At 41.6% G+C, this 94072-nt stretch carries 111 protein-coding genes, 1 rRNA gene, 2 pseudogenes and 2 other annotated features; of the genes and pseudogenes, 22 read left to right on the forward strand and 92 right to left on the reverse strand.

Annotated elements, in window-relative coordinates; genetic code table 11:
- Window positions 1-378: 378 nt before the first annotated feature.
- On the reverse strand, window positions 379-600 hold the full coding sequence (locus tag LCM11_RS18930) for a hypothetical protein (protein WP_224895834.1): 222 nt from the start codon (window positions 598-600) through the stop codon (window positions 379-381).
- Window positions 601-722: 122 nt separating this feature from the next.
- On the opposite strand from LCM11_RS18930, the gene pdaB reads away from it, so the two are divergent.
- Complete coding sequence (pdaB, locus tag LCM11_RS18935) at window positions 723-1481, forward strand: polysaccharide deacetylase family sporulation protein PdaB (protein ID WP_224895835.1); 759 nt, start codon at window positions 723-725, stop codon at window positions 1479-1481.
- 36 nt (window positions 1482-1517) lie between these two features.
- Here pdaB and LCM11_RS18940 read toward each other — a convergent pair whose 3' ends face one another.
- Window positions 1518-2117: a KinB-signaling pathway activation protein gene (locus LCM11_RS18940; protein ID WP_224895836.1), complete on the reverse strand. Its 600-nt coding sequence runs from the start codon at window positions 2115-2117 to the stop codon at window positions 1518-1520.
- A 138-nt stretch (window positions 2118-2255) separates the two neighbouring features.
- Between LCM11_RS18940 and gerD the strand changes: the two genes are divergently transcribed.
- Window positions 2256-2906, forward strand: coding sequence for a spore germination lipoprotein GerD (gene gerD, locus LCM11_RS18945; protein ID WP_224895837.1), 651 nt, complete (start codon window positions 2256-2258; stop codon window positions 2904-2906).
- A 46-nt stretch (window positions 2907-2952) separates the two neighbouring features.
- On the opposite strand, the gene LCM11_RS18950 is transcribed toward gerD, so the two are convergent.
- The 11 genes and pseudogenes from LCM11_RS18950 to LCM11_RS19000 form a co-directional block, all read right to left on the reverse strand.
- Window positions 2953-4005, reverse strand: a complete 1053-nt coding sequence (locus LCM11_RS18950; protein WP_014641458.1) for an Mrp/NBP35 family ATP-binding protein — start codon at window positions 4003-4005, stop codon at window positions 2953-2955.
- A 72-nt stretch (window positions 4006-4077) separates the two neighbouring features.
- Window positions 4078-4806 carry an N-acetylmuramoyl-L-alanine amidase CwlD gene (cwlD, locus tag LCM11_RS18955; protein ID WP_224895838.1) on the reverse strand — a complete coding sequence of 243 codons (729 nt, stop codon included), beginning with the start codon at window positions 4804-4806 and terminating at the stop codon, window positions 4078-4080.
- Between the two features lie 134 nt (window positions 4807-4940).
- A pseudogene (gene rpsI / locus LCM11_RS18960) lies at window positions 4941-5006 on the reverse strand (30S ribosomal protein S9); the annotation flags it as partial.
- 535 nt (window positions 5007-5541) lie between these two features.
- Window positions 5542-6234, reverse strand: a complete 693-nt coding sequence (locus LCM11_RS18965) for a restriction endonuclease (protein WP_224895839.1) — start codon at window positions 6232-6234, stop codon at window positions 5542-5544.
- Window positions 6235-6457: 223 nt separating this feature from the next.
- Window positions 6458-9484 (reverse strand): DEAD/DEAH box helicase, encoded by a 3027-nt coding sequence (locus LCM11_RS18970; protein WP_224895840.1) that lies wholly within the window; start codon window positions 9482-9484, stop codon window positions 6458-6460.
- 770 nt (window positions 9485-10254) lie between these two features.
- Complete coding sequence (locus LCM11_RS18975; RefSeq protein WP_224895841.1) at window positions 10255-12084, reverse strand: phage/plasmid primase, P4 family; 1830 nt, start codon at window positions 12082-12084, stop codon at window positions 10255-10257.
- A gap of 298 nt (window positions 12085-12382) precedes the next feature.
- The gene (locus LCM11_RS18980; protein WP_224895842.1) at window positions 12383-12613 is read right to left on the reverse strand and encodes a helix-turn-helix transcriptional regulator; all 231 of its coding nucleotides are present in this window, start codon (window positions 12611-12613) and stop codon (window positions 12383-12385) included.
- A 1019-nt stretch (window positions 12614-13632) separates the two neighbouring features.
- Complete coding sequence (locus LCM11_RS18985) at window positions 13633-14007, reverse strand: hypothetical protein (RefSeq protein WP_224895843.1); 375 nt, start codon at window positions 14005-14007, stop codon at window positions 13633-13635.
- A gap of 18 nt (window positions 14008-14025) precedes the next feature.
- A complete protein-coding gene (locus LCM11_RS18990) occupies window positions 14026-14238 on the reverse strand; it encodes a helix-turn-helix transcriptional regulator (protein ID WP_224895844.1) in 213 nt (70 codons plus the stop codon).
- Window positions 14239-14590: 352 nt separating this feature from the next.
- Window positions 14591-15823, reverse strand: a complete 1233-nt coding sequence (locus LCM11_RS18995) for an MFS transporter (RefSeq protein ID WP_224895845.1) — start codon at window positions 15821-15823, stop codon at window positions 14591-14593.
- 2364 nt (window positions 15824-18187) lie between these two features.
- On the reverse strand, window positions 18188-18661 hold the full coding sequence (locus LCM11_RS19000) for an AbrB/MazE/SpoVT family DNA-binding domain-containing protein (RefSeq protein ID WP_224895846.1): 474 nt from the start codon (window positions 18659-18661) through the stop codon (window positions 18188-18190).
- Window positions 18662-19546: 885 nt separating this feature from the next.
- Here LCM11_RS19000 and LCM11_RS19005 point away from each other — a divergent pair.
- From LCM11_RS19005 to LCM11_RS19020, 4 genes are all read left to right on the forward strand, one after another.
- Entirely contained in the window at window positions 19547-19828 is a 282-nt protein-coding gene (locus LCM11_RS19005) for an AbrB/MazE/SpoVT family DNA-binding domain-containing protein (RefSeq protein WP_224895847.1), read from the forward strand.
- Window positions 19829-19846: 18 nt separating this feature from the next.
- On the forward strand, window positions 19847-20266 hold the full coding sequence (locus LCM11_RS19010) for a type II toxin-antitoxin system death-on-curing family toxin (protein ID WP_224895848.1): 420 nt from the start codon (window positions 19847-19849) through the stop codon (window positions 20264-20266).
- 399 nt (window positions 20267-20665) lie between these two features.
- Complete coding sequence (locus LCM11_RS19015; RefSeq protein ID WP_224895849.1) at window positions 20666-20860, forward strand: hypothetical protein; 195 nt, start codon at window positions 20666-20668, stop codon at window positions 20858-20860.
- An 85-nt stretch (window positions 20861-20945) separates the two neighbouring features.
- Window positions 20946-21374 carry an RNase H family protein gene (locus LCM11_RS19020; RefSeq protein ID WP_224895850.1) on the forward strand — a complete coding sequence of 143 codons (429 nt, stop codon included), beginning with the start codon at window positions 20946-20948 and terminating at the stop codon, window positions 21372-21374.
- A 50-nt stretch (window positions 21375-21424) separates the two neighbouring features.
- Here the strand turns inward: LCM11_RS19020 and LCM11_RS19025 are convergent, their stop codons facing one another.
- Complete coding sequence (locus LCM11_RS19025) at window positions 21425-21691, reverse strand: AbrB/MazE/SpoVT family DNA-binding domain-containing protein (protein ID WP_224895851.1); 267 nt, start codon at window positions 21689-21691, stop codon at window positions 21425-21427.
- A 364-nt stretch (window positions 21692-22055) separates the two neighbouring features.
- Here LCM11_RS19025 and LCM11_RS19030 point away from each other — a divergent pair, with 364 nt between their 5' ends.
- The 4 genes from LCM11_RS19030 (at window position 22056) to LCM11_RS19045 (ending at window position 23560) form a co-directional block, all read left to right on the forward strand.
- Window positions 22056-22295 (forward strand): hypothetical protein, encoded by a 240-nt coding sequence (locus tag LCM11_RS19030; RefSeq protein ID WP_224895852.1) that lies wholly within the window; start codon window positions 22056-22058, stop codon window positions 22293-22295.
- A gap of 45 nt (window positions 22296-22340) precedes the next feature.
- The gene (locus LCM11_RS19035; RefSeq protein WP_224895853.1) at window positions 22341-22865 is read left to right on the forward strand and encodes a hypothetical protein; all 525 of its coding nucleotides are present in this window, start codon (window positions 22341-22343) and stop codon (window positions 22863-22865) included.
- A complete protein-coding gene (locus LCM11_RS19040) occupies window positions 22849-23094 on the forward strand; it encodes a hypothetical protein (RefSeq protein WP_224895854.1) in 246 nt (81 codons plus the stop codon). Before LCM11_RS19035 ends, LCM11_RS19040 begins: the two co-directional genes overlap by 17 nt.
- Window positions 23095-23257: 163 nt before the next feature.
- Complete coding sequence (locus LCM11_RS19045) at window positions 23258-23560, forward strand: hypothetical protein (RefSeq protein WP_224895855.1); 303 nt, start codon at window positions 23258-23260, stop codon at window positions 23558-23560.
- 49 nt (window positions 23561-23609) lie between these two features.
- Here the strand turns inward: LCM11_RS19045 and LCM11_RS19050 are convergent, their stop codons facing one another.
- Window positions 23610-24293, reverse strand: a complete 684-nt coding sequence (locus LCM11_RS19050) for a hypothetical protein (RefSeq protein WP_224895856.1) — start codon at window positions 24291-24293, stop codon at window positions 23610-23612.
- A 331-nt stretch (window positions 24294-24624) separates the two neighbouring features.
- On the opposite strand from LCM11_RS19050, the gene LCM11_RS19055 reads away from it, so the two are divergent.
- The 5 genes from LCM11_RS19055 to LCM11_RS19075 all read left to right on the forward strand — a co-directional run bounded on the left by LCM11_RS19055 (window position 24625) and on the right by LCM11_RS19075 (window position 27936).
- On the forward strand, window positions 24625-24924 hold the full coding sequence (locus LCM11_RS19055) for a hypothetical protein (protein ID WP_224895857.1): 300 nt from the start codon (window positions 24625-24627) through the stop codon (window positions 24922-24924).
- A gap of 37 nt (window positions 24925-24961) precedes the next feature.
- The gene (locus LCM11_RS19060; protein WP_224895858.1) at window positions 24962-25231 is read left to right on the forward strand and encodes a hypothetical protein; all 270 of its coding nucleotides are present in this window, start codon (window positions 24962-24964) and stop codon (window positions 25229-25231) included.
- 247 nt (window positions 25232-25478) lie between these two features.
- Window positions 25479-25856 carry a hypothetical protein gene (locus LCM11_RS19065; protein ID WP_224895859.1) on the forward strand — a complete coding sequence of 126 codons (378 nt, stop codon included), beginning with the start codon at window positions 25479-25481 and terminating at the stop codon, window positions 25854-25856.
- 738 nt (window positions 25857-26594) lie between these two features.
- Window positions 26595-27086, forward strand: coding sequence for a hypothetical protein (locus LCM11_RS19070; RefSeq protein ID WP_224895860.1), 492 nt, complete (start codon window positions 26595-26597; stop codon window positions 27084-27086).
- A 121-nt stretch (window positions 27087-27207) separates the two neighbouring features.
- Window positions 27208-27936 carry a hypothetical protein gene (locus LCM11_RS19075; RefSeq protein WP_224895861.1) on the forward strand — a complete coding sequence of 243 codons (729 nt, stop codon included), beginning with the start codon at window positions 27208-27210 and terminating at the stop codon, window positions 27934-27936.
- A 68-nt stretch (window positions 27937-28004) separates the two neighbouring features.
- Here the strand turns inward: LCM11_RS19075 and LCM11_RS19080 are convergent, their stop codons facing one another.
- Window positions 28005-28286 carry a hypothetical protein gene (locus LCM11_RS19080; protein WP_224895862.1) on the reverse strand — a complete coding sequence of 94 codons (282 nt, stop codon included), beginning with the start codon at window positions 28284-28286 and terminating at the stop codon, window positions 28005-28007.
- Window positions 28287-28513: 227 nt separating this feature from the next.
- Between LCM11_RS19080 and LCM11_RS19085 the strand changes: the two genes are divergently transcribed.
- Window positions 28514-29263: a hypothetical protein gene (locus tag LCM11_RS19085; protein WP_224895863.1), complete on the forward strand. Its 750-nt coding sequence runs from the start codon at window positions 28514-28516 to the stop codon at window positions 29261-29263.
- A gap of 1839 nt (window positions 29264-31102) precedes the next feature.
- On the opposite strand, the gene LCM11_RS19090 is transcribed toward LCM11_RS19085, so the two are convergent.
- Window positions 31103-31330: a hypothetical protein gene (locus tag LCM11_RS19090; RefSeq protein WP_224895864.1), complete on the reverse strand. Its 228-nt coding sequence runs from the start codon at window positions 31328-31330 to the stop codon at window positions 31103-31105.
- 350 nt (window positions 31331-31680) lie between these two features.
- Here LCM11_RS19090 and LCM11_RS19095 point away from each other — a divergent pair, with 350 nt between their 5' ends.
- The 3 genes from LCM11_RS19095 to LCM11_RS19105 are packed head-to-tail and all read left to right on the forward strand — an operon-like array spanning window position 31681 to window position 33358.
- Window positions 31681-32184 (forward strand): RNA polymerase sigma factor, encoded by a 504-nt coding sequence (locus LCM11_RS19095; RefSeq protein WP_224895865.1) that lies wholly within the window; start codon window positions 31681-31683, stop codon window positions 32182-32184.
- Entirely contained in the window at window positions 32177-32662 is a 486-nt protein-coding gene (locus LCM11_RS19100) for a zf-HC2 domain-containing protein (protein ID WP_224895866.1), read from the forward strand. Before LCM11_RS19095 ends, LCM11_RS19100 begins: the two co-directional genes overlap by 8 nt.
- Window positions 32663-32680: 18 nt before the next feature.
- Window positions 32681-33358 carry a hypothetical protein gene (locus LCM11_RS19105; RefSeq protein ID WP_224895867.1) on the forward strand — a complete coding sequence of 226 codons (678 nt, stop codon included), beginning with the start codon at window positions 32681-32683 and terminating at the stop codon, window positions 33356-33358.
- A gap of 159 nt (window positions 33359-33517) precedes the next feature.
- Here LCM11_RS19105 and LCM11_RS19110 read toward each other — a convergent pair whose 3' ends face one another.
- Both LCM11_RS19110 and LCM11_RS19115 read right to left on the reverse strand, forming a co-directional pair.
- Entirely contained in the window at window positions 33518-34369 is an 852-nt protein-coding gene (locus LCM11_RS19110; RefSeq protein WP_224895868.1) for a hypothetical protein, read from the reverse strand.
- Window positions 34370-34546: 177 nt separating this feature from the next.
- Window positions 34547-34834, reverse strand: a complete 288-nt coding sequence (locus LCM11_RS19115; RefSeq protein WP_224895869.1) for a hypothetical protein — start codon at window positions 34832-34834, stop codon at window positions 34547-34549.
- Window positions 34835-35305: 471 nt separating this feature from the next.
- On the opposite strand from LCM11_RS19115, the gene LCM11_RS19120 reads away from it, so the two are divergent.
- On the forward strand, window positions 35306-35572 hold the full coding sequence (locus LCM11_RS19120) for a hypothetical protein (RefSeq protein WP_224895870.1): 267 nt from the start codon (window positions 35306-35308) through the stop codon (window positions 35570-35572).
- Between the two features lie 132 nt (window positions 35573-35704).
- Here the strand turns inward: LCM11_RS19120 and LCM11_RS19125 are convergent, their stop codons facing one another.
- The 4 genes from LCM11_RS19125 to LCM11_RS19140 all read right to left on the reverse strand — a co-directional run bounded on the left by LCM11_RS19125 (window position 35705) and on the right by LCM11_RS19140 (window position 38390).
- On the reverse strand, window positions 35705-36127 hold the full coding sequence (locus LCM11_RS19125; RefSeq protein ID WP_224895871.1) for an RDD family protein: 423 nt from the start codon (window positions 36125-36127) through the stop codon (window positions 35705-35707).
- A gap of 154 nt (window positions 36128-36281) precedes the next feature.
- Window positions 36282-36701 carry a hypothetical protein gene (locus LCM11_RS19130; protein WP_224895872.1) on the reverse strand — a complete coding sequence of 140 codons (420 nt, stop codon included), beginning with the start codon at window positions 36699-36701 and terminating at the stop codon, window positions 36282-36284.
- A gap of 77 nt (window positions 36702-36778) precedes the next feature.
- Complete coding sequence (locus LCM11_RS19135; RefSeq protein WP_224895873.1) at window positions 36779-37492, reverse strand: hypothetical protein; 714 nt, start codon at window positions 37490-37492, stop codon at window positions 36779-36781.
- A gap of 622 nt (window positions 37493-38114) precedes the next feature.
- The gene (locus tag LCM11_RS19140) at window positions 38115-38390 is read right to left on the reverse strand and encodes a hypothetical protein (protein WP_224895874.1); all 276 of its coding nucleotides are present in this window, start codon (window positions 38388-38390) and stop codon (window positions 38115-38117) included.
- A gap of 157 nt (window positions 38391-38547) precedes the next feature.
- On the opposite strand from LCM11_RS19140, the gene LCM11_RS19145 reads away from it, so the two are divergent.
- Together LCM11_RS19145 and LCM11_RS19150 are read left to right on the forward strand one after the other, a co-directional pair.
- Entirely contained in the window at window positions 38548-39063 is a 516-nt protein-coding gene (locus LCM11_RS19145) for a helix-turn-helix domain-containing protein (protein ID WP_224895875.1), read from the forward strand.
- Between the two features lie 52 nt (window positions 39064-39115).
- Window positions 39116-40288, forward strand: a complete 1173-nt coding sequence (locus LCM11_RS19150) for a site-specific integrase (RefSeq protein ID WP_224895876.1) — start codon at window positions 39116-39118, stop codon at window positions 40286-40288.
- A 101-nt stretch (window positions 40289-40389) separates the two neighbouring features.
- Here LCM11_RS19150 and rpsI (LCM11_RS19155) read toward each other — a convergent pair whose 3' ends face one another.
- From rpsI (LCM11_RS19155) to rrf, 69 genes and pseudogenes are all read right to left on the reverse strand, one after another.
- Window positions 40390-40782 (reverse strand): 30S ribosomal protein S9, encoded by a 393-nt coding sequence (gene rpsI / locus LCM11_RS19155; RefSeq protein WP_014641454.1) that lies wholly within the window; start codon window positions 40780-40782, stop codon window positions 40390-40392.
- A 19-nt stretch (window positions 40783-40801) separates the two neighbouring features.
- Window positions 40802-41239 carry a 50S ribosomal protein L13 gene (gene rplM / locus LCM11_RS19160; RefSeq protein WP_014641453.1) on the reverse strand — a complete coding sequence of 146 codons (438 nt, stop codon included), beginning with the start codon at window positions 41237-41239 and terminating at the stop codon, window positions 40802-40804.
- A gap of 190 nt (window positions 41240-41429) precedes the next feature.
- The gene (gene truA / locus LCM11_RS19165) at window positions 41430-42173 is read right to left on the reverse strand and encodes a tRNA pseudouridine(38-40) synthase TruA (RefSeq protein ID WP_224895877.1); all 744 of its coding nucleotides are present in this window, start codon (window positions 42171-42173) and stop codon (window positions 41430-41432) included.
- Between the two features lie 15 nt (window positions 42174-42188).
- Window positions 42189-42986 carry an energy-coupling factor transporter transmembrane component T family protein gene (locus tag LCM11_RS19170; RefSeq protein WP_224895878.1) on the reverse strand — a complete coding sequence of 266 codons (798 nt, stop codon included), beginning with the start codon at window positions 42984-42986 and terminating at the stop codon, window positions 42189-42191.
- Complete coding sequence (locus tag LCM11_RS19175; RefSeq protein ID WP_224895879.1) at window positions 42979-43851, reverse strand: energy-coupling factor ABC transporter ATP-binding protein; 873 nt, start codon at window positions 43849-43851, stop codon at window positions 42979-42981. Before LCM11_RS19175 ends, LCM11_RS19170 begins: the two co-directional genes overlap by 8 nt.
- Entirely contained in the window at window positions 43827-44666 is an 840-nt protein-coding gene (locus tag LCM11_RS19180) for an energy-coupling factor ABC transporter ATP-binding protein (protein WP_224895880.1), read from the reverse strand. The genes LCM11_RS19175 and LCM11_RS19180 overlap by 25 nt, the downstream gene beginning before the upstream one ends.
- Before the next feature lie 194 nt (window positions 44667-44860).
- Window positions 44861-45220: a 50S ribosomal protein L17 gene (gene rplQ, locus LCM11_RS19185; RefSeq protein WP_014641448.1), complete on the reverse strand. Its 360-nt coding sequence runs from the start codon at window positions 45218-45220 to the stop codon at window positions 44861-44863.
- A gap of 42 nt (window positions 45221-45262) precedes the next feature.
- A complete protein-coding gene (locus tag LCM11_RS19190) occupies window positions 45263-46207 on the reverse strand; it encodes a DNA-directed RNA polymerase subunit alpha (protein WP_014641447.1) in 945 nt (314 codons plus the stop codon).
- A gap of 179 nt (window positions 46208-46386) precedes the next feature.
- Window positions 46387-46782 carry a 30S ribosomal protein S11 gene (gene rpsK / locus LCM11_RS19195; protein WP_089752391.1) on the reverse strand — a complete coding sequence of 132 codons (396 nt, stop codon included), beginning with the start codon at window positions 46780-46782 and terminating at the stop codon, window positions 46387-46389.
- 29 nt (window positions 46783-46811) lie between these two features.
- Window positions 46812-47177, reverse strand: a complete 366-nt coding sequence (gene rpsM, locus LCM11_RS19200; protein ID WP_014641445.1) for a 30S ribosomal protein S13 — start codon at window positions 47175-47177, stop codon at window positions 46812-46814.
- A gap of 23 nt (window positions 47178-47200) precedes the next feature.
- Entirely contained in the window at window positions 47201-47314 is a 114-nt protein-coding gene (gene rpmJ, locus LCM11_RS19205) for a 50S ribosomal protein L36 (protein WP_002509257.1), read from the reverse strand.
- A gap of 29 nt (window positions 47315-47343) precedes the next feature.
- Window positions 47344-47562, reverse strand: coding sequence for a translation initiation factor IF-1 (infA, locus tag LCM11_RS19210; RefSeq protein ID WP_027953399.1), 219 nt, complete (start codon window positions 47560-47562; stop codon window positions 47344-47346).
- Complete coding sequence (locus LCM11_RS19215; protein WP_014641443.1) at window positions 47540-47875, reverse strand: KOW domain-containing RNA-binding protein; 336 nt, start codon at window positions 47873-47875, stop codon at window positions 47540-47542. The genes infA and LCM11_RS19215 overlap by 23 nt, the downstream gene beginning before the upstream one ends.
- Before the next feature lie 16 nt (window positions 47876-47891).
- Window positions 47892-48638, reverse strand: coding sequence for a type I methionyl aminopeptidase (gene map, locus LCM11_RS19220; protein ID WP_224895881.1), 747 nt, complete (start codon window positions 48636-48638; stop codon window positions 47892-47894).
- Window positions 48635-49288 (reverse strand): adenylate kinase, encoded by a 654-nt coding sequence (locus LCM11_RS19225; protein ID WP_224895882.1) that lies wholly within the window; start codon window positions 49286-49288, stop codon window positions 48635-48637. Before LCM11_RS19225 ends, map begins: the two co-directional genes overlap by 4 nt.
- A 41-nt stretch (window positions 49289-49329) precedes the next feature.
- Window positions 49330-50622, reverse strand: coding sequence for a preprotein translocase subunit SecY (secY, locus tag LCM11_RS19230; protein WP_224895883.1), 1293 nt, complete (start codon window positions 50620-50622; stop codon window positions 49330-49332).
- Window positions 50622-51062, reverse strand: coding sequence for a 50S ribosomal protein L15 (gene rplO, locus LCM11_RS19235; protein ID WP_089752388.1), 441 nt, complete (start codon window positions 51060-51062; stop codon window positions 50622-50624). The genes secY and rplO overlap by 1 nt, the downstream gene beginning before the upstream one ends.
- 27 nt (window positions 51063-51089) lie before the next feature.
- Complete coding sequence (rpmD, locus tag LCM11_RS19240; protein WP_014641438.1) at window positions 51090-51275, reverse strand: 50S ribosomal protein L30; 186 nt, start codon at window positions 51273-51275, stop codon at window positions 51090-51092.
- A gap of 18 nt (window positions 51276-51293) precedes the next feature.
- On the reverse strand, window positions 51294-51791 hold the full coding sequence (gene rpsE, locus LCM11_RS19245) for a 30S ribosomal protein S5 (protein ID WP_014641437.1): 498 nt from the start codon (window positions 51789-51791) through the stop codon (window positions 51294-51296).
- Window positions 51792-51811: 20 nt separating this feature from the next.
- The gene (gene rplR / locus LCM11_RS19250; protein ID WP_014641436.1) at window positions 51812-52174 is read right to left on the reverse strand and encodes a 50S ribosomal protein L18; all 363 of its coding nucleotides are present in this window, start codon (window positions 52172-52174) and stop codon (window positions 51812-51814) included.
- 35 nt (window positions 52175-52209) lie between these two features.
- Window positions 52210-52746, reverse strand: a complete 537-nt coding sequence (gene rplF, locus LCM11_RS19255) for a 50S ribosomal protein L6 (protein WP_224895884.1) — start codon at window positions 52744-52746, stop codon at window positions 52210-52212.
- A gap of 31 nt (window positions 52747-52777) precedes the next feature.
- Window positions 52778-53176: a 30S ribosomal protein S8 gene (gene rpsH / locus LCM11_RS19260; protein ID WP_089752385.1), complete on the reverse strand. Its 399-nt coding sequence runs from the start codon at window positions 53174-53176 to the stop codon at window positions 52778-52780.
- Between the two features lie 30 nt (window positions 53177-53206).
- Window positions 53207-53392, reverse strand: coding sequence for a type Z 30S ribosomal protein S14 (locus LCM11_RS19265; protein ID WP_014641433.1), 186 nt, complete (start codon window positions 53390-53392; stop codon window positions 53207-53209).
- 26 nt (window positions 53393-53418) lie between these two features.
- Window positions 53419-53958: a 50S ribosomal protein L5 gene (gene rplE / locus LCM11_RS19270; protein ID WP_014641432.1), complete on the reverse strand. Its 540-nt coding sequence runs from the start codon at window positions 53956-53958 to the stop codon at window positions 53419-53421.
- Window positions 53959-53984: 26 nt separating this feature from the next.
- Window positions 53985-54296 carry a 50S ribosomal protein L24 gene (gene rplX, locus LCM11_RS19275; protein WP_089752384.1) on the reverse strand — a complete coding sequence of 104 codons (312 nt, stop codon included), beginning with the start codon at window positions 54294-54296 and terminating at the stop codon, window positions 53985-53987.
- A gap of 39 nt (window positions 54297-54335) precedes the next feature.
- On the reverse strand, window positions 54336-54704 hold the full coding sequence (rplN, locus tag LCM11_RS19280; RefSeq protein WP_014641430.1) for a 50S ribosomal protein L14: 369 nt from the start codon (window positions 54702-54704) through the stop codon (window positions 54336-54338).
- 42 nt (window positions 54705-54746) lie between these two features.
- Window positions 54747-55010: a 30S ribosomal protein S17 gene (rpsQ, locus tag LCM11_RS19285; RefSeq protein ID WP_014641429.1), complete on the reverse strand. Its 264-nt coding sequence runs from the start codon at window positions 55008-55010 to the stop codon at window positions 54747-54749.
- Window positions 55011-55034: 24 nt separating this feature from the next.
- On the reverse strand, window positions 55035-55235 hold the full coding sequence (gene rpmC / locus LCM11_RS19290) for a 50S ribosomal protein L29 (protein WP_008636054.1): 201 nt from the start codon (window positions 55233-55235) through the stop codon (window positions 55035-55037).
- Window positions 55225-55659 carry a 50S ribosomal protein L16 gene (gene rplP, locus LCM11_RS19295; RefSeq protein ID WP_224895885.1) on the reverse strand — a complete coding sequence of 145 codons (435 nt, stop codon included), beginning with the start codon at window positions 55657-55659 and terminating at the stop codon, window positions 55225-55227. The genes rpmC and rplP overlap by 11 nt, the downstream gene beginning before the upstream one ends.
- Window positions 55653-56319: pseudogene (rpsC, locus tag LCM11_RS19300) on the reverse strand (30S ribosomal protein S3). Before rpsC ends, rplP begins: the two are co-directional and overlap by 7 nt.
- 3 nt (window positions 56320-56322) lie before the next feature.
- Window positions 56323-56664: a 50S ribosomal protein L22 gene (rplV, locus tag LCM11_RS19305; protein ID WP_014641426.1), complete on the reverse strand. Its 342-nt coding sequence runs from the start codon at window positions 56662-56664 to the stop codon at window positions 56323-56325.
- 19 nt (window positions 56665-56683) lie between these two features.
- Window positions 56684-56962: a 30S ribosomal protein S19 gene (gene rpsS / locus LCM11_RS19310; RefSeq protein ID WP_014641425.1), complete on the reverse strand. Its 279-nt coding sequence runs from the start codon at window positions 56960-56962 to the stop codon at window positions 56684-56686.
- Between the two features lie 57 nt (window positions 56963-57019).
- Window positions 57020-57853, reverse strand: a complete 834-nt coding sequence (rplB, locus tag LCM11_RS19315; RefSeq protein ID WP_014641424.1) for a 50S ribosomal protein L2 — start codon at window positions 57851-57853, stop codon at window positions 57020-57022.
- A 34-nt stretch (window positions 57854-57887) separates the two neighbouring features.
- The gene (rplW, locus tag LCM11_RS19320; RefSeq protein ID WP_014641423.1) at window positions 57888-58175 is read right to left on the reverse strand and encodes a 50S ribosomal protein L23; all 288 of its coding nucleotides are present in this window, start codon (window positions 58173-58175) and stop codon (window positions 57888-57890) included.
- Window positions 58175-58798, reverse strand: a complete 624-nt coding sequence (rplD, locus tag LCM11_RS19325; RefSeq protein WP_224895887.1) for a 50S ribosomal protein L4 — start codon at window positions 58796-58798, stop codon at window positions 58175-58177. The genes rplW and rplD overlap by 1 nt, the downstream gene beginning before the upstream one ends.
- Window positions 58799-58820: 22 nt before the next feature.
- Window positions 58821-59453, reverse strand: a complete 633-nt coding sequence (gene rplC, locus LCM11_RS19330) for a 50S ribosomal protein L3 (RefSeq protein ID WP_224895888.1) — start codon at window positions 59451-59453, stop codon at window positions 58821-58823.
- A 31-nt stretch (window positions 59454-59484) separates the two neighbouring features.
- A complete protein-coding gene (gene rpsJ, locus LCM11_RS19335; RefSeq protein ID WP_014641420.1) occupies window positions 59485-59793 on the reverse strand; it encodes a 30S ribosomal protein S10 in 309 nt (102 codons plus the stop codon).
- A gap of 407 nt (window positions 59794-60200) precedes the next feature.
- A complete protein-coding gene (gene tuf, locus LCM11_RS19340; protein WP_224895889.1) occupies window positions 60201-61391 on the reverse strand; it encodes an elongation factor Tu in 1191 nt (396 codons plus the stop codon).
- 133 nt (window positions 61392-61524) lie between these two features.
- Entirely contained in the window at window positions 61525-63603 is a 2079-nt protein-coding gene (gene fusA / locus LCM11_RS19345; RefSeq protein WP_089752379.1) for an elongation factor G, read from the reverse strand.
- Window positions 63604-63645: 42 nt separating this feature from the next.
- Window positions 63646-64116: a 30S ribosomal protein S7 gene (gene rpsG / locus LCM11_RS19350; RefSeq protein WP_014641417.1), complete on the reverse strand. Its 471-nt coding sequence runs from the start codon at window positions 64114-64116 to the stop codon at window positions 63646-63648.
- A 52-nt stretch (window positions 64117-64168) separates the two neighbouring features.
- Window positions 64169-64582, reverse strand: coding sequence for a 30S ribosomal protein S12 (gene rpsL, locus LCM11_RS19355; RefSeq protein ID WP_014641416.1), 414 nt, complete (start codon window positions 64580-64582; stop codon window positions 64169-64171).
- 97 nt (window positions 64583-64679) lie between these two features.
- Window positions 64680-64931 carry a 50S ribosomal protein L7ae-like protein gene (locus LCM11_RS19360; RefSeq protein WP_224895890.1) on the reverse strand — a complete coding sequence of 84 codons (252 nt, stop codon included), beginning with the start codon at window positions 64929-64931 and terminating at the stop codon, window positions 64680-64682.
- Window positions 64932-65073: 142 nt separating this feature from the next.
- Window positions 65074-68682 carry a DNA-directed RNA polymerase subunit beta' gene (gene rpoC / locus LCM11_RS19365; RefSeq protein WP_224895891.1) on the reverse strand — a complete coding sequence of 1203 codons (3609 nt, stop codon included), beginning with the start codon at window positions 68680-68682 and terminating at the stop codon, window positions 65074-65076.
- 73 nt (window positions 68683-68755) lie between these two features.
- A complete protein-coding gene (gene rpoB / locus LCM11_RS19370; protein ID WP_224895892.1) occupies window positions 68756-72283 on the reverse strand; it encodes a DNA-directed RNA polymerase subunit beta in 3528 nt (1175 codons plus the stop codon).
- 315 nt (window positions 72284-72598) lie between these two features.
- Window positions 72599-73204, reverse strand: a complete 606-nt coding sequence (locus LCM11_RS19375) for a class I SAM-dependent methyltransferase (protein WP_224895893.1) — start codon at window positions 73202-73204, stop codon at window positions 72599-72601.
- Between the two features lie 78 nt (window positions 73205-73282).
- Entirely contained in the window at window positions 73283-73648 is a 366-nt protein-coding gene (gene rplL / locus LCM11_RS19380) for a 50S ribosomal protein L7/L12 (protein WP_014641411.1), read from the reverse strand.
- Between the two features lie 54 nt (window positions 73649-73702).
- Entirely contained in the window at window positions 73703-74203 is a 501-nt protein-coding gene (rplJ, locus tag LCM11_RS19385) for a 50S ribosomal protein L10 (protein ID WP_224895894.1), read from the reverse strand.
- A gap of 40 nt (window positions 74204-74243) precedes the next feature.
- Window positions 74244-74397 (reverse strand) — a sequence feature (ribosomal protein L10 leader region).
- A gap of 54 nt (window positions 74398-74451) precedes the next feature.
- Window positions 74452-75147: a 50S ribosomal protein L1 gene (gene rplA, locus LCM11_RS19390; RefSeq protein WP_224895895.1), complete on the reverse strand. Its 696-nt coding sequence runs from the start codon at window positions 75145-75147 to the stop codon at window positions 74452-74454.
- Between the two features lie 115 nt (window positions 75148-75262).
- Window positions 75263-75688, reverse strand: a complete 426-nt coding sequence (gene rplK, locus LCM11_RS19395; RefSeq protein ID WP_224895896.1) for a 50S ribosomal protein L11 — start codon at window positions 75686-75688, stop codon at window positions 75263-75265.
- Window positions 75689-75840: 152 nt separating this feature from the next.
- Window positions 75841-76377: a transcription termination/antitermination protein NusG gene (gene nusG, locus LCM11_RS19400; RefSeq protein ID WP_014641407.1), complete on the reverse strand. Its 537-nt coding sequence runs from the start codon at window positions 76375-76377 to the stop codon at window positions 75841-75843.
- A gap of 125 nt (window positions 76378-76502) precedes the next feature.
- Window positions 76503-76679: a preprotein translocase subunit SecE gene (gene secE / locus LCM11_RS19405; RefSeq protein ID WP_224895897.1), complete on the reverse strand. Its 177-nt coding sequence runs from the start codon at window positions 76677-76679 to the stop codon at window positions 76503-76505.
- Between the two features lie 42 nt (window positions 76680-76721).
- Window positions 76722-76871, reverse strand: a complete 150-nt coding sequence (rpmG, locus tag LCM11_RS19410) for a 50S ribosomal protein L33 (protein WP_224895898.1) — start codon at window positions 76869-76871, stop codon at window positions 76722-76724.
- Window positions 76872-76947: 76 nt separating this feature from the next.
- A complete protein-coding gene (sigH, locus tag LCM11_RS19415) occupies window positions 76948-77604 on the reverse strand; it encodes an RNA polymerase sporulation sigma factor SigH (protein WP_014641404.1) in 657 nt (218 codons plus the stop codon).
- Window positions 77605-77685: 81 nt separating this feature from the next.
- Window positions 77686-78195, reverse strand: a complete 510-nt coding sequence (locus LCM11_RS19420) for an NYN domain-containing protein (RefSeq protein WP_089752371.1) — start codon at window positions 78193-78195, stop codon at window positions 77686-77688.
- Between the two features lie 2 nt (window positions 78196-78197).
- Entirely contained in the window at window positions 78198-78941 is a 744-nt protein-coding gene (gene rlmB / locus LCM11_RS19425; RefSeq protein ID WP_014641402.1) for a 23S rRNA (guanosine(2251)-2'-O)-methyltransferase RlmB, read from the reverse strand.
- Window positions 78934-79344 carry a Mini-ribonuclease 3 gene (locus LCM11_RS19430; protein ID WP_224895899.1) on the reverse strand — a complete coding sequence of 137 codons (411 nt, stop codon included), beginning with the start codon at window positions 79342-79344 and terminating at the stop codon, window positions 78934-78936. The genes rlmB and LCM11_RS19430 overlap by 8 nt, the downstream gene beginning before the upstream one ends.
- Before the next feature lie 4 nt (window positions 79345-79348).
- Window positions 79349-80749, reverse strand: a complete 1401-nt coding sequence (gene cysS, locus LCM11_RS19435; RefSeq protein ID WP_224895900.1) for a cysteine--tRNA ligase — start codon at window positions 80747-80749, stop codon at window positions 79349-79351.
- Between the two features lies 1 nt (window position 80750).
- Window positions 80751-81401, reverse strand: coding sequence for a serine O-acetyltransferase (gene cysE / locus LCM11_RS19440; protein WP_224895901.1), 651 nt, complete (start codon window positions 81399-81401; stop codon window positions 80751-80753).
- Window positions 81402-81469: 68 nt separating this feature from the next.
- Window positions 81470-81682, reverse strand: a binding site (T-box leader).
- A 44-nt stretch (window positions 81683-81726) separates the two neighbouring features.
- On the reverse strand, window positions 81727-83196 hold the full coding sequence (gene gltX, locus LCM11_RS19445; RefSeq protein WP_224895902.1) for a glutamate--tRNA ligase: 1470 nt from the start codon (window positions 83194-83196) through the stop codon (window positions 81727-81729).
- A 57-nt stretch (window positions 83197-83253) separates the two neighbouring features.
- Window positions 83254-84453: a bifunctional 2-C-methyl-D-erythritol 4-phosphate cytidylyltransferase/2-C-methyl-D-erythritol 2,4-cyclodiphosphate synthase gene (locus tag LCM11_RS19450; protein ID WP_224895903.1), complete on the reverse strand. Its 1200-nt coding sequence runs from the start codon at window positions 84451-84453 to the stop codon at window positions 83254-83256.
- Window positions 84454-84563: 110 nt separating this feature from the next.
- Window positions 84564-85664, reverse strand: coding sequence for a PIN/TRAM domain-containing protein (locus LCM11_RS19455; protein ID WP_224895904.1), 1101 nt, complete (start codon window positions 85662-85664; stop codon window positions 84564-84566).
- Window positions 85665-85820: 156 nt separating this feature from the next.
- Window positions 85821-86894, reverse strand: coding sequence for a DNA integrity scanning diadenylate cyclase DisA (gene disA, locus LCM11_RS19460; protein ID WP_014641395.1), 1074 nt, complete (start codon window positions 86892-86894; stop codon window positions 85821-85823).
- The gene (gene radA / locus LCM11_RS19465; protein WP_224895905.1) at window positions 86895-88274 is read right to left on the reverse strand and encodes a DNA repair protein RadA; all 1380 of its coding nucleotides are present in this window, start codon (window positions 88272-88274) and stop codon (window positions 86895-86897) included.
- Between the two features lie 170 nt (window positions 88275-88444).
- The gene (clpC, locus tag LCM11_RS19470) at window positions 88445-90904 is read right to left on the reverse strand and encodes an ATP-dependent protease ATP-binding subunit ClpC (RefSeq protein WP_224895906.1); all 2460 of its coding nucleotides are present in this window, start codon (window positions 90902-90904) and stop codon (window positions 88445-88447) included.
- A gap of 19 nt (window positions 90905-90923) precedes the next feature.
- Window positions 90924-91994, reverse strand: a complete 1071-nt coding sequence (locus tag LCM11_RS19475; RefSeq protein WP_224895907.1) for a protein arginine kinase — start codon at window positions 91992-91994, stop codon at window positions 90924-90926.
- The gene (locus tag LCM11_RS19480) at window positions 91994-92542 is read right to left on the reverse strand and encodes a UvrB/UvrC motif-containing protein (RefSeq protein ID WP_224895908.1); all 549 of its coding nucleotides are present in this window, start codon (window positions 92540-92542) and stop codon (window positions 91994-91996) included. The genes LCM11_RS19475 and LCM11_RS19480 overlap by 1 nt, the downstream gene beginning before the upstream one ends.
- 20 nt (window positions 92543-92562) lie before the next feature.
- Window positions 92563-93027, reverse strand: coding sequence for a CtsR family transcriptional regulator (locus LCM11_RS19485; protein WP_224895909.1), 465 nt, complete (start codon window positions 93025-93027; stop codon window positions 92563-92565).
- 161 nt (window positions 93028-93188) lie between these two features.
- A complete protein-coding gene (locus LCM11_RS19490) occupies window positions 93189-93881 on the reverse strand; it encodes an MgtC/SapB family protein (protein WP_224895910.1) in 693 nt (230 codons plus the stop codon).
- 73 nt (window positions 93882-93954) lie between these two features.
- A 5S ribosomal RNA gene (gene rrf / locus LCM11_RS19495) occupies window positions 93955-94068 on the reverse strand.
- Window positions 94069-94072: the final 4 nt, after the last annotated feature.

Here is a 94072-nt window from a genome sequence, read left to right on the forward strand (position 1 = left end):
AGATTGATTAGCTCTTTGCACACCGAATGTGCTTGTTTGAATTCCTTCTATATTGAAAGAATATCTTGACGTACTGGTTGGTTCGTTCAGTTTTCAAAGATCAAAAGTTTTTGTTTGCCGCTCCAAAACAGCGACTTAATAATCATATCATTGTGACTCGTTTAAGTCAACAACTTTTTTAATGATTTTTTGTGTGTCGTTTTCGGTTTGCTTTATATCCGCTCGCCTTTCCCGACAACGATTAATAATATACCATGGATCAAAAATGAAATGCAATACTTTCAAAGGATTTTTTTATCTTTTTTTAAATTATCCTATTTATATAGGAATTTAAGGTAACTAAAAAGTCCAGGGTAGCCCCTGAACTTTAACGTAAGCCTAGTTTTCTTTTTTCTTTTTTGGCATGTATTCCAGACATTCTTCCCGTGAACCAAACCTCCGGAATAGTTGAAACAAAACATCATACCGTTCTTCCATGGCTCTTTTAATTCCTATATCTAACCGGTGGTCTCCTAGATCAAATGTGATTTCTTCCATCTCTCTTTTTAAAAGATATTCCATTTCCCGTTGTTCTTGATCATTGATTATTATTCCGTGCATAGCCAGAACCTCCCTGATAACCAATCTTTTTTTATTTTTACCCCAAATTCATTGTTTTTAGCATAGGTTGTCCTTTTTTTCATATGTATAGAACATATTGGAAGGAAGGAGTTGCAGTAACTTTGAGCTTTTATACGTGGAAAGTGGAACGGTTAAAACGATATGTCGTTGTAGTAACACTTGCACTATTTTGTGCGTTATTTCTTTGGTTAGGTCAATGGAGCCAACTTCCTGTTTTCTCTAATAATGGTGAGCCCCGAGCATTAACACAGGGGAGTGAAGATTTATCATTTGTCGCCTTGACTTTTAACATCAGCTGGGGAAGCGACAAAGTGTATGAAATTTTAGAGCAGCTGGAAGCAAACCAGGCCCAGGCGACTTTTTTCATTAGCGGTGAGTGGGCAGAACGCCACCCCGATATTGTGACAGCTATCCAAGAAGGAAAGCATGAAATAGGAATGATGGGATATGAATATGAAAGCTATTTAGAATTAAAACCTGAACAAGTACGATCAGATTTAAGTAAAGCCCAGGAAACTTTTGAAAAACTAGGATTTGAACAAATTAGATGGATCCGACCGCCTCATGGACACATGGATAAAGAGGTGCTGAAAATAATTGAAAATGAAGGCATGCAGGCAGTGCAGTGGAGTCTAAACCCCAGGGATTGGGAAAACCCCGGAACAAACGCCATCATAGATCAAGTTTTAAAAGAGGGTGAAAAAGGAGATATTATTTTATTGCACGCTTCAGATTCTGTTAAGCAGACACCCAAAGCTTTGGAAGTCATCCTCCCTGGATTGAAGCAAAAAGGATTAAAATTTGTCAGCATATCCGAACTGGTAAGCGGCGGAGAAGCAGAAACTACTCAAATTAATTAAAAATCAGCCACTGTGAATCCACAGTGGCTGATTAATTTAAGCAGCATTTTCCTGATTATTTGTCAGGCGGTGTAGAAGCAGAAGCTGGTAAGCATTACACGCAAGCAATGGGATAATCATCATCCATATATAGTCACTTCCCTGTGCCCTCAAAGCAGGAACCCATTCTACTGTGGTCACCACTACCATAAAAAACAGAGCTGGAATAAAAGCATAGGGCTTCGTCTCCTTCGCCTTTATGAAGGCTATTACGAGCGAGATGCCCAAAATCCCCATAGCTGTTAATAAGTAAGCTGCGATTGAACCTTCTTCAGACGCTTGATAACGGAAATAAACAAGATCAAATAATGTAAAGGCGATTAAAAAAAGTTGAAGTGCAGGCCAAAAAGATCTGAATAATCCTTTTCCAAACTGATTAACCGTTAGATAAGCAAAAAATCCCATCTGACTAATAACGCTGAATATAAATCCAAGACCGGAAAAGAATAATAATAAACCCACTAATTCAAATAATTGAAATGGCTGCAGAACTTCGACATAAGAATCTTGCTTAAATATAAAACTGGTTACAAGGGTTAAAACTCCGCCAAGCAGCAGCGTTGTTAAAAATAACCTCACCCATTTACGACTATTCACGCATGTTCCCCCTAAATGCAAAAAAGATTTTCCTACGTATTTTATCATGAAGTGCGGCTTTTTTCCTCCTGCCGTATAAAATTTGTCGAAACGCGAATAGTAAGACTAAGGAGAACGAAAGAAAGGGGACATCCTACCATGTCCAAAATTCGCTTTTTATGTCCCGTCATCATTCTTGTTTTCCTGGCAGCTTGTAACGGCAGCAGCTCAGGAGCAAGCCAACAGGCGGATTATGATACAACGAAAAAAATGATTGTGGATATATTGAAAACCGATGAAGGTAAAAAAGCCCTCACGGAAGTTCTCTCTGATGAAAAAATGCAGCAATCCATGACTCTCGAATCCGAAGTGGTGGCCCAATCGGTCAGTGAAACCTTGGTTTCTGAAAAAGGAAAAGAGTTTTGGAGTAAGCTGTTTGCTGATCCTTCATTTGTACAAGGTTTCAGCAAAACCTTGGAAGAACAAGAAAAGGATCTAATGAAAGGTTTAATGAAAGACCCTGAATACCAGAAGCTCTTAATTGAGATATACAAAAATCCTGAAATGATGGAGCAAATGGTTACGGTTATGCAGGGGCAGAAATTCCGTGAACATCTTGAGAAGACTATCCAGGAAACATTAAATAGTCCTGTGGTTCAAGCCAAGATGAGTGAAACCATGTTAAAGGCTGCAGAAAAAATGAAAACCGGTGAAGATTCTTCCTCTTCCGGAGGAGAAAGCCAGCAAGGTGGAAGTGAAGAACAATCCGGTAGCGGCGGCCAAGAACAGAGCGGCGGATCTTCCCAGTAAAAATCACGCGTTTCCCTTTATTTGAGGGAAACGCGTGATTTCTTATTTAATACTTATCAATAATTTTAGCGGCAATATTCCGGTAGCTTAACCCAATTGGATGATCGGATTGATAAACGGAAGGAGCGAAGACATCTTCATCTTCGTACGGCTGCTGTAGAGGAATATGACCTAGCACGCCGGTTTGCAGCGTTTCAGCAAGCTTCGTTCCTCCTCCGCGTCCAAAGACAAATTCTTTATTTCCGGTTTCCTTACTTTCAAAGTAAGCCATGTTCTCGATAACTCCCAAGATTTCATGCTCTGTCTTCAAAGCCATCTGCCCAGCGCGTGCAGCTACAAAGGCTGCAGTCGGGTGAGGAGTCGTCACAATAATTTCTTTAGACGAAGGAAGCATGGAGTGAACATCCAAAGCTACATCTCCCGTTCCTGGCGGTAAATCAAGAAGTAGATAGTCAAGATCGCCCCATTCCACTTCTTTGAAGAAGCTTGTCAGCATCTTACCAAGCATAGGACCCCTCCAAATAATTGGGGAGTTATCTTCCACAAAGAATCCCATGGAAACGACTTTAACTCCGAATCGCTCAACAGGGATAATCTTTTCGCCGCGAACAACCGGGCGCTCTTCCACACCCATCATATCCGGTACACTGAAGCCATAGATATCAGCGTCAATGATTCCTACTTTTTTACCTAACCGCGTAAGTGCTACTGCCAAGTTGACTGTAACGGTTGATTTGCCAACGCCGCCTTTACCACTGGCAATGGTAAGGAATTTTGTATTGGAGCCGCCATCAAGTAAAGATTCTTCCTGCTGACTTTCGGCTTCCGGCTGAAATTTATTGATCACATCTTCTGGAAGCTGATCAAATCGTAGCCCTACAGTAGCTGCCCCGCCACTTTTCAGTGCATTCACTATAGTCTGTTGAAGTTCCATTTGTTCTGCCGTGTTTGTCTTTGCAATTAAGACTTTAACACTTACATGGTTTTTTTCTTCTTTGATTGATATATCTTCAATCCCACCGGTTTCTTCTAACGTTTTATGTAAAAACGGATCTTCGATTGGATGAAGGATTTCGAGTACTTTTTCTTGTGTTAACAAGCCGTTCACCATCCTTAGAAATGTTCAATAATGCTAGTATAACATATCTGAAACGCTTTCTAAGTAATATGCTTACAATCCATTTTCAGCAGGATATTCTCTTTCTGTTACATATCGAAGTATACCCTGGTAAATAGAGGCTGCCATCTTTCTTTGATACTCCTCCGACTTCAGCAGTTCCCGTTCATCTCCGTTTGATAGAAACCCCGCTTCCACGAGTGCCCCTGGAGCTTCTACATGTTTAAGAAGATAAATGGAGGTCAAGTCCATAGCCTGCCGGTCAGTGTTTTCAAGATTGGTTCTAATTTCAGATTGAATAAATTTAGCCAGATGTTCACTTTCAGGGGTATTTGAATTAAAAAATGTTTGAGCTCCTCTCCACTTAGGAGATGGAATAGCATTTAAATGGATACTTAAATAGAAATCTGCTTCTTTCTCTTTAATGTACTGAACCCGGTTACGTATATCTTCTGATTTCCGCCTTGATAAACTCCCGGCACTCTCAGAAGCCAGGTCCTTATCTTCATTTCTGGTTAAATACACAAGTGCTCCTGCTTCTTGTAGATAGTCACGCAAGTATTCACTCATACGCAGGGTGATCGCTTTCTCCTGTGTACCATCTGCTCCTTCTGCTCCACCATCAGGCCCTCCATGTCCCGGATCAAGCACAATAACCTTTCCGGATAATGGAGATGACCACATAGTCCAGGCATCTTTCGCTTCCTGAAGTGGGTAAGAAACAAGGCAGACAAGTATTATTATTCCCACTAGCCATAAGGGGGTCTTCATTTTACGGATCATTATCCCACACTCCTTAAACTCCCTAATTCACTATATGGGACAAGAGTGAAGAATATGAACAGATGAGAGGTCATACCTTTTAGAAATCAAAAAACCCTCTGACCGGATAGGCCAGAGGGTTTGATTGAAAGATATTAACGCTTGGAGAACTGTGGAGCACGACGAGCACCTTTAAGACCGTATTTCTTACGCTCTTTCAAAAAGGGGAGTAATTACCAATATATGGAAATTGATGAACCGCCATAAATTAACGTTTTCCCCTTTTTGGCTTCTTGGAATTACAACCGATTTATAGCAAAGGGTATTCAAAGGGTATTCAAAAAAGTAATTAAAAATAAATACGCTGGCAGGCTATATATAAGGAAGGTTTTTTTAAACATAATAATAATTTAGCTTTAACAACACAAAAGAAAACAGATACACCTTGTTACAGATTCGTTGTATTTGGCTATTTAATCCATGTATAAATGGCAGTATATTCTGTGCATATAAAAAGACCTTCAAGTTACGATACATGATTTATTGTAGCTTAAAGGTCTTTTTAAACCTCTCTTTGAAGAAGGACAGAGGTTAGTTCCGCATCTTCCATCTTTTTGATCCACTCCGGACAAGGGATTGATCCACTCGTGCCATAAGTGAGCCACTACCATCTATGTTAATGGCCATGAGTTTTAATGGTGTAACCCGTAACATTCTCTCATCGACATTTCACACGAAGACTCGATTCCAAGATAACTATAGTTCCTTATATATTTCCTTTATAACTTTACTAAAGTTATCAAAAGCACATTGGTTCTCGGTCACCTTTTCAATTAATTTCACCAACTGGACCCCGCTAATCAGATCAACAGGTTTATTTAACGCATAATTCCTTGCTTGAGAAGTAAATTCTGCTGTAGATATAAAATATCCTATTTCGGCATTACAGTCTATTACTGCGCTATGAAACTGTTGGATTTTCGGTCTGGTTACTTTTGTTTTATCATAGCGTTTACATTCCACAATAGCACAGTAATCGTCTTTCCTAACGATTATATCTTTTCCTCCGTCCCCAGTGGCCTTTGTTACTTGAGCATCGTAGCCCATTTGTACAAATAAATCACAAATAAAGAATTCAAAGTCTAACGGAGGCATTTTCTTTAGTTCTGCAAGAGTACCTTTTCTTTTTAATAACAGTTTCCTCTGAGTAGCTTCTTCTTCAGCTTTTCGCTTTTTGATAAGCCCTTCTTTTAGCTTTTTGTTCATTTGGATTTTATGTACCACTATTGTTATAGCAATAATAATAGTTCCAATAGCCAACCAACCTATTGCAGATAACGACGCTAGCCAAACAAAGATTTTTTCAATTAAAGTAACTATATACAAAAACAATATAAGGAATAATAATATTGGAAAAATACCAATGGGGACTGCTTTTCGTCTTCCCAATTGAACCACCTCTATATCAGTATGTTCAAAAAGGGATATAAAAATAATAAGGAAAAAACTATATCTTTAAATATATATATAATAGGGACTGCCCTCATATTTATTTAAAATTAATGGCTCTTGTAGTATTACTCCATATTGTTTAAGACTTGATTCCGAGATAGTAAATACATAAATCAGCGAATATATATTCATAGATATAATAATTTATATACCCTGTAAATCATTCACTAAAATAACAGGTTAGAGGTATTCCATAAGTATCTTTTAGGTATGAATCAGTTGCAAGAATAATTTGTTTCATTGGATCAGTGATTTTTAGTATCGAAACTCCTGGTTGAACAATTGAAATTTCAAATTCTGTTTCAAAACCAGATCTCACCATCTTTCTCAGCGTTTGCAGGGTAAGTAAATCCCCTTTCTCAAAACGAGTTTCATTATATTTTTTTTGCCTCCCATTTTCTCGTTCTATCATTCGTTGCACCATTTGCAAGACATTATCATTCCACATAATTGACTTTTCAGTTTGACCACAAACTTCATATAAGTCATCAATCCGCGAACCTGGAAAATTTTCACCTGAATATTTACAATGATACAAATGAAAAACAACTTTTTCATTTTTCGTATCAATTTTCACCGTAACCACATCTGCGATTTCTCCGGCTCCGTCATCATCGAAAATAACATCTGATGTTTGATCTACAATTTTGTGTATCGTAGCGTATTGAATTGAATCAGCTTTTCTGCCTCTCCCTTGAGATTCAGATTTTATATCGACATTTAATCTGTTCCAATCTACAGGAATCAAAGAGTTTTGTGGCAAGGCAGTGTCGCTCTTGGGCTTAATAACAGTTTTTAAATTTTCTTGTACTACAATAATTGTTCCATCATTTTGTATGAAAGAAATTTCCGGTGAGTTTTCGTAAAGATAGTCAGCAAATTTAACAGTTCCATTACCAGATTTCACTAGTAGCTCTTCACCTTCAATTTGCTTGAAACTATAGGACGACTCATTAAGAATCTGTTCAAATACAAATTTTCGTTCATTTATTAGAAAATCAAAGCTAAGATTACCATTTACTATATGTGGATTCTTTAAATCTGTTTGATAAAATGGAAATGACTTCTGTTCTTTAGAAATATACAATTGTTTAGTGGTTGAATTGGACATTTCAATTGACTCAGGCATTGATAATTTATACGGGATGCCTTCTGGAAACTCCTTGATAACTTCTAGGGCAAGGGAATTATTTAATATATCATTTGTATTAATAGTGTTATCCAATACCTTCTGCCCTATCTTCTGACACCAATCCGTCCAGAATTTCACCTTCTCTACCCACCGCATCCAAACTTTTCCTCTATATGAACAACCAATGCTGATTCGTTCCCCGCCTCGATAGCCATAACCAAATAAATTAGACTTTGTAGACCCCGATGCCACAGCCTCATTAATTCCAGATTTAATATCAGCTCCAGCAAACATTCTGAAACTAATTCTTCCGCTAGGTTTTTGCTTTAATCCCAACGTTCCTAACATTAATCTATTAATACCATCTAAGCTCCGGTAAATTGAATCTCCCTTAATTGCAAATGCTTCCGGAAATATACTTTGGACAAGTCTATTTCCTTTGCCGGTATCAGTTTCATTAATATGTACAATTCCATTATCATTATCTAAGAACAGTACAAAGAAATCGTAATCATATTGAACTATATCTTTTTGGTCTGACCAGCCAACCTTTGTTTCAATTTCCTCAATAAAAATATAAACAGAATCTTCTTTATTTATTAATGATGTAGTTCTATCTGGATTCAAGACCTCTTTCCACCCATTAACAAATGTGCTTTTTGAAGGGTGATTAAACATTCGAGTGCTTACTTTCATTTTTAATTGGGAGAGATCTATATCCTCCGCATGACCTTTTTCAAACTTATCGATAAATTCACCATGCTCAACTTCCTTATTAATTGCTTGATTTGAATGGATATTAAGAAGTTCATTCCAATCAGCGTCTTGATGGTATAAATCTTCTATCGCCTCTTTCAAATCATCCATTGCCACATTCGTGATAAGCTTTGCATTGCCCAACTTATTGCCACTTGTCCGAGCAAACCTTCCAATGAATTGAAGTGTTATAGGAAGTGATTTATACTTGTCGTGAATTGCTGCAATCTTCAAAGTTGGAATATCAATGCCTTCTCCAAACATATCCACACAAACTACAATTTTCGACTTACCATCTTTAACTTGTTGCAAGGATTTACTCCTTTTCTTAAGAGGAATGCCACCGTGAATCACAACTGGGTTAAACACATCATATTGAGAGTAGATTTTTTCATATAACTCATCCGCGCGTTTTCGGGTACTTGCTCTTGCCAAAAGTACGTGCTCAAATTCTACAATATCTTTTTCTAATTGCTTAATAGCAGTTTTTGCAATTTCTTTATCAGATTTTTGTTCGTCAAATTCCTGAATAGGATAAAAATCGATCGGTTTAAAATACCCAGCCTTTTGAGCTAAAGCCAAACCATAATTGAAAATTATCCTACCATCGATCTTTTTACCATCATTCCTATAAGGAGTGGCAGTAAACTGTAGAATTTTTTTATCTGAAAACCTTTCTTTAACTGTTCGCCAATCAGGAGCTGCAAGATGATGCGCTTCATCAAATATCACAACGTCCACTTCTTTAATAAGTGTATCAATAACTGATGACGGCATCTTCTTAATCATACCAGGTGTTGAAACAATGATATTTGACTCTTTAAGGGTTTCAACCAGAGTTGTTTCTTCCTCATCTGATACTTTTGACTTATACAGAAAAGTTGTTGGATAAATAATGTCATCCGAAATCATATCTAATTTTGAAAGTATCCCAAAATGCCTTGCCCCCTCAAAAATCTGTTCCCTCAAAAGATTAGAAGGCACAATGATTAGCGTGGTAGGTATCCTTTCAGAAATAATCGTAGCATACATTGTTTCTGACTTCCCTGTTCCCGTGGGTAAGACAATTGTTGCTGGAGAATTTGATGTCGCCCAATGGGCACGAATTGCAGATAACGCTCCAAACTGAGGAATTCTTAAACCTTTCTCTTCCACACTTCGAGAAACTCTCTCGTTATATGACACTTTCCAGCTATTAATAAGATCTGTTTGGTCAAATATTATTCCTTCAGCATCCGTACAACGACTCACCTTGTTATCATCACCAATTGTTGTGATTACATTTTGATACTCTCCCATACAACCGCCCCCTGTCATATAATTACATTTTAGTTAATTATAACAGACCAAAAGAACTAAATTTATATGTTCTTACTTCAACAGAGAACCCATATTCCCGCCCCCCCAAAAGCAAAGGAAGTAATAAATCTTTTCCATAATTAAGTGCATTTTTCATTATTGATTCTATTAAAGTACATAGGGATTCTTTTCTAATAATATTTATAACTATAGAAATATCCTAGCTAATATACGAGTGGGTAATGGATGCACTATATATTGGGTTTCTCCGATCTACTTATTTCGCTTCCTGTTCTTCCTCCTTTTAGGAGAGAAGAACCCTTATCTAAATGTAATCACTGTAAACCAGCCCGTTAAACCCCTTTATTTCAAACTCATATTTATTAACAAGTAGATTGGTGATTTATGATCACACCTCATATTTTCAATAGTACCTGCATCACTTGTATCACCAAAAACTTGAAACCCTTTTATATATTTTTAATTGTATATAACTCATATTTATATACTCTTTTCCTAAAAAGGTGATACAAGTGATGCGAAGCATTAAAACCCTTGGTATATCAGCGTTTAGAGTGCATCACTAACTTAAAATATGGTGTAACAAAGGTGATGCAAACGTGGTCGAAGTGATACATCCAAAAATTTTATAGTGTTGTTTGGTGTGATTCTGTGCTCGCGTCTATAAAAAGTAACAGTTCAAGTGATACATCTAAGGCTAAAGTGATTCAGAAATCCTGGAAGTGATGCACCAAGTGATACCCGAAATATTAAACCCTAACAAACCCTCTATACATGATTTTGCGATTGAATTCACGTTTTTTGGCATCGTTGTTGCCATTGTATGTTGGGTGCATCCATTCGCTAGGTTTGCCGCTTTTTTCAGGCATGTCTAACCCATATTCGCTGATTAGTGGTTCATCCTCGTCCATGCGAGTGTTTGATCGAACGGAGGACGTGGCTTTGCTCGTTCGGTCTTCCCAGGGGTCGCCTTGAGAACTAATGACATTTCGTAATTGCTCTAAAACATTTCGTTTTGCCATAGCCTTACCACTCGGGTTATTCTTATCGTCCCACTTGAGGTACAAGTCGTATAGGAACTGAGTCGGTAATAAATCCCACGTAAATTCATCTTTTAGTTGGTTCCAAAATTCCATAACTGAATTATTCTTTTCACGATACTGATCTAGCAAACTTGCCGAACGTTGCGGTATAATATACTCGTCAAAACTCATACTTAATGCTTTGTGCAACACATATTCTAATACTTCTTTTTGGTTAATATAGTCACTCTTGATGTACTTTCGTTCGCCGTTGTTTGTGAAAGATTTTAAGAATGGAACGAGAATAATGCGGCGGTAAAACGATTCGGATTTATCTTTTGTTTTCGGCAGTCCGTTCATCATTTGTATGTTCGTGCCGTTAAATTGGATACGCAGTGGCTGCTCATATTTTCTATTGATATTAATATCATCACCGGTAATCGACGCTTTGTAATCCTTGACACTATCGATAAATAAATCCACGTCATTTTCATCCGCAATATTCGCCGCAACACCTACCAACGTTGATTTCATAAACTCATGGTTAAAATCCACGACGGATAAAGATCCGTAATTCCCTTTCCCCAGGAGGTTTTTAATTAACTGACCGACAGTTCCTTTCCCATTATTTCCTTTTTCAGAGTAAAACCATATGCTTTTATGACGGGAATAGTTCGGTTGTAAGCAGTCCGCGATGACTTGCCACATCAATTTCGTTGTGTCCTCATCGTTGTCTGTGATGTCACGAAACCACGATTCAACGTCCCATTGGTGACCATCAGGAGCCGTCAATAAAGGGTTAATGGGGTTCGAGTTATAATCGATAGGGATTTTTGTAAGATACACATACTTATTATTAAACGGCATCAATTGATCCGTTTGTTGATTATATATGCCATTGTTTACAGCAAATAAATGACGCTCTTTTGTTTGATTGACCTTAGGTACTGCCCGTTTGATTTTGTGAGCAACCTCCTCCATGTCGCGTTGCTTGAAGCTAGGCGCAAGTCGCTCCATGATTTGATAAAAGTACTCACGACTTGAACTATAGGTTCCAAGCTTTGGAGAATTTATGTTGTAGTCGTACACCGCAAGAAGTGTATCATCTGGACGCTCTGTCATTTGAATGTTTCGAAACGTAAAGAGTGACATCATGATAACAGCTACTTCATCGAAACCAATCTTATCTGGTACACGTTTTTTTGATTTCTTATACACCATGTTGTGCTCTTCCACTTCTTCTATCTTACTTTTTAATGCTGCCTCCCCGACTTCTATTAAGAACTTATTATCGATTTGATTAGGGAGAACCAAAGTTTTTAGATAGTCCTTTAGATAAGACGCTACATAAATGTTGTCAGGTACGTGTACACGTTGTTCAAACAGGCTATTATCTCCGCTGTCACTTGATGTCGTTACCTTGCTATTGTTTCCACTGTGGCCACTTAAATCGTTATCATCTTCCAAATTATAATTTTTGTATCCCGTATGTGGATTGTTGATTTTTTTTGAAATAGTGCTAGAATGGTTAGTAAATAAACTTTTTGTATCGATCATGAGCGAACACACCTCTCATATTTATTTGTTAGGTTCTGACTTTCGTGAAGATGGAAGCAAAGTAGTTCTGACCCGTGGTGGGGTCAGAGTATTAAACACTAATTGATTTTTATAGCTCTGGTGCGTCTCCCGCATTGCAGAGCTATTTTTGTTTTGTATCTATTTCTCTTATATGTGTCCGTCAATCTTACTCTCAACACCAGTTAAGACCTCTCACACCTTGTGATCCTCTTTCACCTTTCACGTGACCTTTTCCCCCATTAACTTCCATCCATTCTGTATTGCGCCATCTTCACCATTACAGTTTTGACTTTACTTCTTGTTCAAAATCAGGCAAACAAATCTGTTCAGCATCCATTTGGAAGATGTATGCCATTGCGTACAAGGCGTACGGCTTGACCTCCCTTTGACCCTTTTCCCAGGAGCCTATGGTACGTTTCGTAACACCTAACTTTTTAGCCAAAGAGCTTTGCGTATAGCCACAGTTTACACGTGCCGCTTTTAAACTAATTTCAAAAGGTTGGCTCATATGGTTTCACCTCCTGTAATTTCCATATATTGTATATTTTTATTTTACTTCACTAAAGGCGAAATGTAAATCCTTTTGTCGAATTCATGTTTCTTTTTGTTACATGCGTATAATGAGCATTTCATTTGTTCTTAATAGTGAATGAAGACATACGTGGCGCCTTTTTCATCCACCAGGTTAAAAGCAAAAGACCGACTCCTAACTAGAGACGGCCTAAAATAAGATTTTATGTAAGAATTTCATGATAGGGAAATATCACAGATCGGGTTTTAAACCGCTTTCATATGGGTTGAAAGTACGCTCTGACGCCTTTTACCACGGATAAATCCACCCTTTTGTGATAGTTAGGTTGTCCTGTACTCTCACATGCACCCAATGTGTGATACTTCGCGGAAGCGTTCTAGATAAAGTAAGAAAAACGGACAAAAACATCCTATAAATTTGCTTATCCTTTCCATGGCTGCGATTCTCTCGTATTGGCCACAGTTTGAATTATGGTTATTTTTTATTATTTGATTTATTTCTCCAATCAAACTCCAATTTCACTAAAATTTAAAAGACTTCAGATTAATCGCTCTAAGTTTTTCTATTGGATTTAGGTGTTTCCATACTCATATTACTGTCTTGCATTACATTTTCTATAACAATTTTTGTATTACTATTCACTATTACATTTTCTGCAACAACCTTCGTATTGTGCAAGCCCCTTACATAAGATGCTTCTTGTTCCAATTGTTTCTTACTCTTTCTGTTTTCATTTCATATAATTAGGTATGTGTTAATGGTACCGCTATTGATTTAACTCTTCACAATAAATTCAGGGTGCGGAGACTTGTTGATAAAATATAATCTAATTCTTGATCGATACCCTTCAAGCTGTGGTTAAGTACTCTAACTATTAATTTGCAGCTTAATGACTGAATACGGACACAAGCCCTCAATCCGTGGCTTTTAGGGTTGAATATGATGGCAGACCTTTTAAACCGGGCTGCTACACCGAGCAACAGAAAAAAATAACCCTACTTTCTTTCTACTATTGCCCCACCTGTGATTAATATAAAAAAGGTTACGACCACATAGATAATTAAATAATCAATTCTTATGAGACTGATACCTGTGACGTATTTGGCCACTACTAAGTAACCAAATAGCAACAGGTGTGCTAACAACAGCACGTACGCTGCAAACTGCTTCACATTATTCGAGACTCGCTCATCATTCGGCGCCTCTACCACTTCCCCTTGATTCCTTTTCCTGCTCCTGATGAGTTCTGAGATACTAAATCCGATGATGGCTGCGGCTAAGCCTACCCACGGAATACTCCCCATTAAAAGTCCAGCTCCAACGAAAGCCACAGACAACGCCGCAACAGCACTTATAAAATGACCTTTCACTTTGAAAATCCCCTTTCGTTAATCTTCTAACCAAAACAATTGATTTAATGGTTGATCAAGCTCCCTGCAGATAAGTAAGCAAATTTTAATAGAAGGATTGTATTTTTCAGATTCAATTAGGTTCATGGTTTGTCGAGTCACACCAACTTGCTTAGCTAGTTGAGTTTGAGTAAGGTTTCCATTATTAATTCGTGATATTTTCACTTTATTTCTTACTTTAACTTCTTTCATATGGCTCATCATCCCTTTCAACAGATAGTAACATATATTTTACTTTAGTCAATTATATATTACTAAATCATTAAACCCACTTAATTTATTATAAATATTCTTTCCTCCTCCTTTATTGAGAAAGCGCTCCCCAAAAGGATAGAGTCAAAAAATGCGAATATTAGAATGTAAGCAAATTAGAGCATAGAAAAACCGGTTCCTATTAAAAGTGTAGGAACCGGTTTTTTATTTTGGCTTATTGAACTGAGACCCTCTAGTTAGCAAACGGAAGACATGAATTCAAGATTTTTAATAACGTAATCAAAAAAACTGAGCGCAAGCGATTAAACAGAGGAGAATAGGAATTGAAGTCTTAAATCCCTGAAGCATCCTCCAAAAAATACTTTTGTTTGGATCGCTTATACACTAACAAAATGATAGCTAAGGAAGTAATAAATAATAAGGCTGTCATTCCTATGATCGTATAACGCAAAGACCACTCCCCAAGTAAACCGATAAATAAAATGAAGGCAATTTGGGCTACACTCTGGAGCACTCCTAAAACACTCGTAATCCTCCCCATACGTTCCACGGGGATATTATTTTGATAGAACGTAAGGATTCCAGTACTCGAAAAGGCATTGAAAAACCCTAGAATAATAAATCCTATGACCAACATCATAAAGGTATGTGAAAATGCGTATATTCCATATCCCACAGACACCAAAAGAAACCCTATCCCTATCAGGTTTTTTGTAGAGATATACTTAGAAACGACAGCAATTAATAAAGAGCCAGAAACAAAACCGATCCCAGTAATCGTGATTAATAGACTGAATTGAAACTCGGATACACCTACGACTTGCTGGGTAAATACAACTTCCTGGGAATCCATGGCTAGTGTGCAAACAGTGGTTACAAGGTACAATATATAAACTGAAATGATAAAAGATTCCCGTTTGCCATAATCAATGACTTCCTTCCAGTCTTCTTGCATTTGTTTTAATGAAAGCTTTTCCTTATTCCATTCCGCTTCACTGTCTAAATTAGGAAGCAAGTATAGAAAAAAAGCTGAAACCAGAAAAGAGATGGCATTTATGTATATAGCCAAGTCCACAGACCCGATCATGATTAAGACACCCGCAATGGAAGGACCGACAATGAACGCCCCTGAAGTAATTAAACTATTAATGGAATTGAACCGTTTACGCTGGTACTTTGGGATAAGCTGGGTCGTAAAAGTCATCGAAGTAGGGTTGAATAATGCTTTTGCCATACCGATGAGGAATAACATGAAATATATGACCCACACGTTTGGCAGGAGTGGAATGACTCCAACTGCTGCTGCACGGACGATATCCATACTAATCATCAGTCGACGTTTATTACTCCTATCGACGAGACTTCCTGCCCAAAACTGGGTAAGAATCACTGCAAGTGGACTGATGGCCCAAAGCCCAGCTACAGCTGTAGCTGATCCAGTCATGTTTAAAACTAGCAGATTAATAGCGACAAGATAAATGAAGTCACCTAACCTGGAAATCCCAACTCCCGTAAGAAGCAAGACGGGTTGTTTCCACTCATGCCTACCTATTTGCTTAATCAATTTATCACCTCGATACAGCTTAATGGAATCGCTTACACAAAACCACAAATGTACTCATTAACCAACCTTTGACCCATTATTCTGATTTAGTTAGGGGTAGTCCTCCCCCCTGTAAACTTCCTTAGCATGACGTTAACATAAATTGGTAATTACCGCGAAATGGAAATATCACAGATTGGGTTATAAGATCCTCGCAGATAGTGTGTAAGTAGGTCCTGACGGCTATTGTTAAGGTTAAATCATCGCATTTTGTGATAGTTAAGGTGCCCTGTACCCTCCCAGCGCTATGTTCTTTCAGAGGTGAAAAATGTATAATTTTACCTCTGAAAGTATTTTTTTCAATTCACCCTTATTCTTGATAACATAAAGGGTAGTAAGCAAGGGGTGAATTTTATTTTATACACTATCACGAAGGTATTCATCGCTATAAACATATTAATGTGTATTCCTGCCGTTCTCTATTTCTTTGGTATCATCATTTTACCATTAGGGTATTTCTATCTAGCATCAACCGCAACGATTATTTCCCTTGCATTTGATGTGAAAAAAATCAGATCAAACCCGTTGGTGTAATGATGGGGACATGTTTTGTACTAGGAGGAATGTTTTTGTTTGTTGGCATTTTCCAAGTGGGGTTATAAACCAATTTTTATTGTCTTGCTTATTATTACGCATTGCGAGAGAAAATTTTAAAGTGCGCAGAAGGAGAAATATCTGTGCATTTTTTGTTCAATAGATACATAATTAAATCCACGTTTTAAGGGTGTTAACCTGCTCTTTAACAATCATAAAAGGATCGCTCGGGTTGCCATTGACGAATGCGTGATGGTTGAGGCTTTAAAGGGATAGAGATTCTTCTATGTGATCCTCTCCTGCTACACTCTCTTATGTTGCTACTCTGCTTGGAGATATGGATCGTCTACGTTTCCGAATAATTAAAGCCTCTTCACTTGCTATAACTTCTTCATTGAGACTTACCACATATATGCTAACAATGGACTTGGGTGTGTTCCATCGCTATTTAGCCAAAAAAAATAGCCCCCCTGTCCGGCAAAATGGGTAAGGGCTACTTTTTCGATTAGATAACGCCAATCCCCTATCGAAAGAATGGGTATCGACTTGACCACAGTTCGCGCTGTGCTCTTTATATAATTTGTTACTTCTATTATACCACATTTTCATTTAAGTAAACGGCTCCAGGACGCATGTTCTATTTCTGTGATTTTATGGTTGGAATTAGATGTTATCCTTTCAGTTTTCAGAAGACGTGTCCGTACTCCTATTATTTTCTTGCATTACATTTTCTATAATATATTTGGTATTACTATTCACTGTTACATTTTCTTTAACACCTTCAGGATTGTCCATCTTCCTTACATAAGAGGTTTCATGCTCCAATTGCTTCTTACTTTTTATGTCTCCTTTTGCTTATTATGTCCCTGTAAAGAGGACTGCTAATGGATTTAACACCCGCCAAGAAATCATGATACGGAGGATAAAAATGAAACCATATTCTCGATCGGAATTCTTCAAGCCGTTGTTACGACCATAGCACTAACACTAGATCTTTGGATTTTATAGATGGCTACGGCCACAGGCCCTCAATCTGTGGCCGTTCGCGAATCAAGTCCTGCCATGTGGATTTGCTGAACAATTACTAACCCCCACATTCGACTGCAGGCAAAGGGATTATGGCTATGGGGATAGAATCCCCCCCCTATGTGACTGACAACGTTGGCGATGGCGTGAGGCAGTTTAATTAATACCTCCATTCCAAAATAATAGTACAGTAGTATAAAAAAACCGCCTCTTAGTGAGGAAGGAGACAGCTTTATGGTAAAAATAAGGTAATGGGTGGTGATCTTATTAGCAACTCTAAATCATCGAACCCCTCACAGGGGGATTTCTCGCTTAAAAATAGCTGGCTTAGCTGGATCACTTTCCTGATAAATCTGGTTGTTATTGTTATTATTTCAAGCGAAGATGTTGAGATACCTAATTATGTCACGATTTCCCATGTTCTTTTAGCAATAGCGGTTCTAACGGAGTTCACAGGTATATTTACCAGTAAAGGGTTTGGAAGATTGGTCGGCGGGTTCTCTGTGATCCTAGCTATAAGTATAGCAATTATATTCTTAATAGTTCGCACCGTAGCAAATGCAAGATATCCGCATTGAGATTTTTTTGACTTTTCGTAGCTCGTACTCTCTTTAGTTAATGTAGCTATTATTAAATGGGGCTAAAGATAATTTACATGATATGTTTGGATATAAAATCTTGTCTAAACGCGAGGCTGCTGTTCCTCCAAGAATTCTTGTAGATAACCAGAACCTACTTCTCTAATTTTAAATAAAGAGGTGGTGTTTATCGATCCTTTAAGTTTTTAAATACGCGATCATGTTCTGCCAGTGTTTCATTGAGCATTTTTATTCCCTCTTTATCCCGCTCACCCTTTTTGCTTAGAATAATTTGGTTATTCTTTATTTTAAATTCAATTTCATCTCCAGGTAAAATATTCAATAAATCAACAATGGATTTCGGAAATCCTATCCCAAGGCTCTTTCCCATTTCAACCACTTTTTGAGTTTCTATTATTTTGAACGCATGATTAGGGAGTGCTGCAATAAATTCAGGCACTGTTTTAACAATGTGGGAAGTATCCAAGGTACGGTGGGACCTTCGCAAAGAGGAGGCATCTTTCGCTCCGAAAACAGTCAGTTCAATACCAGGGAAATTCTTTTTTATTTCCTCGTAAGCACATATTACTTCCTTGGAAGAAGCCACTTCCAACAACGCTCCAGTCAAACTAGATTTAATATATAGTCTGCTCATTTCCATTCCCCTATCAGGAGTTTTTTATTTTATATAGAAATTATAATTTATTATTATGTATATGTTATCATGTCGACTCGAAACAATCATGGGTGCATTATGTTTCTGTCCAAAATGAGGAGATTTACCACGCTTTAAAGGAGCGCAGATTTCAGAAATCATAGGTATCTCATAGAAACATTCTGCCGTTTTCCAAAAGTCTTCATACTCGCTTATGACATTATTTATCTGATAATTAATGTCATATACAATATATTTTAATTAATCTAGAATAATCTAGGAGATGATTCCCGATGAAAGACCTTACCTGCGTGGACGACATCGTACAATAAATCCCGGAGACCGAATCCTTTTTCTACAGGATCTACGCGACGTTCGGTACGATTGTCTTTTCGTACCGGGTGAAATGGAAACTCAGCCCGAATTCGAACTGACCGACGAATCGACGCAGGATTTTAAGATCCACCTGTTCGAACAGACGGGCCGGGCGACTACATAATATAAACTTGTTGAACGTGAGGGTCAGGCGTACTATTCCGATGGCAAACCCCTTTTGCACATGACTCTTCCTGAGCTCCTCACGCTCTTCGAAACACCTTAGACCGACGCCCTCCCCGGCGGTCGGTTTAATTTAGCAAACCATTCAATATTAAGTCATAGTATTACATATCATTATTCCACCTTAGTGTTACGTGTTGTGATTTGTGATTTTTTGCATAAGCTACATGATAATGGATACCGGAATTATGAGTACGGCATGAACCAATAGTGGTTTTCTGCACTTCTCCGTATGAAAATTGTGTTATAATTGTATAAACAATCATAATTATATAGACAAGACGTTATAATTTAACGATTTCTTGTCCAGGATGGGAAGGAGATTGTAAAGAAATGAGTGTGAATGCGTTGAACGAAAAGCATGAGAAGACTTACACACGTAAAGTCAGCCAAGTAGGCAACAGTTTATCCTTCAATATCCCCAAAGACCTTGCTAAGCAGCTGCACGTTTCTAAAGGTGATGAACTTCATATCCATTATGATGAAAAAGAAGACGGGATCATTGTAAAAAAAGCGAATCGCGTCCCCGATGGTGTTCGACCTGAAATGCTAAAAGCGATGAACAGAGCTACTTCAAAGTATGACCAAGCTCTCCGTAATTTAAAAGACAGATAAAGTGGGGTTGTTTGGGGAATGGTGTATTTTACTGAAGAAGAAATTCTCTATTTGCATTATACAATGATGGAGATGTACGACGATCTCGACCAAGCGGGTATTTACTCTCGGAGTGCATTTGAAGCTATGCTGGAAAGACCCAGGACCGAATTATTCGGAGAAGAACAGTTCCCTTCTCTTTTCCAAAAAGCCTGCTGCTATTTTCACTCGATTGCCAGGAGTGGCCATATTTTTAATAACGGAAATAAGCGAACCGCGCTTACGGTCCTTGAGACTTATCTAAATATGAACGGTTGGGAACTCGCTTTTACCAATAAAGAAGCAGAGGATTTCACAGTGTATGTGGCAAAGGATGATAAATTCAAAGAAAACGACTGCATAGACTACCTCCTGGAAGAACTGTCTCCCTATCTCGTCATATTAGAAGATGAACGTTAAAGACAACATTGAGCCCCCAAGACTTCGGATCGGAAGCCTTGCCGGGTTTTATTTTTTGTATTGATTTCGCGCGATCAAAAAAACAGGAATTTACCACCCCCTTCTTGCAGGCTCGGGAAGGTTTTTTGTTTTGAATTATATTCCATGTTATGTAATACATAAACCATTTCATTAAACCTAACCAAAACCCTCACCCGGGATGGCGTAACCAGGCTGGTTTACGCTACACTTCATGTACCCGTAATCTTGATTAAGAGAAAGGAAAATCTCTATGGATCGTGAGATCGAAACCCTCATCGTACAATCCATCACCCTGCCTATGGTCTTGAAGGTTTTCGAACGTGACAAAGAAACGTTCAGCACCTGGCGCATGCAGAAATCATGCTTCGAGTTTCCGTCGTGGATACAAAAGACGGAAAGCAATTGTCCGTCGTCGTAGAGCTTGAGGGGACCAACCATCAGGTGATGGATATAGCCGAAGTCGCCCAGTATGCCGAGGTGATCGGAGAGGCGGGTGTGGAAAAAGTGTTGCTCCACATCCTCAACGAAGAAGAAAAGGCGGTCGAAATGAACATCGAAGGGCCCATTCATTAACGAATAGAAGCGACCATCAGCTCCCGAGGCGGCGGGGGCTTTCTTCTTGTCTAAAAACAAGCCTACATCAAAGGAGTGGATGCAATTGCCGAACACGAAAACCGAACCTTATATCCAACCGAGTCTTTCTGTGGACGCCGCATGCAGCGGCAATCCCGGGGAGATGGAATACCAAGGCGTAGATACCGCCACGGGCGAGCCGGTGTTCACCTCGAAGGTGTATCCGGTCGGTACGAACAACCTGGGCGAATTCCTCGCCGTCGTTCACGCTCTGAAATACCTGCACGACCAAGGGTCGCGCGTCCCGGTTTATTCGGATTCGCACACGGCTCTCGCGTGGGTCCGGAACCGGCGGGCCAACACGAACCTGAAACGAAACGCCGACACCGAAGGATTGTGGCAGGACATCGATGCCGCCATCCAGTGGCTGCATACGCATGAATTTCCCAATCCGGTTCTGAAATGGGAGACGAAATCGTGGGGCGAGGTCAAAGCGGACTTCGGCCGCAAGTGAAGCAAAAAAGGAGGCGCTGAGCGCCTCCTTTTCTTTTATTTCATCACGAATCAGTTCGAATAAAGATAATCCCGGAGCATCTCTTTTCCTTTCGGGCTTACGTACTGCCCGCCGGGGAGTTGAATGTTTTCGTCACTAATTTCCCCTGTGACAAAACAGGCTTTTTCCACTTTATATTTCTGCAAAATAATCCGCTGGTTATCCACGAATATTTCCACGGGGTCTTTTTCTCTTATATCTAAACTCCTTCGGAGCTCCATCGGGAGAACCACACGCCCCAATTCATCCACTTTTCTTACAATACCGGTGCTTTTCATTCGGCACGCTCCTTTATCTGATTCTATCCAAATACCGTCGTCCCCTCACTAAACTGTGAGAATAAGGAAACAAAGGCATCTGTTGGTATTTTAATAGAAAAATAGCTTATAACCAAATTCAGTGTATGTGATCCCCCGAATGAAGACGAGCTGTCGCGCGGGGCGCAACCAGTCAAATGCGCGAAGTTATTAAAAGGAGGATGACCTATGGAACTAAAACCGGTCACATCAGAAAATCATTGCGAGATTTGTGCGAGCCATGAACACCTGTCCCCAGAGTGGATGGATAAACACATTGAAAATAAAGGATGTACGGCGGAGTGAGTCACGTCTATACAACCATCAATCAAAGGAGCTGGAACAGATGAAACTATATGCCAGAGAGAAAGCAACGGGGCAAATCGTCGAAGTGGTGTCCCTCCAGAATACCAAAAGCAAAGTAGGGGTTATTTGTCCGGCCGAAGGACACTTGAGCCTCCAGAAAAACGACATCGATTTGATTGGATTCCGGAACGGCAAAGGAGCGACAGGTGAGCTGCAATGCCCAAACGAAGACGACCGAAAAGACATCGAGCACTATGTAGCGAAAAACTGGATCACATGAATCCGAGCTTACCGCGGCGGAGTTTCGCCGCGGGGGTTTCTTTGGATGAACAGGAGGTTTTCGCGCTGTATGGACATCGCTGATTTCAGTTATCAACTAAAAAACGTTCTTTGGTCCGAGGAGGCATTGTCCCTCATCCCTGATTTCGGGTGGAACGACGGGGGTTGCCGCTCCCTCATGAAAGCCTTTATGATTTGGTTCGGTTCTGATTCATTACGCACGTATCAAATTGTGAAAGAACCGGACCAGTTTCACTCCGAGCACGCGTTTGTACGCCTCGGCGACTGGTTTCTGGACGGGGACGGTGTCTCGGGACTTCTTGAAATGAAACACCGCTGGCTCTATGAGGAAGGATTCAGCGCTGTCATCATTCGCGAATTCGATCCGGAGACCGAACCAAACCACAGCAACGGAGAAGAACCGCATTATATTCATCCGGCCTTGATTCGCAAGCTGGTTCAGATTCTGGATAAACACTTCCACCACCAAGAGGTTTACGCATTACTGCAATCTCCTCTCCAACCAACTATACAAATAAAAAAGGAGCCGTCCCATGAAACTGAATTCTAAACAGCAATCCTACCAGGGCATCCCGCTCAGACTCATCAAACGCAAGTACAAACATTTCAAGGCGAAGCGATTTACGATCAATGATACCAGACAGAACGTGTGGATTCCGAACAAACATCTCGACCATGATGGAACGATCAAACCGGGGGAGGATCTCGATTACATCTTCCGCAAAGCGGAGCGAAAGCTGGAGCTCGCAGAAGTGAGCTGGGGTTGGACCCGAGATTGAAGAAATTTTAAAGAGGAATATAACGCGCCAATGTCTTAGAGAGCGCACGGTAAAACAATCAAAACACTGAAATGAAACACATTTTGTTATAATGGAAAAATACTCCTTCATGTTGGAATATATGTATAGTAATCGGGCAAACTATTAAGTTAGGAGGACGAATATGAAAAAAGCGAATGCAGTTTTTATGATCCTATCAGGATTGCTGGTCTTCTTTAACTTCACCACATCCATCGGTGGTATTGTGATGGGCGGCGAGCAAGCTCTAGCCATTCTTATGCTGGGATTAATCCCATTAATCATCTGGATCATCTTGCTGATTTTGTTACAGAAAAAGAAAGAGGTTGCATCGTTCACTCTCCCCGTGTATATCGGTTTGACCATACTGCTCGGGATTCATTTTTATTTCCTAACCACAGACTTGTCCTACGGATTCAGTACAATCTTATCGTTCTTTGGGTTATAAAAAAAGCGGCATGAGAAATCATGCCGCTTTTATCTATTTAGTTGGGAAGTTAGCAGCGATCAAAGACGGCGTTGATAGTCACGTATAAATCATAATTCGTCCATTTGTTGTCAGCCGCACAATCGAGCAGAATTTCATCACATTGGCAATCGCCGTTTCCATACGTTCTCCAGCAATTGTCGTGAGCTTTACAACAGTCGTCTAACGCATCTCGGCTCGACCCGCCACCAAAGTCTCCGTAAGTGCCGCAGTTCCTTCCGCAGTAACTGTATCCGATATTGACGTTACCCATGACGTAGTAAGGATAACAACCGTCTCCAAAGCTGGCCTGGATGGTTGCACCGTCTTGTTCTTCTTCTGTTTCTTCTTCAGCACCCGTCTCCAAATCTTTGCTGAGAAAAGCTGTCGCCTTCTTATCTTTTACGGAAAACAGCTTGACTCCGTCCCGATTTGGGGTAAAGGCCGCTCCGAAAAATTGAAGCTCGAACTTACCCTTGATTTCTTTGAACACAATGTCCATCTCGGCTTTATCCTCAAACGCCAATTTAATTTTTCCGATAGGTGGTGTGTCCGGGTTTTTCGTATCGACCACGAAAGCCTCCTCGACTTTCCTTTCCACATTGCTAAGGTTTTGAAGCTCATTCAGAGCCATCAAGAGGGGTTGATAATTTTGATGCGTTTTAGCCAAAGCAATGATCTGTTCGACTCTTTTTTCCGTTAATTGTTTCTTCATTATGGTAAATCCTCCTTTTAAATGTCCGAAGCATAGTTGAACGTGACAATTTCTCCATCACATTCAGAATTATTCAGGAATTCCTTGTCCGTTTGCGGATCATGATTACGCTCCGTCTGGAAACCTGCCTTATGGGAACAACGATCTTGCTCACCCCCTATATTTTATAAAGAGGGCAAAGGGCCGAAAAAATCCAAATTCCTTTTACATTTTTTTTAATCAATAAGAAGTCGCGCCGGGCGCAACCAAGAAAACGAGCGACGGTTCTATGTAAAAACTGGTAAATTTATCCAAACAATTAAATATATAATATAATTAGGAGGAATGTCAAGTGTTATTTGAAATCAGAGACGAAAAAGGAAATGTCTATAACAAAGTGGAACATCCCGCGGTGGTCTTCGATAAGGACTGCGGAACGCTTCTTAAAATCGGCAGCCGAGAGAAAATGCTTGCGTATTTCAACGAGACGAACGATAAATACCGGGCGAAAGGGCTCGATGACATGGCGGATAACCTGTACTACATGGAACTACCGAAAGATCAGGACGAAATCGATCGCGTCTTTCACAACACCGGGTACATCAAGCGTCTGTATGAAAAATCGTTCCCTCATCAACGGAACGCGCAGTAAATTCAGCTACATAGAAAAAAGAAAGGAGTGAAGATCCATGAGCATCCGACACCGCCTATTAAACATCGGGACGGGATTTACGGCCTTGTGGCTGGCGTGGGCCCTTATTCAAGTATTCACCTCCCCGATAATCGCGCAGGGACTCCGGGCCGTGGTCGTCCTGGGGGTCGCCGCGGTGATCCTAAACGCGACCGGCAAACGGATTATCGATTTCGTGAAAAGCGCATCGATTCCCCTGCCGAACCTGCCGCACCGGAGGTCCGCCACGGTTCCGCCGACCGAGGACGACTATAAAAACACGTATTGAACCTAGAACTGACCGAAATCCCATACCGTGTGTTGCGGTGTGGGATTTTTTTTCTTTTCCCGTAGGAAAAAGAGACGCTCAGTGTCATTCATTTATAGTTTTTTACATTATTTACTATTTCCTGTCCATATCACACGACCACCTTGCATCGGTTTTTAATTGTAGAATCGGCGGCAACCCGTCGGATCGCTCCGCTCCCGACCGATGAAAAGGATGAGGAAGACTAAACTTAGAGGAGTGTTTTATAATGGAATGTATTATCACAAAAAACAATTTGGACGAAGTTTTCGAGCGCATCGTCGTTGGACTCATCAAGGCGGAAAACTATAACAAAAACTGCTTCGGGACGTCGGATTTAAAACACGCGTGGCATATGAATCACGTCCTGGACACGTTCATCACAAAAGTCGTGGATTCCGGTTACTGCCAGCATACCCTGCTTGGACACACGCTTACGAAATACGGCTATACGCTGGAAGTCCCGCAGAACATGGCACTCAAGCAGGAAGCGGACGATGATTTCCGCATTGATATGAGCGAGTACGAGCGGGCACTCGACATCAGCAACCACGTCTTCGAAAGCACGGTCGCATCGATCAACGAAGGACACATGGCGTACCGATAACCCCCGCACCAAAAACCCATCCCGTATCACACGGTGTGGGTTTTCTTTTTGACATCGCATCGGTATGTCATGCGCATGCCGTCTACCCTAGCGTGTGACCATCACGGAAGTTCTTTTTTGTTATCCCCAAGGCATAGAACCCCTGGTTGCTCGGGACTCCCTCGCACCCCGATTAAACGAGTGCAAAATACTTCCCTTCAGGACATGATGGTCCCTACCCCTTCCTCCGGCTTATCCACCGGGGGAAGGGGGTTTTTTTTTGACCAGCAGACCGACAAGTTCTCTGAACGACCAGACCTCCGGCCGAGCGTGGCGGAACGACCGAAGACCTGGTTGCTACGCGCAACCCGATCAACCCTCTGACTCCCTCCTTTCAATAAAGTAAGGGTCGTCACGGTCTAAAAACAGGGGTGCATCGTGCATCGGCTTCGAACGTCTGTATCGTGGTAGTGCAGGCGAACCACGCGTCGCCCGAGTACCCATCGACATCGCGTAGCTGTATTGGTAGTGCAGGTCATCCTGCGCGTTGTTTGAGTACCCCCTCCCCTCTTTTCCGGATCACCGGAGAGAGAGGGGTACTTTTTTGGCAGCAGACCGGGAACGTGTTAGAACAACCAGAACCTCTAAAAGTGGGACGGTCCGGGATGAATCGGTAACGAATACACGGTTGCTCGCCGCAACCCGGTCAACATCGTGAAACCAAGTAAAAAACACTTAAAAACGAATGGAGAGATTATCATGGCAGATTATAAATACTTAGGATTGACCGCATATATTCGTGGCGTAGACCACAAAGAGGTTGGGGTGCTGCTGGAAGCGATTGACGCCTTGCAGGGCTCCGTCGAGGTGAAGGATTTCGACTTGGATGATTACGCAGAGGTTGTAAATTCCGAGGCGTATGAGCAGGTGTACAACGAAAGCAACTTGAGCTTTATTGAAGAATCCGAGCTTCCGATGAACACGCCGGAATACTACAAAAAGCCTGTCATCGAGCCGGTGGTCGTCAGAGAAGTGAAGTTCACCCGCATTTACATCCCGGCGGTCGCGAAGAACCAAGACCGAATCGAATCGTACATCCATGACGGGGTCCGCCCGTTGATCGAGCAGCTTTTCGGAGACAAACTGGTCTGCATGAAGCAGAAAGACGGCGTGGAGTACCAGGAGTTCAACGAAGGTGCGGAAATTGTGCTGGTATCGACCAAGAAAAAGAAAGAAGCTGTAAACGCGTAAACGTATCGAACCGATCGTCTCTTAACTGAGGCGGTCGGTTCTTTTTTTTGCTATTTTTTTACTCTCTCCCCCTTTAGTGTCTCTTTATAAATTGAAACCGAAAAAAGAAGGAGGAGTTTGAATGAGTCAACCTAACAATGGTTTCGCAACCTTATCCTTACAACAAACGAAAGACCTGGTAGGGGACCTGAAACCCAGCGGCTTGGTTAAGAAGAAATTGGGAGACACCCCTGCTGTGGAACCCACCATTGCCGTGCAGGACGTGCGGATAGACAATGAGGTGTTTTTCCGAGTCGTCACATCTTATTATTACGCAGGAGAGCATTTACAGGTCATGGTGCTAGAAACGAAAGATACAGACAACAACACCGTTGAACTTTCAGAAAAACTTTGGGAATACAATGAAAGTATAGGTAAATTTATTCACAAAAAATATATTAATGGCGTTAAAACCGTCCTACGTGAACAAACGGAGGGATATGGTAAACCTGAAGACGTTCCGGAACTCCGCCCACCGATGAGAACCCAAGGATTTTGGGAGGATCAGCATACTTGTACGGCAAGTGGCTCCTGTTGTTACTTCGGTGGAACTATGGATGAACCTTATAATCATTGCGGCAAGTACTGTGGAGACCACGAATCGTCTGGTGGAGGAACTCCAATCAATACTTGCGATGCGTGCTGTGAAAACCACGATAACTGCTTGCGATCTGCAGGGTCACGATGCCATTGCGATGAAATCTTAAATCACTGTTACCACCTAGAATCTTGTCCGGGTGACTCGATCATGGGAGCTGGAATCCGATCGGCAGCTTTCTTTGCGGATTGTGATTATGAGCAATTTTGGTAAAAATCAAAGGCGATACAACGAAAAACGTACAGAGGTCTAATAGCCTCTGTACGTTTTTTTTTTTGATATTATCCTGAGAAGAAGTTATATACCGAAGCACCGTCGCCAGCCATCCAATAGGATAGAGCACCGAGGGAGATGAGGAACCAAACCGTTCGCCATGTGTTCTGTTTTTTTAAAGACTGAATCAAATAAAAAATACCCCACCACACAAATGTTGTCGAGATTGCAAAATTTATCGAAGGATACGTCACCTGGCTCATCGCATTTCCGAACCAACCGAGCACTCCAACTGCTGATATAATAACCAGCACGATAATGTTAAGTATATGGAACCATTTTCCCTTCATTCTAATCCTCCAATCCATAAATCGCTACTCCAATTTCAATACCACAAAATACCATATTCTACACTTCATCCCATAACAACAATAGGAAAATCATTTTTTTTTGGCTCTGAACCAGCTATGAAAATATTAATTGAAGGTAAAGTGTTCGTTAAGAGGTTGTAAATCATTTGATTCAAGCTCCTCCTTCCACTCTTTAGGGAGTACATCATTTAAAGGAGGAATAATCAATGAAGTTTTTGAACAAATTTGTCACGGAAAGTGAAGCAAGGAATTTCGCCGGGGAATTTAAAAGAAGCGGGCTGGTGAGTAATCTCACCCCCAATACGGTAAAAGAGCGTATCGTACCAAGCAAGATCGGATACAAAGAGGTCCGTGATGAAGAAGATAATGTGATGGGTAAAATGCGCATATCTTATTATTACGTCGATGCCCATTTGCAAATACTGGTCGTGGAAGAAAAGGATGTGAATAATAAAACGATAGAATTCACAGAAAAATCCTGGCAGTATAATGAAAAAACCGGAACGTATGACCATAAAAAATTCGTCAATGGAAAATTAACCAAAAGCAAAAACCTAATTCATGGGTATGACAAGCCTGAAAACATCGCGGAGTTTGAAGGAATTCAAGACGATGGGAGCGATCAAATGCGCATTGCTGCAGATGACCCAGGCTCCTGTTGGCAGACGATCCCAAACCTTCCTTACGAGTCGTGCTGCATGTTTAACGACGTGCGTTATAATTATTGCGGCGCCGGTTGTGGTGTGGCCCGAGAAGACGGCGGCGGAACACCTGTAAATGACTGTGATGAATGCTGTGTATCACACGATGTCTGCATGAATAATAGCTCCGAGCGTTGTGATTGCGACGAGGAGATAGTCGATTGCTTAGCAAGTGCATCATGCCCGGGTGATTCGACAATGGCTTTTGGAATTCGGCAGGCGGCTCGTTTTGCATCTTGTGATTACAACGGTTAATTGGAACAATGAAACGCTGGGCGGTAGAAAACCATCCAGCGTTTTTATTTTACTTAGCTTGGGTTATTTAAAATACTTATGGCAATAAAGATAGTAATACCAATAACCGAAACATTAATGACAGTTAGTACAAAAGCGATACCAGAAACCATACGGCTTTTTTTTGGTCTATCATTCTTTTTTTTGGAACTAAGAAACATAGCAGTTAATATGAGAGAAACAATGGCGCCTCCACATGCCGTGTAAAATAATACTTCTCCAACAAAACTATCCCAAATTGAGAGAGCCGGTATATTTAAAACGATACACAGGGAAACGTAAATACTAATAAGCAAATACGCGTAATCCATTTTTGAATTGTTGATAGGGGTCTCCCCTCCTTTTATGAAAACGTATCTTCGCCTCATGCTTCTGCATATTATCCCAAATATATCCATACCCATCAATATTGTTGTTGCAATCTTTACATGGGATTAATAAAAGTCTTTAGACGTCACTCCCTTGATTTTTTTGTAAACAACAATCTCATTCGAATCTCACACCGCACCGACACCCGGTGCGTACCCACGGCATGTTAGACAGCATACGTATCTCATGCAGAACCCCACGCACAGGACATCCGCACCGTATGCCACACTCCATCTCCAAATACATACCATGTCGCATGGTGTGCGTATAGGATGTGAAACGTCATGCACACGACCGGATTTTAATAGGTGCTCACACGGCATATCACACAGCGTGCGTATCTCATGCGACATATCTTAAACGTGAACGTAACGTGCCTGCGGTGCGGGATGGCGTGCGTATATCGTGTGCCTGATGTACGGCATGGTATGCTCATGACATCAAACCCTTTATCGGATACGTATTTCATAGGGTACAGCGTACGCATGCTATTTCGCATAGAGTGTCACACGGTATGAAAACCCTTCTTTTTTTGATGAACAGACAAACCCGCTTCTCGTTAAGGACCAGACGACTCTCTCCTGACTCGATCGTAAAGACCGGTGCGTAAGACCACACCGTTTTTCGGGCAGCAGACCTTATATTTTCTCGAAATACCGGAGTGTGAAACCGTTGTGCTGACAGCGTTTTAAGGGCAAGCGCCTGCCTTCAAGGCGGGTCCCGCGCCCGTCGGTGGTTTTTGTTGATTCGCTCGCTGTCGCTCGTATAACCGCTCCGGGCTTCCCGCCTTTCAGTCAGGCAAGATCCTTTCATCCAAGCAGCGCGGAGCCTTCCTCCGCTCGGTGGTTTTTCCTGACTTTTTTAGCTCATCCCTCTTGTCCCAATCGGTATGTACAGAGATCAATTTTTTGGCATACAACCGCCTCGCGTCGTCCGCGCTGTCGGACTCTAGGACACTCTCTTGAAGGTCTTTCTTGCCGATCCGCTGGGCGCTCCTCGAACACCTTTCCCGTCAGCTTCCCCTCCACCCTTTTCTGGTAACTCCCCGTCTCCTATCGAGTATTATCCGGCCATTCCGGGGCGTCCTACGCAACGCCCCTGCACGACCAAATCCCGGCGCGTCATTCTTCCTGCAACTCGTCCCTCATGGAGAGATGTCGGGACGGAAATCGCGCCGGAATCCGTTGACGGACGCGTCATACGCCATTTCCGTCTGATAGAGCTTGGCGGATTTTGCGATTCCTATAACGGCGCGGTTTATCGGAAGTAGAATCCGTCACGGATTATGGGTTGGTATCGCCTCGATGTGCTGGACGCCTTGGCGCGCCTGAAACGGTACGGTACTCGCCTCGGGTGGGCGGATTTTCGTAGCGTGTAGGGGAAAGAGCATAAGGGGGACGTATGACAAGCCTCGCTACGCTCATTTGTCAGTCAGCATAGCTGACCGTCCCCCTTACGGCGAACAGAAACGCTTACGCGTCCCTGTTCTTGGTCCTTCGCTTGCGCTCCGGACTGCTCATTCGAAAGCTCCTGTTCGTCGCTTTCTATTATTTCAAGGTCAAGTTCAAGACCTCTCCTGCTCTCCCTCAGCGATCCATCTGGATCACTGTGTCCGCTCCGGTAGAAAAGATATGCTGGAGCCGTCTGTTCCCTCCCCAAAGCTCGCACTTTGGTCGTACACACACGAAACGAATATTAGTACGTACGCCGGGCTGGCATACGGACCGGTGTGCGCTTACTTACACCGGTCCAAAAGGGATGTTCGGCGTACATCCGAAGTACCCTAACCCCACACCTTGTTATTCTATACCCGACTCATGGTCTATCCCGGTGTCGAAAAAGGGTATAGAATAAAAAAGAAAACCTTCCATATATACCCATGTCTATCGTTTTCTGAATACCTCCTTTGCATTTCTTAAATCTTTTTTTAAAAAATTGAAATTCTGTGCAACTTTTCCCGTTTGAAAAACCGTCCTCTATGATGAGGGCGTGATTAAGGAGTTCTTCCATTGGCCAATTTTAAACCCTTTCGATATGTAGAAGATATTTATGAGGCGTATTACTTCGAGTTAAAACGCTACTTAGCCAAGATGAGCAGTCCAGAAGAAGCGGACGACATTATTCAGGAACTATTCACGAAAATCATCACCAACCCAAGCATTGTCGAAGACGTCCGTTCCATTAAAGGCTGGTTGAAAGTGGCGGCACGGAACACCCTCATAGACAAGTACAAGAAAAAGAAGCCCAGCTTGTTCAAAGAAGGAGACGTTGTCGAAAGCCTGCTGATCGATCATGCGTCCCCTGAAAGCCAAACAGTCATCGACACGCAATTGGACGCAATCCTGTCCACCCTGTCCCAGACCGACAAATCCATCATTCTTGCAAAGGAATACTATGGATATGATTACAAGGAAATTAGTGAGATGTTGAATATCAACATCTCGACGATTAAATCACGGGTCTTTCGGGTGAAAAAACGGTGGGCGAAAGCTAGGAGGGATTCAGATGAATGAATATGAAAGAAAAATTCATAAGCTATCTCAGGAATTAATACCTGTATTTGATGAATTGGACGCGGAAACGAAAGAGATTATTCAGGAGCACGCCCGCCATTGCTCAGAATGTGACCGTATGCTGAATACAGGAGATTTTATGGATACAGAAACAGAAAAGACGGAAGATGGCGAGCGTGATGACGCCCCCATTCAACCTCTCCGACAACTGGTCCATATCAATCGGGGCATACGGGTAATGGTGTTTCTAATAAGGATATTAGTGCTGGGTGTCATTTCTTATAACAGCCTGCGCTTTCAAGAATTTGGAGATGTGGTACGGACGTTTCAAGCCGGAACCTTTTTGATCTACCTCCCCACAGCAATTTTCCTGATAGCCTTCACATGGACATTCTTAAATAAAAAATGGGTGTTCTATTCAATAGTGGCGGACGTAATCATTCTTTTGGGGATCTGGCAACTTCCATTGCTTCAATAATTTTAAGGAGGAGATTCGATGTACACCGCACTTGCTGACGGATTGTTTTTAGGTTTATTGATATTTAGCTTCTTTTTTATCATTTCAAAATTCAAGGGTGTGTATTTTCTAGCGCCGCTCTTAACGTTCCTTACGGCGTTAGGTGTCGTTCTATATAGCATTATCATTGTTAGAGGGTTCGAAGCCATGGGGTATCTCTTTCTTGCTGGAGGTATTTTTCTCATTAGCGTATTAGGGACGGCGTTGCTTCCTTTATTGACCAAGTCGGAAAAGCTCAGAAAGGTATCTCTTTGGGAAAAAATCGCTTTGTTTGTCCTCCCGGTGGTTTTCTTCGCCACTATATTCATTGCGACATCAGCTGGAAAGGGTTACTGGATTGTAAATGAAGGTCATGCCGTTGTTCAAAATGAAATGGAGAGCTATTATAGCTTGTCCACCGATTCAAACGGAGATAAGGAAATATATGTAAAACTAGGCAAAGAGTATAAGGGAGAAAAAGTAGAGGTTCAAGAAGTGAATCAAAACGATGACACCGAGGTTGTTGTCCATGTGATGGAGAGTGAAAGCAATGAAAACAACGCTAATAAAGCGCCTTTTATCATTATAGGACTCGATGAAATTAAGGAACCTTTAACGGTTCGCACGACAGAGGGAGAAGAATTACCATCGGTTCTTGAAGTGACGAGTGGGCAGTGAGAATATCTTTTGAAAAAAATATATAGAACTTCAAAACAAGCTCTTTCACATCATTATTTAACATTAACACACCCATTTGCAAAAAAAGCATTTTAAATGATCAATCGCCCCCAATACTATACGGCTCAGTATTGTGCTATATAGTATTGTGACAATGTCTTAATTCTCCTCAATACCTCCAAGCTTTTTCATGGCAATGAACAAGTAGGAGAAAATGACGAAGATGTGACTGAAAAACAGGCTCAGAATCCACCATTTTGTCGTTACATCATCATATGTATCCATAGGATAAGGCATCAGGGTACTTGGATAGATGATTCCTACTACAGCTGCATATGCCAAAACGATCAACCCACTCATAACGTATTTGGGTTGTCCATATTCTTTTAGAATGCTTTCCTGCTCTTTCCTTTGGGTTCGTAAGACGGTCAATTCTTCTTTTAGCCGAGCGAGCTCTTTTTTCTTATCGTTGTATTCACTGCTAACCATGGCAGGGGTTTTAAAACCGGACATCCATCCAGGCACCGTGGAGCTTTGTGCTTCCACCATTTCTCCAAACACCTCATAGATTCGTTCGTACCACTTCTCCCTTTCCGGATACTTCATTGCATTTTTCTCCTTAAACTCCTCAAGTGTTGCTTCTCCTCCTTCGACAATTTCATTTTTGATCTCCAGGAGTTGTTCAAAGTACAGTCTCAGTTTCTCGAGGGGTAATGAATCATATTCCGTTTCCTGTACGATCTTCTCTAGATTATTACCTTTTATTAAACCTTTAATTGCATCGTCATCATCGATAAAGTCATTCAAATCTTCTTGGAACAAGTAAGTTTCTACCTGTTTTAGCAGGTCTTCTTTTGTCTTGATATCATTGTTAAATTCACGGAGTTTCCTCTTAACACTGCTTTGTTCACTAGAAATTGAAATGACACGACTGACCAAAAACCCACCGATAATTGCAACCAGCGCAGCTGTAGATGTGATTACGGTCGTGAGTAAACTATCTAAATCCATCTGTTCTCTTCCTCACTTTTTAACTATATACTTTTCGACAAAGAAAAACGATCCCAGGAAAACAGACTTTTTCAGTCCCCCTTTTCTTCTTATTCTCTTCTTTTTACTGCTTTAATTCACCCTGCATTTCCTTGATCTCGAAACTGCCTCTTACATAATCCTCTCCGTTAACAAAGGCTATATTAAATCTGATACATTTATTAGTTTAAACTCTTGGTAATCCATTGCCCTTAAAACCGATACGACGAAGTTGGAGTCCATAGCGTGATTTCCATTATAATTTAATATCACTGAACCATACACCCAGTCTTTTTGATTAATATCGCTTTTACTTTCATCCTCAGATAAAAAGAACGAATAAACAGTTTCAAAATCCCCTAACAACTTGGCATGTTTATTAAACCTTTTTTCAAACTCCTTTTCAGAAAAACTAGAAGAATATTTAATTTTTAATATATATTCCATTAGAAAACCTCCCTTATCCTACACTTCTATAAAATAGATTATGTTCCCTTCAAAAGAAATCGCATCATACTCTTCAATATCCCGTTTCTTTCAAAAAAAAGTTTCGTCTCAAATCTTGGGATATAAGGGATAGTGTGAGGAAAATGCTGATATACAACGTTAGGTAAATTAGAGCATAGAAAATATGTTCCTAAACGTTTTAAAGGAACCAATTTTCTGATTTAGTCTATTAAGTTAAAGCCCCCCCTTTACATGAAGACTTGATTTCAAGACATTTCGGTTAAATCTAACTAAATAAAGCCTTCTGTAGAATACATGGGAGCCTTTGAACCTGTTTAGCGACTAGTTAAAGCTAAATTTTTAAATTCCATGGGGATACCGTAGAAACTTTTGAATTTAATTACAGTATCTACTATAGTTAGAAAAAGAAGGTTTTATGTCCATTTATTTTTGAAATACTGGAGGTTGGAAATGACTAAAAGTTCATGGAAAAGCTACACGTTTCTTATATTGAGTGTGCTGGTGTTCATCACATGCATCGCATTTTTCATTTTTGGTTTTGCTGATGGTAGCCAATCGTTGTTAAATTTCATGTATTATTTACTTTTAATCTTGGGGATAGCTTCTGTAATCATGGGGGTTTGGAGTTTTATATCTAAATTGGCATGGAAGAAATCAACGATTTCTGCATCCGTCTTAACCATTTTTAATTTCTTTATATTCTCGTTTTTATTCTAAGAAATAGACTCTGTTAAAGTTTAGTGAAAAGAACTTCCAATTTTATGGAAGTTCTTTTTGTTTATTTTGGGCTCATTCAACTAAAGCCCCCATTAGCGAAAGACTTGATTTCAAGATAAACTCAGGAAAAATTCATACTTCATTTGAAACAAAAGTTCCAGCTACAAAATCGTGAATTGCTTTTTTATCTTTGCGAATTACAATCATTAACGCACTCACCAGCGTGGATAAACCAACAGTTAAATACCCTATTAGAAACTTGCCGATGAATTCTCTAAAAAACATATCCGCTATATTTAATTCCTTACCATTAGCTTTATTTATCCTTATGTTTACTAACCTTTTTCCTACGTTGTAGCCTCCCCAGATTACAGGAAGGATGATGGAATAAATGATATACAAGACGTTCCAAGTGACACCTTGTGTCCAATTTAGTGACGGTGTACCTGTATAAAGATAAACAAAAACTCCGATTGGAATAACAATAACTAATGTATCTAACACACCAGCAAACAACCTCATTCCAAAACCTGCTCTATCTAAATCAAACCCCATTTCTTCACCCCTTCTGAACCTTTGCTCAAAACATTACACAACCAAAAACGACTCACTAGCTCTGCTCGAACGTTCTATCAATAAAGTTATATATCCTCCCCCCTATTGAACAATCGCCCCCCCATTCATTAAGACTTGAAATCAAGATAAAGAATCATTTGCTTTTGGGATAATCTTTCTTAATCCAATCAATTATTTCGAAATAAAGATTATATACCCAATCTATATCTTCCTGTTCAGGACCTAATGCTTCTGCTTTTTCCCCTAAGTAATCAATGTGTAAGACCTTATCAGCAATATTAAAGTCAAATAGATGGAGATTATCATATAAAATCCGCCTATTGCCCTCCACATAATTTTTCCAATCGAATTCTTTATTTTCACCACTATGGATGGGGGGTTCTAAGGGGCTATTCTCACCCTCCCTCTTTAGAATCTCATTATATGCAATTGTCTTTTGTCTTCTGTCCTTATTCTTTTCTATTCTCTTTTGGTTGGCGGTCTGTGCTAGATAAGAAACAAATCCACCTATAATAACACCTATCAAAGGCAATAATGCCTGTAGTATTTGCATAGAACTCTCCTTTTTGGTCCTCTCTTATACAGAGATTTCTTACTTCAGATATATTATCCAACCTGTGAAAATGTGGGTTACTTTAGCGTTCTTTTATACTTCGAAACAGAATCCACTACTTGGTATTTATGAACAAACATCACTTCCACATTTAACTCACTTTCTAATCTGTTCCTTAAGAATTCTGATTTAACGGGGAATTTCTCAGCTACAATACAAGCAATTTTAGATTTCTTTGTATTGTTTATTTCGGACACTTTACTTACTGTTTTTATTATTTCTTGTTCTCCAACCATCCCCAGTTTCACCTGTATGTAAATCTGTTCTGTGTGATTTTCGCCAATTAAATCAATTTTTAAATTTTTATCATAATAATCAGAAGCTTCCTTAACCTCATAGTCAAAACCTCTAAAATATTCCATTGCAGCAACTTCTGACAATTGACCTTTTGCAACTTGAAAAGTGTTTAAAACTTTAGCCAAGTCTTTCTGTCTAGCTTTTAGGCTATCTGGGTGAGGTTCATTTATTATTCCAAATTCATAAGTTGCTTTAAAAACATTAATCCAAAAGAAATCTTCAGGGTTGGAAATGATTGTATCAACGATTTCATCAACTAAGTTTTCTTTATTAAATTCTTCAAGGTCTTTAGTGACTAATAAATTGCAAATCTCATTAGAACTTTGCTCCATAAAATGAATATGCAATTCACCAATGTTTTCACCTAAGTAGTATATATCGTATTGCTCACTAGAAGCAGTTCGAATTGCTCTACGGAACTTAAAGTCACTCATTTCAAAACTCCATTCACATTAAGTGTCATAATATATAACTTACTCACCACAAAATAACATTTTATACATAATACGAACTTAACTCTTATAAAGTTTCAACAAAAGCAAATTTTAAACATATTATCTCGAAACTGAGTCTTCAACTAACCTGCCCTATACTGGAAGACTCAGCTTCAAGATATATTCCTGAAAATCAAATAAATATACAGAAGGTATTTAACCTAGATGAAAAAGGGCTACTACAGATTGAGGATTTTGAGTCAGATGCAACAGTAAAACTATCCGATGATAGAACAAGCTTATTAGATAAAGGAGAACATGAAAAGGCTGTTTAACCTATCTGGTCTGGAGTGTACCGAGTAAAGTTTTGATGTACTACCTTTATTATTGAATCTTACTGATAACGGAGCATTACATATGCATTTTAATTCAAATTTGAAATTTCATTAGTGGGAAGACACTTTAGGACAGGCCAAAATGCTGATTATCAAGCAAAAAAGCCGGACAAAAAATGCCCAGCTTTCTTTACCTTGTGATTATAGGGATTCGGGTAAAATTTCACTCTCATATTTACGAATTGATGCAATTCGCCTGCCAGCGATTTGTTTTTTATTTAAGATTTTCAGCTTTTATATTTATTCATGAATTTGACAACATCCTCGCGATCCACAAGGACCTTTCCCTCTAACTCAATAACGGGTAAACCAAGCCTTTCTAATTTTTGTAGGTGTCCAAAAGAGATTCCAATAAACTCACAACATTGTTTTTTGGTCATGAACCTCCCTGCTCCACTAGCATTCTTAGCAGCTTCAAATGCTTCTTTACTAAGTTCATAAAAAAATTCATAATATTTATCTCTAAATTCATTTGATACTTGTAATGGTATGAAAGTATCCATAATTTCTATTCACTCCTTTTGTTTACTATGTTAGTAAATTTTTTACTTACTTTAGTGTACACTACTCTCATAAAAGAAACAATACTTTAGTAAGAAAAAAATTTACTTAGTAAAGATAGTGTGTAATAATGAGGTTTAAAGGAGGGAGAACTTTTAAATGGATGCTAAAGAATTTGGGGCTAAGCTTAAGGAGCTTAGAAAGCAGAAAAAAATTACATTACTCGACTTAAAAGCTAGAACAGGCTATTCTGATTCTTACTTGTCTCAAATCGAAAACGGTTATAAAGATTTACCTAAGCCCGCTTTATTGAGAAAGCTTGCTATAGGATTAGACATTTCACCTATTTATTTAATGAATTTAGCCGGTTATTCAGATTCTTATATAGATGTGGAAAATGGTCATGTAAAACCTACAGGTAATGAGCCTTTTAAAGATGAAAAAACTCTAAATGAAAGGAGAAATATAGAGGTTAGCCTTCCATGCACAGAAGAAAATAAAAAGAAACACGGAGAGAATACGATTCGGGAATTATCAGATGATGAATTAAGAAGAAGATTATTTGACCTTCATGATCTTCTCAATATGAAGGTTGACTTATACTATAAGAATGCATCTTTAACAGATGAAAAACGCAATAAAATTAAAACTATGCTTGAATTAATTTTTGATTAATGTATTCACTTTCCTATATATAAGCTGCCAGCGTATTGGAAAGGAAAGTACTATGACCAATATTAAAAAGTACAAAAAGAATGACGGTACCAACGCTTATATGTTTAATGTATATCTCGGTACAGACCCGGTCACTGGAAAAAAGAAACGAACAACACGACGAGGCTTCAAAACAAAGAAAGAAGCAAATATCGCGCTATCTAATATAATAGTGGAAGCTGATGAACTAGGGCTTCGCCAAAATGATCATATAACCTTCCAGGAAGTTTTTGAGGATTGGTTTAAGCAACATCGTAAAGAAGTGAAGCCAACTACAGGGTACGCAATCGAGAGTAGATTCAGACGCAGAATTCTTCCAGTCTTCGGTCCTTACAAAATGAAAGATATATCCCGCTCGCATTGTCAAAAAGCTATTAACGCTTGGGCCCAGGAACTTAAAACCTTCAAGGATTATAAGATACAAGCTAACCTGGTCTTCCGCTATGCCATGAAAATGGACATTATTAAGAGCAATCCTATGGAATATGTCACGTTGCCGAAACTAAAACATGAGATGGAATATAATGCGGAACTGGAAGAGAAAAAGCATTACTACACGCGAGAAGAACTCAAGAGCTTTCTGAAGTCTATTCAGGACGATTACATGGTATATACCATGTTTCGGCTACTCGCGTTCACTGGAGCCCGTAAAGGGGAATTATACGCCTTGCATTGGTCAGACGTGGACTTTAATCATAAGAAAATCAGTTTTAAAAAGACACTGATTCACACCAGTGGCCAAAAGCAGCTTCAGACATCAAAAACAAAGGCCTCTAGGCGTGTTGTAAACGTGGATGATGAAACCCTTGCGATCTTAAAAAAGTGGCGCGGAAAGCAAATACAGCGCTATTTAACGCTTGCGGCTCCTTTTCAATCTGATGATAAGCAACCCATCTTTACGGTCTATAATCAGTTAAAACATGACATGGATTATTGTCGACTGGCTTACTTAAATGAGAAGTTGGAGCGCATATATCTAAAGAATCCGGAGCTCGCCCAGATAAATGTTCACGCCTTCCGGCATACACACGCTAGTTTATTATTTGCAGCCGGTGCTTCCATTAAAGATGTACAAACCCGCCTTGGCCACACCGACATTCAAACCACCATGGATATTTACACACACGTGACCGATGAAGCGAAGGAGAAAACAGGCGAGATGTTCCAGAAGTACATGAACTTTTAGCCAAGGGTATTCAATGGGTATTCAATTCTAAATTCGGACATGAAAAAGCCCTCCCTGCTCGATAAGAGCAAAGAGGGCAAACCCTTGATATATAAGGTTTATTAACGCTTGGAGAACTGTGGAGCACGACGAGCACCTTTAAGACCGTATTTCTTACGCTCTTTCATACGTGCGTCACGCGTTAGCAATCCTGCGCGTTTTAGTGGTGTGCGGTATTCTGGATCTGCTTCTAACAAAGCACGAGCGATACCGTGACGGATTGCACCAGCTTGTCCAGTGAATCCTCCACCGTCTACGTTTACATAAACATCATAGTTACCTTCTGTTTCTGTAACAGCTAAAGGCTGTTTCAGAATCATGCGAAGAGTTTCATATGGAAAGAAGTCTTCAGCATCACGTTTGTTGACTACTACACGACCAGTTCCTGGAACAAGACGTACACGAGCAGTTGATTTCTTACGACGTCCAGTACCGGAGTATTGTACTTGTGCCACTCTTGATTACCTCCTTTTATTATCCGCGAAGTTCGTAAACTTCTGGTTGTTGTGCTTCATGCTTGTGTTCGTTACCAGCATAAACATGAAGTTTCTTACCCATCTTACGTCCAAGGCTTCCTTTTGGCAGCATACCTTTAACAGCAAGTTCTAGCATTTGCTCTGGGTATTTTGTGCGCATTTCGTTAGCTGAACGGGCTTTCAATCCACCAGGGTGGTTTGAATGACGATAGTAGATCTTGTCGTTGATTTTATTGCCTGTAAGTTGAATCTCTCCAGCGTTGATGATGATTACGTGATCACCTGTGTCAACATGGGGAGTGTACGTTGGTTTATTTTTACCGCGAAGGATCGCAGCAACTTCGCTTGATAAACGGCCAAGTGTCTGCCCTGCAGCATCCACAACATACCATTTACGTTCCACGTTGTTTTCATTTGCCATGAAAGTTGTGCGCATGTCGGTTTCCCTCCTGAATTGTTAATTTTTACAAAGCTTCGTTTATTTATCTCAAATACGATTAGTTTCCGGGGCTAATCGTGGTATAGAAATAAAATGCCATAGAATATAATATAACACTCTTATTACTAATGTCAAGAGATTATACACCAGGAATCGTTGTTATTATAATAAAATTTATTATCCGCCCTTATTCATAATCAACCTTCCATAAGAAAAGTCCATGCGGAGGAGCCGTATTTCCTGCGAATTCACGATTCTCTTTCTCAATAATAGACAAAATATCTGCTGGTTCTCTTTCGTGATGCCCTACTTCAAGCAATGTGCCTACAATGATCCTCACCATATTATACAAAAAGCCTGAACCTTTGAATTGAAAGATGAGTTCTTCACCTTTCTGAACAATAGAAGCCTGATGAATGGTGCGTACTTTGCTTCCTTTCACATCAGACTTTGGTGAACAAAAAGAAGTAAAGTTATGCTCTCCTTCTATATACCGGCAAGCTTCTTTCATAGCTGAGACATCTAATTCTTTTCTAATATGATAATAATAATGGCGCTTAAAAATATTGGGCTCTTTAGAATTCCAAATGAAATAGCGGTATTCTTTTCCCTTGGTATCGTAGCGGGCATGAAAATCGCTGCTTACCGGTTCAGCTTTGGTTACCGTTATGTCTGCAGGAAGCATAGTAGCGAGGGCCCGTTTCCAATTCTCCATTGGAAGCTTCAGCTCGGTATCAAAATGAATGACTTGTCCAATTGCATGAACCCCGGAGTCTGTTCGCCCAGAAGCTATCACTTTTATTTTCCGGCCCTTATGCATTTTAGTAAGAACTTTTTCTAACTTTTCCTGTACGGTTATTCCATTTAGTTGAACTTGATACCCCGCATAGTTGGTACCGTCATATTGAATGATACATCGTATTCGCTGCAAAACGTTTTCCTCCATTTAACTTCTGGTTAAGAAAAGCCCAATTACTAATAAAATGAACATGATATATAAATAGACATCTGATTTACCTAAATGTAGTTCTCTTAATTTTGTCCGGCCTTCCCCGCCTTGATAACCTCGCGCTTCCATGGCCATAGCAAGCTCCTCAGCTCTTTTAAAAGCACTGACAAACAAAGGTACCAAAAGAGGAATCACCGCCTTCACACGGTCTTTAAATGAGCCTGTGCGGAAATCCACTCCCCGGGAAGCCTGTGCTTTTGATATCTTCTCTGTTTCTTGCATAAGAGTAGGAATAAATCTTAAAGAAATTGACATCATTAAGGCTAGCTCGTGAACAGGGAAGTTTACTTTCTTCAAGGGACCTAAAAGCTCTTCTATCGCATCCGTAATTTCAATAGGTGTGGTCGTAAATGTTAAAAGGGAGGTTACCATGATTAATAGAAAGAAGCGAAGGGATATGGCAGCTCCCTGAATAAGCCCCTCTTCATAAATCTCCCACCCTAAGATACTCACCAATACCTCTCCTTGTTTGGTTACTATAAGGTGAAGCAGGAAAGTGAAAATGACTAAAAACCATACGGGCTTAAGGCCCTTCATAATATAGGTGAGCGGGATACGGGAAGTGGCAGCACTCCCAATAGCAAATAAAGCAAGAAGTCCATAGCTCATAACAGAATTAGCAAAAAACACAATGATGACAAAGAAAAAAATAATCGCGATTTTAGACCTTGGATCCAGCCGGTGAACAAATGAATCACCCGGAATATACTGACCGATGATCATTGAATTACTCATACACCCGGTCCCCTTTCACTATACGGGTTAATTCCTTTGCTAATTCTGCTATGCTCTGACCCGTGTATTCAAGTTCCACTCCGAGCTGCTCCCTGACTTTCGTTACAAACTGTATAACTTCAGGCACATCAAGCTGAACATCCTCGAGTGCTTGTTGTTGTTTAAAGATCTCCAGCGGAGCACCTTCCATATAAACCTCACCCTGATTGAGAATCACAATGTGATCTGCATAAGCAAGTGCATCTTCCATGCTGTGAGTGACTAAAATCGTAGTGAGCTGCTTATCTTTATGCAGCCGATGGAACATCTGCATAATTTCTTTCTGACCATTAGGATCCAGACCCGCAGTGGGCTCATCAAGTACAAGTACTCGCGGATCCATAGCAAGCACCCCGGAAATAGCTACCCGTCGCATTTGACCTCCGCTTAAGTCAAATGGGGATCGTTCGAGGAGATCCTCATGAATTTGAGTTGCTTTTACAGCTTCTCGTGTTCTTCGGTGGATTTCTTCTTGGGGAACCCCAAAGTTCTGAGGACCAAATGCAATATCCTTTGCTACAGTTTCCTCGAATAATTGGTGCTCCGGGTACTGAAAAACAACTCCCACTTGTTCACGGAGATTTCTAAGCTGCTTGTTTTTTTCATTAGCCTTAAGATGATACTCTCCAACTTTCACCTCACCACTCGTGGGTTGAAGCAAACCATTCAGGTGTTGAATAAGGGTGGATTTCCCAGAACCTGTATGCCCAATCACTGCTACATAAGCACCAGAGTTGATTTTAAAGGACACTTCATCCAGAGCACGATGTTCAAAAGGGGTATTGGGTTGATAGGTGTAACTTACCTTGTCGAATGAAATGTCCATAATTCCTCCAGTAACTCCTGGTGATTCAGTGGCTCACGTGTTAGAGGCAGACCAGCACCCTTTAATTCCTCTGCCAGTTTGCTTACAAAAGGAGTATCTAAGCCAATTTCAATTAATTGTTCCTTCTTCCTGAAGAGCTCTCTTGGTGTGCCTTCCATCCAAATCTCTCCCCCGTTCATTACAATCACCCTGTCCGCCTGCGTAACTTCTAATAAATCATGAGTAATAGTGACGAGGGAAAGATCTCGCGCGGACTGCACTTCACGAATGGTTTCCATGATTTCTTTTCGACCTTTAGGATCAAGCATCGCAGTTGCTTCATCCAGAATAATATATTGGGGCGATACGGCTAGCACACTGGCAATGGCGACTCTTTGCTTTTGACCTCCGGAAAGCCGATGAGGTTCATGGCGTTCGTAACCATTCATCCCAACGGCCTCTAAGCTCTCTGTAATACGTTTTAACATTAAGTCTCTTGCCATACCATGGTTCTCCATACCAAAAGCCACGTCGTCTCTTACTGTAGTACCCACAAACTGGTTGTCCGGATTCTGAAAAACCATACCTACTTTCCTGCGTATATCCCATACACTCGAAGCTGTAACCTGCTGTCCGTCTACCAGAATTTCCCCTTCTTGAGGAAATAACAAACCATTCATTAACTTAGCAATGGTAGATTTTCCGGAGCCGTTATGACCAATCATCGCAACCCATTCATTATTATTAATCGTAAAACTTACATCCTTAAGAACCCACGGCATATCTTCCTGGTACCGAAATGAAACATTTCTAAACTCAATTTGAGTGTTGCCCATACATTTCTCCTCCACTCATCTGACTATTTCCCAGGAAATACGACATATTTCTGGATTTCAGATCTTTGCACTTCCATAGCATATTTTGAGACATTCAGGTCATAGTAAATATAGTATTTTTGACAAATAAAAAAAGGGCTGGATTCAACCTCATGATGAGATTCATTCCTGCCCTTTTATACCTGTGGTAATCATTAAACTAATTCAATGATCGCCATTTTAGCTCCATCACCTTTACGCTCGCCTAGCTTAAGCACGCGAGTGTAACCACCTTGACGGTCCTCATAGCGTGGGCCAATGTCAGAGAATAGCTTCTGTAGAGCTGTCTGATCTCCTTCTTCATCAGCGTCAGCCTTATAGAGGAATGACTCAGCTTGACGACGGGCATGAAGATCGCCGCGTTTACCTAGAGTAATCATTTTTTCTACTACAGAGCGAAGCTCTTTTGCTTTAGCTTCTGTTGTTTCTAAACGCTCATGAATGATCAAGTCGGTCGCTAAATTGCGAAGAAGCGCCAAACGTTGATCAGTGGTACGTCCTAGTTTTCTAGCCATTGATAATCCCTCCCTTACGGTTAACTCTATGATGCTCTATAATCAGTCTTCTTTTCTTAAACCTAGTCCAAGTTCATCCAACTTGTACTTCACTTCTTCAAGTGACTTGCGTCCAAGGTTACGGACTTTCATCATGTCCTCTTCCGATTTATTCGCAAGTTCCTGTACTGTATTGATACCAGCACGCTTCAAGCAGTTGTATGAACGAACGGAAAGATCAAGCTCTTCAATCGTCATCTCAAGAACTTTCTCTTTTTGGTCCTCTTCTTTCTCAACCATGATTTCAGCTTTTTGAGCTTCATCAGTTAAGCCGACAAAGATATTGAGGTGCTCCATATAGATCTTAGCTCCAAGAGAAATGGCTTCTTCGGGACGAATGCTTCCGTCTGTCCACACGTCCAAAGTAAGTTTATCGAAGTTTGAAGTTTGACCAATTCTTGTATTTTCAACTTGATACGTTACACGGGATACTGGCGTAAAGATTGAATCAACCGGGATGACGCCAATCGGCAGGTCCTCATGGTTGTTTCCTTCCGCAGGTCGATATCCTCGACCACGTTCCGCTGTAATACGCATACGAAGATTAGCTGTGCTATCTAATGTGGCAATATGAAGATCCGGGTTAAGAACTTCAACATCACTATCATGCGTAATATCTGCAGCTGTGACTTTTCCTTCTCCCTGTACATCAATTTCTAAAGTCTTTTCTTCGTCAGAATAAACTTTCAAAGCTAGTTTCTTCAGATTCAAAATGACGGTAGTTACATCTTCTACAACACCATCAATGGTAGAGAATTCGTGAAGAACACCCTCAATTTGAACTGATGTTACAGCAGAGCCAGGAAGTGAGGATAATAGGATACGACGCAAGGAGTTACCTAGAGTTGTACCATACCCACGCTCAAGCGGTTCTACGACGAACTTACCAAAAGTGGACTCATCGCTGATCTCAACCGTTTCAATTTTTGGCTTTTCAATTTCGATCATTTACACTAAACCCTCCTTCAAAACGTCGAAACCCCGGTTAGACCACTAGTCTAACCGAAATTCCTCAGGTAGGCAGTTCCGATACAAGACAACTGCATTTTTTCACTGTCTACATGCGATTGATTTAAAAACCTATCATAACCCATTATAGACAGGGTGACAAATTCTATTCAGAACTATTATACGCGACGACGTTTTGGTGGACGGCAACCATTGTGTGGAACTGGAGTCACGTCACGGATTGCCGTGATATCAAGACCTGCTGCTTGTAGTGAACGGATCGCTGCTTCACGACCTGCACCAGGGCCTTTAACTGTAACTTCTAGAGTTTTCATACCGTTGTCCATAGCATCTTTCGCTGCAGCTTCTGAAGCCATTTGAGCAGCAAATGGAGTAGATTTACGGGATCCTTTGAAACCAAGGGAACCTGCACTGCTCCAGCTGATGACGTTTCCTTGAACATCAGTGATCGTAACGATTGTGTTGTTGAATGTAGAGCGGATGTGTGCCATTCCCGACTCTATATTCTTTTTCGCCTTACGTTTACGAGTACGTGTGTGTCCTTTACGTGCCATAAGGTTAGCTTACCTCCTTTATCTTTCGTTTATTTACGCTTGTTGGCCACTGTACGACGTGGGCCTTTACGTGTACGAGAGTTGTTTTTTGTCTTTTGTCCACGAAGCGGAAGCCCGCGGCGGTGACGGATTCCACGGTAAGAACCGATCTCAATCAAACGTTTAATGTTTAGAGAGTTCTCACGGCGAAGATCACCTTCAACGTTTTGGTTATCAACTGCTTTACGAATCTTAGCAAGTTCGTCTTCTGTAAGATCGCGAACACGAGTGTTCTCTGAAACGCCAGCTTCAGCCAGGATTTCAGCAGCTAGTGATTTACCAACACCATAGATATAAGTTAATGAAACGACGATGCGCTTATCGCGCGGAACGTCTACACCTGCTATACGTGCCATGTGCTACGTACACCTCCTTCAGATTAACCTTGTTTTTGTTTATGCTTAGGGTTTTCACAGATTACCATGACTTTACCTTTTCGTTTGATGACTTTGCATTTTTCGCAAATTGGTTTTACAGAAGGCCTTACCTTCATCATCCATACCTCCTTTAAGATCGGAGTTTTTATTTATAACGGTACGTAATACGTCCTTTAGTTAAATCATACGGGGATAGTTCAACCGTAACTTTGTCCCCAGGCAGAATTCGAATGAAGTGCATGCGAATTTTACCGGAAACATGTGCTAAAACGGTATGACCGTTCTCGAGTTCCACCTTAAACTGTGCATTTGGTAAGGTTTCAACGACGGTCCCCTCTACTTCAATTACATCGTCTTTCGCCATCGAGTTGATCTCCCTTCTTCAAATCAGTCACTGCTTCATTGACATATTTTGATACGGCAAATCGAAGCTTGCCATTTGTGACGCGACCAGTTTCTAGAAGGCTGTTCTGGACTTCCGGAGAGATGAAATCCATAAGCTCAATATGCTGCAAATTCTTTTTCTTTGGTCGATCATACTTACGTTTCTCTCCATCGGCAAGCAGCACAAAGCGGCCATCCAGTACATCGATAACTACCGCATACTGTCCTGCCTCACGCCCCTGCACAATACGAACAATTTGACCTATTCGTGGACTCGACTCAGATTCGTTCAAACACGATCACCTTCATTTAGGATTTTGTTAATACTTCGTAACCCTCTTCTGTAATCGCGATGGTGTGTTCAAAATGCGCACACATTTTACCATCTTTTGTGACCACAGTCCAACGATCGGGCAGGGTTTTCACATAACGTGATCCCGCATTAACCATTGGTTCTACAGCCAATACCATTCCCGGCTTAAGCCGAGGACCTTTATTCGGCGGGCCATAATGAGGGATCTGGGGAGCCTCATGAAGCTTCCTGCCTACTCCGTGTCCTACGTACTCACGAACAATCGAAAATCCTTTCGATTCAGCGTAGCTTTGAATGGCATGGGATATATTTGAAAGGCGCTCACCTGGTTTTGCTTCATCAAGTCCTTTGAACAATGATGTCTCTGTCACTTTTAGCAAATCCAATGTTTCATCATCTACAGTGCCCACCGGATAAGTCCAGGCCGAGTCACCATGATAACCTTGGTATTTAGCACCAATATCAATACTAATAATATCTCCTTCATCCAATACCCGATCTCCAGGTATTCCATGGACGAGCTCTTCATTGACCGATGTGCAAATACTACCACGGAATCCATTATAACCTTTAAAAGATGGGATTGCATCCATACTGCGTATGAAATCATCAGCAATCTTATCCAATTCGCCAGTTGTTATCCCTGGGCGGATATTTCTTTCCATCTCCTGGTGCGTTAAGGCGACTATTCTGCCAGCTTCCCGCATAATATCTAATTCCCGTGGCGTTTTACAATTAATCATTTAGATAGGTCTCCAAGTACTTCATCAATGTTTTTGAATACGTCGTTGATATCCTTATCCCCTTCAAAAGATACTAAATATCCTTTGTCGCGGTAAAAGTCCAGAAGTGGCTGTTGCTGTTCCACATTCACTTCAAGACGTTTCTTTACAGTGTCAGGTTGATCGTCTTCTCGTTGAATCAACTCAGAGCCATCATGATCGCATTTCCCTTCTTCTTCAGGAGGGTTAAATACTACATGATAAGTGGCACCGCAAGTCGGGCAGATGCGTCGTCCAGTCAGACGCTCGATGAGTTGGTCTTTTGGAACATCGATATGAAGCACGTGGTCTAACGTGTCATCCATATCGCTTAGCAAATTTTCAAGGGCGTCAGCTTGAGCAATGGTTCTCGGAAAGCCATCCAGAAGAAAACCTTCCTTACAATCCGGTTTGCTCAGACGCTCGCGAACGATTCCGATGGTAACTTCATCCGGAACCAATTCGCCTTTGTCCATATATGATTTAGCTTCCTTACCTAGTGCTGTTCCTTCTTTGATAGCTAATCGGAACATATCTCCAGTTGAGATATGAGGGATGTTATATTTTTCGACTATCTTCTCTGCCTGCGTGCCTTTACCAGCACCAGGAAGACCCATCAGAATTAAGTTCAACGTGTTCCCCTCGCTCTCATTATTCATTAGTTCTTCACTAATTATTTAATAAATCCTTTATAGTGACGTTTTACAAGCTGACTCTCCAACTGTTTCATCATTTCCAGAGCAACCCCAACAACGATGAGTAAGCTGGTTCCGCCAATTTGAACGGTTGGCGGCAGTTGTGCCACAGAACCTAAGATGATCGGCAGGATTGAGACGGCTGCCAGGAAGATAGATCCTACAAACGTTAATCGGTACATCACTCGCGTCAAATACGTTTCTGTATTTGCACCAGGACGTATCCCCGGGATATACCCGCCTTGCTTCTTCAAGTTCTCTGCCATTTGTTCTGGGTTAACCTGAACAAAAGTATAGAAATAAGTGAAGGCAATAATCAACGCTACATAGATAATCATTCCGGGCCAATTCTGGTAATCAAAGATATATTGAATAACAGATGCAACTTCACTATTTTCGAAGAATCCAGCTACTGTTCTAGGTGCGATAATAAAGGATATCGCGAAGATTACTGGAATTACTCCCGCAGCATTAACCTTGATTGGCAAATGTGTTGAATGTCCTCCAACAGGAGAACGGTTTACCAAACGCTTGGCATACTGGATAGGAATTTTACGCAATGCCTGCTGGATGAAAATAACTCCAACTACAACGGCCACTATAACAAGTGCGATTAACGCAATGATCACAAGATTGATAAACAGCTGATCTCCTGCACCGGAGATATACTGATCATACAATTGGTTAACACCGGTAGGAATCGCAGCTACAATACCCGCAAAGATCAGAATGGAAATACCATTTCCGACGCCGTGGGTTGTGATTTGTTCACCAAGCCACATTAGGAAAGCTGTTCCGCCTGTTAATACCAGAGCAATTACCAGGAATTTCGTAACGCCTGGATCTACGATCAATTGACCGCCCGCCAGAGCATTAAATCCGATTGACATTCCAATTGCCTGAATGAAAGCGAGAGCGATCGTTCCATAGCGGGTAAACTGAGCTAATTTTCGACGGCCGACTTCACCTTGCTTTTTCCATTCCGCAAACTTAGGGACAACATCCATCTGTAACAATTGCATGATGATTGAGGCTGTGATGTAAGGCATGATCCCCATGGCAAAGATGGAGAAGTTCTGTAATGCCCCGCCTCCAAATGTGTTCAAAAAGCCGAAAGCGTTTTGTTCATCCATGAAGTTAATAGCATCTCTGTTTGTAAATGGTACAGGGATGAATGTCCCTAACCGGAATACGATCAACATAGCTAAAGTGAAAAAGATTTTCCGTCGAATATCACCCACGCGCATAAAATTGGAGATTGTACGGAACATTAAATCACCTCAGTTTGACCGCCCGCTGCTTCAATTGCTTCTTTCGCTGAAGCAGAGAACTTATGAGCTTTCACTGTAAGTTTTTTATCGATAGATCCTTTACCAAGAACTTTAATTCCAGATTTTTGGTTGCTTACCGCACCAGAATCAAGCATTAGTTCAGGAGTAACCTCTGTTCCCTCTTCAAAACGGTTAAGAGCATCAAGGTTGATAATCGCAAATTCCTTACGGTGTACGTTAGTGAAACCACGTTTTGGAAGACGCTGGAATAGTGGCATTTGTCCACCTTCGAAGCCTGGACGAGTTTTGCTGCCTGAGCGCTGACCCTGTCCTTTGTGGCCACGACCGGATGTTTTACCATTTCCAGAAGCCATTCCACGACCTACACGATTACGTTCTTTACGAGCGCCTTTTGCCGCTTTTAGTTCATGCAGTTTCATGCGAGCACCTCCTTATTTCTTTTCTAGTTAAACTTCTTTAATCGATACAAGGTGAGATACCTTATTAGCCATACCTCGGATCGCTGGGTTATCTTCAAGTACGACAGTTTGACGGATCTTATTCAGACCCAGCGCCTTGACAGTAGAGCGTTGATCCTTCGGTCTACTAATAACACTGCGCGTGAGGGTAATTTCTAATTGTTTTTTAGCCATTATATTTCCCTCCTTATCCTACAGTTCTTCTACGGACTTCCCACGAAGTCTTGCCACGTCTTCTGCGCGTTTAAGCTCGCTAAGTCCAGTAAGTGTTGCACGCACCATGTTAATAGGTGTGTTAGAACCTAGTGACTTAGAAAGGATGTCTTGAACACCTGCAAGCTCAAGTACGGCACGGACAGGCCCACCTGCGATGACTCCAGTACCTTCAGCAGCTGGTTTCATCAAGATGCTTCCTGCACCGAAACGTCCAGTAATCTCGTGTGGAATAGTCGTATCTTTAATTGGTACTGTAATTAGGTTTTTCTTAGCATCATCAATTGCCTTTTTGATAGCTTCTGGTACTTCTTGAGCTTTTCCTGTACCAAAACCTACATGACCATTTTTATCTCCTACAACAACCAATGCAGCAAAACGGAAACGGCGTCCGCCTTTTACAACTTTTGCAACACGATTGATTGTGACTACGCGTTCTTCAAGATCTAATTTATTAGGGTCAATTTTGTTATTCATTTATGTCCCTCCTTTAACGATTAAAATTGTAGGCCGGCTTCACGCGCGGCTTCTGCTAGAGCTTTCACACGTCCATGGTACAAGTAACCTCCGCGGTCAAATACTACGATATCATAACCGTTATCAACCGCACGCTTCGCAAGCAATTCGCCGACTCTTTGAGCAGCTTCTACGTTACCTGTTACGTCTAGATCAAAGCCGTTTTCCATAGTAGATGCGCTCGCTACAGTTACTTGGCTCTCGTCATTGATTAATTGAGCATAAATGTGTTTGTTAGAGCGGTACACGTTCAAACGAGGACGTTCGGCTGTTCCGAAGACATTCTTACGAACGCGTGCATGACGCTTTTTACGAACGACATTCTTATCTGCCTTTGTGATCATCTGGGTCACTCCTTTCTATACATTACCTACGAATCTTACTTAGCTGTTTTACCTTCTTTACTGCGTACACGCTCACCCTGGTAACGAATACCTTTACCTTTATAAGGTTCTGGTGGACGGATCGCACGAATTTTAGCAGCAACAGCTCCGACTAATTCTTTGTCGATACCTTTGATGGTTAACTTCGTGTTAGTAGGGACTTCAATTTCGATACCTTCGCGGCTAGGAACCTCAACAGGGTGGGAATAGCCAGCGTTAATAACTACTTTTTCTCCCTGCTTTTGCGCACGATAACCTACACCAATAATTTCAAGGGATTTTTCGTATCCTTTGGAAACACCTTCAACCATGTTAGCGATCAGGCTGCGGGTAGTACCGTGAAGAGCACGATGTTCTTTGTGGTCACTAGGACGCTCTACTGTAAGAACATTATCTTCAATCTTCACTGTCATGTCCTTGTGGAAAGTACGAGTCAATTCGCCTTTTGGACCTTTTACTGTGATTGTATTGTTATCCTGAATCACTTCTACACCTTCAGGAATTTCTAATGTTTTTAAACCTACGCGAGACATATTTTTGCACCTCCTGTCTTATCTGAGTTTTCTACCAGATATAAGCTAGGACTTCGCCACCGATGGCTTGTTCACGAGCTTCTTTATCTGTTAATACACCTTTTGAAGTAGATACTACGGCTATACCAAGTCCATTAAGAACTTTTGGAAGCTCTTCAGCTTTTGCGTAAACACGTAGTCCTGGTTTACTGATACGTTTCAGACCGCTGATTACACGCTCGTTGCTTTGTCCGTATTTAAGGAAGATGCGAAGAACGCCTTGTTTACTATCTTCAACATATTCATAATCACGTACAAAACCTTCACGTTTTAGAATGTCAGCAATTTCTTTCTTTAAGTTGGAAGCTGGAAGTTCAAGCTTCTCGTGACGTACCATGTTAGCGTTACGAATACGCGTAAGCATATCTGCAATTGGATCTGTCATTGTCATAACTCATTTACCTCCTTCCCTGTTTCGGGTTTACCAGCTGGCTTTTTTGACACCAGGGATTTGTCCTTTATATGCAAGTTCACGGAAACAAATACGGCAAAGCTTAAACTTACGAAGTACAGAGTGAGGACGTCCGCAACGTTCACAGCGTGTGTACTCACGTACTTGATACTTCTGGTTACGCTTCTGTTTCGCGACCATTGATTTTTTAGCCACTATTTTCCCTCCTTATGGTTAGATCGTTATTTCTGAAACGGCATACCGAATTGAGTCAATAGCTCACGAGCTTCTTCGTCAGAATCAGCTGTAGTAACGATAACGATGTCCATACCACGCACTTTATTTACTTTATCGTAATTAATTTCTGGGAAAATTAATTGTTCTTTAACGCCAAGTGTGTAGTTTCCACGTCCGTCAAAAGCTTTTTTAGAAATACCACGGAAGTCACGCACACGTGGTAGAGATACTGAGATAAGCTTTTGGAAGAATTCATACATACGCTCTCCGCGAAGGGTAACTTTAGCACCGATAGGCATACCTTCACGTAGGCGGAAACCTGCGATTGATTTCTTAGCTTTCGTAATGACAGGCTTCTGACCTGAGATTAATGTTAACTCTTCTACTGCTGTATCCAGAGCTTTAGCGTTCTGAACAGCATCACCAACACCCATGTTGATAACGATTTTCTCGACTTTAGGCGTCTGCATAACTGACTCATATTCAAATTTGTTCATCAAAGATGGAACAATTTCTTCTTGATATTGTTTTTGTAGTTCGTTCATCGTGTGGCCCTCCTTTCCTATCCGGATTATTTATCTAGTGCTTCACCAGATTTTTTCGCGATACGAACCTTCTTGCCGTCCTCGACTTTATATCCAACACGGGTTGGTTCGCCAGTCTTAGGATCGATCGGCAATACGTTAGAAACGTGGATAGGTGCTTCCTGAGTCAGGATTCCACCTTGTGGGTTTTCTTGAGAAGGTTTAGCGTGTTTTTTAACTTCGTTAACACCTTCAACAAGAACACGTTCCTTTTTCGGATAAGCTTCAAGGATCGTTCCTTGCTTGCCTTTATCCTTACCAGTAATAACCATTACTTTGTCACCTTTTTTTACGTGCATACTTCGCGCACCTCCTTACCAAGGCATTTCGTTCTAACATTATAATACTTCTGGAGCTAGAGATACGATCTTCATGAATTTAGCTTCACGAAGTTCACGAGCTACCGGTCCAAAGATACGAGTACCGCGTGGTCCTTTATCATCACGAACGATTACTGCTGCGTTTTCATCGAAACGAATGTAAGAACCATCTTTACGGCGCATACCGCTTTTAGAACGTACGATAACTGCTTTAACTACCTCACCTTTTTTAACAACGCCCCCTGGTGTTGCTTGTTTCACAGTTGCGGTGATGATGTCACCGATATTAGCTGTTTTACGACCAGATCCGCCCAAAACTTTAATCGTTTGGATTTCACGGGCACCAGAGTTGTCTGCAACTTTTAAACGAGACTCCTGTTGAATCATACCATGTAACCTCCCTTCGGATTAACTCCGAGCGAACTTTAATTAGATAATTACGGACTCTTCTACGACTTCTAGCAGGCGGAAACGTTTCGTTGCTGATAGCGGACGAGTTTCCATAATACGGACAACATCTCCAGTTTTAGCCTGGTTATTTTCGTCATGAGTCTTGAATTTTTTAGAATACTTTACGCGTTTGCCATAAAGTTTGTGGAATTTGTAAGTTTCAACTAAGACAGTGATGGTTTTATCCATTTTGTCAGATACGACACGGCCAGTGTAAACTTTACGATTGTTACGTTCAGTCATGTGAGGGTGACCTCCTCTCATCTATTAGTTATTTACGCCTAGCTCACGTTCACGAGCAACAGTTTTCATACGTGCAATGGACTTGCGAACTTCACGAATACGAGCAGTGTTCTCAAGTTGACCTGTTGCCAGCTGAAAGCGCAGGTTAAAAAGTTCTTCTTTTAGAGATTTAACTTTTTGTTCAATTTCGGCAGTGGTTAATTCGCGGATTTCATTAGCCTTCATTGATTTCACCACCAATTTCTTCACGTTTTACAAATTTAGTACGAATCGGAAGTTTGTGAGATGCAAGGCGAAGTGCTTCGCGTGCCACCTCTTCAGAAACTCCTGCGATTTCAAACATGATTTTCCCTGGTTTCACTACAGCAACGAAACCTTCTGGAGCACCTTTACCGGAACCCATACGAACTTCTAGGGGTTTAGCAGTATAAGGTTTGTCAGGGAAGATTTTGATCCATACTTTACCGCCACGTTTCATATAACGAGTCATCGCAATACGCGATGCCTCAATTTGACGGGCTGTGATCCACGCTGGGTCGATAGCTTGCAAACCATATTCTCCGAAAGCTACTTCAGTACCGCCTTTCGCACGGCCTTTTAAGCTAGTACGGTGTTGTTTACGATATTTAACACGTTTTGGCATTAACATAATGCTTTTCCCCCTTCCTTACTTGTCTGTTTTAGTTGGAAGGACTTCTCCACGGTAGATCCACACTTTAACACCAAGTTTTCCGTAAGTGGTGTCTGCTTCTGCAGTTCCATAATCGATATCTGCACGAAGTGTGTGTAGTGGTACTGTTCCTTCACTGTAATATTCTGCACGAGCGATATCCGCGCCACCTAGACGACCAGATACTTGGGTACGAATACCTTTGGCTCCTGCACGCATAGCGCGTTGTAGTGTTTGTTTTTGAGCACGACGGAAAGAAACACGGTTTTCTAACTGACGAGCGATACTGTCAGCTACAAGTGTAGCATCCAAATCAGGTTTTTTAACTTCCACAATGTTAATGTGAACGCGTTTGCCGGTCAAATTGTTGAGTGCTTTACGAAGCGCTTCAACTTCAGAGCCGCCTTTACCGATAACCATACCTGGTTTCGCCGTGTGAACGGTGATGTTTACGCGGTTAGCTGCACGTTCAATTTCCACAGTAGAAATAGCAGCGTCTTTTAGACGTTTTTCAACAAATTCACGAATCTTAATATCTTCATGTAACAAGTCTGCGTAGTCTTTGCCAGCGTACCATTTGGATTCCCAATCACGGATGACGCCGATACGAAGACCTACTGGATTAATTTTTTGACCCACTGATTATCCCTCCTTTTTTTCTGATACGACCACTGTAATGTGGCTGGTACGTTTATTAATTTGGCTTGCACGTCCCATTGCACGTGGGCGGAAACGTTTAAGAGTTACACCTTCATTAACAAACGCTTCGGAAACATATAAATTCTCCGGATCCATTTCATAATTGTGTTCTGCATTTGCAATCGCAGAGTTAAGAAGTTTCTCAACTACTGGAGATGCGCCGCGCTGTTTTAAATTCAATGTCGCGAGCGCTTCACCTACCTCTTTCCCCCGAATCAGATCAATAACTAATCGGGCTTTGCGAGGAGCGATGCGAACGGTTTTAGCAACTGCTTTAGCTTGCATTAGAGTGCCTCCTCTCTACTTAGCGTTTTGTTTTCTTGTCATCGCCAGAGTGTCCCTTGAACGTACGGGTTGGCGCGAATTCACCTAGCTTATGTCCGACCATATCTTCTGTCACATAAACTGGTACGTGTTTACGTCCGTCATAAACGGCAATTGTGTGTCCGACAAAGTTAGGGAAGATGGTAGAACGACGAGACCATGTCTTCACCACTTGGTGTTTACTGTCTTCGTTCAACTTCTCAACTTTTTTCATCAAATGATCATCTACAAAAGGTCCCTTTTTCAGGCTGCGGCCCATGAATAAACCTCCCTTCGCAATTGAAAGACGGGTATTATCGCCCGCCCGACAATTCCGTTATTTTTTACCTCTTCTACGAACGATATATTTATCAGACTGCTTGTTGCGTTTTCTTGTCTTGTACCCAAGAGTTGGTTTACCCCATGGAGTAACAGGAGAAGGCATACCGATTGGCGCACGGCCTTCACCACCACCGTGTGGGTGATCACTAGGGTTCATAACAGAACCACGTACAGTTGGGCGCTTGCCTTGCCAGCGTGAACGTCCAGCTTTACCAACACTGATTAGTTCGTGTTCCAGGTTACCAACTTGACCGATTGTTGCACGGCAAGTGCTTAGTACGAGGCGAACTTCACCAGAAGTTAAGCGAACAAGAGTGTATTTTTCTTCACGACCTAGAATTTGAGCGGATGCGCCTGCAGAACGTACAAGCTGTCCTCCGCGGCCAGGCTTAAGTTCTACGTTGTGAATGATCGTACCTACAGGAATATCTTTTAGTGCAAGAGAGTTACCTGGTTTGATATCTGCACCTACACCAGAAATGATTTCCGTGCCAACCTTCACTCCTTTTGGAGCTAGGATATAACGCTTTTCTCCATCAACGTAGTTGATTAGCGCAATGTTAGCGGAGCGGTTTGGATCGTATTCAATCGTAGCAACGCGTCCAGGTATTCCATCTTTATCACGTTTAAAGTCGATGATACGGTATTGACGCTTGTGACCTCCGCCTTGATGACGAACTGTCAGCTTACCTTGGTTATTACGTCCACCGCGTTTGTGAAGTGGAGTGACAAGGGAGCGTTCAGGTTTGTCAGTGGTAATTTCAGCGAAATCAGATACTGACATGTGTCTGCGACCATTAGTAATTGGTCGGAACTTTTTAATCGCCATCTTTTTTCCCTCCTTTTTAATTAAGATTTATAGTTTATACTTCAAAGAATTCTAGTTCTTCACTGTCTTCAGTCAAAGTAACTACTGCTTTCTTACGATCAGAACGATAGCCGCCATAGCGACCCATACGTTTGAATTTACCTTTAAGGTTCATTGTGTTAACTGAATCAACACTTACATTAAAGATTTCTTCTACTGCTTTTTTAATTTCAGTTTTGTTAGCGGCTGGGCTAACTTCAAACGTATATTTCTTTTCTCCCATAAGGTCAGCAGATTGCTCAGTTATGACAGGGCGCTTAATGATATCACGTGGTTCTTTCATTATGAGAGCACCTCCCCTGCTTTTTCAGCTGCTTCCTTCGTTAGGATCAGCTTATCATGCGTTAGTAAATCTAACACACTTACTTCTTCTACAGATGAACTTTTCACTGTAGGGATATTATTAGAAGAAAGAGTTATATTTTCATCTTTCTCTGCTGTGACAATCAATGCCTTTTCGTTTACATCAAGAGCTTTAAGAAGGCTTACTACTTCTTTAGTTTTTGGAGCATCTAGAGATAGACTCTCAAGAACAATAATGTTCTCTTCTTTTACTTTAGAAGAATAAGCAGACTGTAGAGCTAAACGACGTACTTTTTTAGGCATTGTGTAGCTGTAGCTACGTGGTGATGGACCAAATACAGTTCCACCGCCAACCCATTGCGGGGCACGGATGGATCCTTGACGTGCACGGCCGGTACCTTTTTGGCGCCACGGCTTACGTCCACCGCCGCTCACTTCAGAACGCCCTTTGACTTTGTGTGTGCCTTGGCGAAGATTCGCGCGTTGCATCAACACAGTTTCGTGTAATACGTGAGTATTAGGTTCGATACCAAATACGGCGTCATTCAATTCGACATCTCCAACATTAGAGCCGCTTTGGTTTAATAGTGCTACTTTAGGCATGACATATCCTCCCTTCCGTTAATTATTTGCTAGCCTTGATTGCACTTGAGACTTTAACGTACGATTTTTTCGCACCTGGTACATTACCTTTGATAAGCAGCAAGTTACGTTCAGCGTCAACTCTAACTACTTCAAGGTTTTGAAGTGTTACTGTTTCACTACCCATTTGTCCTGGCAATTTCTTACCTTTTAGTACGTGGTTTGGATCGATCGGACCCATTGTACCTGGACGACGGTGATAGCGGGAACCGTGAGTCATAGGTCCAGTAGATTGGTTATGGCGCTTGATTGCACCCTGGAATCCTTTACCTTTTGAAGTTCCTGTAACATCAATTACATCACCAGCTTCGAAAATATCCACCTTAACCTCTTGACCAAGTTCATAGTCATCAAGGTTTGCATTACGGAATTCACGAACGTAGCGCTTAGGTGTTGTGTTTGCTTTTTCAGCATGACCTTGAGCTGCTTTCTTTAAACGGTTTGATTTTTCATCAGCAAATCCAAGTTGAACAGCTTCATAGCCATCATTTTCGGTAGTCTTCTTTTGAAGAACAACGTTTGGCTCAGCTTGTACAACTGTTACTGGAATTAACTCACCGTCTTCAGAAAAGATTTGAGTCATGCCGACTTTGCGTCCTAAGATTCCTTTCGTCATCCGTTACACCTCCTATATAGTTCAGTTTAATTTATAATTTGATTTCGATATCCACACCAGATGGTAGATCCAAACGCATCAATGAATCAACGGTTTGTGGTGTTGGATTGACAATGTCGATAAGACGTTTGTGTGTGCGCATTTCGAACTGCTCACGAGCATCTTTGTACTTGTGTGTAGCACGAAGTACTGTATAGATAGAACGTTCAGTTGGAAGCGGAATCGGACCAGATACATTAGCTCCAGAACGCTTCGCAGTGTCTACAATCTTCTCAGCAGATTGATCTAACACCCTATGATCATACGCTTTTAAACGAATACGAATTTTCTCTTTTGCCATTATTTTCCCTCCTTCTTCGCCCATTTTTGAAATAGACATTCTCCGCGAAAAAACTTGACTCACTAGCCATGGCAAAGGGGCCGGGTGTGTCAACAACCTTTCGCTTCATCGCCTTTTATGACCAACATTACTCATTATATAGAAGAAATCCGGTCAATGCAAGGTAAATCCATAATTTTTATATATGAACACCTAAATTATTATACTAACCTTTGAGGCTATTTTCAAGGGGGAATAAATTTTAAGTGCTTTCTATAAAATAATCTGAATTTCTTGTGATGAAGATTTTATTTCGCTCCAAAATTTCCATCTTCCATTACAACAAATGAAAATCCTCATTTCAACCATTTTCCCACAAAAAAATGAGCAGCAGCTGAAAAGCTGCTACTCACTCATTTAATCGGCAATTATTTAGTGATTTCACTAACAACGCCAGAACCTACTGTACGTCCACCTTCACGGATAGAGAAACGAGTTCCGTCCTCGATCGCGATTGGGGAAATAAGTTCTACAGTCATTTCAACGTTATCGCCAGGCATAACCATTTCTACGCCTTCTGGAAGTTGAATAACACCAGTTACGTCCGTAGTACGGAAGTAGAACTGTGGGCGGTAGTTAGAGAAGAATGGAGTGTGACGTCCACCTTCGTCTTTAGCTAGTACATAAACTTCAGCTTTGAAGTTTGTGTGTGGAGTGATAGAACCAGGTTTAGCTAGTACTTGACCGCGGTTGATGTCTTCACGGTTCACACCACGAAGAAGTGCGCCGATGTTGTCGCCAGCTTCAGCATAGTCTAGAAGCTTACGGAACATTTCAACACCTGTAACGGTAGTTTTACGAGCTGATTCAGCCATACCGATGATTTCAACTTCGTCACCGACTTTAACTTGTCCACGCTCAACACGGCCTGTTGCAACAGTACCACGGCCAGTGATTGAGAATACGTCCTCAACTGGCATCATGAATGGTTTGTCAGTGTCACGATCTGGAGTTGGGATGTGCGCATCTACAGCGTCCATAAGGTCATAGATTGCTTGCTCGTACTGCTCTTCGCCTTCAAGTGCTTTAAGAGCAGAACCGCTGATTACTGGAGCTTCGTCACCATCAAAGTCATACTCAGAAAGTAGATCACGAACTTCCATTTCTACTAGTTCAAGAAGCTCTTCGTCGTCTACCATGTCAACTTTGTTAAGGAATACAACGATTGCTGGTACACCTACGTTTTTAGAAAGTAGGATGTGCTCACGAGTTTGTGGCATTGGACCGTCAGCTGCAGATACAACTAGGATCGCGCCGTCCATTTGAGCAGCACCAGTGATCATGTTTTTAACATAGTCAGCGTGACCTGGGCAGTCAACGTGTGCATAGTGGCGATTTTCAGTTTCGTACTCAACGTGTGCAGTTGAGATTGTGATTCCGCGTTCGCGCTCTTCTGGAGCACCGTCGATCATGTCATAAGCCATTGCAGATCCAGATCCAGAACGCTTGTGAAGTACTGTAGTGATTGCTGCAGTTAGTGTTGTTTTACCGTGGTCAACGTGTCCAATTGTACCAATGTTAACGTGGGACTTGGACCGGTCGAATTTTTCTTTACCCATAGTATATTTCCTCCTTTAATTAAGTAGCTATATATTTTAATTGAAATATTTATATGAAGCTCAGGAGCGAGCGTCTAAACTGCGCTCCAAAGCTTACATTACAAGTTATACTTCAACTCGTCAAAAAAATCAATTACTCACCAGAATTTTTCTTGATGATTTCTTCTGAGATGCTCTTCGGCACTTCTTCATAGTGGTCAAAGTGCATCGTGTAAGTTCCACGTCCTTGTGTGTTGGAGCGAAGCGCTGTCGCATAACCAAACATTTCGGATAGTGGTACAAATGCTTTAACAACCTGTGCGTTACCACGAGTTTCCATACCTTCAACACGTCCACGACGTGATGTTACGTCACCCATGATATCGCCCATGTATTCTTCCGGAATGACTACTTCAACTTTCATCATTGGTTCAAGAAGAACTGGTTTACATTTGTTTTTGGCTTCTTTAAGTGCCATAGATGCGGCAACTTTAAAGGCCATTTCATTGGAGTCAACATCGTGATATGAGCCATCATATAGAGTGGCTTTGATGTCAACCATTGGGTAACCGGCTAATACTCCGTTTTCCAAGGATTCTTTGATTCCCTGTTCTACGGATGGGATGTATTCACGCGGTACTACACCACCAACGATTTTGTTTACGAATTCAAATCCAGCACCTTCGTCGTTAGGTTCGAATTCAACCCATACGTGACCGAATTGTCCACGGCCACCGGACTGACGTACGAATTTACCTTCAACTTGAGCGCTAGCACGGAATGTCTCACGGTAAGCAACCTGTGGAGCACCGATATTCGCTTCAACTTTAAACTCACGGCGAAGACGGTCTACGATAATGTCAAGGTGAAGCTCACCCATACCAGCAATAATCGTTTGTCCCGTTTCTACGTTCGTTTCAGTTTGGAAAGTCGGATCCTCTTCCGCAAGCTTACCAAGGGCAATTGCCATTTTATCTTGGTCAGCTTTGGATTTTGGTTCGATAGCTACAGAGATAACCGGCTCAGGGAATTCCATAGATTCAAGAATAACAAGACTCTTTTCATCACATAGAGTGTCACCTGTACCCGTATCTTTAAGTCCAACAGCACCAGCAATATCGCCAGCATAAACTGTTGAAATCTCTTCACGAGAGTTGGCGTGCATTTGCAGGATACGACCTACACGTTCACGCTTATCTTTCGTAGAGTTCTTCACGTATGAACCGGCATTAAGCGTACCAGAGTAAACGCGGAAGAATGTAAGTTTACCTACATAAGGGTCTGTTGCGACTTTAAATGCCAGCGCAGAGAATGGCGCGTTGTCGTCCGCTTTACGAACAACAGGCTCCTCTGTCTGTGGAACATGACCTTCGATTGGAGGTACATCTAGAGGAGATGGAAGGTAATCAATTACTCCATCAATCAATAGCTGAACACCTTTGTTTTTGAAAGCAGACCCACAGAAAACAGGATAGAAATCAACGCTTAGAGTAGCTGTACGAACGGCAGCTTTAAGCTGATCATTCGTGATTTCTTCCCCTTCAAGGTATTGCATCATCAAGTCTTCATCAAGTTCCGCTACAGCTTCAAGTAGCTTTGTGCGGTACTCTTCAGCTTGCTCTTTATATTCATCTGGAATTGGACGTGCTTCCGCACGAGTACCCAAATCATCCATGTAATAGTAGGCTTCCATAGTAATCAAGTCGATGATTCCTTCGAATTCATCTTCTGCTCCTATTGGAAGTTGTACAGCAGCCGCATTAGCTCCGAGGCGCTCTTGAAGAGTACCAAGGGAGTAGATGAAATCTGCTCCTACTTTATCCATTTTGTTTACGAACACAATACGAGGTACACCGTATGTTGTCGCCTGGCGCCATACTGTTTCCGTCTGTGGTTCAACACCAGACTGAGCATCTAGTACAGCTACAGAACCATCAAGTACACGCAGGGAACGTTCAACCTCAACTGTGAAGTCTACGTGTCCTGGTGTGTCAATGATGTTAATACGGTGATCTCTCCATTGAGCAGTGGTCGCTGCGGAAGTAATCGTAATTCCGCGCTCCTGTTCCTGCTCCATCCAGTCCATTTGGGAAGCTCCTTCGTGAGTTTCACCAATCTTGTGGATACGTCCTGTGTAGAAAAGAATACGCTCGGTGGCTGTTGTTTTACCAGCATCAATGTGAGCCATTACACCGATATTACGTGTTCTTTCCAAGGAGAACTCTCTAGGCATGATTCTTTCTCCTTTCCAATTGTAAGGTTATTTGTTTGATGATTACCAACGATAGTGAGCGAATGCTTTGTTAGCTTCCGCCATCTTGTGCATTTCTTCACGGCGCTTAACTGCTGCACCCGTGTTATTACCTGCATCTAGAATTTCGTTAGCAAGACGCTCTTCCATTGTTTTCTCTCCGCGAAGACGCGCATAGTTAACAATGAAACGCAATCCTAGTGCCTGACGACGTTCAGGGCGAACTTCTACAGGTACTTGGTAGTTGGAACCACCAACACGACGAGCGCGTACTTCCAATACAGGCATTACGTTTTTCATAGCCTGATCGAAGATTTCCATAGCGTCATTGCCGCTGCGCTCTTGAACTAATTCGAAAGATTTATAAAGAATCTTTTGTGCTTTCCCGCGTTGACCGTCAACCATAATCTGGTTGATCAAACGAGTGACAAGCTTAGAGTTGTACATCGGATCTGGTAACACATCACGTTTAGCTACTGGACCTTTACGTGGCATATGTTCCCCTCCCTTCCATATTTTTAATAGTTAATCGATATCTGAATATCAATTATTTTTTAGGTTTCTTCGTGCCGTATTTAGAACGACCTTGTCTGCGACCTTCAACACTTGCTGTGTCTAGGGCGCCACGTACAACGTGGTAACGAACACCTGGCAAGTCTTTAACTTTACCGCCACGGATAAGAACAACACTGTGCTCTTGGAGGTTGTGGCCGATACCAGGGATATAAGCGTTAACCTCTAGCTGGTTAGTCAAACGAACACGTGCATATTTACGTAATGCGGAGTTCGGTTTTTTAGGGGTCATCGTACCGACACGTGTGCAAACACCACGTTTTTGTGGAGAAGACTGATCCGTCATACGTTTTTTATAGCTGTTAAAGCCTTTGTTCAAGGCTGGAGCGTTTGTTTGTTTCGTTTTGCTTTCGCGTCCTTTACGTACCAATTGATTAATAGTTGGCATTTTTGTATCCTCCCTTCTTCACATTTCTTAATACCACACATCCAGGTGGTTCATAAAAAGGCAAAAAACAAAGCTTTCGCGATTTACCGCCAAAACTTTATTGCTTTATCGCCACTGTAGCAGCTCCAACATCAATACCACAAGCGTTTCCCAGTTCTTTCATGGAAGAAACACGGGTATGAGGGATTTTTAATTCCCTGGCCAGTCGAACTACTTTCATTGTCATCGTCTGATCAGCATCGTCAGCCGTTATGACTTCAATCACTTCACCATTTTTCATGGCTTTAAGTGTTTGTTTGGTCCCAATCACTATTTCTGATTTAGCCTGTGCTACTTTTTCATAAGACATCTTTCATATCCTCCAAAGTAACAAGGATAAACGGAAGCACCTTGATTATATTATCACTACCCAAAATGCATGTCAACTGCATTTCGGGTAGTTTTTTGTGCTTCCATTAATTTTACCCTTTGTTAACATCTATCTATTCTTTTTAAGAATGAGTGACTTCTTCTGGCTGAGCTTGTTGTTCAGGTGCTCCTTCAGACTGAGCTTGAATCTTACGGTAGCGTGTCATGCCCGTACCAGCTGGTACAAGCTTACCGATAATAACGTTCTCTTTCAATCCTAGTAGTTCATCTCTCTTACCTTTAATCGCTGCATCAGTCAGGACACGCGTTGTTTCCTGGAAGGATGCCGCAGACAGGAAGCTGTCTGTTTCAAGCGATGCTTTGGTAATACCAAGAATGACCGGACGACCCACTGCAGGCTGTCCGCCTTCCACAAGAGCCTTCTGGTTCGCTTCTTTAAATTGGTGGATCTCAAGAAGTGATCCAGGAAGTACATCGGTGTCTCCAGAATCAAGTACACGTACTTTACGAAGCATCTGGCGAACCATTACCTCAACGTGCTTATCGGAGATTTCAACACCTTGCATACGATATACTTTCTGTACTTCTTTAAGAAGATATTGCTGAACTCCATCTAGTCCCTGGATGTTCAATAGTTCTTTCGGATCGATGGAACCTTCTGTAAGAGGACTTCCTGCTGACACAGCATCTCCTACAGTAACTTTCATACGAGCGCCATATGGAGCCGTATAAGAGCGGCTCTCTACAGCCCCTTGAACCACGATCTCTTGTTTTTCTTTCACTTCGTTAACTTCCTGTACGGTACCGTCGATTTCTGTAATCACGGCTTGACCTTTAGGGTTACGTGCTTCCACAATCTCCTGGATACGCGGAAGACCTTGAGTGATGTCATCTCCGGCAACACCGCCAGTGTGGAAGGTACGCATGGTAAGCTGTGTACCAGGCTCACCGATAGACTGAGCAGCAATGATTCCAACTGCTTCGCCGACTTCAACTTCGTCACCTGTTGCCAGGTTACGGCCGTAGCACTTCTTACATACACCGTGTTTGGTATTACAAGTGAAGGCAGAGCGGATCACAATGCTCTCAATACCTGCGTCTACGATTTGTTTAGCGCCATCTTCTGAAATGACTTCATTACGACTAGCCAGTACTTCACCAGTTTCCGGGTGTTTAACTGTTTGGAATGCCGTACGGCCAATCAGACGGTCAATCAGTGGTTCTATTACCTCTGAACCTTCCGTAATTGCCCTTACTGGTAATCCGCGGTCTGTACCACAATCATCTTCACGAACGATTACGTCTTGAGCTACATCGACAAGTCGACGAGTCAGGTAACCAGAGTCCGCTGTTTTCAGTGCTGTATCGGCAAGACCTTTACGAGCACCGTGTGTAGAAATAAAGTACTCAAGTACTGTTAAGCCTTCACGGAAACTTGATTTGATTGGAAGTTCAATAATACGTCCAGCCGGGTTGGCCATAAGACCGCGCATACCAGCGAGCTGCGTAAAGTTGGACGCGTTACCACGTGCTCCTGAATCACTCATCATGAATATAGGGTTACGCGGGTTCAAGGAACTCATCAAACGGTTTTGAATATCATCTTTAGCCCCGGACCAGATTTCAATTACTCGGTCATAACGTTCTTCGTCGGTAATTAAACCACGGCGGAACTGTTTAAGAACTTTATCAACTTTACCTTGAGCTTCTTCTAGAATTTCCTGCTTCTCTGGAAGTACTACAACGTCGGATACACCTACGGTAATACCTGCTTTAGTAGAGTAAGCAAAACCTAGATCTTTCATTCTATCGAGCATCTTAGATGTTTCACTAATAGAGAAGCGTTTAAATACTTCTGCAATAATGTCACCCAGGATCCCTTTCTTGAATGGTGATACTTCTTCGCGGTTCGATAGTTCCTGACGAATATCTGTACCTTTAGGAACAAAGTATTGATCTGGTGTTTTAACCTCAAGGTTCTCTTGGGTTGGCTCATTCATATACGGGAAGGAATTAGGCAGCATTTCATTAAAGATCAACTTACCAACTGTGGTAAGAAGCAGCTGCTGATTCTGCTCTTCAGTAAAGGTTTCATTCCCTAAAGAGCTTGCCTGTACGGCAACCCGTGTATGAAGGTGCGCATACCCATTCTGATAAGCCATTAACGCTTCGTTGAGATCTTTGAAGAACATTCCTTCTCCGACAGCTCCCTCACGTTCAAGCGTCAGGTAGTAGTTACCTAGCACCATATCCTGTGATGGTGTAACAACCGGCTTACCATCCTTAGGGTTAAGAATGTTCTGAGCAGCCAGCATCAGGATGCGGGCTTCTGCCTGGGCCTCGGAAGACAACGGCACGTGCACCGCCATTTGGTCACCATCAAAGTCAGCGTTATAAGCTGTACATACTAATGGGTGAAGACGGATGGCGCGACCTTCTACTAAAGTAGGTTCAAACGCCTGGATACCAAGACGGTGAAGTGTTGGAGCACGGTTTAGTAGTACCGGGTGCTCTTTAATAACATCTTCAAGAACGTCCCAAACTTCATGATGCACACGTTCAATTTTACGTTTTGCGGATTTAATGTTGTGCGCAAGTCCACGGGAAACGAGCTCTTTCATAACGAACGGCTTGAACAGTTCAAGTGCCATTTCTTTTGGAAGTCCGCATTGGTACATCTTCAAGGACGGACCTACAACGATAACCGAACGACCAGAATAGTCGACACGTTTACCAAGCAAGTTTTGACGGAAACGTCCCTGTTTACCTTTCAGCATGTGAGAAAGAGATTTAAGTGGACGGTTACCTGGCCCTGTCACTGGACGGCCGCGGCGCCCATTATCGATAAGGGCATCTACAGCTTCCTGAAGCATACGCTTCTCGTTTTGTACGATGATCGTCGGTGCTCCTAAATCTAACAAACGCTTCAGACGATTGTTACGGTTAATTACTCGACGATATAAATCGTTCAAGTCAGAAGTTGCGAAGCGTCCGCCGTCCAATTGAACCATAGGACGAAGCTCTGGTGGAATAACAGGCAATACATCAAGAATCATCCATGAAGGATCGTTTCCTGAATGACGGAAAGATTCTAGCACTTCCAAACGTTTAATAGCACGAGTGCGGCGCTGACCCTGAGCAGTTTTCAATTCCTCTTTCAGAGTTTCTACTTCTCCTTCAAGATCGATATCAAAAAGCAGTTTACGGATAGCTTCGGCACCCATCGCTGCCTGGAAACCCTGCCCGAATTTCTCACGGTATGAACGATATTCCTTTTCAGAAAGCAGCTGCTTTCTCTCAAGGGCGGTTTCGCCTGGGTCCGTTACGATATAAGCAGCAAAATAAATGACTTCTTCCAAAGCACGCGGGGACATATCTAATACAAGACCCATACGGCTTGGAATACCTTTAAAGTACCAGATGTGGGAGACTGGGGCAGCTAATTCCAAGTGCCCCATCCGCTCACGACGTACTTTTGCTTTTGTTACTTCTACACCACAACGGTCACAAACGACGCCTTTATAACGCACACGCTTGTATTTACCACAGTGGCACTCCCAGTCTTTTTGCGGACCGAAGATTCTTTCGCAGAATAACCCGTCTTTTTCGGGTTTTAGCGTACGATAATTGATTGTTTCTGGCTTCTTGACCTCACCGTAAGACCAAGATCTGATTTTATCAGGTGAAGCCAAACCAATTTTCATATACTCAAAGTTGTTTACATCTAGCAAGGGGCCTACCTCCCTTTCAGTATCCGGGTTTTACCCTAAACTTAGAACACGGGTGTCTGGAACAATACGTCTATTAATCGTCTAGGTTTAAATTCTCGGATTCTTTCGTTTGCTCTTCTTCGATATCCCGCATTTCTATTTCTTGTTCATCACCAGAAAGAATTTTCACATCCATACCTAAACTTTGAAGCTCTTTAATTAGAACTTTAAAGGATTCAGGCACGCCTGGTTCTGGAACGTTATCACCTTTAACAATCGCTTCATACGTTTTCACACGACCGACTACGTCATCTGACTTCACTGTCAGAATTTCTTGAAGAGTATAGGCAGCACCATATGCTTCTAGTGCCCATACTTCCATCTCACCGAAACGCTGTCCACCAAATTGAGCTTTACCGCCCAATGGCTGCTGGGTTACAAGAGAGTAAGGTCCAGTAGAACGGGCGTGCAGTTTGTCATCAACCATGTGTGCCAGTTTAATCATATACATGACTCCGACAGATACACGGTTATCAAACGGTTCCCCTGTGCGTCCATCATACAAAATGGTCTTCGCATCGCGGGACATGCCGGCTTCTTCAAGTGTCTCCCACACATCTTCTTCTCGAGCACCATCAAATACTGGAGTTGCTACTCTTTCTCCAAGGAGACGGGCAGCCATACCTAAGTGAAGCTCAAGTACTTGTCCAATATTCATACGGGATGGTACACCAAGTGGGTTTAACATGACGTCTACCGGAGTTCCATCTGGCAAGAATGGCATATCTTCTTCCGGAAGAATCTTGGAAATAACACCTTTGTTTCCGTGACGTCCAGCCATCTTGTCACCTTCAGATATCTTACGCTTCTGAACGATGTACACGCGAATCAGCTGGTTAACTCCTGGCGGAAGTTCATCTCCATCTTCACGATTGAAAATTTTAACGTCCAGTACAATTCCACCTGCACCGTGAGGCACACGGAGAGATGTATCGCGCACTTCACGCGCTTTCTCACCAAAGATAGCATGGAGCAGACGTTCTTCAGCAGATAATTCCGTAACCCCTTTAGGAGTAACTTTACCTACAAGAAGGTCTCCGTCACTAACTTCAGCTCCTACACGGATAATTCCACGTTCATCCAAGTCACGAAGAGCATCTTCCCCAACGTTAGGAATGTCTCTTGTAATCTCTTCTGGTCCAAGTTTCGTATCGCGGGCTTCTGATTCATATTCTTCAATATGAATAGAAGTGTACACGTCATCTTTAACCAGACGTTCACTCATGATGATGGCATCCTCATAGTTGTAACCATCCCACGTCATGAATGCAACTAGTGGGTTTTGTCCAAGTGCTAATTCTCCCATGTCCATGGAAGGTCCATCAGCAAGGATTTCCCCTTTCGTTACACGATCTCCTTTAGAAACAATCGGACGCTGGTTATAGCAGCTTCCCTGGTTGGAACGGATGAATTTCTGAAGACGGTAACGATCAAGATCGCCTTCTACTTCTTTACCATCTACTTCAGATATGCGGCGTATAAACACTTCTTTTGCTTCTACACGCTCAACGATACCTTCGTTGCGGCAGATAACAGCAGCACCTGAGTCTTTACCTGATACATATTCCATTCCTGTACCTACAAGTGGAGCATCCGGCTGAAGCAATGGTACAGCCTGACGTTGCATGTTCGCACCCATTAGAGAACGGTTAGAGTCATCGTTTTCCAAGAATGGAATACAAGCGGTTGCGGCAGATACTACCTGCTTCGGTGATACGTCCATATAATCTAAGCGATCACGGCTTACTACCGTGTTTTCACCACGGAAACGAGCGATAACTTCAGGATCTGTAAAGGAACCATCTTCTTCGAGTTTGGCGTTGGCCTGAGCTACAACGTAATTATCTTCTTCATCTGCTGTAAGATAATCAAATTGAGCGGTTACCTTGTTAGTATCAGGATCCACTCGACGATACGGTGTTTCGATAAACCCAAATTCATTTACCTTCGCATAAGAAGATAAGGAGTTGATCAGACCGATGTTTGGTCCCTCAGGAGTTTCGATTGGACACATACGACCGTAGTGGGAATAGTGTACGTCACGAACTTCAAACCCTGCACGTTCACGTGTTAAACCACCCGGTCCTAAAGCAGAAAGACGACGTTTGTGTGTTAATTCCGCTAGTGGGTTAGTCTGGTCCATGAACTGAGATAACTGTGAGCTTCCAAAGAACTCTTTAATAGAGGCTATAACTGGCCGTATATTAATTAACTGCTGCGGAGTAATAGATGAAGTGTCCTGGATCGACATACGTTCACGTACTACGCGCTCCATACGGGATAGACCAATACGGAATTGGTTCTGCAGAAGTTCACCTACGGAACGAAGACGACGGTTACCTAAGTGGTCAATGTCATCTGTTCCACCCACATTATGCAGTAAGTTAAAGAAATAACTGATAGAAGAAATGATATCTGCCGGTGTAATATTCTTTACATCACGGTCGATATTTGCATTCCCGATTACGTTAATGGAACGCTCTCCTTCTGGATCCGTAGGGTCTACAATTTTCACCGATTGTACACGCATTGGTTCATCAAGTACTCCCTCTACCGGATCAAGAGATCTTTCACTTAGAGTAGTTTCTTCATCATCGAAATGTGGAATCAATTTGTTAAGCAGACGACGATCAATTTTATCGCCTTTTTCTGCCAGTACTTCGCCTGTTTCTTCGTCTACCAACGTTTCAGCTAGCGTTTGATTAAACAGTCGATCTTTTATATGAAGCTTTTTATTCATTTTATAACGTCCGACGCGAGCTAGATCATAGCGCTTCGGATCAAAGAAACGAGAAACAAGTAAACTCTTAGCATTTTCTACTGTTGGCGGCTCGCCAGGGCGCAGACGCTCATAGATTTCAAGCAATGCTTTCTCGCTATTTTCTGTATTATCTTTCTCAAGCGTGTTTTTCAAGTATTCGTTTTCGCCAATAAGATCTATAATCTCCTGGTCTGTTCCGAATCCTAAAGCACGCAGCAGTACGGTGATTGGTAATTTACGAGTACGATCGATACGGACGTGTGCTACGTCTTTTGCATCAGTTTCGAACTCCAGCCACGCACCACGGTTTGGAATAACTGTAGCCGTGTAACCTCTCTTACCGTTTTTATCAATCTTTTTGTTGTAATATACACTCGGAGAACGAACAAGCTGTGAAACGATAACACGTTCAGCACCATTAATGATAAAGGTACCTGTGTCTGTCATGAGAGGAAAATCTCCCATAAACACTTCTTGCTCCTTCACTTCTCCTGTCTCATTGTTTAAGAGACGAACTTTCACACGAAGCGGTGCATTATATGTTACATCGCGATCTTTTGACTCATCCACTGGATACTTTGGTTCGCCAAGGCTGTAGTCTACAAACTCTAATGATAAGTTACCAGTAAAATCTTCAATTGGAGAAATGTCTTTGAACATTTCCTTCAAACCTTCTTCCAGGAACCATTGGTAGGAAGCCGTCTGAATTTCAATTAAGTTAGGTAACTCTAAAACTTCACTGATACGAGCATAACTTCTGCGCTGGCGGTGTCGTCCATACTGAACTAGTTGACCTGTCAACTGATTCACCCCTCAAATCAAGCATTTTAATAACGAAAAAAGCGTTCGGCAAGACATGCCGAACAGGCTTGCGGTTGATCTTGCCACAAGCACTATTTAAACATTCGCCTCTATAGCAAATGGTGATTCTTCATTTCTCTCTAACGTTAGACAAAAAAGAAAAAGGGTCGACTTGATATAGATAACCTCATTTACTTTCACTTATTGATTTTCACCATTTTACCCTTCTACCAAGCTTTTTATACATTTTCCTAAAAAAGACTTGACAGGACGGGCATACATGGGCATTTTCCAATACTAGCATAATTAAATACCCTAGTCAAACTTTTGAGCTTTGAAAATATAGTAGCCTTTTTCTTTACGAACGACCTCAATATTCCCAAACAATTCTTCTATTTTTTGTTTTGCAGAAGGAGCCCCTTGCTTTTTTTGAATGACCACCCATAACTCACCGGATTTACCAAGAGCCTTCTTAGCCTCTTCGAACATAGCATGCACGACTTTTTTCCCTGCACGTATAGGGGGATTGGTCAGTATCACAGCAAACTGGCGGCCTTCCAACTGACGGAGTCGATCACTCTCTTTAATCTCTACATTAGTAACCTGATTCTTAGCAGCATTCTTTTCCGCAAGATTCAAAGCTCTCTCATTTACATCCACCATGACAACCTGACGATCTGGATATTCTAGCGCAAGGGAAAGACCAATCGGCCCATAACCGCATCCAAGATCAAGGAAGCTTCCGTCCACTGGCGGAGCTGTAAACGACTCTATTAGTAAACGAGAACCAAAATCTACTTCACCTTTTGAGAAAACGGCGTGATCTGTAGTAAAGGTTAATAAGCGGTCACGTAATGTGTAAGACCAGTTTTTTTCATCGCTTTTCGCAGCGGTTTTCTTTGAATAGTAATGTTCCGACATGATCCGAACACCCTCTTTTCATCTAGTAAGCAAAAGAAAGCCCGCCGATGATCAGCGAGCTTTACTTTAAAGATACAATTACTTAAGTTCGATCGTTGCGCCAGCTTCTTCAAGCTGAGATTTCATTTCTTCTGCTTCTTCTTTAGAAACGCCTTCTTTGATTGCGCCAGGAGCGTTATCAACTAGATCTTTTGCGTCTTTAAGACCAAGACCAGTGATTTCACGTACTGCTTTAACAACTTTGATCTTAGAGCTTCCAGCTGATTCTAGTACTACGTCGAATTCAGTTTGCTCTTCTTCAGCTTCTGCACCTGCAGCAGCACCGCCGGCAGCAACTGGAGCTGCAGCTGATACACCAAATTCTTCTTCAATTGCTTTAACTAGGTCGTTAAGCTCAAGAACAGACATTTCTTTAATCGCTTCGATAATTTGTTCGTTAGACATGAGAAATTTCCTCCTTATTAATTTTAAAGGTTATAGTTTAGTCGAACGCGAGATTTACGCGCTTTCTTCTTCTTTCTGATCCGCAATAGCTTTTGTAGCATATGCGAAGTTTCGTACAGGAGCTTGTAGTACGCTTAGGAACATAGATACAAGACCTTCGTAGCTTGGGATGTTGGCAAGTTCCTGAAGCTGTTCAAGAGTTGCAACTTGTCCTTCAATTACGCCACCTTTAATTTCAAGGTTATCGTGATCTTTAGCGAAATTGTTTAGAATTTTTGCTGGAGCTACAGCGTCATCCTCATGGAACGCAAGGGCAGTTGGTCCTTGAAGAACTTCATGAAGTTCACTTAGTTCAACTGCTTCTGTAGCGCGGCGAGTCATTGTGTTTTTATACACTTTGAAATCAACGCCCGCTTCACGAAGTTGAGTACGAAGCTCTGTTACTTCTGCAACATCAAGACCGCGGTAATCTACTAATACGGCAGATTTACTATTGCGGAACTTGTCAGCCAATTCATTAACAATTTGCTGTTTCTGTTCAATAATACTGCTCATCTTTCCACCTCCTATTGACTTTTCATCATACCGTTCCGGAAGGTTTCATAAAAAAGTACCTCCATGCAGACATGGAGGTACGTATGAGAGAACAGGGCGTTATTAGCGCTGTCCTGCTTATTCACACACCTCGGCAGGAGATTAAGCGAAGTTTCCTCCGCACCTGCTGTCTACGGTATAACGTATTCATTTATACAACGTCCCTAATTATAATTTAATTAGGGACGATAAGTCAATACTAAATTTTATTATTTAGCGAAATTGGAAACATCAACTTTGATTCCAGGACCCATCGTTGATGAAACAGCAGCATTACGCATATAAGTCCCTTTTGATGCTTGAGGCTTAGCTTTTATCAGGGCATCTGTGATCGCTTCGAAGTTCTCCGTAAGCTTTTCTTTGTCGAAAGAAGCTTTTCCGATTGGAACGTGGATGTTAGCAGCTTTATCAACACGGTATTCAACTTTACCAGCTTTGATTTCGTTAACTGCTTTCTCTACTTCAAACGTTACAGTACCTGTTTTAGGGTTTGGCATTAGACCTTTTGGTCCTAGCACTCGGCCAAGCTTACCTACTTCAGCCATCATATCAGGAGTAGCAACAACTACATCAAAGTCGAACCAGCCTTGATTAATACTATTAATCAGGTCTTGTTCGCCTACGTAGTCAGCACCTGCTTCTTCTGCTTCTTTCGCTTTATCACCTTTAGCGAAAACAAGAACACGCTGGGATTTACCCGTACCGTGTGGAAGCACCATAGCTCCGCGAATTTGCTGATCCGCTTTCTTAGGATCAACACCTAGACGGAATGCCGCTTCAACTGTTTCATCAAAGTTCGCTTTAGACGTCTCTTTTACAAGATCGATTGCTTCTTGTACATTATAAGATTTCGTACGATCAACAAGTTTTTGAAGTTCTTGTTGTCTTTTACTTTTTTTAGCCATTTTAATTTCCTCCTTGTTGTGGTTTTAACGGATTAACCTCCCACGAATAAAGGTTGCGAAAGAAGTTAAACTCCTATTTCGCAACCTTTAACTCCATCAGAGTGACGTTGTGGGATTAGTCTTCAACTGTAATTCCCATGCTTAGCGCAGTACCTTCAACCATGCGCATTGCAGCATCAACGTCAGCAGCGTTTAAGTCAGGCATTTTTGTTTCCGCGATTTCGCGAACTTGATCGCGATTAACAGAAGCTACCTTGTTACGGTTCGGCTCACCAGAACCGGATTCGATACCTGCCGCTTTCTTAAGAAGAACAGCAGCTGGTGGAGTTTTGGTAACAAATGTAAATGAACGGTCTTCAAATACCGTAATTTCAACCGGAATAATCATACCCGCTTGATCTTGCGTACGAGCGTTGAACTCCTTACAGAAACCCATGATATTAATACCAGCTTGACCTAGTGCCGGTCCTACCGGTGGTGCTGGGTTTGCTTTACCTGCAGGAATCTGAAGTTTTACAACTTTAATAACTTTTTTAGCCACGAGACACACCTCCTTAAAGTCCGTGATGTGGTAATAGGGTTTACCCCTCCCACTCATCGCAATATGCTTAAAACGCCTCTTCATCCGAGGCACATATAGAACATAAAAATTCTAGCATCTTTATATTCATAATGCAAGGGTAGGATGATATTTTATAGTTTTTCTATCTGAGAAAAATCCAGCTCAACCGGTGTTTCCCGACCAAACATGTTGACGTGAACTTTCACTTTTTGTTTATCAGTGTCAATATATTCGATTGTTCCAGTGAAATTAGCAAAAGGTCCATCAGTCACTTTTACACTTTCTTTCACTTCTAAGTTCACTTCAGTTTTCGGTTGTTCATTCATACCCATGCGTTTTAGTACAGTCTCTGCTTCTTCGGGCAGGAGAGGGATGGGCTTTGAGCCCGAACCAGTAGAGCCAACGAACCCGGTAACGCCTGGTGTATTTCGAACAACGTACCACGAATCATCTGTCATGACCATCTCAGCCAGTACGTAGCCAGGGAATACTTTCTTTTTGTTAATTTTCTTTTTACCATTTTTAATTTCCGTCTCTTCATCTTCAGGGACAAGAACGCGAAAGATCTTATCTTCCATTCCCATCGATTCAACACGTTTCTCTAAGTTCGCCCTTACTTTGTTTTCATAACCTGAATAGGTGTGAACAACATACCATCTTTTTTCCATTATCTCAGGACAAATACTTGCCCTTCCCTCCCTTATTTTAAATTAGAATTTTTCTCCAACATAAAAAACCCGCTGAACGGGTTTTTTGTAAGTCTATTTACAAGTATAGCACAAAATCAACTCTACTATTCTTTAGAAATAAGTTCAAGCACCTCAGAAATCCCAAGGTCCACAATAGCAAAGAATACGGCAACAAAAATAACTGTACTTAAAACAGTAATGGTGTACCGTGTAAGTTCCTGTCCCTTAGGCCAGCTCACTTTGCGCATTTCTCGAGCTACGTTTTTAAAAAACTTAAACATGCTGCAAATACCCCCAAACTTGCGCCTGCCGGCTTTCTTTCTCTATTTCGTTTCGCGATGTAAGGTATGTTTGCCACACTTCTTACAAAACTTACGAACTTCCAGACGGTCGGATTGATTAGATCGGTTAGTATATGAACTATAATTACGACTTTGGCATTCTGTACAGGCGAGCACTACTTTTTTTCTCATACGTTCTCACCTCGTTACTAGAGGTTTACACACTCAACAAATGTAGCACGCTTCAAACATACTGTCAATCTGTGTTTTATAGTGTGATTTCGCTTACTTCCAGGTACTTTTCAAGCTTTCTTTTAACCCGTTGTAGGGCGTTATCGATCGATTTAACATGTCGATTTAATTCAACCGAGATCTCCTGATAGGACTGCCCGTCCAAGTAAAGAGCAAGGACTTTTTTCTCGAGATCACTTAAAAGCTCAGAAATCTTCTCTTCCATATCACAGAACTTTTCTTTATTCACGATTAATTCTTGAGGATCTATTGCTTTCGATCCAGCTATTACATCAAGCAAAGTTCGATCTGACTCTTCATCATAAATGGGCTTGTCTAAGGAAACGTAGGAATTCAATGGAATGTGCTTTTGGCGTGTGGCGGTTTTGATAGCGGTAATAATCTGACGGGTGACACATAATTCTGCGAAAGCTTTAAACGAAGATAACTTACCTTCCTGGTAATCTCGTATCGCTTTATAAAGACCGATCATTCCTTCTTGAACAATATCTTCACGATCTGCACCAATAAGAAAATACGTTCGGGCTTTTGCGCGAACGAAATTCTTATACTTATTAATTAAATAATCAAGAGATTGGACCTCTCCCTGATTAATTCGTTCGATGATTGTTTCGTCATCAAGTTTGCTAAGATCCAACTCGTTGATGTCTTTCTCCGTTTGAATGATGCTCACTCAGGATCCCCCCGACCGTGCTGCCTCAATATAGCAATATTATACAGTAAGCGTTTCAAAAGCGTCAACAAGTTGTCAGAATTATTTATCTCCTCGGCGCCACTTTTCAAAGAGTTCTCTTACTTCTTTATTCATTGGTATCTTGGGCTGGTACTGAACCTGGTTCTGAGTTTCGACATCTTTTTTAATTTGTTTTTCAATGTTTTTCACTTCAATATAAAGCTCTCTGGCAGACTTTCGAAAGGCTCCTTGTCCAAAAATTGTTCGCTGTTCGGCATAATCCGAGGTCGCTACATATACTTGAGTTCGGACATCATTTAGTTCTCCCGCGAGCTTTTCAATCCGTTCATCCGCTGTTTCATTTTCTTTCGTAAAAATAACTTCCACTTTGTAATTTTTTTGTTTTTTGGCAACACCTCGAACATGATAGGCATCAAAGATCACGATGATCCGGTCTCCGGTGTAGGACTGGTACTCGGCCATCATTTCAATTAAAAGATCTCTTGCCTGACCAAAATCTTCTTCTTTTAATCTTTTTAATTCAGGCCAGGCCCCTATCATGTTGTACCCATCAACTATTAGAACATTCATTATTACTCACCGACAGGGCGGCGCTTTCTATACACTTCGTACATTAATAAAGAAGCAGCAACGGATGCATTCAGAGAGGTTACTTTACCAGCCATGGGAAGACTTACGGTCCAATCACATTTATCTTTCGTCAGACGGCTCATTCCTCGTCCCTCGCTTCCAATCACAAGCGCGATCGGCATATTCCCGTCCAGCCTCCGGTAATCTTCCGTACCATCTGCGTCTGTTCCGACTACCCACACAAATCTTTCTTTCAATTCGTCGATCGTTCTCGCAAGATTGGTTACTCTAGCTACGGGAATATACTCAATAGCTCCAGTAGACGTTTTAGCCACCGTAGAGGTAAGGGCCACTGAACGTCGTTTTGGTATAATCACGCCGTGCGCTCCGCTTGCATCCGCAGTTCTTAAAATTGACCCAAGATTATGAGGATCTTCAATTTCATCGCAAATGATGAAAAATGGCGGCTCCCCTTTTTCTTCAGCTTTAGCAAACAAGTCCTCAAGGTCACTGTACTCATAAGCTGCTACCGAAGCTGCTACCCCCTGATGATTACCCTCGACAAGCTGATCAATCTTCTTTTTGGGTACTTTCTGCACAATAACCCCATTCTCTTTAGCTGCCTGCTCCAGTTTTTTATAGGCCTGATGTTGAAGCTGCTCGGACACTATGACTTTATTAATAGCCCTTCCTGATTTCAAGGCTTCCTGCACGGGGTTCTTTCCTATAATCCATTCGTTATTCACCTTCTCCACTCCTTTCTTCAACAAATTGGATCGTCTTTTCAATTAATTCGTCCAGTCGCTCGGTTTTTCCAGATAAATAGAGAAAACCAAGAACCGCTTCAAAACCAGTTGAATAACGATACGTTTGTACATTGGTGCTCTTAGGTACAGAGCCGGACTTGGCATTCCTGCCTCTCCTGAGTATGGCTTGTTCTTCTTCTGTCAATATTCCTTCTTCCTGCCAATACCCTACCGCCCTAGCCTGGGAAACGGCAGAAACGAATTTCACGGCTGCTTTATGCAGCCGTTGAGGTTGTATTTTTCCACTTTCTAAAAGATGCTTCCTGACATACAACTCATAAACAGAATCTCCCATGTAGGCAAGCGCCAGGCTTTTCATTTGTTTCACATCGTTTATGGTCATAGGGTCAGCCCCTCTTCCAACGTGTACCCTGGGAAGTGTCTTCCAATATAATATTTCTGTCTTTTAACTCATCACGGATCTGATCGGCTCTTTCAAAATTACGATCTTTTCTTGCCTGCTTCCGCTCTTCAATCAGAGCATCAATCTCTTCATCCAGCAATTCCGACTGGGTTTCAATCTCAAGACCAAGAACCATCATCAGTTCTTTCAACGTATTCTCATAAGCCTCAAGTACACTTGTATGGGTTTGTTCTTCCTGAAGATAAAGATTAGCTGATTTAGTAAGGTCGAATAAAACAGAAATGGCGTTTGCCGTATTAAAATCATCATCCATTTCTTGAATAAACTGCTCCTTGTAAGCTTCTATTTCCTTAATCCAGCGATCCGAATCATTTTGAAGGTTCATGCTGGCAGATTTACGATGCCTTATATTCTCATAAGCATTACGAATACGGTCAAAACTGCTTTTCGCGCCTTTTAATAATTCATCACTGAAATTAATAGGGTGACGGTATTGAACACTAAGCATAAAGAAGCGAATCACTTGAGGGTCATGCTTTTTCACAAGATCGTGTGCAAGAATGAAGTTCCCAAGGGATTTAGACATCTTTTCATTTTCAATATTAATATACCCGTTGTGCATCCAGTAACGCGCAAATGACTGGTCATTATGTGCTTCTGACTGGGCGATTTCATTTTCGTGGTGAGGGAAAGTCAAATCTTGTCCGCCGGCATGAATATCGATGGTTTCCCCTAAATACTTTTTAGCCATAGCGGAACATTCAATGTGCCACCCCGGGCGTCCATTCCCCCACGGACTTTCCCATGATATTTCGTCTGGCTTGGCTTCCTTCCATAATGTGAAATCAAGCGGGTCTTCCTTTTTGTCTCCCACCTCTATGCGAGCACCAGATCTCAGTTCATTAACGGACTGATGAGAAAGCTTGCCATAATTATCAAAGGAACGAGTTCGGAAATATACATCCCCTTTTGCTTCATAGGCGTACCCTTTATCAATCAGACCTTTTACAAAATCAATAATTTCATCCATGTTTTCAGTAACACGCGGATGATCGACTGCTTCTTTCACGCCAAGCGCGCCTACGTCTTCTTTGTAGGCATCTATAAAGCGGTTAGCGATATCAGGAACCTCTTCGCCTAACTCATTTGCCGCTTTAATAAGTTTGTCATCTACATCCGTAAAGTTCAGAACGTAATGCACATCGTAGCCCCGGTATTCAAAATATCTGCGTACCGTATCAAATACAATAGCAGGACGGGCATTCCCAATATGAATATAGTTGTAAACGGTTGGCCCGCAGACATACATTTTCACTTTATCCTCTTCCAAAGGCTGGAATGGTTCTTTTTTTCGTGTCAGCGTGTTGTATATTTGAATACTCATGCTAGTTCACTCCTTTAGCTTCTTTTACTTCCTCTTGTAACTGCTTAATTTCCTTTTCTAACTGGTTGATACGATCATAAACTGGATCTGGAAGCTTATGATGATCGAGATCTTTCTGCTGTACTTTCTTCCCGTCCTGCACGACCACGTGGCCCGGTATTCCAACTACGGTTGAATTATGGGGGACGTCGTGGAGGACGACTGATCCAGCTCCTACTTTAGAATTCTCTCCAATTGTGATGGATCCCAGAACCTTTGCTCCTGTAGCTACCAAAGAATTGTCCAGTAAGGTTGGATGACGCTTCCCTTTTTCCTTGCCTGTACCGCCCAGTGTAACGCCCTGAAACAAAGTAACATTGTCTCCTATTTCACACGTTTCTCCTATGACTACTCCCATTCCGTGATCAATGAAAAAACGACGGCCGATTTTGGCCCCAGGGTGAATTTCTATCCCGGTAAAGAAGCGGCTTAATTGGGAAATCACTCTGGCCAGAAAGAAAAATTTCTTTTTATAGAATGCATGGGCAACCCGGTGGGCCCAGATAGAGTGCAAACCTGAATACGTTAAAATGACTTCAACGTAAGAACGAGCAGCAGGATCTTGATCAAAAACGACATCTACATCTTCCTTAAACATCTTAAAAATCCCCATTTGCTCTCCTCCTTTGTTAACCAATAGTGGGAATCAAGCTACAAAAAACGCGCCTCCGTGCCCTAAGGCACAGAGACGCGTTCCGCGTGGTTCCACTCTGCTTGGGAAAATTGATTCCCCTCTTCAGCCTTGCTAACGGAAGGTAACCGCTTCAGCCTACTTGTTTCGGCAGAAGACTCAGAGGTGCATTTCAAAGCGGTCCCAAATAATCACTTTCAGCCGGGGGTGATTTTCTCTGTGTATGGGAAACCTCTTCTACTTCTCCTCATCAACGTTTCTTATTGGTAACTCTACTATATGACATAAGAAGTCATTTGTGAAAAGTTTAGCCTTGAAGTTTGTTTAATACATCATCTAAACGGACATTGACTGTCTCCAGACCAAGCAGGTGAATAGCATTAGGCAGTTCAGGACCGTGTGTTTGGCCGGTAGTAGCTACACGAATCGGCATGAAAAGCTTTTTCCCTTTATGGCCGGTTTCTTTTTGTACAGCTTTAACCTGTTTCTTAATTGCTTCTGGTGTGAATTCATCCAATTCATTTAACTTTTTCTTGAATGTATCAAGCACTTCCGGCACCTGTTCGCCTTCCAGCACTTCCATAGCGTTCTCATCATATTGTATTTCCTGTTTGAAGAATAATTCCGTAAGCTCTACAATTTGCGCGCCATAATCCAATTGCTCCTGGTAGAGAGCAATTAATTCATGAACCCAATCCCGGTCGGACGCACTCATATTCTCTGAAACGCGGCCCGCTTCAATGAGATGAGGCAGAGTTAATTCTACTACACGATCAAACTCAGCTGATTTAATATACTGGTTGTTCATCCACTTCAGTTTTGCAGGATCAAAAACCGCTGCTGAAGTAGAGAGACGATCAGCATCGAATATTTCAATCAGTTGATCCTGAGTGAAGATTTCTTCTTCGCCTACCGGTGACCAGCCAAGCAAAGTAATAAAGTTAAATAACGATTCAGGTAAATAACCTAAGTTTTTATACTGCTCAATGAACTGCAGAATATGTTCATCACGCTTGCTTAGCTTTTTACGATTTTCATTCAGAATGAGTGTCATATGCCCAAACTTAGGGGGCTCCCATCCAAACGCTTCATATACCATCATTTGCTTAGGTGTATTTGAGATATGCTCTTCACCGCGTAGTACGTGAGTGATAGCCATAAGGTAATCATCCACTGCTACGGCAAAGTTGTAGGTCGGGGTTCCGCTTTTCTTTACAATAACCCAGTCCCCAAAATCACTGGATTCGAACGTGATGTTTTCACGGACGATATCGTTAAACGTATAGGTATGGTTTTCAGGTACACGCAGACGAATACTCGGTTCGCGTCCTTCCGCTTCAAACTGCTCAATCTGCTCCTGACTTAAGTCACGATGAGCCCCTGAATACTTTGGTGCTTCTCCACGTGCAATTTGTGCTTCTCGTTCTGCTTCCAACTCTTCTGCTGTCATATAACATTTATATGCCAGTCCGCGCTCAAGCAGATCATCTACATATTTTTGGTAAAGATCGAGACGCTCCATTTGACGATAAGGTCCATATTCCCCACCCTTATCCGGGCTTTCGTCCCAATCAATTCCCAGCCAGCGTAAATAATTAAGCTGGCTTTGTTCTCCACCTTCTACATTTCGTTTTTCATCTGTGTCCTCAATGCGGATGACCATCTTTCCTCCCGCATTTCTTGCAAACAAATAGTTGAACAGGGCCGTTCTAGCATTCCCAATATGAAGATGGCCGGTCGGACTGGGTGCATAACGTACTCGAACTTCATTCGACATAATTGTACTCCTTTCGTTACCGTTCCTTTTTTTCAGTTTTATTTTATCATTTTTTTGTCAGGCTTGTTGATCTTTTTGCAAAAGAACGACGGCTTGAGCCGCGATTCCTTCTTTCCTTCCAGTAAAACCTAGTTTTTCAGTAGTAGTAGCTTTTACATTAATCTGTTTCGTCTCCGCGTCCAATAAAGAAGCTATATTCTCACGGATCTCCTCCACAAAGGGAGCCATTTTGGGGGCTTGCGCAATGACCGTACAATCGACATTTCCAAGTACATACCCCTGTGCTTTTACAAATTTCCAGACCTGCTCAAGAAGCATACCAGAATCGGCGTTTTTATATTCAGGGTCTGTATCAGGAAAGTGTTTGCCAATATCTCCTTCTCCAATTGCGCCTAAACAGGCATCGGCAATGGTATGAAGAAGAACATCAGCATCCGAGTGTCCAAGAAGCCCTTTTTCGTGAGGAATTTCAACTCCCCCAATGATGCACTTACGTCCTTCCGTCAGCTGGTGTACATCAAAACCTTGACCAATTCGAAACATAGGATTCTCCACTTCCTTTCCTTTACGCTGGTTTTGTATATAAGATTCTGCTTTATGTAAGTCCTCTGGCGTCGTTAGTTTGATGTTATCATAGCTTCCCTCAACAATCGCCACTTCTTCTCCCAGGATTTCGACCAAGGAAGCATCATCCGTCCCATAGTATCCGCTCTCCTGTGCTTTTTGATGCGCTCTATAGATTAATGAAAAAGTGAAACTCTGAGGTGTCTGGGCTGCCCATAGCGTCTTTCGATCCAACGTGCTAAGAAATTGATCATTCTTCTGTTTGATCGTATCTGTGACAGGAACCGCTAATAGTGCAGCATCCTTTTCAATCGTACGCTCGGCCAATTCATGCAAGAGCTCTTGTTTAACAAAAGGACGTGCTCCGTCATGGATAAATACGGGCAGATTTGTATTATTTACGGCTTTTAATCCCGCAAACACACTATCCTGCCTCTCCTCTCCCCCATTTACCAGCTGAATATCTTTATTTAAAGAATAAGCTCGAAGAAGTTCTTCCATCTGTTGTCTTTCTTTTGGATTCGTCACTAAAACGATTTCGTCACACCATTCGTCTTTATCAAAAACGGAGAGTGTATGTAATATTAACGGTTGATCTTCTATTTTTAAAAACTGCTTATTTTTACCAGCCAGCATGCGCTTGCCCTGCCCTGCTGCAAGTATCACTGCCGTATAATTTATCATAGTATCCATCCTAAACTGGTTTAAACCATAAAATAACCACTATAACTATCTCTGTAAATAACAAAAGCGATAACACCCCGGTTATCACTTTTGTTAGTCTCTATTTGTTTATACCGTTTTTAAAGGGCTTTTTCAAGTGATTTCGGTTTAGCAAAAATCATTCGGCCCGCAGATGTCTGAAGGACACTGGTAACGACAACTTCAATTGTCTTTCCAATATAACTTTTTCCTTCTTCTACTACGATCATCGTGCCATCATCTAAATAGGCTACACCCTGATTTTGTTCCTTCCCGTCTTTGATCACCTGTATACTCATTTCTTCACCGGGAAGTACGACTGGTTTCACTGCATTGGCAAGGTCGTTAATATTCAACACTTGGACATTTTGAAATTCACATACTTTATTTAAATTAAAGTCATTCGTAACAACAATCCCATTCATAACCTTAGCCAGTTTAACCAGTTTACTATCTACTTCCTGAATATCTTCAAAGTCTCCCTCATAGATCTCAACATTGACTGGGAGATCTTTCTGGAGACGGTTCAAAATATCAAGTCCGCGACGACCGCGGTTCCTTTTCAATCCATCAGAAGAATCTGCAATATGCTGGAGCTCTTCCAGAACGAACTGAGGAATCACAATGGTTCCTTCAAGGAAATGGGTCTCACAAATATCTGCAATACGGCCATCAATAATCACGCTCGTATCCAGAATTTTTTCTTTTGGAATTAATGAACTGTCTACTCCTGCAGGCGCAGGAGATGAAGAAACTCCTTCATCGGCTTTATCTTTTTTCGAAACCATGTTCAAGAACTCGTCCTTACGTTTGAATCCCACCTGGAAACCGAAGTAACCCAGTAGAAAGGTTAAGAAAATCGGCACCACCTGATTAACCACTTGAATTTGAATATCTTGCACCGGGATATTGACTAGATAGGCAACAATCAGACCAACAATTAACCCAAGGCTGCCAAATAATAGATCGGCGACAGGCGCCCGTACCAGGGTGTCCTCAATCCATCTAAGAAAATCTACAATATAATCCACGATCCAAAATGTTAATAAAAATAAAATAAGTGCTCCAAGTACGGCCCCTAAAACTGCTTGCATCCAATTCTGCCAAGTGAGTCCCATGGCTGTAAACAATTCTGGAAAATAGAGGTAACCGATCGTTCCACCGGTTATGACAATAAACAACTGTACAATTCGTTTAAGCACTTGTATCCACCTCCTCACTCACAGTATGACCAAACCTCACACCTAATAACCGTGTAATAAGAGGAATGATGCTTTATAAAATAGCATAGTTTCCAAAAAAAGTCAATCTCCAGAACGATTTATCATACCATATTCATAGCGAATAAGTCAATAGAATCATATATGACGATCTACAAATAGCTGCTCTTGTATCCGTTCTAAACCATCCCGAATTTTCGTCGCCCTTATCTCTCCTACCCCATCTACTCCTACCAGATCCTTTTGAGAAGCCTGAATCATATCGTCCAGGGTTCCAAACCTTTCTACTAGATGCTCAATAATTAAAGGCGGAAGACGAGGGATACGGCTTAAAATCCTGTAACCTCTAGGGTGAAGCGGATCCGACATCTTCGTATTAGGAGAATACCCTAACAGCTTCAGCACCTGTTCATCTGACAACAACTCGGGATTTGTTACTTCCTGCATTTTTCTTAAAATATAGTATGGTTCGTAGTCAGGACGCTTACTGTAATCTTTTAAAAGTAAGGCGGCCTCTTCTTCAATATTCGATACCAGCTCTGTCATCTGCAGTTGAATTAAACGTCCTTCGGTTCCGAGTTCATTCACATAGTTAAGAATTTCTGTTTTCGTACGAAGCACCATTTCCACCCGGTGTACCACTTGAATGACTTCCGAAAAGGAGACCATGTTTTCAAATTCCATTGCACCGAGGTTGGTTATGGACTGATCCAGCACATTTTTGTATTTCTCCAAGGTCTGTATGGCCTGATTAGCTTTAGTTAATATTACGCCAATGTCCTTCAAGGAATACCGCAGAGACCCTTTATATAGAGTAATAACATTCCTCCGCTGTGATATGGCAATAACTAAAGAGCCTGTCTGCTTGGCTACACGCTCCGCCGTTCGATGGCGCATCCCAGTCTCCGTTGAAAGAATGTCCGGGTCGGGCATAAGCTGCGCATTAGCATATAGGATTTTGGTAGCCTCATCGTTTAGAATCAGCGCCCCGTCCATCTTAGCCAGCTCATACAAGTGTGCAGGGGTAAAATCTGATTGGATATTAAATCCGCCATCTACCAAATCCCGAATGACTTCATCATAACCAAGGACGATCAACCCTCCTGTATTAGCCCTCAGCACATTATCGATACCATCACGGAGCGGCGTCCCTGGAGCCACAAGCTTCAAAATTTCTCCTATACCATTCTCTTTCATATCATGCCATTCCATTTATGCGTCCCCCAATGTAACCTTCATAGCTTCCTGTACCGTACTTACACCTACCACTTCAATTGAAGAAGAAGGCTTCCACCCATCCAGGTTTTTCTTAGGAATAATCACACGCTTGAAACCTAACTTCGCAGCTTCCTGCACACGCTGTTCAATACGGGCGACACGTCGCACCTCTCCTGTCAGACCGACCTCTCCCACTACTACATCTTCAGCCTTGGAAACTTGATCTCTAAAGCTTGAAGCAATGCTGAGTGCAACAGCTAAGTCTATCGCAGGCTCATCCAGCTTCACTCCCCCTGCTACTTTCACATAAGCATCCTGATTTTGTAAAAGGAGACCGGCCCGCTTTTCTAAAACGGCCATGAGTAATGGTACACGGTTGTTATCAAGCCCTGTAGCCATTCTTCTTGGATTCCCGTAGGCAGTAGGAGATATTAGAGACTGTATTTCTACAAGTACAGGACGTGTACCTTCCATAGATGCAACCACAACAGAGCCGGCTGCACCTTGAGACCTTTCTTCCAGGAAAATTTCTGATGGATTTAATACCTCGACTAATCCCTGTTCTTTCATTTCAAAAATGCCCATCTCGTGCGTACTTCCAAAACGGTTTTTTACACTTCTGAGTATTCGGAACGTATGGTGTCTTTCCCCTTCGAAATATAAAACGGCGTCTACCATATGCTCAAGAAGTCTAGGTCCTGCTATAGAACCTTCCTTAGTAACATGCCCTACAATAAAAATCGGAATACCTTTGTTTTTGGCTATTCTCATTAATTGACTGGTACATTCTCTAACTTGAGATACGCTTCCTGGAGCTGATGTAACATCTTCTTTGAAAATGGTCTGAATGGAATCAATCACCACAAACTCTGGCTCTATAGCTTCAATTTGATTAAGAACATCCTGCAGATTTGTTTCAGATAATACGTAGAGTTCATCTGAGGTTATATTTAATCGTTCTGCTCTTAACTTAGTTTGTCTTGAAGATTCTTCGCCAGAGATGTAAAGAACAGGCTTATTTTTATTGGCAAGCTGAGCCGATACTTGAAGTAATAATGTTGATTTCCCTATCCCCGGATCTCCACCAATTAAAACCAGGGACCCCGCTACGATACCGCCGCCAAGTACACGGTTAAACTCTGGCATATCCGTTGGGAGACGTGGTTCCTTTTCGGATTTTATAGAATTAATTTTTTCTGGTTTTGTTTTTGTGGAAGTGGAACTAGTCTGAAACACATGGCGGGAATTCGGACTGGGAGCACTCACTTCTTCAACGAGTGTATTCCATTGTTGACACCCTGGACATTTGCCCATCCATTTCGCCGTTTCGTAACCACATTCCTGGCAAACAAACTTTGTCTTTCTTTTTGCCAAGATTACTCGCCCCTTCCCTTCTAGTTTATACGATTATGATTGTGAAAAAGTTTCACATGCATATCAATTAGATTAATTTCCTCTTACTAAAAGCATATAGGAATAAGAAAAAAACCGGAAGGCAAACGCCTTCCGATTTTTAAATTTAGCACTTAACAGCTATGGTTTATTTAATTTGTAGATTCCTGCTCTGAATAAACAACGAATTCATTATTGTCATTCAAGTCAATTTTCACGGATTGACCTTTAGCAATATTCTCTTTTAGCAACTCTTCAGATAGAAGATCTTCAACGTTTTTCTGAATAGAGCGGCGCAGCGGGCGTGCTCCGTATTCAGGGTCGAATCCTGTTTCTGCAATATGCTCAATAGCTTTATCAGATAAGGTGAAGTTGATCTCCTGCTCCTGCAGACGTTTTCTCAACTCTTCTGCCATTAAGGTTACGATATCTTTCATGTGTTTTCTTTCTAGTGAATGGAAGACGATAGTTTCATCAATACGGTTAAGGAATTCTGGACGGAACGCTTTCTTCAGTTCATCCGTAACTTTAGATTTCATATCTTTATAACTCTGGTTCGAGTCATCCATACTGAAGCCGACGTATTTATTACTTTTCAGCTCCTGTGCACCTACGTTAGAGGTCATAATCAGTACGGTGTTACGGAAGTCTACTACGCGTCCTTTAGAATCTGTTAAACGGCCATCTTCCAGCACTTGAAGTAAAATGTTAAATACTTCAGGGTGCGCTTTTTCCACCTCATCCAACAGGACAACAGAGTAAGGTTTGTTACGGACTTTTTCAGTCAGTTGACCGCCCTCTTCGTAGCCTACATAGCCAGGAGGTGAGCCTACTAGTCTAGAGGTGCTGTGTTTTTCCATATACTCAGACATGTCTATACGAATCATAGCATCCTCTTCACCAAACATGCTTTCTGCCAGCGCGCGAGCCAATTCAGTTTTACCTACTCCGGTTGGTCCCAGGAAAATGAAGGAGCCAATTGGGCGTTTCGGATCTTTTAGACCTGCCCTTGCACGACGGATAGCTTTAGATATTGATTTAACAGCTTCGTCCTGACCAATAACACGGTTATGAAGTGTTTCTTCCAGTTGAAGAAGACGTTCACTTTCATCTTTCGTCATTTTGGATACAGGAACTCCTGTCCAAGTGGATACGACAGAAGCAATATCTTCTACCGTAACTTCTGAATCCTCTTGCCCTTGTTTTTCTTTCCATTCATCTTTTGTTTCATCCAGTTCATCGCGTAAACGCTGTTCACTGTCTCTCAGAGAAGCCGCTTTTTCAAATTCCTGGCTTTGAACAGCTGCATCTTTTTCCTTACGAACTTCTTCAAGTTTTTGTTCAAGTTCTTTTAAGTTCGGCGGAGCTGTATAAGAACGCAGACGAACTTTTGATGCTGCTTCATCAATTAGATCGATCGCTTTATCTGGAAGGAAACGATCTGTAATATAACGGTCTGAAAAACGAACGGCAGACTCAATAGAGTCATCAGGTATGGTTACTCTATGGTGTGCTTCATAACGATCGCGCAGACCTTGAAGGATTTGCACTGATTCATCAAGGGTTGGTTCATCTACTTGGATAGGCTGGAAACGACGCTCAAGTGCAGCATCTTTTTCAATATACTTACGATATTCATCAAGAGTAGTGGCACCGATACACTGTAGTTCTCCACGGGCAAGTGACGGCTTCAGAATGTTAGAAGCATCAATAGCACCTTCTGCACCACCTGCACCAATTAAGGTGTGAAGTTCATCAATAAATAGAATGATATTACCGGCCTGGCGAATTTCTTCCATTACTTTTTTCAAGCGGTCTTCAAATTCACCACGGTATTTTGTGCCCGCAACCACGGTTCCCATATCCAGGGTCATTACGCGTTTATCACGAAGTATCTCTGGTATTTCATTATTAATAATCTGCTGGGCAAGACCCTCTGCGATGGCTGTTTTACCTACACCCGGTTCACCTACTAGTACCGGATTATTTTTGGTACGACGGCTGAGCACCTGAATAACTCGTTCAATCTCTTTGCCTCTTCCAATAACAGGATCAATATTGCCCTCTTTAGCAATTGTCGTTAAGTCTCGAGCCAGTGAATCAAGCGTTGGTGTATTTGCACTGGCTGCCTGACCTCCAGATCCCCCTCCACGACGATTTTGACCGCCGGTGGACTCATTATTGCCAAGAAGCTGCAACACTTGCTGACGTGCTTTATTCAGGCTTACACCGAGGTTATTAAGCACTCGGGCAGCTACACCTTCTCCTTCACGGATTAAGCCGAGAAGAATGTGTTCTGTTCCTACATATGAATGACCAAGTTTACGTGCTTCATCCATGGATAATTCGATAACTTTCTTGGCGCGGGGAGTATAGTGAATGGTCTGGGAAACCTTTTCACCTTTTCCAATCAGTTTTTCTACTTCCTGCTGAATTTTTGAAGCTTCCAGACCTAGTGCGGTTAATGATTTAGCCGCTATTCCTTCTCCTTCACTTACTAAACCAAGCAGAATATGCTCTGTGCCGATGTTATTGTGTCCTAAACGAACAGCTTCTTCTTGTGCTAGTGCAAGTACTTTCTGAGCTCTTTCTGTAAAACGCCCAAACATCATGGACATTCCCTCCTAACATTTATTCTTCATTTTCTAATTGAAGTCGTTCTCTAATTAGTGAAGCTCTGCGTACATCACGCTCATCTGGATTTAGAGAGGCTTTAGCATATTGTTGCAAAAACCCGGGCTGAGTTAAAATCATCAGCTCATTTAAAATAGTTCTTGGGATATCGTCAATAAGTTTAAGATCAATTCCCAGCCTCAAATCAGATAAACATTTGGCAGCCTCTTTAGACTCTATGATACGGCTGTGCTTTAAAACACCGTAAGAGCGAAATATACGATCCTCCAGTTGAACTCCTGATCGGCTTATCAACGCCTCACGGGCTCGTCTTTCCTGATCAATTAATTGCTTTACTACACTATGCAGATCCTCTACAATGTCCTGCTCCGATTTTCCAAGCGTAATCTGGTTGGAAATCTGATAGATGTTTCCAAGAGCCTCGCTTCCTTCACCGTATATTCCTCTAACAACAAGTCCAAGCTGGTTAATTGCCGGGGTCATACGATTGATCTGCTGGGTCATGGATAAGGCCGGAAGGTGCATCATCACTGAAGCCCTCATGCCCGTGCCCACATTAGTTGGACAGGCTGTTAAATAACCTCTTTTTTCGTCAAAAGCATAGTTGATTTTTTCTTCAAGCCAATCATCCAGCTGGGAAGCCTGCTCCAGAGCTTTATCCAATTGAAAACCAGGAAAATACAACTGCAATCGTATATGGTCTTCCTCGTTGATCATAATGGAAACCTGCTCATTTTCTGATATCAAAGCTGCTGAATGCTCAGGTTTTTCCGCCAGATGTGGACTAATGAGATGTTTTTCAACCAGCACCCTTTTTTCCACGGGTTCAAGATCATTCATTTGGACAATCTCAAAGCCCTTGTAATCGCGGAAGGATTGACCTTTATATTCCTCTTTGAAGAAATCCAGAACCTTTTCCAAAGTCTCATCAGAAGCGATTAACGGGAATGGAGAACTGGAGAAATTCCGAGCCAGTCGAATGCGGCTGCTTAATACAATATCACTGTCAGGCCCATCCTGTTTCATCCAAGGACTAAGAGCCTCGTTCATAAATTGCTGCAATGACATTATTGCTCACCATCCTCCCCCTCATGAATTCGGCTTTCCAAAGTTCGGATCTTATCTCTAACTTTCGCTGCTTGCTCGAATTCTTCCTGCTCAATTAATTGTCGAAGATTAGATTTATGTTCATCGAGTTCTCTTTTTAAATGGAGATGGCCACCTTCACGCTTTGGAATTTTACCGTCATGAGTAGTATTTCCGCTGTGAACTCTTCTCAAAACAGGGTTCAAGCGTTCGTCAAATGTTTCATAACAATTCCCGCACCCAAATTTCCCGATTCGCGCAAATTCCTGGTAAGTCATTCCGCAAGTAGGGCATTGCAGCTGAGGAGTTTGTTGCTGGGTGTGAGCTTGTTTTCCTTTAAAAGTAGATGGACTTTCAGAATGGAACAGTCCTGACAAAAGGTTGCTGAGAGAAAAATTTTCTTCTCCGTAACTCATATAACCTTTATCTTTAGCACAATGTTCACAAACGTGAACTTCTGTTTTTTGACCATTTATTACCTGAGTTAAATGAACCGTAGCTTTCCTTTGGTGACACTCCTGGCATTCCATAACGCTCTCTCCCTTCCGATTCAGCCTTTATACTTTAGAGTGAAGAGCATAGCCGTCATCATGCGAGAACGGACTTCATCACGCAGAGGAAGAGGGAACGTGAGGACTTCACGGTCAATAATGCTTCCCATAAGTTTTGCTTCCCTCTCTGTGATTATTCCACTCTCTAATAACCTCTCAATCACATCCGCAGCTGCTGTTTGAGAAACGAGGGGATTAATCATCTCAACAATCTCTTCAATCATATCCGATTCCTTGCGATGCTGGATACGGCTAATGCGAATGTATCCGCCACCGCCACGCTTACTTTCTACTATATAACCTTTTTCCACAGTAAATCGAGTTTTAATCACATAATTAATCTGAGAAGGCACACATTGAAATTGATCAGCTATTTCACTGCGTTTTATTTCAATTGTCTTTTGCTGGTTCTTATTCAAAACCTCTTTCAAATATTCCTCTATTACATCCGAGATATTCCTCATTTTCCCTCCTCCTCTTTTGACTTTGACTATCTTTGACTTTAATTTTATTATACTCAATTTTGTGAGTTACGCAACTAAAATGTTTGGATTACATACACATTCATGATTCCCTAATTTCATTTCTGCTAAAACAAAAAACCATGCCGAATTTTGACATGGTTTTAGAATTTATGATTGATCTGAAGGACTTCTTCGTTACTGGAAAGCTGTTCGATTAATTCAGCACGATTGTACTTTTGGCCTTTATCTATTTCAATAATCAGTTTGTTATGATCTTGCTCCTGTTTCTTAATATTAATTCCTTTAATCCTCAGTTCTCTTTCATCAAAAATTGCAGTGATTGATTGCAATTTAACATCGGATCTTACCTTTAGTTGAAAGATATAAGGTTTCTTCTTATTAAAATTTTCTTTTTCAATTTTATTTAATAGCACTAGACTCAATAATACGATTATAGTAGTTAAGATAGCGACATCATGCATACCGGCACCTACCACTAACCCTATCCCCGCTACTGTCCAAATCGAAGCAGCCGTAGTAAGACCTCTAATAGTTAAGCCATTAACGATAATGGTTCCTGCACCTAAGAAGCCAATACCACTTATCACATAGGAAGGTATACGCGCTGGATCAAATCTTACATTTTCAAATTCATCCATGTAAGATTCAAAGCCGTATAAAGATAGAAGCATCATCAAGCAGGAGCCTACACCGACTAAAATATGAGTCCTAAATCCTGCGGAATGATTCTTTAACTCCCTTTCGAACCCAATCAGCCCAGCTAATATCAAGGCAATTACGATTCTTATAGTAAATGTAAGAAAATCATCATCAAAAAAAACTCCTACTTCCATAAATGTCCCCCTCTCCTTCATAATTTTTCAGATACAGAAAAAACCAGAAGTACAAACTTCTGGTTTTATATTAACGTGGCGGCGTCCTACTCTCACGGGGATCGACCCGACTACCATCGGCGCTGAAGAGCTTAACTTCTGTGTTCGGCATGGGAACAGGTGTGACCTCTTCGCCTTCACCACCACATCAT

Origin of the sequence: Halobacillus halophilus (assembly GCF_020171985.1) — a bacterium.
Lineage (GTDB): Bacteria > Bacillota > Bacilli > Bacillales > Halobacillaceae > Halobacillus > Halobacillus halophilus_A.

What these genes read in the sequence shown, in the direction of transcription:
- LCM11_RS19190 (WP_014641447.1), bottom strand. Translation starts at nt 46,207, where the DNA reads ATGATCGAAATTGAAAAGCCAAAAATTGAAACGGTTGAGATCAGCGAT.
- LCM11_RS18975 (WP_224895841.1), bottom strand. Translation starts at nt 12,084, where the DNA reads ATGATCGATACAAAAAGTTTATTTACTAACCATTCTAGCACTATTTCA.
- rplP (WP_224895885.1), bottom strand. Translation starts at nt 55,659, where the DNA reads ATGTTAATGCCAAAACGTGTTAAATATCGTAAACAACACCGTACTAGC.
- LCM11_RS19010 (WP_224895848.1), top strand. Translation starts at nt 19,847, where the DNA reads ATGGTGTATTTTACTGAAGAAGAAATTCTCTATTTGCATTATACAATG.
- rpmG (WP_224895898.1), bottom strand. Translation starts at nt 76,871, where the DNA reads ATGAGAAAAAAAGTAGTGCTCGCCTGTACAGAATGCCAAAGTCGTAAT.
- rpsE (WP_014641437.1), bottom strand. Translation starts at nt 51,791, where the DNA reads ATGAATAACAAAATTGACCCTAATAAATTAGATCTTGAAGAACGCGTA.
- rpsJ (WP_014641420.1), bottom strand. Translation starts at nt 59,793, where the DNA reads ATGGCAAAAGAGAAAATTCGTATTCGTTTAAAAGCGTATGATCATAGG.
- LCM11_RS19100 (WP_224895866.1), top strand. Translation starts at nt 32,177, where the DNA reads ATGAATGAATATGAAAGAAAAATTCATAAGCTATCTCAGGAATTAATA.
- cysS (WP_224895900.1), bottom strand. Translation starts at nt 80,749, where the DNA reads ATGAGTATTCAAATATACAACACGCTGACACGAAAAAAAGAACCATTC.
- LCM11_RS19040 (WP_224895854.1), top strand. Translation starts at nt 22,849, where the DNA reads ATGAAACTGAATTCTAAACAGCAATCCTACCAGGGCATCCCGCTCAGA.
- LCM11_RS19110 (WP_224895868.1), bottom strand. Translation starts at nt 34,369, where the DNA reads ATGGATTTAGATAGTTTACTCACGACCGTAATCACATCTACAGCTGCG.
- infA (WP_027953399.1), bottom strand. Translation starts at nt 47,562, where the DNA reads ATGGCGAAAGACGATGTAATTGAAGTAGAGGGGACCGTCGTTGAAACC.
- LCM11_RS19065 (WP_224895859.1), top strand. Translation starts at nt 25,479, where the DNA reads ATGGAATGTATTATCACAAAAAACAATTTGGACGAAGTTTTCGAGCGC.
- LCM11_RS18980 (WP_224895842.1), bottom strand. Translation starts at nt 12,613, where the DNA reads ATGAGCCAACCTTTTGAAATTAGTTTAAAAGCGGCACGTGTAAACTGT.
- rpsL (WP_014641416.1), bottom strand. Translation starts at nt 64,582, where the DNA reads ATGCCAACTATTAATCAATTGGTACGTAAAGGACGCGAAAGCAAAACG.
- rplA (WP_224895895.1), bottom strand. Translation starts at nt 75,147, where the DNA reads ATGGCTAAAAAAAGTAAAAGACAACAAGAACTTCAAAAACTTGTTGAT.
- LCM11_RS19375 (WP_224895893.1), bottom strand. Translation starts at nt 73,204, where the DNA reads ATGTCGGAACATTACTATTCAAAGAAAACCGCTGCGAAAAGCGATGAA.
- LCM11_RS19120 (WP_224895870.1), top strand. Translation starts at nt 35,306, where the DNA reads ATGACTAAAAGTTCATGGAAAAGCTACACGTTTCTTATATTGAGTGTG.
- rplW (WP_014641423.1), bottom strand. Translation starts at nt 58,175, where the DNA reads ATGAAAGAACCACGTGATATCATTAAGCGCCCTGTCATAACTGAGCAA.
- map (WP_224895881.1), bottom strand. Translation starts at nt 48,638, where the DNA reads ATGATTAATTGTAAAACGCCACGGGAATTAGATATTATGCGGGAAGCT.
- LCM11_RS19450 (WP_224895903.1), bottom strand. Translation starts at nt 84,453, where the DNA reads ATGGATACTATGATAAATTATACGGCAGTGATACTTGCAGCAGGGCAG.
- LCM11_RS19170 (WP_224895878.1), bottom strand. Translation starts at nt 42,986, where the DNA reads ATGAGTAATTCAATGATCATCGGTCAGTATATTCCGGGTGATTCATTT.
- LCM11_RS19140 (WP_224895874.1), bottom strand. Translation starts at nt 38,390, where the DNA reads ATGGATACTTTCATACCATTACAAGTATCAAATGAATTTAGAGATAAA.
- rplQ (WP_014641448.1), bottom strand. Translation starts at nt 45,220, where the DNA reads ATGGCTAGAAAACTAGGACGTACCACTGATCAACGTTTGGCGCTTCTT.
- LCM11_RS19360 (WP_224895890.1), bottom strand. Translation starts at nt 64,931, where the DNA reads ATGTCTTATGAAAAAGTAGCACAGGCTAAATCAGAAATAGTGATTGGG.
- rpmJ (WP_002509257.1), bottom strand. Translation starts at nt 47,314, where the DNA reads ATGAAGGTAAGGCCTTCTGTAAAACCAATTTGCGAAAAATGCAAAGTC.
- LCM11_RS19105 (WP_224895867.1), top strand. Translation starts at nt 32,681, where the DNA reads ATGTACACCGCACTTGCTGACGGATTGTTTTTAGGTTTATTGATATTT.
- rpsK (WP_089752391.1), bottom strand. Translation starts at nt 46,782, where the DNA reads ATGGCACGTAAAGGACACACACGTACTCGTAAACGTAAGGCGAAAAAG.
- secY (WP_224895883.1), bottom strand. Translation starts at nt 50,622, where the DNA reads ATGTTCCGTACAATCTCCAATTTTATGCGCGTGGGTGATATTCGACGG.
- rpsQ (WP_014641429.1), bottom strand. Translation starts at nt 55,010, where the DNA reads ATGACTGAACGTAACAATCGTAAAGTTTACACTGGCCGTGTCGTATCT.
- LCM11_RS19490 (WP_224895910.1), bottom strand. Translation starts at nt 93,881, where the DNA reads ATGGAAGTAGGAGTTTTTTTTGATGATGATTTTCTTACATTTACTATA.
- rplN (WP_014641430.1), bottom strand. Translation starts at nt 54,704, where the DNA reads ATGATTCAACAGGAGTCTCGTTTAAAAGTTGCAGACAACTCTGGTGCC.
- LCM11_RS19080 (WP_224895862.1), bottom strand. Translation starts at nt 28,286, where the DNA reads ATGAAGGGAAAATGGTTCCATATACTTAACATTATCGTGCTGGTTATT.
- LCM11_RS19135 (WP_224895873.1), bottom strand. Translation starts at nt 37,492, where the DNA reads ATGAGTGACTTTAAGTTCCGTAGAGCAATTCGAACTGCTTCTAGTGAG.
- tuf (WP_224895889.1), bottom strand. Translation starts at nt 61,391, where the DNA reads ATGGGTAAAGAAAAATTCGACCGGTCCAAGTCCCACGTTAACATTGGT.
- LCM11_RS19035 (WP_224895853.1), top strand. Translation starts at nt 22,341, where the DNA reads ATGAACAGGAGGTTTTCGCGCTGTATGGACATCGCTGATTTCAGTTAT.
- LCM11_RS19115 (WP_224895869.1), bottom strand. Translation starts at nt 34,834, where the DNA reads ATGGAATATATATTAAAAATTAAATATTCTTCTAGTTTTTCTGAAAAG.
- rpmC (WP_008636054.1), bottom strand. Translation starts at nt 55,235, where the DNA reads ATGAAGGCTAATGAAATCCGCGAATTAACCACTGCCGAAATTGAACAA.
- rplO (WP_089752388.1), bottom strand. Translation starts at nt 51,062, where the DNA reads ATGAAACTGCATGAACTAAAAGCGGCAAAAGGCGCTCGTAAAGAACGT.
- gltX (WP_224895902.1), bottom strand. Translation starts at nt 83,196, where the DNA reads ATGTCGAATGAAGTTCGAGTACGTTATGCACCCAGTCCGACCGGCCAT.
- gerD (WP_224895837.1), top strand. Translation starts at nt 2,256, where the DNA reads ATGTCCAAAATTCGCTTTTTATGTCCCGTCATCATTCTTGTTTTCCTG.
- LCM11_RS19045 (WP_224895855.1), top strand. Translation starts at nt 23,258, where the DNA reads ATGAAAAAAGCGAATGCAGTTTTTATGATCCTATCAGGATTGCTGGTC.
- LCM11_RS19025 (WP_224895851.1), bottom strand. Translation starts at nt 21,691, where the DNA reads ATGAAAAGCACCGGTATTGTAAGAAAAGTGGATGAATTGGGGCGTGTG.
- clpC (WP_224895906.1), bottom strand. Translation starts at nt 90,904, where the DNA reads ATGATGTTTGGGCGTTTTACAGAAAGAGCTCAGAAAGTACTTGCACTA.
- LCM11_RS19075 (WP_224895861.1), top strand. Translation starts at nt 27,208, where the DNA reads ATGAGTCAACCTAACAATGGTTTCGCAACCTTATCCTTACAACAAACG.
- rpsH (WP_089752385.1), bottom strand. Translation starts at nt 53,176, where the DNA reads ATGACAATGACAGATCCAATTGCAGATATGCTTACGCGTATTCGTAAC.
- LCM11_RS19030 (WP_224895852.1), top strand. Translation starts at nt 22,056, where the DNA reads ATGAAACTATATGCCAGAGAGAAAGCAACGGGGCAAATCGTCGAAGTG.
- rpsG (WP_014641417.1), bottom strand. Translation starts at nt 64,116, where the DNA reads ATGCCACGTAAAGGTCCAGTAGCTAAACGTGATGTGTTACCAGATCCG.
- rpsS (WP_014641425.1), bottom strand. Translation starts at nt 56,962, where the DNA reads ATGGGCCGCAGCCTGAAAAAGGGACCTTTTGTAGATGATCATTTGATG.
- rplV (WP_014641426.1), bottom strand. Translation starts at nt 56,664, where the DNA reads ATGCAAGCTAAAGCAGTTGCTAAAACCGTTCGCATCGCTCCTCGCAAA.
- LCM11_RS19480 (WP_224895908.1), bottom strand. Translation starts at nt 92,542, where the DNA reads ATGGAATGCCAGGAGTGTCACCAAAGGAAAGCTACGGTTCATTTAACT.
- LCM11_RS19145 (WP_224895875.1), top strand. Translation starts at nt 38,548, where the DNA reads ATGGATGCTAAAGAATTTGGGGCTAAGCTTAAGGAGCTTAGAAAGCAG.
- LCM11_RS19175 (WP_224895879.1), bottom strand. Translation starts at nt 43,851, where the DNA reads ATGGACATTTCATTCGACAAGGTAAGTTACACCTATCAACCCAATACC.
- cysE (WP_224895901.1), bottom strand. Translation starts at nt 81,401, where the DNA reads ATGGGGATTTTTAAGATGTTTAAGGAAGATGTAGATGTCGTTTTTGAT.
- LCM11_RS19485 (WP_224895909.1), bottom strand. Translation starts at nt 93,027, where the DNA reads ATGAGGAATATCTCGGATGTAATAGAGGAATATTTGAAAGAGGTTTTG.
- rplB (WP_014641424.1), bottom strand. Translation starts at nt 57,853, where the DNA reads ATGGCGATTAAAAAGTTCCGACCAATTACTAATGGTCGCAGACACATG.
- rplL (WP_014641411.1), bottom strand. Translation starts at nt 73,648, where the DNA reads ATGTCTAACGAACAAATTATCGAAGCGATTAAAGAAATGTCTGTTCTT.
- rplX (WP_089752384.1), bottom strand. Translation starts at nt 54,296, where the DNA reads ATGCACGTAAAAAAAGGTGACAAAGTAATGGTTATTACTGGTAAGGAT.
- LCM11_RS19000 (WP_224895846.1), bottom strand. Translation starts at nt 18,661, where the DNA reads ATGGAAATGAGCAGACTATATATTAAATCTAGTTTGACTGGAGCGTTG.
- LCM11_RS18970 (WP_224895840.1), bottom strand. Translation starts at nt 9,484, where the DNA reads ATGGGAGAGTATCAAAATGTAATCACAACAATTGGTGATGATAACAAG.
- LCM11_RS19085 (WP_224895863.1), top strand. Translation starts at nt 28,514, where the DNA reads ATGAAGTTTTTGAACAAATTTGTCACGGAAAGTGAAGCAAGGAATTTC.
- LCM11_RS19070 (WP_224895860.1), top strand. Translation starts at nt 26,595, where the DNA reads ATGGCAGATTATAAATACTTAGGATTGACCGCATATATTCGTGGCGTA.
- rplE (WP_014641432.1), bottom strand. Translation starts at nt 53,958, where the DNA reads ATGAACGAACTACAAAAACAATATCAAGAAGAAATTGTTCCATCTTTG.
- LCM11_RS19420 (WP_089752371.1), bottom strand. Translation starts at nt 78,195, where the DNA reads ATGAATGTTCTAATAGTTGATGGGTACAACATGATAGGGGCCTGGCCT.
- secE (WP_224895897.1), bottom strand. Translation starts at nt 76,679, where the DNA reads ATGTTTAAGTTTTTTAAAAACGTAGCTCGAGAAATGCGCAAAGTGAGC.
- LCM11_RS18990 (WP_224895844.1), bottom strand. Translation starts at nt 14,238, where the DNA reads ATGAAAGAAGTTAAAGTAAGAAATAAAGTGAAAATATCACGAATTAAT.
- rplJ (WP_224895894.1), bottom strand. Translation starts at nt 74,203, where the DNA reads ATGAGCAGTATTATTGAACAGAAACAGCAAATTGTTAATGAATTGGCT.
- LCM11_RS19430 (WP_224895899.1), bottom strand. Translation starts at nt 79,344, where the DNA reads ATGACCATAAACGATGTGAAACAAATGAAAAGCCTGGCGCTTGCCTAC.
- rplM (WP_014641453.1), bottom strand. Translation starts at nt 41,239, where the DNA reads ATGCGCACAACTTTCATGGCAAATGAAAACAACGTGGAACGTAAATGG.
- LCM11_RS18930 (WP_224895834.1), bottom strand. Translation starts at nt 600, where the DNA reads ATGCACGGAATAATAATCAATGATCAAGAACAACGGGAAATGGAATAT.
- rpmD (WP_014641438.1), bottom strand. Translation starts at nt 51,275, where the DNA reads ATGGCTAAAAAACAATTAGAAATTACCCTCACGCGCAGTGTTATTAGT.
- LCM11_RS19005 (WP_224895847.1), top strand. Translation starts at nt 19,547, where the DNA reads ATGAGTGTGAATGCGTTGAACGAAAAGCATGAGAAGACTTACACACGT.
- rplC (WP_224895888.1), bottom strand. Translation starts at nt 59,453, where the DNA reads ATGACGAAAGGAATCTTAGGACGCAAAGTCGGCATGACTCAAATCTTT.
- fusA (WP_089752379.1), bottom strand. Translation starts at nt 63,603, where the DNA reads ATGCCTAGAGAGTTCTCCTTGGAAAGAACACGTAATATCGGTGTAATG.
- LCM11_RS19180 (WP_224895880.1), bottom strand. Translation starts at nt 44,666, where the DNA reads ATGGGCAACACTCAAATTGAGTTTAGAAATGTTTCATTTCGGTACCAG.
- LCM11_RS19060 (WP_224895858.1), top strand. Translation starts at nt 24,962, where the DNA reads ATGAGCATCCGACACCGCCTATTAAACATCGGGACGGGATTTACGGCC.
- LCM11_RS19050 (WP_224895856.1), bottom strand. Translation starts at nt 24,293, where the DNA reads ATGAAGAAACAATTAACGGAAAAAAGAGTCGAACAGATCATTGCTTTG.
- cwlD (WP_224895838.1), bottom strand. Translation starts at nt 4,806, where the DNA reads ATGATCCGTAAAATGAAGACCCCCTTATGGCTAGTGGGAATAATAATA.
- LCM11_RS19150 (WP_224895876.1), top strand. Translation starts at nt 39,116, where the DNA reads ATGACCAATATTAAAAAGTACAAAAAGAATGACGGTACCAACGCTTAT.
- rplF (WP_224895884.1), bottom strand. Translation starts at nt 52,746, where the DNA reads ATGTCTCGCGTAGGTTTAAAAACATTAGAAATTCCTGAAGGTGTAGAA.
- nusG (WP_014641407.1), bottom strand. Translation starts at nt 76,377, where the DNA reads ATGGAAAAAAGATGGTATGTTGTTCACACCTATTCAGGTTATGAAAAC.
- disA (WP_014641395.1), bottom strand. Translation starts at nt 86,894, where the DNA reads ATGGAATGGCATGATATGAAAGAGAATGGTATAGGAGAAATTTTGAAG.
- rplD (WP_224895887.1), bottom strand. Translation starts at nt 58,798, where the DNA reads ATGCCTAAAGTAGCACTATTAAACCAAAGCGGCTCTAATGTTGGAGAT.
- LCM11_RS19130 (WP_224895872.1), bottom strand. Translation starts at nt 36,701, where the DNA reads ATGCAAATACTACAGGCATTATTGCCTTTGATAGGTGTTATTATAGGT.
- rpsM (WP_014641445.1), bottom strand. Translation starts at nt 47,177, where the DNA reads ATGGCACGTATAGCAGGTGTAGACGTTCCGCGCGATAAGCGCATCGTC.
- LCM11_RS19475 (WP_224895907.1), bottom strand. Translation starts at nt 91,994, where the DNA reads ATGTCATTGCAGCAATTTATGAACGAGGCTCTTAGTCCTTGGATGAAA.
- LCM11_RS19125 (WP_224895871.1), bottom strand. Translation starts at nt 36,127, where the DNA reads ATGGGGTTTGATTTAGATAGAGCAGGTTTTGGAATGAGGTTGTTTGCT.
- rplR (WP_014641436.1), bottom strand. Translation starts at nt 52,174, where the DNA reads ATGATCACAAAGGCAGATAAGAATGTCGTTCGTAAAAAGCGTCATGCA.